Below are 82667 nucleotides of genomic sequence, written 5' to 3'. Positions count from 1 at the left end.
TGATATACCCATGTTCTGTGCCGCCAAAATCTGCGCATAATTTATCTGACAGGGATTGGTTTATTTTATCTAGACTAAATAGCTTTTAAAATAGTAGATCACTTTGAGGGAACTCAATCCGGTTTGAGTGATCTGATCAATCTTTTTATGTTTAATCTGACATAACAGTTTGTTCTATCTTTTACTGCTGAATTTAGCCATACCCGGTTTTTGTGGATTGGAGACAAACCTAGGATTTTCGGCTCCGGGTTTCCAGCTTACTTTCATTTTTGCACCAATACTGTTGTAAAACCAATTCAATTGATCAATATTGTTGACAATTATCCATTTTCCTTTGCTAACAATAGCGACAGGAAATTCTCCGGGTTCAGCAACAGCTTTGACAATTCCCCCGCGCTTCTTTATCTCTTCTTTTTCTTTGTCCATCGCAAAAGCGGGATAATTTACTTGAGGGCCATGCCTGATAACATTGTGCTCAATATCTTCAAATGGCCGTTTTTTATCAGATTTAGCGATAAATTCATTGATGCGATTAATAATTTTCTTTTCTTCTGGCGAATCAGATGGAACGGAATGCGGTTGAGTGGTGAAACTAATCATATCATGCATATCATAGTCTCCGGTGAAAGGCAGTGCAGCCCAATTATCTTTTTCTTTCAGAGGGGACAGGCTGGTTTCGAGATCGTCTAAATTGATAGGATAAATTTTTCCATTGACCTGCTCATTTGATAAACCGTGTCCATTACTCATGTAAATACCTAGAAGGTGACCAGTTTCTTTATCCCAATGGCCTACATAGCCTTCAATACCTGCTTCCTGCACCTTCCTTATCACATCTGAAGCTCCATCTTCGGGGTATGCTTTTTTAATTGAACCAGGCTTAATTGTTTTTTCGAGAATATCATGTCCTTTAGCTGCCGCTCCTTTGCTCAAGGCGTTGAGTGTTGGTTCACCTGCTGCCCGAAAACTTACAGCGAATTTACCGACTCTGGAGGCTTCTTCTATTGGTTTCATATGGTCTTTGCAAATAAAGGTTTTCTCAACTTCCTGCCTGGCTTCCCCCCCAAATTTCATCTTTGGAACTTCTGGGAGTGAAAGGTGTTCATTAGAAGAGCCTGATGGTGGCGATATTCTGGCGGTATTTTTAGATCGTTGTTTGGACGTTTTCTGAGAATTAGCATATTTTGGCATTGATAAGCCCTCTGTAACGGTTAAGTCTGTTATATTTAAAATTTATATACTTCTACGGTTATTATCCGGATGACCTGATGTTCCGAGTATGAATATCTAAATAATAAATATTTGTGTGAGTTTGCATAATATATTTAAATTATTGTGTAATGTATGGAGACAGGGCGAGAGTATGAAAGGCTTTATTTTGAACGAATCGCTCAAATAAAACACTTGCCAATGCTTGAATAAGGCCAAATTGAGCGTTTTTTATCCACATGTGGATTTCATTACATACAATTTAAGCTCAAAAAACGTTCGCGCTCTAGCCCTGACCTCTCATCTACACATGTTTTAAGCTAGAATAATCGAACGCTCTAATTTCCTCGTTAAAACCTGTCACTTGTTCAAAAATAAGTTTTGTAATTGAAGAAGGTCCCTGTTCTATTGCCTTGTTCATTAAAACACTATAGGGGCGAAGACTTGCTCTATCGGCGGAAGAATAATTTTTACATGTATAAATCACTTGTCTACCTCGTTTTTCTCGTTTATATCCAAAATTGAGAAGACCTAATATTTCTCTCGCTGTAACTACATGGTAGCCCTCTTCGTGATTCCATAAATTAGCAGGGGCTGCTGTTGACATTAGATGAAAGTCTGCATGTCTATGAATACCACCAAGTACCCAACAATCATTTATTATACCAGACCATTTGTCTATTACCAGCATATTTCCGTGGGAATTTTGGTTCCATAAATTCTCATTTATTCCTTTACCAAGTCCAAGCGGCTTAAGCCATTTTTCTTGCCAAAGATCATTAGCTCGACCAATTAACATTGGCCCATTTGATAAAAGGGCTTTACGATAAACTAGCCAGCAATACTCTGTTAAATCATTAAGATGATTCTTGTTCCTTCGATTGTTAGGGAACTCATTGGAAAGACTTTCATGAACAGTATCCTTATTTTGTTCCCATAAGAATGGATTGTTCTTTTTTTTATAACCTAGTGATTCGAGATCTCGCCTTAATGTTAAAATTTCATATTTTTTCATATTTCATACCAACCATTTATGATAAAAATATTATAGGAAGTTATTTTTTATTGTGTCCACATTCTATTTATTATCTCTGAATTAATGAAGACTGATTTAATCATTCACCAGATTTAAGTTTCATGCCTGTTGATTTCTTGATAGAGCTTCTGGGTTTTCTTGAAGGCGTTATCTAGTGCTGATTTCATCCATACTTTGTTTTCTTCACCAGAGATACTTATTAAATCCGTATAATTAGCGGTGTAGCTTTGCAGTACCTGTTTTCGTTCATCATCTTTTTCCTGCAACGCTTTATAGACGGCCAGGCTTTCATTGACGGAGTGACCACCGTCAAACACCAGGAATGCCAAGGTATTAAGATACCCCTGAGCCGCAGAAAAGGTTGGATCTTTGCTGGCGATATAGTTATTGAGGTGAACCATGATATTGGTTGAACCGGATGTTCCTGTCACCACGGAGTGGTTTTGTGCCAGAGCATTAATTTCAAATTTGGTTTCTTGCTCGGGAGTGAGGATTCGACCTGCTGCGACCTTTCTGCCATACAGAAAGTCATTATATTTATCACCTACAGGTTGATAAGGTAGCGCAGTACCATAATCATTGGTCTGTACTCCAATTAACTTCGCTTCATGGGTCGAACGGGTCTTTTTAATCTCATTCGTATAAAAACGATCTCCTTCTCTCTTCCATGAAGCCATTTCTATTCCCATATCTTGGTTGACTGCCATTTTGACCGCAAGGAAGGGGATTTTAATCACATCAAAACCGTTATCTACTTTAGTCATCATGGTATTGAAGTTGGCAAAAGTCGGTGATCTCAGGAAGGTCGTTAATTCAGGTACTTTGCTAAACCATGGACGAATATCCTTGTTAATATCTTTAGTGAAGGAGTGCATCTTGGCGGCAATACGCTGATCACGCAGTTCATTGTCGGCTGCATCAGGAAACAACGTATGCATAAACTGCTCAAATTCTTGTACCAGGAATTGGCCTATCTGCCTGGAAGTTTTCTGCGCATTTTCTGATGGTGCTTTCACCATTTCATGAGCTAATTCGGAATCAAAACGGCGACCAAAGAGGTTATCAATATATTGCCCGGTGTATTTTTTCTCATTGCTGGCATCAGCTTGTAATTGCAGTGCTAAAGAACGCAGCTCAGGATGCGCTTGTAGTTGAGTTACTGCGTTATCAAAAAACTGCTTGATAGTTTCTTGTGTTGTTTCTTGTTTTTTGAACCTTGTCACTTGCCCTGTGAACCAAAGTTCCTTGGCTCGTTCAATCAAAGACATGAGAATTTCCGCCTCTTCCAGTTCGAGTTTCAGTTCCAGTTGGGTCACAAAAGCGATAATGCTTTCACTTTCGGTTTTGGGCGCTTCTCGTTCTGCCGTCGAATTGGTCTGGGTTAATGCCTTGATTGCCAAATTGGAGAGATGGGCAATTTCATCTTGTGTCATATCTCCTTTCAGACCGATGACACGCCCGAATCCGTCGAATAATACTTGTTGTTCAAACTGTACGGTATCTTGAGGTGTTACTGTGATCCCCAAGATCCCCGCAGACTTGGCGCTTTGCATTTGACGGTGTGCAACCAGCTTATTCATTTCAAGACGCAGATCTTTTACACGTTCACTGCGTTTGGCGAATTCATTCGGGTCATACTGTTGCCAATAAGACAAGGCTTCTTCAAGCTTCAAGACATGCTTTTCATTGGGTTGTTTGACTGTTTTATTGAAGGCGCTACGCACAGTTTTCAGCTCTTGACTGGGCTGATCTAAATTTACCTTGCCAAAGCGTCGCTTGGTGGAATTGATAAACTGTTTATTCCCCTTATTCAGTAAGGATAGTTGCAGTTCTAATGTGTCGTTATCTATCTCTTCATCATCCTCAGTCGAATGCTTCGGATGGGTTAAACGTTTTTTCTCTTTGTTTTTTGAATAGTGAGTATTTTCACTATATTTGTTCATTGGCATAAATAAGATTCCAAAATGGTGCTACATCTTATACCACTCATAATTCTATGTATAACAATGGGTTGAGGAAGGCCATGTGTAGCAGAATTATGAAACGTTATTTATTATCACCTACTAATTTCTTTTGATAAGAGTTATCTTGGGAATAAGTAATTTATAAATTGAAGTATTATAACTAGCCTGTTTTTTTTATCAACTGTCAGTGCGGGATCTTATATTTATTGGTTTCTTGCGTTTTGGGAAAATAAATGATGATGACGGTAAATTGGTGTCACTATCATGGATAGGAATAGATTTTTTTCTTCAAAAATTGTTTTTTCTTCAGGAATGGTGTTCTTTTTCTCTATAGGCGATTGACTTGGATTAAGATTGGCAATCCGTTCGAGCTCTTCTGGATCATTAATTACGCGTGTGATAGCGTGGCCTGGAATTTCTGGTGAAATTAGTACTTCTTTATCGGCAAAGGCGTTTTGAGAAATGCCGCTATTTGCGGTACTAAAGAAGGTATTACTTGGTTTATTCAGATCGAAGATTTTAGTCGTGTCAGGCAGCTTATTCACGTCGATCTCTATTATTGGCGACCAATTTTTTTCTGGTCTTAGCCTTCTTTCTGATACGGGTCCAGCCTGATTCCAACTCCTTACCGTATTCGTACACCATAATTATCACCTATGAGTTTTTAGTGAAAAGTATTCATCTTTGATTTTGTTATATTAGAATTGAATACGGGGGACTTCAACCACATCATCATAACGTTTGCGTTGGTTGATATCGTCGGCCTGAGCGGTAAAACGATTATTTTCATTTACCTTGAGGGCCGGCAATCCAAGATGATGGGTAATACCTGGTAAAAAGTGATCAATACCTTTATGGGATTGCAGATGAGCATTACCATAGATGGCAACGAACTTCTCTCCCGCAGGCAATGGTTGTAAACGCTTAACTGCCACATTATTAGCCGCACCGGCACGATACATCAGGCCATGCTCTCCTTCGGTAGGGCGAGTTGTGCTGTTGTCATCTAGTGCAATGATTTTCATCTGCTTGCTTCTGGCCTGTTCAAACAAATTCGTAGACAAATGTTTGGTCTTAAGTATTGCGGCCAGCTCAGCGGGCATGGGTTCATTCTCACTTGTCAGGAATTTATCTATCAACGGTTGAGCTAAGTCTGAGCGTAAGTGCTCCAGACCAATGACCGTCACGCCATGCGCTTTTAATACATCCATCTGCTCTTCGACAAAACGTAATCCGTTCAGATCTGAGCCATGACTTTCACCGATCAGTAACCCTTGGCGATCTTTAAGTAAAAGAGACAACTGGCTATTCAGATCCACGCTGTTATTCAATTGATGATTAAATTGCGTCAGCGCATCTGAGGAAAATTGCTTATCCCAGGCAGCCACATCCGTGTTACGCGAGCTGTGATATATTGCTTCCATTTGTTCCAATCTGCTTTGTTCCAGTTGGGTCAAATAGGCAGGATTAGCAAACCGGTTAAGTAAAATTATTTCTTGCGATTTAGCAGAACTCGGTTCGGCTTGTTTGGCTGCTTCCTTAAGGAAATAGACCGCCATCTTCACGCTTTCAACTCCTCCGGCCATATCTAGCAGCTCGTTATAGCTGTAGCCAAGATGGACCTGTTTATTCTGTTCATCAAGCCGGGTATGAGTCAGTAACCCTTGACTCTGAGCAATATCCAACCACTTTTTGAAGTCATCAAATTGATCGCCTAGCTCCACGTGGAATTTAGGTTCAAAGGGCAGGTCGTTGGGAATTTTTCCCTGATAGCCTGTTTTAGCCGCAAGATAGGGATCTTCTTTCACCCAGCGTACCATCAGGTCGGTCAGCCTAGGTGTATTACCTTTGGTCTCATCACGGGCAATCTGGTAGATCTGTGATGCCATTGTAGGACGGGTTTCCGCCATTTCCAACAACGGGTTGCGTACTTCCTGCAAAGCATCGGTAAACATCAGATTGCCTAGCTGTGTTTGCATTCTTCTCAGGGCAGTATTACGTTTAGAATCAGGATGTTCCTCAAGATAGCGGGTAGTACGCTGATGCAATTTGAAACCTGCCGTGAATTGCTTATTGCCACTCAGATTATGGAGATGCTTAAGTTCATCCAGAATTCCCTGATAGGAGGGGCCAATCCGTTTGGCAAAGACAGCCGCTTCTTTACGTAAATTATCGCTGGTGATGAGGCCATGGAGTGATGGATTATTCTGATGGCTTTGAGGCAATTCTAGTGCTTGTTCCGATGATTTCTCTTTATCATTGCCTAATTGTATCGACGGTTTTATCGTACTCATATGCCATATTATCACCTGTTAATTCTCGGTAAGAGGTATGTTTGGAAATAAATACTATATGGATTGTCTATTGTCATTTTATTTTTTAAAAATAAAGTTAAGTGTATTTTAATATATACCCGCTTAACTTGAAGATGCAGGATTCATAGCCTGGAAGTTGTCATTAATACGGCACAACAGGTTCTCGGCAAGTTCTGGTAATATTTCCGTAAAAAAGCGATGTATTGCCTGCCCAGGGCGGGATTCCACTTTGTATTTAATTTAATCAAAGATAAGTTGACTACGGAATTCCTCTGACCAAATAGCTCTTCGACGTTTAGCCGCCTGACTGTCTTTTATACTGGTATTCTGTTTAATCACGCTTAATGCAATTCGGTTAAAAAGCGCCATTTGTGCAGCCCCATTAGGATCTTTGAGTGAGATAGCATCTTCTCGAAAAGTGACATCTAATACCCAATGCAGCTCGTTTTCTACCGACCAGTGCCTTCTTATTGCTTTAGCCACGATTTCCGCCTCCAACGGTAGCGAGCTGACATACCCGCGTGAATCACGATGGGGAGGCTGGCCTTTTACGCTTCGTTCACTGACGACTTCAATAACACTTTGTATTGAAGGCCATTGCCGCCCGAAGGACCTCCGGTAATACGGCACGAATTTGCATGACATGCCGAAATTCTGTCCGTCCATGACCGCTATTTTTCTGCGTAAATTCAACCAGCTCATCACTCTCATAATGCGAAGCAAAATACGATTTGACCCATTCATAGAGGGTCTTTTGATTGCCTTTGAGACCCACAATAAAATCACCGCCGCGCTGAGTCATTAACGCAAGGGTTTCTGTCTGGCAATGCAGGGCATCCATAGTGACAATCGCGCCATCAAGCGCCAGTAATTCAATCAATTGTCTGGCAACCGGACCTTCCTGACCCTTGCTTTCGGCTGCCTGATGGTATAGGGCTACACCGGATTCAACATCATAAGCACTGACCACATGCAGGGCTTCAAATAATGTCCCCTTACAGGTTCCTCTCAGGGTTTTTCCATCAATGGCGATAAGACTTTTTCCTGCCCTGACCCGACGCTGGTTGATCCAGGCATAAAAGGCTCCAACCAGTGCATCTTGCTCTATCATTTTGATAATATTAGCAATACAGTGACGACGAGGAATACCGTGAGTAAAATGCGTGTATTGTTTAAGCCACTCGCTCTGTAACTCACCAAATTCCTGAATCGATTTCCAGCCAGAAGCGCCGCATAATACAGCGGAGAAGGCTAAAAAAATCACATCCATTAATTCATGTTTTTTATTGATGTCAGAACGGGGGTCTTCTATCTTGCTGATAAAATTAAAAATACTCATTATTAGGATCGCTTTTTTATGGAAGAAAGAGAGCTTAACGTTTTAATGAGGGAAATGCCTATAAAAAGTCATATTCTGATTTTTATTTAACCAAAATAACCTTATTAAAAATATGAGATCTCACCCTGCACTGCGGCAGAGTTAGTTGGTGGCGACAAGACGACTTCAGCTTACTATTTTCACCGCCTTAGAGTTCTTATCGCTGATTATGTTTTCGGGCTTCTCGAGCTTGACGTCTTTAATGTAACTATGTTCGGATTTACTGAGTTGGGCACTAACATAGGTTTTTCATTTGGGTTCCAGGTCACTTTCAGTTTTGCTCCAACACGTTCGTAAAACTCTTGTAGTTGATGGATATCGTATACGATTGTCCATTCTACTTTTTTGTCGCTGTTTTTAATGGGGTCTTTTTCATTGGTGCCTCTTTTACTGGCGATAGCAACAGGAAATTCTCCAGGTTCAGCAACAGCTTTGACAAGCCCTCCGTTTTTCTTTATCTGCTCTTTTTCTTTGTCCATAGCAAAAGCAATATAATTTACTTGAGGACCATGCCTGATAACATTATGTTCAGTATCTTCAAATGGTCGTTGTTTATCATATTCACAGATATATTTATTAATAAGATTCTTTATTCTCTTTTCGTCTGGTGACTCGGATGGAATTGAATGTGGTTTAGTGGTGAAATTAATCATGTCATGCATATCATAGTCTCCAGTGAAAGGCAGTGCAGCCCAGCTACTTTTTGCTTTTAGAGAAGCCAGGCTTGTTTCAAGATTGTCTAAATTGATGGGATAAATATTTCTTTCTATCTTATCTCTCAAATTCTCTTCTGATAAACTGGGCCTATTTTTCTGGTAAATATCCCTAAGTGATAATCCGTGTCCACTACTCAGGTAAATACCTTCAAGGTGGCCAGTGTCTTTATTCCAGTGACCTACATAGCCTTCTATAGATGCTTTCCGTACTTTTTCTTTCACATCATCGGCTTTACCTTGGTCACGATAAGCTTTTTCGATTGAACCAGGTTTAATAGTTTTTTCAAGAATATCATGTCCTTTAGCTGCGGCACCTTTGCTTAGAGCTTTAAGCGTTGGCTCACCTGCCTGACGAAAACTGACAGCAAAATTACCGACTCTGCATGCTTTTTCAATTCCTTTTATGTGCTCTTTGCAAATAAAATCTTTCTCAACTTCCTGCTTGGCTTCCTCCCCAAATTTCGGCTTTGGAACTTTTGAAAGTGAAAGGTGTTCATTAGAAGAGCCTGATGATGGAGATTTCTTGGCGGTATTTTGAGTACTTGATCTGGACGTTGTTTGAGAATTAGCATGTTTGCACATTGATAAGCCCTCTGTAATGGCTGAATTTGTGAGATTTAGAATTTAATTAACTTAAGTTTGATAATAAATAAAATTCTAACTTTAATTTTTAATTCTTCAATGTTATTATGAAAATTATTGATGTCATATTATATTAAGTAAATGCCTGCTAATTTTAATTAAAAGTATTTCAACAAGAAAAAATATATTAATTGTATTCAATTTCCCCTTGATTGAGGAAATATTTTAATAAACACATCAGTAAAATATGTTTTCATATGAAATTATTAATTAATGGCAGAATGGTGATTCATCATTTTAGTAGAATAAATAATAATTTTATATGCCAATTAATACATCATGGTTTTCTTTGGAAAGAATAATACCTATGCCGTTTATCTCAATAACGGCATCCTGACTATTTTTCCATGCTAAAATAATATCTTTTATTTTCTGTAAATAAATTAAACTAGTGGTGCCGGAAGCTTCAAGAATGACATATTTATTTTTATTTCCTCCATTTTTCTCCATATCGGGTTTGGTTGTCAGATTTACTTTAGCAAGGGAAAGACGTATATCTTCTGTGCCGCCCAAATCTGCACATAATTTATCTGATAGGGCTTGGTTTATTTGTAAGCTATTCAGATTTGGTTTTTGATCAACAGAAGCAGAAATCTGCTTAACCGTTGTTATACTATCTTCTTTCATGCCTTTAAGTTTTATCGGTGCTGTAACTGAATACAATAAAGAAAGGCGTGGACGATTGCCGAGGGATTGCCAAAAGTTACCCAAACTATTTAGATTTTCCTGCGGTGGAATAACTCGGGTGTATGCCCCTGGAATTTTAGGTAATTGCCGGTTGTTAACTAATGCGTTTAAAACGTATGTCATGACTTTCGCAGCTTGATTACCGGGTTGGCTATCAGGGCTGGTACTGTCGCTTGTTGGCTTATTCGGATGCCAGTAGGTAATTAAATAGTTATAATTGATATTGACCCAGCCTGGTAATAATGTGCTAGTGGCAGGATTATAACTCCTAGGTTCGGCAGCGCGTAATTGTAGGTCTTCATGTATATCATAAAGAAATACACTTACTGTAGGTACCGAAGGGATTGAGTTTATTTCTGGTAGATCAAAGCGGATATCAACTTTATGATCATAAATTTTTAAATGTTGTGATAAAATATCTTTTAACGCATTATTAACTTCAACAATGGCATCGTTAGGATTAATGATATTTGTCATGTTAACTCCAATTTTATTAAGTATTTAAAAAAACAGTCGGCCTGTTTTATCTAATTCGAGTATCATTGCCCGTTCTATATGTTTATTTTCAATCTGTTCACTATTATCGTCCGCAGCTAATATTGATGATAATAAGGCAATGTTTCTGATATTAGCACCGGTTAGGTCAGCTCGTTTAGCCAGGTGTACAAAATTAATTTTATCGGATAACTTCAGTTGTTCAGGCCAGATGATTTGCCACATTTTTTTACGCAATGTTTCATCGGGATACGTAAAACGGGTAATGAAGGTAAAACGGCGGTTAAACGCACTGTCCAGATGGCTACGATTATTAGTGGCTAAAATAACCAATCCGGGATAATCCTCCAGCCGTTGTAACAAGTAAGAAACTTCAATATTGGCATGTCTATCTTGAGCATCTTTGGTTTCACTGCGTTTGCCAAATAGGGCATCGGCTTCATCGAAAAACAGCACGCCGGAATCGGCTTCGGCCAGATCGAAAATTCGGGAAATATTTTTCTCGGTTTCACCGATGTATTTATTCACAACGGTAGAAAGATCCACTTTAATCAAATCAACACCAAGATGCCCGGCAATCACTTCGGCGGCCATCGTTTTTCCGGTCCCTGATTCACCATAAAATAGGGCGCTAATGCCGGTACCATAACCTACTTTTTCCTGAAAACCTGAACTTAATATTTGATCACGATAATTAATGGCAGAAATAATTTCTCTTAGGTGTTGAGTTAGTTCTTCTGAAACCATTAAATCATTAAAATTGCGTTTGGGTGTTATGCGCTGGGCTAATTTACCGAAATTTTGTTGGGCACGAAAATTTAATGCCTTCTGCAAATCGATTTCTTTCAATTGGTCTTCCGGTTGCCGGAGTATTTGATATTGACTGGCTTCTTTAAAAATTAACGGTAATGTTTCTGCGGTAAATGAAAAACGTTGGCATAACTGGAGAAGATTAATTTCCCGATCGGCATTATCTGGTAGATTTTCTGTCAGTATCGTTTTTTTCTCTGCCAGCGTGGCTATCGGCATCTCAATTTGCACCATTGGCAGGTGTTGAATCCATGCTAATGAACCTCCCGGTTCTACCAGACAAACAACACGTAATTTTGGTTGATTTAGCAGGGCGGATAATTCGCTCTGCCATATTTTCTTTTCCTCTGCAAGTAAAGAAAAATTGCGGATTAATAAACAGGCATTATGTAGCCGGGCTTCTCGTATTGCGTCTGTTAACAGGCTAGCTATGGTGTTGGTATTCTCTTCGTCCGGTAGACGAGCTAAATCGAGAATTAAGGTATTTATGTCATGAAATGCCATAATATTATTGACTGCTAATTCTCTGGCGCTGTCCTGTTTTCCTTTGAGGATCACCAGCGGGCGTACTTCATCTATTTCATTTAATAATATTTTTTTAAATGAATGATAAAGGGTTTGCGGATACCAAGTTTGTGAGGCAGAAGAATACCAGTAAGCACAGGTTATTAGGGGAGGTAAAATAACCTGTTGGCCGGATAAGAAATGCCAGATAGCACTGTGCGTTAAAAATTGCGTTTGCAGCCAAATGGGTTCCTCATGGTTATTAAGCTGTAACAGATGATCATTGATTAATGGTGTTGGCGGTAGAAAACTATTTTGCAGTAATTGCCACTCACTTTGGCGTTGGCTAAATAATTCAACAGCTAAAGCAAAACTGGGCCATTGTTTTTTACTGTTACCATTCAGAGAAGCAAATAGTGCATGATAACGGTTGTCAAAATGCGGTAATAAGCCTAACAATAAGACATCCTGTTCAAATTCAGTGAGTTCAAAACGTTCGACTAGTAATGATAATGCATCAAGGAAAGGGCTTTCTTCTGTTTTCGGATAGCTAGCAATATCATTCGTTTTAGATAGCCAATGAGGAATGCCTTGTGGTTTTATCAAACGTTGAGTGACTTTATCTTCAGCAAGTAAAAAACTTTCCGGTAATGAATCGTATCTGTCGCTATTTTGGTAATAGTAGTGTTGCAATAGCAGATCGATACGTTCCAGATGAGGATAAATCCAGCGAAGCTCTGCCACCATATGTAGAGATTCACCGGGGTTATTTGTCAGTAGGGAGTCCATATAAACCTTTATTAAATGTTTTGCCAGTCGATCCGTAAAGGGAGATCCAACCAGGGAAGCTTGGCGATATTGAGTGGCCAAGGCCAATCGGCTAACAGCGCATCAAATGGCTGAGGTTGTACCGTGATTTTGATTTCCTGCTCATTGACCAGCAATTCACCCGGTCGTTGTAAAAACAGCTGGCGGGCGTCATTACGGCTTAACTTTTTCCAACTGGGAAGTTGACGAATAATAGCATCTAGCCACTGTTCTGTTATTAACTGCTTTTCTAGTTCGATAGAGAGTGGTTCCGTATTTTCATTGGCCGTTAGCCCACACAGAACGTAATTTAGTGCTTTTCGTTCTGTTTGTATTTCTTCGGTTCCCCAAATTAGATAATCAAGGAGATTAACCGCGCTGAACTGGGCCTGACGATGGATAAATTTTTGCTTTTCAAGTAGTCCAAGTTGATTAAATAATGTGGGTAGTATTGGCCATAGCACTAATATGCCGGCATTATTCACTGCTTGTTTAGGCAATAAAGTGGGTTCAAAACGTGGTCTGTTAATAGTTTGAAGTTGGTGGCGGTTATTTCCTCCTATAACAGGTGTGCCATCCGATGTTGATAATGCTTGCCGATCTTCGTAGATTACCTTTTTATTTGTTGGATATTGATACTTCTGGACATTTGAAATATCAACGTGAGTAATGGTTGATTCTTTACCGGATGCGTTTTTATCTATGTGGTTTGGCATAAAGCATTCCGATAGATATTGGTACTCTGCAACAGACAGGTGCTTTTTGCAAAGTTGTGAAACAGAAACTGTTTGCCAGAGTTGCTTTAGCCAACCATTTAATGAGGTATTGTGGGTTATAGCCTGGCGAAATAGCGTAATAATGGGTTCTGCATTAAGTTCACCTCTATTAAGTTTAAGCGTAATTTGCGAGATGATTTTTGCATCGGGTTTGGGTATTTCCTGTATATTATTTTGCTGTATATATCCCAGTGCATTGAATATCAGTTGTTCGGAGGAGACAAGCTCATCCTGATGTTGTGGCCTGTTTGTTCTTTTAGATAACCGGTGGTTGATGGCGATTAATAAAGTCGGTTGTTTGATAGCTAAAAGCCGTTGTAGACCATGTTCAGATAAACAACTTTTTGCTAATAATAACGCTAATTTGTCTCCTATCCTCATTAATTGATTTGTTAATTTTTTCACCTTGATATCAATGTTTTGATTATTCTCTATTGCCTCTATTGGGTTTTGTTGGGAATGTTTTTGATATAATGAGTGAATGAAATTCGCTGCATCAATTAAATTATTATCGACAAATAAAAGAGAATTATGGGTAATTTTATTTGACATGTATGAATTCAGAATAATTTCTTCCTTATGATTTATCTGATATTGGCTTAATGCCTTACTTAGAGCAGAATTGAGCCTAACAGGGAACAACGAATTAAAATCATGTAGGATTATTTCGCCAAGATTCAGGGTTAGTGTTTCTAAATATATATTTTGATTAATTTCATGTTGGTTAAAGCATGAGTTGATTAGTCTGTTTATATTGGCTTGATTAAGCAGGGAGCCATGCAGTACTTTTCTAGCTACCTGTTGATTATTAGCTGCAATAGTAATGGTAATCCGAGTTAATAGATTTGGTTCTGAAACCATATAAGTATTTCCTTATAATTAATAAAAAATGGACGATTTAAATCTGTTAGTGTAAAATAACATCAAAGTTTCATAATAAAGGCTAATAAATAATAAGGCGGAACTACATCAACACTGTGAGTATGTGGAGGGGATAATGCTGTTGCCTTATGATCATGTCCTTTTCCACCACCCACTTCTGAAGTATGTGGGTGATAATCATTTCCATGTGCACTTGGGTGCCATAGGGAAGAGTCGGCTTTATTATTTATTTGGTGATTTGTTGATCCTATAGCAGTATTACCATATGCAAATCCCTGAGTTTCAAAATAAGGAAGACTATCGATATGACTATGTTTTGGAATTTGTAATTCTGTTAATGTCGTGTCTTGCACAGTAACATCTACTAAAACTTCAGTTGATGTTGTATTTCTGGGGAAGTTTTTTTCATTTTCATTACCGTAGGCTTTATTGCTACTTTGCCCTGTCTCAGAAATGTTTTCACCACACATAATAAAACGGTTTCTTAAATCTGGAACTATAATTCCATTATAAGTATTTCCATCACAAAAAGCCCAGCCTGTGGGAGCACTACTGCCAGAGAACATCACAATCATTCCTCTGGGGAGTACTTTATTGGGATCAATACTGACACCACTCTCATCAACAGTAATACCACCATTAGCCTTAATTTTTACCGCTAATCCACCACTATCATTCAGCTCTAGGGTTGAATTTAGGCCATTGGTTTGATCGGGAGCTTGACCAACTGCCCGGCGACCTATATCAGCAATATCAATTAAGTCGGCAAAATCTGTCTGTAATGGGATACTACCTTCTTTAAATCGGTTTTTTAAATCACCCCCTGATGGGCCATTTGGTTTATCATTGAAATTTTTCATCTTGGATTTTGTATTTAATGAATTATCTTGATTTGTCATTTTTATCACCTTATATAGTATTAAATTACTCTGTTGTAAATATTCTATAAATGTCACCTTGTGATCAAAAAGGAATGATAAAGGATTTTTTTAAGAAGAGGTATTATAATTAATTGCATATTTATCAAAGTATGAACTTAGTGCTTTGATGACGGCTTAATTAAGCAAGGAGCTATGTAACGCTTTTTTTGCTGCCTGTTGGTTATTAGCTTCAATAGTAATGGTAATTCGATTTAATAGATTTGGCCATGAAGTCATGCTAATACTCTCTCTATTATTAATGGATGATTTAAATTTTCAGTTTTTTTGATAAATCTTAAAGTTTCATAATAAAGGCCAGAATATAATATGGCACAGTGACATTATTACTATGGTTGTGTTCCCCGCTGATCAGGTTTATAGAGTGAGAATGGGGATTTCCTTTACCACTAGTAAATGTATATGGGGAAAAAGTCTGTTCATAGAGACCACTCGCTCCTGCGGAGACATAAGTGGTATTATGTCGAAGATAACTTTTACCATTACAAAACTCTGTATAGTAGTAGGCTTCGCCTTGAATATGAGTATGCATTCCATTCTCGTCTTCTGTGAGTGAGTGCCCCTCCGTAGTTCCTGTTATATGCACGGTTTGATTTTCTGATGTGAATGTGAACTTTTTATTGCTTTTATCGCCCAAAAACAAATTTAAAGACTTACCATTAATATCCTGTGTTTTACCTCCCATGATAAATCGATCGATTAAATTTGGTGTATTCTGACTGCCATCACACAGTGCCCAACCTGTAGGAACGCTACTGCCAGAGAACATCACAATCATTCCTCTGGGGAGTACTTTATTGGGATCAAGACCGACACCGTGTGAATCCACAGTGATACCGTTATTTGCTCTAACCTTTACTCCATCAGAGTCTGCGGTTAAGCCACTATTAGCATTAATTTTTACCACTAATCTACCATTATCGTTCAGCTCTAGGGCTGAATTTGGGTCATTGGTTTGATCGGGAGCTTGGCCAACTGCCCGGCGACCTATATCAGCAATGTCAATTAAGTCGGCAAAATCGGTCTGTAATGGGATACTACCTTCTTTAAATCGGTTTTTTAAATCACCTTCTGATGGGCCATTTGGTTTATCATTGACATTTTTCATCTTGGATTCTACATTTAATGAATTATCTTGATTTGTCATTTTTATCACCTTATATAGTATTAAATTGTTCTGTTGTAAATATTTTATAAATATCACTTTTTCTTTTTTCTGAAATGAGTTGATTTTTGCTTTTATCACCTCTAGATTGATGCAGAGAATATTTGATTAATGTGTTTTTGTTATTATCCATAATTAATGGCAGTATTCTCTGGAAATTTTTATTTAGAATAAGTTACATGTAATAATTGATCATAAATGATTATCTCTTTATTCCATTCAGTTCCAGACTCTCCAATCACGCTAATACGCTGCTGTTCGGAAGCAATTCGCATATTACCAATACCTGTTTCAGCGGAAGGTAGACGCCCCAAGGCCAAGGTTTCTAAAATTTTATAGGCTTCATCCCCTAAAGGCGCGTCATTGTTTTGCCAACGTTTATAAGTACTGGCAAAATTTTTAAAGTGCTCCTGTGACAGCCAGTGAATAGTCATTGAAATATGAGCAGGAAATTCAGCTAAAATCTCAGTTTTAATCCAGGATTCCAGTTTGTGAGAGTCAACGCGGTTATTATTAATGAGCTGGTAGTTAATTACAATACTCACTAAAAATGAAAAACGATCAGCCAAAGAATATTCTTCTTTGGAGAAATGCCAGCGATAACGCCATGCTTCTGCTTCTGATGGAAAAACATTTGTTGAATTTTCATTTATCTTAAGTAATATCAGGCCGTTAATGTGATCATATTTAACTACTTGCGCCCTGAGTTCATAATCAGTTTGTTTAATCGGCCCGGATGGTGTCATCACATATTTCAGGGTGATTTCATCATTATCTTTAATTATGGCAGGGAAGGGGCTTTGGGGGCTGGAAGTTATCCACCGTTTACCTTCTCCACTACTTTCATTTAGTTTCTTGGCATAAACCAGTTGATAATTCATATCTTCTAGCCATACCGGGCTGTTTAGCCAGCGCAGTTTATCTTCATCAAATGCACTGTGTATTCTGCTCAGATTGCGTTTTAAATCACTGCTGTTATTAGTGCTAAGAGAGAATGTATCCCCTTTAACCTCAGTGATCATTTGGCCCCGTAATGTGAATTTGCTGTTACTTTCTTCAAAAATAATTAGGTTAATTACCTGACCTTGAAATAACTTGCCGGCAGTACCTTTCTGCTTGATTCTTAACTGATCATTTTCAACCACCAGAGAATCAGGCTTTTGCTCAGTATCGAATTCTGTGTCGGGTTTTTTCGGTAAGAGTTGACGATGTTCAATTAAATAAAAAGGGAGTTTATCCAGCTCTGGGTTTTCTTTGAAACACTCTCCACCCAGACCTAACCGGGCAGCGATGCGTTTCTGGAGTGCCGATACCTTATCGATACGAATATTATTACGCTGATATATGAGTTCGGGTTGCTGAGCTAGATACCCGCGCTGGGTAGAAAGAAAATCTTTATCCGGAGATTTTTTTAGTGTTTCGAATAGAATGGGCAGAGAATCTTTATCCAGAGATTTTTTTAATGTTCTTGGTAGGGTAGATAGAAAATTTTTATCCAGAAATTCTTTTAGTTTTGATTGTTGTGAGTCTGGTAGCAGTAGTGGGCTTGCACACTTAGCCCCAAAATAACTCAACAGATAATCCAGGATAGCGAGTTCTTTAGTGTAATTCTCGTTATTATTATTGATTTGAGCATCATCACCTAACTTTTTAACTAAACTAGGTATTATTTCCTGATGAATATTTTGACCAACAGTATTTTTTTGAAAAGGCCATTGCGTACCATGCACAGTATTCCCTCGTTGTTTAAATGCCAATAGTTTCGGCAATAGGGCAAGCTCGGCGCAGCCATTAGCTAGCATTTGCTCAAAAGGCAACATAAATTGGTGCAATTGTATCTGCTGCGGGGTATCGGTGTTAGTTTGTAATCCATAGCAAGCAGGTAACTTATTACTCACTGGGTAGTAATTTAGAACTTTATGATGTTTTCCCCAGTTCAATAATTCTGGCGGTGTATCAATCAAGGGGGCTGTGATTATTTTTTTCTCTATGTCTTGTTTGGAAGCGACAACTTTAGTTCCACCTTTAGCGGTAATAGTGAGCGCGTTTGTTTCTAAAATAAATGTTAAGGGATCGTCGCCCCATAGCCTGGGATAGTATCCCTGAGCGATTGTCCAAGACCAATTATCTTTCTCCTTTTCTAGGAGTAGTGAAGTAATGGTTGTCTTTTCCTTATTTAAATCTAATGTCAGCCGGGTAATACTTTGTACCCCTTTGATAGCCAGTAACCGATTGATCAGAGGGCTTAGGTTTAAGACTGTAGAGTTTTCATAATTTTTAGTCGGAGGTAACTTTGGTATCCAGCCGTGACGTAAATAAGGCCCATCAAAAATTTCTTCATTACTGTGACCCTGCTCTTTCATTGCCTGTGTGGTATAACGTAATGGCTTTTCAGTCACTATTTGTTCTGCTTTCATATAAACTTGGGCGAAGATGTCAGCGATATCTTTAACATCATTATCAAGCTGAATATTAATCTGCAACGGCAGATCGACGGGTTCCAGCCAAATAATTTTACTGACGTTTTCGCCTAGATTGCGATTGTCTTTCAGGAAAGATTTTAGCTTTTCCGTAGCCAGCTGATTATTATCGGCTTGAGTTTCCCGGCTGGGGAGTAAATAAAGCCAATAATTTCCTCTTAGTGCTAACTGGCTATCTGAGCCGGAGTTTTTAAAGCTGTACTCACGTTTTTCTTTATTATACCAATAGTTATAGCGTTTATCGTCAGGCTCACAAATGAGCTGTACATCGTTAAATAAAAAATAACCATTAACGGTGTCGTCACTGTGTAAGTCCAGTAATGCCCGGTGATAATCCTCTGCGGTAATTGGGCCACAGGTTAGCATTTGTTGTGGGCCAAATTCTTTGGGAAAAATACCATCGCCTGGTGTTTGTTCTCTTTTTTCCGGGGTAAGGAGATTCTTGAGTGGCAACGAGTGGCGGTAGGCTAAATCGGACGCGCCATAACAACAGGCTTCTAATAAAGTGATACCGGGATCATTTTCACTCGTATCACTCCAGCACTGCCCAGATTGTTGTTTAATAACGGCCTTTGCTTGGGCGAGTAAGGTATCAAAGGCAATATCGTCTTTAACGATAGGAAACAGGGTATCTTTATTATTCATTTGTCAACTCCTTGGTTTGAGGAAGTTTCTTTTAGGGACCAAACTAAAATCAGCACTTCATCATGGTCAGCTTCTATACTTTCATCGACAGAATCAGTGAGGTTGCATTTTTTCAAAGTTAAGTTAGTGACCCGTTCAACCAGAGGTGATTGTTGAATCGTGGCTAATAACTGGTAATAGTCAATGCGATTACCTAGCGTTACGCCGATAGTGATATTTTCTCCCCACGGCATGTAGATTCGACTCAGTTCCTGTTGTAATTGATGACGGCCATAATCGGGGTTAACGCCTGAGGTAAACACCAGTTGATAGTTGATCTGCACGTCAACGTAGGTGGGATTCTTAATTTCAATGGTTGTCCAGGGGCTGCTTAATCGATCTAACCATTCGACCATTTCAGTTAATCGGGCTTGGTTCAATTCTGGACGTAGCTTATCATCGTTATCTTTGTAGCGGTTGTCAGGGATTACAATTAATTGCCGCTTTTTCGGGGCTGGGACTTTGGTTAATTCACTGACAGAAGGGTATTTGACATCAAATAAGCTGACAAAATTCTCTTTTAGTAAGGTAACAATATCACTCCAGCTCAACACTCGGTTACGATGGGAAAGTCGGGCAGGAACCCGTGCGAGGAATGCTTGTTCTGTTTCTTTTGGGCGACCGTTCCAGGATGCCCAGGGTTGAGTCACCTCGCTGATTGAGGTTGAAGCGTTGACTAGTTGTTTAATGCTTTTTGCGGTCAATCCGTTGATAAAGTGCTGCTGCTCAATGGTTTCTGCGTTGATTAAAGTGGCGGTTGTAGCGTTATATAATAGGCCATTAATTCTTGGGTAATCCGGAGGTTCAATCTTACTAGTTACCTTTATTGGTATTTGTGCTTTTATCCAGTACCGTGCCTTCGGCATTTGAGGTGCTTGATTTGAAGCATCTGGTGGCAACAGGGTGCGCCAAGCTCCCCGGTCAAGCAGGTTACGGGTTTGGTCGTGAATCAATTTATCCAATGGATTCCAGGTATTTTTCTGATTTAGATAAAACCAAGATAAAGGTAGCTCTTTAAGGCTTTCTAATTGCCAGTATAGGGATAAAGTTTGCCCTGGTAGTACGTCAGTGAATCCCAAATAGAATGCATCATTGGTTAATGACGGTATATTTTCTTCTGTCTCGGTCCAGCCAAAAGGGGTCAGGGGATAAATGGAGTATTGCTCTGTTTTAGCTTTGACACTGAATGTAACCTGCAATGCGCTGATTTTCGGGGTATAGGCTTGATTTTTATCTTTTGGATCTTGCCAATATTGAGAATGCAGAAAGTCCTGTCCGGCCAATTCTATGCGTATTGAAGCGGGCCAATCATTGGGCTTTGGGCTGTCTACAAGAGGGTAATTCATTGCCGGTAAGGTAAATTTTAGGTTTTGTCCTTGTGGTGGATCATTGGGCTGTTTGTCTTGACATGGCGGAGCAAATAGCGGTTGAATATTATTACCCTCATTTAACTTAATTCTTTCCTGAGGTGTGGCTAAATAAGCCTGCACGTTAAATGCACTATTATCGGCAGGTTTAGGGCCATATTTTTCATACCATTTCGAAAAATTCTCTGTAGGCAAGCCAACCCATTGAGGGGTAAGAGTGAGTGTTGCACCTTCAGAACCATACCATTCAGGGGCAACCAGATTAAAACCAGAGCCAAGCACCGGTGATTGACCGAAAGGGAAGCTGGTAGTATTTGTTTGTTCAATACCGCTGTCAGAGGCATAGCGCACATTTTGGTTGCCGTTAATGCTAATTTCAATACCTGTAATCTTAGGCAGAATAGGGCCCTGAGTGGTGCTGAGCTTTAAGACCGGTACATCAAACGTCATATTATCAAGGTTGTCAGGGGGAGTGATAGGAGCATCTTTAGCTGATGAGCAAAGTTCAAGATAATTAATACCATTAACATTTTCTTTTTTTACTAATAATGAAAGCCAATGTTTTCCAGAACTGATTTGAGCAGTAATGCTGTTAGGATTACCCATCCATTCATTTGCTAGAGTTACCTTGATATTACGTTCTCCTTTCGACATAGCAAATAAAGGAGAGGTAATCAGATAACCAGACAGGATTGGGGTATCATTGGGGGTTGGGCTAAAAAGCTTAATACCGTTTTCGGGTAATTTAATATTATCTGAAAGGTTAAGAGGTGTTGCAGATTGCCAGCCATCGTTATCTTTTCGAAACCAGCGCAGGTCGGTCAATTTTCCTTGATTCGCCAGTAAATCTGTATCTGATGCGTACTGTAATGGGTTCCCAGCGCTGTCTTTCCCGGCATCAAACAGGGTTCCTTTAGGGATAAAATATTCTGTGTTGTCCGTCTTTAGGGTAATACTTAAAGCAACGCTATCCGCTTGGGAACTTCTGGGTTTCAGACCCAATAATTCCCGGTAATAAAGATCACGATGCCGTGCCGGGAAGGTATTGAATAATGTTTTGGTTGTTTCTAAGAGTTTTAAAAAGGCCAGTACAAAAGTTTGATGTGCCGGTAAGTGGCCATCTGCTTTATTAACGTTTTGGTAAATATCCGCCAATTTCTCAGGATTATTTTCCTGAATAAAGTAGAAGCTGTCCCAGAGTTGTTTTTTCTCTTGATCGAAAGGTATTTCTTTAGTGTACTCTTGTAGCCAGTTTAAAATATCTAGCGTACTGCTTTCATCAAGTTTAAAATCCGTATCCGGTACGATAGCGGCGAGTTTGTTTTTTAATTCGGTGTGTCCCATATTATACCACCTGTTATTCGAATATATTTCAGATATCTTTTCAGAGAATAGGGCCGTTATTTAACAATGAGCCTTGAAGGATTATTTATCCGGCACTGACAATATATTGGCTGGCAATAAATCGGCCTTTTCCCATACTAGGCGTCGTTATATCTGGACCGGCTGACGGATTATTCGCTGGTTGTGATGGGGTAAAGCGGGCGGTAAATTGTTGCCCGACAACAATTACGGCATCAGTGCTGAGACAAAAGTTTACTTGCTGGCTGGTATCCAATTGAGCAATGGTGACTGTTCCCATACCGGGAATGGGGTGGCTGGGGGTAATATACTGCGCTTGAAGTTGTACCTTTTTTTCATCACCCACAATAGCGATTTTTTTGCCCTGGATTTGCGCATGCCCACTGCCTTTGATGGTTGCCAGCCCTAGGATCGTGACCTGTCGGTTGCCGAATAACGGTTCGAACAGCAGGCTGTCGCCATCGACGATCAGTTGCTTGCTCATGGGCTCACCTTAACTTGACCTTCGTTGATCTCAAGGACCCCTTCAAGTTGTTGACTGATTTCGCTGCCTCTCAGGGAATAGGTCACTTGGATATGCAGGGTATTAGGTGAGTCTGTTCTCTGATTTACCTGAATATCTGTGATTTCTGCTCTGGGTTCATAGCGCAGTACTCGCTCTTCAATACGGGTCTGAATCTCCGCCATCAATTCATCACTGATATTTTCAAACATATAATCATTTAGACCACAGCCGTAGTCTTCACGCATAATTCTTTCCCCAGGTTCAGTGAGAAAGAGGATATTTATACTCTGTTGAACATTTTTTGCACCTTCTGCCATGATTATTCCATTCTGATAAGAGAACTGTGGTGGAAATGCCCAGCCCCGACCATAAATATCGGCTAATATTTTGTCTGTCATTTAAATACCTCATTATTGTGTTAAGTTAATTTTGGAACCTTGAATATTAATTTCCTGTGCATTAGTGATGAAATTCTTAGCCGAGTTAAGTGTGATATCTTTATCTTGTTGCAGGGATACCTTATTTTCTCCGCTATTGAGGGCGAGCGTTTTTTCTTTATTATCGAAGACTAATTCCTGTTGGTTATTCCCCTGTTTGATGACTAACGTTTTCACCGGGTTTTCTTCACTGGGTTCTAACGGGGATTTATTTTTCGGGTTGTGCATAGAACCTAATATCACCGGGAAACGCGGGTCACATTCAAAGAAACCGATAATTACTTCATCCCCTGGTTCTGGATAAAAGCAGAATCCGCTTTCATGGCTGGCGTAAGGTTTACCCAGTCGGGCAAAAAGTACACCTTGGGTTAGGTTTAATGCCGGTATTCTGATTGGAATACGATCCAGCGATTGGCTGTCTTGTTGGTAGTTTTCCACAATCCCGATATGCAATTCTTTTACCTGAGGCACGGCGTGTTCCACGTCTGGTAGTACGCCCAGGGTTAACCGGGTACGCCAACCTTGCCGATGAGTGATTATTTGACTGATGCCGGTGATAATCCCCTGACCATCCATGCCTTGACCAAAACCGTTCAGCTCTAGCACATCACCCGGTTGATAGTGGTCATTGCCTTCCACTTCAACAATGCCGGAGACATTATGGCTTCGCAGGTTATCCATAATACCTTGGGCAAGGTGTTTGGCTTGTTCATCATCCAACGGATGGCTGAAAACCCATTGCCATTCCTGATCGGTCAGTGTTTCGATACTGTCCATTGCCAGCTTTTCACTGCCAATCCCGCTATCTTTTGCCTGAGTTCCCTGAGAAAGCTTTTGTTGGGCAATATCCCAAGCCTGCACACTCACCGTTTTGGGACTGCGTTGGTTATCCCATTGCAGATTCGCTTCAAATAACACAATATCTTGATGACTGCCACGTTGAAGGATCGTATGCACAATTGATTGATTTAGGGTGTTAGGTGTTACCAGCGTAACAGCTTCATTGCCGGGTAGCAGCCAGGTATTGTTGGCGATCAACCGGCTTTTTAAGAATGTCCAGTCATTGCAACGAAATTGCACCATTTGCTCATGTACGGTTTTAAGTTGAGGCGCCTGTTTTATCGTCATTTGTATATCTGCCTGACTGAATAGCTTCTTGATAATTGCCTCATCGCTTTGCTCACTGAAAAGCTGAGAATGAAAGCTATGGGTTAATTTTTGTAGTGGATGTTTTGCCGTCAGGATAATTAGGCTGTCTTGACCCTTGAGTCTAAGTGCCTGCCGAACAATGATCCCCTTAAACAGTACGGTTTTTTGGACTTGCACGGTAATTTCATGATTCGGGCGGCAACTTACCAGTTCCGTCTGCGATTTGGCGTCAAAAATATGACTGGCGTCGCCAACGATACCCAAGGTGATGTTCGCTGAGGGGATGCCATTGATTTGGTAGTTTATTGTTAGATTGATGACAGTAAATTGATTGAGCGTTTTTCCACCTATTTCGATGGCTACCGTAGGTATTTTCATGCATCCCCCTTTGCTTGTAGAGTTTGCCCTGGGGTGAAATCATCAAGATTATCCAGACCGTTTTGCCAGGCGAGGGAAAGGTAATCAATACCGCCTGCGAGAGAGGCTCCGGCACCTAATGCAATTAAGGGCAGGGAGAGCATATCTGTCACGCTGACCGCAGTCACTGGTGGCGATTTTAATTGCTTCTCTGTGGCTTGAATAATAAAGCTTTCGTCTCCCACTAGAGATAAAGTGGCAGTGGCTCGTAGTGGGGTAGCGTCTCGGTCAAACAGGGTGTAATTGATGGTGAGGCCGCTGACCCGGCAAGCGAAATAGCCTTTATTTTCCCAGCGCATTTTACCCCATTTGATTTTAATGAAATGCGGGACGTTAGTGCTGGCATCAACCGCACACAGGGTTTTCAGGGCCGCAAGCTGCGTTTCTATCGGAGTATTGTTACCGGGCATAGCGGTATCAAATAACAGGACCAGTGACAATCCGGCTGGCTGGGATAACACATAGCGGCTGCTTTGGCTGGTATTATTAACGCTTTCATCTTGTTGATAGCGAGTTTGGTAATCAAGCTGGATGTCATTGGGGTTATACATTGCCTGTAAACTGCCCACCGAGACTTTGCTTTCCCGGTCTTTGTAAGCGGTGAGGGTGAGCTTGGGCAGGCTGCGCTCAATTAAGCTCATAATAGCCTCCTGTTTCACGCAATGCGGCTAATACTTCCCGTTTCACGATATCAATCAGCCTGGCATTATCCAGTGCTTCCTGGGCTAAGGTTCGTGGTGATGATTGATCACTCGCGGGATCGTTGACTTTCGCCTGAATAATCAGCTCTTTAATTTCTACAGTCATGCTTTTACTCCTAACCAGCGCATATCCTGATAACGTAGTTCCAGTGAGTTTACCAGCACGGTGTTGCTATTAGCATCAAGGTCGCTGGTGGACCAACGAACGGGGAGGGCGTTACTGACCGTCCAGCTCGCCACGGGTAACGTATTTTCGTTCAGTAGCATGATGACGATATCAGCATACATTGCTTTCTCGCCGCGTAGGACGCGATCAAACACTAAGGTGAGCGGTGTGATCGTCATGACACCACGCTCCAGCACCAGGCTGCCATGCTGGATTTTTTCGGCCAGCCAGACATTTCTGGCGTTTTCCCCGCCCTGGCTGTGTTGGGTAGTTTGCAGCTCACGGCTCAAGCCTGATATCCGTTGAAAGGCGATGTCGAGCGGGCTGGGAATATTGTTAAAAAGAAAGCTGGCGATAAAACGGTGTGACACTGACGGGGTGTATAAATTGAGCATGTTGTGCCCCTGTTTAATTTAATTGGTGGTTCCGGTACGGGTATCAAATGTCAGACTCAGCTCAATAAATTCAGCCGGAATTAACAGGGCCAGTCTGATTTTCATGATCATTTTTCCGGCCAAAATATCTGTTTCACTCATTGATTCATTAATACCCAGTAACACCTCAAATGCTTGATCTTCCTGAGTGCCTCGCAATCCACCTTTTAGCCATAATTGACGTAGCCAGTTGTGGGCCTGACCTTTAAATTTCATCCAGGTGATGGCGTTATTGGGTTCAAAGACAAAGGCTCGGCCAAGTTGGGTCATATGAGTTTCGATATAGGAAACCAGACGGCGGATTTGAATATAGCGCCAGGGAGAACCGGGTGTGTTGTCTAAGGTGCGGCATCCCCAGATTTTAATGCCTTTGCCAGGGAAACTTCGAACCAGATTCAGTGAGGTGCCGTCTCGATTAAAGAGGCTGTCGGCTTCAATATAAGAGCGTACCGGGCTGATCACTTTGGCTAAAGCGATATTGGCAGGAGCTGTCCATACGCCTTTTTGGTGATCATTGCGTTGTATAACAGCGGCGACCGCGGCGGCGGGCGAAAGTACGATATGTTTATCTTTCTCCTGATAAGTGCTTATCAGCCTTGGCCAGTATACGGCACCCCATTGTCGATCACTTGAGGAAAAATCAGCCAGACAATCAGCGGCTAATTCTGGATCGTCCGGGGCATCCAGTAATGCCATGATGCAGCGTCGGCTTTTGCAAAGTTCAAGTATTGATTGCCATGCTTCTTGCCAAAGGGTTTTTTTAGTGTGAGTGATAGCCTTTAATACTAGGTTGCCGAGTGGTTCTATGAAAAAATCAAGTACTGATAACCCAGTTTTTATTCCTTGGGTAATGAGATCATCTTGGTTAAAACGAGTAATATCAGGCGCGATAATTAGCGTGATTTCATGCTCTGCGGAAATCGCTTGTTTTATCCACTCCTGTTGTAGGGCGGTGATCAATAATTGAAAATCGGTTAGCGATTTATCATGACCCAATGACAGTACATAGGCTTGTTGTCCGCCGTTTTCAAAAAAGTGGCGCACTGAATAATAGGTTAATCCTGATTTACCAAAATGTTGGGTAAAGTCAGTCAGGCTGTTTAGTTTAACAGCAGTTTTATTACTTGGGCTTGTTTCGGTATAACCAATAAAAATGGGGACACCGATAAATTCATTGTTTGGCTTCGAGGATATCGAGTTTTCCGTTATTGTGACGCCAGGCTGTATCATTATTGTTTCCTCTTATTCAACACTGGACTGAATGGACGCGGTGTTAAACCGCGCCTCAGTACGATTACTGTGCTACGTTTTGTGAAAACTGAAGAATAATAAATTCAGCAGGACGCACGGCGGCCATACCGACTTTGACGATCATTTTGCCCTGTTTGATATCGTCTTCAGTCATGGTGGTGCCTTTACCGATTTGAACAAAGTAAGCCTGTTCGGCTTTGTTGCCTGCCAGTCCGCCTTGTTGCCAGAGGGCATAGAGATAGTTATCGATAGCCCGATGTACGGCTTTCCAGGTTGGCTGGCTATTCGGTTCAAAGACAGCAAATTGCATTGCCTTCTTGATATCTCGTTCCGCCGCATTAAATAAACGTCGAACTGGGATGTAGCGCCAATTGTCCGTTTTATCTAATGTGCGGGCTCCCCAAATTAGCGTGCCTTTGCTGGTAAAGGCACGGATGGCATTAATACCTTCTTCATTCATGGTACCTTGCTTATCATCTGTGATCGGCTCAGATGGTTTGGCATTATTCAATGCCATATTAGCGGGGGCTTTCCAGACACCACGACTGGCATCGGTTGCTGCATATGCTCCCGCGACTGCGGCGCTTGGGGGTAAGGTAATTTTAGTGGCTCTTAATTTGTCATCGACTGTTTTTTTAGCGGCAGCATATTCCTTTGGAGAAGCAGTTTTCAGCTCGGCTAGGGTTTTAGCTCCGTCATAACCATCTAGCTTAATATCAGCATCCGCAGGTTGGTTATAAGTAAAAGAGGTCTCTAAATTAGGGTAATAGACAGCGGTTTTATCTGGCTGGGTATTTGGTTGTTCTGTCCCGTCTTTACTATCAGCAATCAGGAAGTAACCTACTTTTGCCTGCAATAGCGAATTTACCGCATTGTAGACTTTCTGTTTTAATTCTATATTCTTTTCAGGGCAGACTAGTAAGGTAATCTCCTGTTGTTTTTCAATCAGATCTGGCAGAGTTTTTAATTCTGTTTCTTCAGCGCTTTGATCTGTTTCTACCAACGGCAACAGATAACATACACCGCCACCATTATTAAAATAGTGCTGTATAGCAAAGGCACTGAGAGAAGTGGGTGTGACAGTAGCTTCATAGGTATAGGTTTTTGGGGAACCCTCACCCTTACTTGTAGCTTTCACTGATACGACCGGTACCGGTGAAAGTAAAAACTGCGAAGTAAAATCCAACCAACTGGTAATTCTAATACAGCTCCCTTTTGCTGGCAGGCTGCCGTCTTTTTTGAAAAACTTACCAATAAAAACGGGAATAGCTGTTGGGCTGTTGTTAATTGATAACGATAGAGAGGCGTCTTCTTCAATATAAACGCCCGGTGTGGCATAGGTTGCAGAAGCCATGAGGTTTTCCTTAAATAGGGTAAATAGGCGGTGATCCTGAATCAGTTACCGCCCTATTAAGACTGGGCAACGTTCTGGGTAAATTGCAGAATAATGAATTCAGCGGGACGAACTGCTGCCATGCCCACTTTGACAATCATTTTCCCTTGCTTAATGTCAGTGTCAGACATGGTGATATCTTTACCAATCTGGACAAAGTAAGCTTCTTGCGGTTTATTTCCTGCGAGTGCTCCTTGTTGCCAAAGTTGATAGAGGTAGTTGTCAATGGCTGTTTGTATCCGTTTCCAAGTTGGCTGGCTATTTGGTTCAAAGACGGCAAATTGCATTGCCTTCTTAATATCCCGTTCCGCCGCATTAAATAAGCGACGTACCGGGATATAACGCCAATTGTCCGTTTTATCTAATGTGCGAGCCCCCCAAATTAGCGTGCCTTTGCCGATAAAGTGACGGATGGCATTAATACCGGCTTCATTCATGGTACCTTGCTTATCATCTGTGATCGGCTCAGATGGTTTGGCATTATTCAATGCCACATTAGCGGGGGCTTTCCAGACACCACGACTGGCATCGGTTGCTGCATATGCTCCCGCGACTGCGGCGCTTGGGGGTAAGGTAATTTTAGTGGCTCTTAATTCGTCATCGACTGTTTTTTTAGCGGCAGCATATTCCTTTGGAGAAGCAGTTTTCAGCTCGGCTAGGGTTTTAGCTCCGTTATAATCATCTAGCTTAATATCAGCATCCGCAGGTTGGTTATAAGTAAAAGAGGTCTCTAAATTAGGGTAATAGACAGCGGTTTTATCTGGCTGGGTACTTGGTTTTTTTGTCCCGTCGTCACTATCAGCAATCAGGAAGTAACCTACTTTTGCCTGCAATAGCGAATTTACCTCATTGTAGACTTTCTGTTTTAATTCTATATCCTTTTCAGGGCAGACTAGTAAGGTAATCTCCTGTTGTTTTTCAATCAGATCTGGCAGAGTTTCTAATTCTGTTTCTACCAACTGCAACAGATAACATACACCGCCACCATTATTAAAATAGTGCTGTATAGCAAAGGCACTGAGAGAAGTGGTTGTGATAGTAGCTTTATAGGTATAGGTTTTTGAGGAACCCTCACCCTTACTTGTAGCTTTCACTGATACGACCGGTACCGGTGAAAGTAAAAACTGCGAAGTAAAATCCAACCAACTGGTAATTCTAATACAGCTCCCTTTTGCTGGCAGGCTGCCGTCTTTTTTGAAAAACTTACCAATAAAAACGGGAATAGCTGTTGGGCTGTTGTTAATTGATAACGATAGAGAGGCGTCTTCTTCAATATAAACGCCGGGATAAGTTGTGGTTGTTGGCATATATTGCCTCCAATTATTGGGCGGTATTTTGCGTAAATGTTTTAAGCTGCCTGAATGGTTACCCGATCCGCGGTAAGTTTTATTTCTTGAACCGCAATATCATTGCTGGTGGCATCAAAAGAAGGGGAGGTTAATGACGTTGGGAACGCATTTGCTACGCTCCAGGTCATTAAAATTTCGGTACCGGCTTCATTGGTTAGGTTAATTGCAACATCTTTTTTCTCAACCTGATTAAGCTGAATGGAATTAAGCCAGTCAAAAAGTTTAGTATCCCCAGGGAATACGCCTTTACGTAGCGTAATATTGATTAACTGACGTTGGCCCGGCATTTTATAGTAATTACCGGTCCCATCTTTATACTCTATTACATCATACGTAATATCGAGCCCCGAAACGCTGTTGAAAGGGATTTGTTCATCACCAACGGAGACAACAAATCGATAAGTAGGAATCGGATAGTCAACAGCGATTTGATCAGTAGTTGTAGCCATAATTATTTCCTTTATTTTTCATTTAGATTGCGAATTAAAAGCAATTATTGCTTTGTTTTTATTAGTGCAGTAGCTATAGACAATAGCTACCGCACTAACCTGGTTTTTCTTGGTTACTCTTTATATAGAAACGTTACTCGGTGAGTTTGAGATCACATTGATGATCACGTTGGATTATAGTCAACTTAAATCAATTTCAAATACCAATTATTAATAATTAGAATTATCAATCAATAAAATAATAACAATGTAAATTATTTTACAATCACATGGTTATATTTTTCTATAAAAGAATGAATAAATAGTGTGTTATAAATTTTGATATATAAATGATGTCTGACTTCGGCAAAGCGATTTATTAACAGCGGGTTATGTCTATTTCTTTTCGCAGGTTTAATATGTCAGATTATTAGGTTTTAATAGTAGATGGTGGGGATTGATGTCGTTATTTATAGTTTTCCTATAATGACAAATATTTTTTGTGGTGATTCTAATAGAGATAGCCTGGATTTGTTTCCTTTACTTATTTCTATATTACTATCTATTATTACCAGGCTATGATTCATATCGTTTGGTTTTTATGGATAAAGTGACTTCTGGTTTTAATAACCTAATTAATCTGTCTAAAGGAATATGGGCTCTATAAAGTGAGCGATCGTATCTCTATCAAGTGCGTGGTTATGACTTGGCCAATTTAAGGGCGATCGAGCTAAGTTTAATGAGTTCCTTGGTATACTGGATAATTTTCCATTCTGGTTCAACATGGTGACACCCCGTGCAGAACAGAATATGATGTAATTTCTGGCTTCTGATAGCTGATTTTTTTAATACAAACTACAGCTTAATTGCTGTAGTTTGATTCAACATCGTTTTATGAGGAAAGTCAGACAGAGGGACGCGCGACGATATTACGTGTTTCCATTCTTACCTCTTCAATACGGACATTGATAATGTCGTTTAATTGGTAAGCAGCTTCACCTTTGATAATCACTGTGCCGGTCTCTTGACTACATTGCAGTTCATCACGCACAGCGTGCAGGAATGGTGCCGGTATAAAGGCGACCGCGCCATTATCTACCAGACGGACACGCAAACCTCCGCGGGTAATATCGATGATCTCTGCGGTAAATTGTTGCTCGGTTCCAGCATGAGGTTGCAGGAAGCGCGCATACAGCCAATCACCCACATCGCGTTCAGCCATACGGTTCAGGCGGCGACGTTCAGACAGTTGCAAGCAGGTTTCTTCTGCTGGTTTTTCTGCATCCGTTTTTTGAATAATTGCTTTCAGTAAGCGATGGTTAACCATATCGCTGTATTTACGGATTGGTGATGTCCAGGTGGCGTAAGCATCAAAACCAAGGCCAAAATGGGGACCAGGTTCAGATTTAATTTCTGCAAAAGTCTGGAAACGGCGAATACGGCTATCAAGGAATTGTGTTGGTTGCTTATCCAATTCACGGCGTAATTTGCAGAAGCCATCCAATGTCAGTAACTCTTCTGCATTTTCTTCAATACCGTTTTCTTTCAGTAATTCAACTACTTGATCAATCTGGAGTGGCTCAAAACCGGTATGGACATTGTAGACACCAAAGCCTAACTTATCGCGCAGTATTTTTGCCGCGCACAGGTTAGAAGTGATCATAGCTTCTTCGACAATACGGTTTGATGCACGGCGTTGTTCTACGGCGATATCCAGCACATAACCATTTTCATCAAGAACAAAGCGGTAGTCAGGGCGATCTTTGAAAATAAGGGCATGTTGATGACGCCATTGGTTACGGCGTTCGCTCATTTCTTTCAAAAGATTGATTTGAGTTGTAATGGATTCAGAAGCAGGTTTCCAGGTACCTTTTCCTTCCAGCCAGTCAGAAACTTCGTCATAAACCAGCTTCGCTTTTGATTCAACCCAAGTAGAGAAAAACGCGATATCGTCACCAAGCTGACCATCTTCAAGGATAGACACCTGACAAACCAATGCGGGGCGACGCTCATTAGGACGCAGAGAACATAAGTTTTCTGACAGGTCGCGTGGCAACATGGGGATATTGAAACCCGGCAGGTAGTTAGTGAAAGCACGTTGATGAGCAATCTTGTCCAGTTCGCTGTCAGCCGCGATATAAGCTGTTGGATCAGCAATGGCTATGCTGAGTTTCAGGCTGCCGTCATCTTGTTTGGCGACATGCAAAGCGTCATCCATATCTTCTGTGGTCGCACTGTCAATAGTGACAAAATCCAGAGAAGTTAAGTCCATCCGCTCAAGATCGCCATCATTCAGTTGGCAATCGGCAGTCATCTCTGGCGCATTACGTTCCAGATTATGGCGGGTCAGTGTTACCCACCAAGGCGCATAGTGATTGTCGCCTTCGGTGATATAGCCGGTAATTTCTGCATGAAAGCCACGGCTTCCTTTCAGGGGATGATGGCGCATTTCAGCGACGGCCCAATCACCGTTCTGAAACGGATGAGTGACTTGATTGGCCGGGCGGCAAGGGATGGCGTCTTTTAGCAGAGGGTGATCAGGAACGATCCATAGACGATTGTCATTTTCTTTTTTCTGGATACGGCCAACGAAGCGATTTAGAAATGGTTCGACCAATGTTTCTGGTTCGGCGATCTCTCTTTCTTTATCAGTATGAATAGCGGCGGTAACCCGATCGCCATGCATCACTTTTTTCATTTGTGGAGGCGGAATGAAATAGCTTTTTTGCCCATCGACTTCCAGAAATCCGAAACCTTTTTCTGTGCCTTTTACGAGGCCCTCTACGCGGAGTGTCTGGGAATGAAGTTGCTGTTTTAGCTGTGCAAGCAGCGGATTGTTTTGAAACATAATATCCGGAGAAAGTTGAAGGTTATTATCAGATAGTTTTGGAATAACATTTTTACGCGAATCAGCGGTGTCGAGCAAGCAACATCTGCAAAATAGCATAAAACAGTATGGATTTTGCAATGAAAATTATAATAGTTACTTAGGGTAAACTTTTTCTTTAAACTTAAAAGCAATATAACGTAGTCAAAGATGAAAATCGCATCTGCAAAATTAATCAACTGGCAGTCTGAATTTTTTACAATCTGGTATTCAGAAGGACTACCATTATTGTGGTAATAGAGCGCGATTTTTCGTTGGAGTGGCTTATGAACAAAGTAAATTCAAACAATTCGTCTCACCGCAACGGACCTTGGCCTTTTACAGCTCTTGTTTACAATCGTATTCGCATAAATCTTCAATAATGCAAGAACCGCAACGAGGTTTACGGGCTATACAGGTATAACGTCCATGTAAAATAAGCCAGTGATGGCAATCGACTTTAAATTCAGCCGGAACGACTTGCAGTAATTTATTTTCGACTTCATTGACATTTTTACCGGGAGCAAAATGAGTACGGTTACACACCCGAAAAATATGTGTATCTACCGCAATGGTCGGCCAGCCAAAAGCGGTGTTTAATACCACATTGGCTGTCTTGCGGCCAACGCCTGGCAGTGCTTCTAACGCAGCACGATCCTCAGGAACTTCACTACCATGTTTTTCCAGCAAGATCCGGCAGGTTTTAATGGTGTTTTCCGCTTTGGTGTTATACAGGCCGATGGTTTTTATATACTCTTTCAGCCCATCTACGCCAAGGTTAAGAATGGCCTGAGGTGTATTGGCAACCGGATAGAGTTTCGCTGTCGCTTTATTAACACTCACATCTGTCGCCTGAGCTGAAAGCAGTACTGAAATAAGCAATTCAAAGGGGGTGGTGAAAACTAATTCAGTTGTTGGTTTTGGGTTGTTATCGCGTAAACGCGTTAAAATTTCGATACGTTTTTGTTTGTTCATATTAAATGGAACTCTCTGGTTCTGGTGACATTGCGACTGCATTGCTCTTTTCTTTTATTGCTCTGGTTTTCATTTTTTCATCAATCAGGTATTTCGCTGCCAGCATTAACCCCAGGCCAATAAAAGCGCCCGGTGGCAAGATAGCCAGCAGGAAAGGGGAATCCATATGAACAATTTCTATCCGTAACACTTTAGCCCAATTGCCCAGCAGCAGATCAGCACCATCAAACAGGGTTCCATTGCCGAGAATTTCTCTCATCGCACCAAGAACAAACAGCGCAAAAGTGGCACCTAACCCCATGGCTAAACCATCAATGGCAGAAGGCATGACCGGATTTTTGGCAGCATAGGCTTCCGCACGACCAATAACAATACAGTTAGTGACAATCAGCGGAATGAAAATTCCCAGTGATTCATACAGGCCAAAAGCGTAGGCGTTAATCAGCATCTGTACGGTACTGACAACCGAAGCGATTATCATGACATAAATCGGGATGCGGATTTCATTGGGAACCCAACGACGCAGGCTGGACACAGCAATGTTGGTGCAGACTAGAACCAGTGTGGTTGCCAGCCCTAAACCAAGCGCATTGGTTGCAGTGGAAGACACCGCCAGCAGTGGACATAATCCCAGCAGTTGTACTAAAGCGGAGTTATTTTTCCACAATCCTTGGGTAAACAAGTTTTTGGTTTCACTCATGATTTTTCTCCACAGGGTTCCAGAGAAGAGAGATGTTCAGGTACGGTTTGTAAATAGAGAGCGGTCCATTTGACGGAGTTTACCACAGCGCGTGGGGTAATCGTGGCACCAGTAAATTGATCAAACTCACCACCATCTTTTTTCACCGCCCAGTGCCGGTTATTATCTGATTTTACGGTTTTCCCTGAGAATACTTTGATCCAGTCTGAAATCCGGGTTTCAATTTTATCGCCCAGGCCAGGAGTTTCATGATGTTCTGTCACCCGCACGCCTAATACTTTTCCTGAGAAATCTGCACCGACCAGTAACTGAATAGCTCCTGAATAGCCATCGGGTGCTGTACTTTCCAACGCTGCCGCCACCGGCTGACCATTTTTGCGGGCCAGATAAAGACGATGAGGTAGTTTGTTTCCCAGAGCATCGGCACTGATCAGATAACATTCGTTTTGCATATCGTTATCATACAAAGCAGGTGGAACAACCTGATCAAGCAGTGATTTATGCTGCAACGCGGCCTGTTCTGCGATGGTACTTTTAGTCAGTGAATTCACAACAGCCGTCAGTCCGGTAGTGATTGCAGCGAAAATAGCCAGCGTGATGCCGTGACGTCGCATTGTTTCTAACATAACGGCTCCTTATTTGTGCCCGTAAGCGCGGGGTTGAGTGTAATGGTCAATCAGTGGCACGGTGATATTCGCCAATAGGACGGCAAATGCTATCGCATCAGGATAACCACCATAAACACGGATGACCCAGACTAGCAAGCCAATCATTGCGCCAAAAACTAAACGGCCTTTGGGAGTTGTGGATGCACTAACCGGATCGGTTGCAATAAAAAATGCGCCCAGCATGGTTGCGCCAGAAAATAGTTGCAATAATGGCGGGGAATAACGGCTGGGATCAATCAGCCAGCTTGTGAGTGAACATAGACCTAATATGACGATAAATGCCACAGGAATTTGCCAGCTTATCACCTTTCTGTTAAGCAGAATAAGCCCGCCAACAAGATAAGCAATGTTGACCCATTGCCAGCCGATGCCTGCCAGAGATCCCTGTAATATTGGCTGACGCAGAACATCATCAATATTGTGAGTCAGTAAACCGGTTTTGAAACTATCCAGTGGTGTGGCCTGGCTTATTCCGTCGAAACCTTGCTGCAACTGTTGTAATGTTGCTCCATCGGGAGTTTGTCCGGTGAAGATTACCATCAAGCTGTCCAGTGGTGTGATGTGTGTTGCCAGCAAATCCATAGGCGGCAACCAACTGGTCATTTGCACTGGGAATGATATCAGTAACACGACATAACCAACCATTGCCGGGTTGAACGGGTTCTGACCAAGACCGCCATACAGGTGTTTGGCAATAATCACTGCAAAAGCTGTTCCCAATACAATCAGCCACCAGGGAGCCAGTGGTGGCAGACTGATTCCCAAAAGTAAGCCTGTCAGCAACGCGGAATTATCCTGCAAACGAGTCATAATCGATTGTTTACGCAGAGATAGAGCAAATGATTCCGCCAGCAGGGCAGTAATAACTGCAAGCAGAATTTGGAATAATGTACCGTAACTAAAAAAGTAAGTTTGTATCGCAATACCGGGTATCGCTGCCAGCACAACCCACAGCATCATGCGGCTGGTGCTTTGCTGATTATGTGTAAAAGGCGAACTTGCGACTTTTAGCTTTTTATTGTCAGTTTGAACGGGCCTGAATTTCATTGATAATAATCACTATTCTGTTGAAATTTTCTGTTGTTCCTGAGCGGCTTTCTTTGCCTTAACTCTGGCAATAGCGGCGGCAACGGCAGCTTTGCGTGGATCTGATTCTTCTGCTGGTGGTGCTTCTGCCTGAATGTCGGTTACTTGCTGTGTTTGAGCGGTTTTCTTGGCTTTAGCACGTGCGATAGCGGCGGCAACGGCAGCTTTGTGCGGATCCGTTTCCTTTGTTGGTGGTGTTTCTGCCTGAATTTCAGTTAATTGCTGTGTTTGAGCGGTTTTCTTGGCTTTGGCACGTGCGATAGCGGCGGCAACGGCAGCTTTACGCGGATCAGTTTCTTCTGTTGGTGGTGTTTCTGCCTGAATTTCAGTTAGTTGCTGTGTTTGAGCTTTCTTGGCTTTAACACGGGCAATGGCAGCTGCGACCGCATCCTGACGAGAATCTTGCTTTTCATCAGCGGTAGATTCTGGTTCTATTGTTTTAAGTGACGGTGTCACTTCTTGGCTTTGAGTGGCTTTCTTCGCTTTAGCTCTGGCAATTGCGGCTGCCAATGCGGCTTTGCGAGGATCTTCTGAACCTGTTGGTTCAGGTGTAACAGTATTGGTATTTTCAGTAGCTTGTTTTTCCGCCTGACGAGCACGAAGCTGCTCTTTTCTTGCCTGACGGGCGGCGATGATGGCTGAATTGTCTGGCACTTGTCCCGGCTCTATAGAAACAACTTTGCTTGCGTCAGCTTGTTTTTCCTTCACACGGGAGAGCGCGGCTTGTACAGCGCTTTTATCGGTATTATCGATTTGGACAGCGGCTTTTTTATGGCGTTCTTCACGGGCCAGTTTCTCCCGTTCCATACGAGCTTGCTTAGCTTCGAAACGAATTTTGGCTTCGGCTGAACGGAGGTTCTCCTGATCCAAAGCCCGAATTTCAGCTTTCTCCTGGCGGTAATATTGCACCAGCGGAATATTACTCGGGCAGACATAAGCACAGGCACCACATTCAATACAGTCGAACAGATTGTGATCTCTGGCTTTCTCATGCTCTTGTCCACGGCTGAACCAATAGAGTTGTTGTGGCAATAAATTGGCAGGGCAGGCTTCCACACATAACCCACAACGGATACAAGCCTCTTCCGCTGTATTTGAATCCATTTCCTGATGTGATGGCGCCAGAATGCAGTTACTGATTTTAACAACCGGTACATTCAAGTCAGGCAGAGTGAATCCCATCAGAGGGCCACCCATAATCACCATTTGTTCTGATTGTGGTTGAAAACCGGCTAATTGGAGAAGAAATTGTACCGGCGTTCCGAGTCGTGCCCAGAAGTTACCCGGTGAAGCTACTGCTTCGCCGGTAAGGGTGACGATACGTTCAATCAAAGGTTCGCCGTCAATAATGGCTCGTTTGATCGCAACCACAGTCCCGACGTTTTGCATCAGAACACCGATAGTAGAGGAACGTCCACCGGAAGGTACTTCTTTTCCGGTCAAAATTTTGGTCAGTTGTTTCGCACCTCCGGAAGGGTATTTGGTCGGAATAACCCGGACGATAATAGCGTTATCGCCGTTTAGAGCGGTTTTCAGTGCTTTTATTGCTTCTGGTTTATTATCTTCTATACCAATCAGGATCTGCTCTGGTTTAAGCAGATGTTCCAGAATACGAGTGCCTTCAATAAGTTCGTTCGCATGTTCCTGCATTAAGCGGTCATCAGCGGTAATATAAGGCTCGCATTCTGCGGCATTGATGATCAGCGTCTTGATACCATGCCGACTACTTTGCAGTTTGGCTGCGGTAGGAAAGCCCGCGCCACCTAAACCGGCGATCCCTGCCTGATGGATGAGGTTAAGGATCGTGTCTGCATCAAGTGATTGATAATCAGGTGTCTGAATGCGTTTACACCATTGATCTGCACCATCAGGGAGCAAACGAACACACAACTCTTTCAGCCCGGATGGGTGTGCTGTTATGCAGGGTTCAATGGCAATGATGGTACCGGAAGTTGATGCGTGAACCGGGACGGTACGGCCAGTGCCAAACGTCAGAGGTTGGCCTTTAAGCACTTTATCACCGGCTTCAACCAGCAATTCACCTTCGGTACCCAAATGTTGTTGCAGCGGGATGATTAACTCGTCTGGCAGTGGTGCAATGCGCAATGGTGTCTGACTGGATTGTAACTTCATTTCAGGTGGGTGAATACCACCTTCAAAATCCCAGATTTTGTTTTTGTTGAGTAAATTGAACAAATTAAGCATGGTGTTCAACCTCAATGTTTTTAACCGGGATACTGTTAATGGAAGCTGCCTGGGATGGCTGAACAGTGATATTTTTTACCGGAATGGTTTTTAAATCCCACTTCCAGTTCGCAGTAGTTGTTGCTACAGGGATCATCGTAATACAGTCTGTCGGGCAAGGAGCAACGCACAGGTCGCATCCGGTACATAAATCCTCAACAACGGTATGCATGGCGCGGGTTGCACCGACGATAGCGTCTACAGGGCAGGCCTGAATACATTTAGTGCAGCCAATGCAATTCTCTTCATCAACAAATGCGACTTTGCGGACGGGGTTTTTTACGCTTTCATCACCATCCAGTGGTTGTGGATCGACACCAAGCAGCTCTGAGATTTTCAGCATGGCTTGTTCACCACCAGGCGCGCATTTGTTAATCATCTCACCATTATTCGCCACCGCTTCGGCATAAGGGCGGCAGCCAGGATAACCACATTGTCCACACTGGCTTTGAGGCAAAATATCATCAATGTTTTCAACGATAGGATCTTCTTCCACCTGAAAACGACGGGCAGCAAAACCCAGGATTAACCCAAAAATTAACCCTAGTGCACTTAGCGCACCAATAGCAATCCATAACGATATCATCAGAACTTCACCAAACCACTAAAACCCATAAAAGCCAGGGACATTAATCCTGCGGTAATCAGGCCGATAGATGAGCCTTTGAAGGGGGCGGGGACATCGGCAACAGCCAGGCGTTCACGAATAGCGGCAAACAGTACCATTACCAGAGAAAAACCTGCGGCAGCCCCGAATCCATAAATAGCGGATTGCAGAAAATCGTGTGATTGATTGATATTCAGCAGCGCCACACCCAGCACAGCACAGTTAGTCGTAATCAACGGCAGGAAAATACCCAGTAACCGGTATAGCGTCGGGCTGGTTTTACGTACAACGAGTTCTGTGAATTGTACCACAACGGCAATGACAAGAATGAAACTCAGGGTACGCAGATAGATTAAGTCCAATGGTAGTAAAATAAAGGTATTCACCAGCCATGAACATACTGAGGCCAATGTCATCACAAATGTTGTGGCAAATCCCATCCCGATGGCGGTTTCCAGCTTTTTAGAGACGCCCATAAAAGGACATAAGCCAAGAAATTTCACCAGAACGAAATTGTTAACCAATACGGTTCCGACAAATAAAAGAAAGTAGTCAGTCATTGCTGTGCCTGAAATAGAGTCGTTTACTTTTTATAAGATTATAAAAATGCCCTCACCTTACTGTGGGGCAAGCTATTGTTATGATAACAATCAAAGAAAATTGCGGTTATCGATCTTGTGTGAAAGTCATTTTGACCCGCTGAGAATGCTTAATGTAGGGAACAAAAATAGCGGCGGCTAATAATGGCCATGCCAATGCCCGGAGAGCAATTTGATCAGGAATGGGGGAGAAGGCGAACGTTTTTAATGCAATTAATACGGTAACGATAAGCCAGATAATAAAGCATTGAGGGAATCTTTTTGACCGGCGGAAAAGCAGTTTTAATACCCATAGAGTGAAACACCACATTACCGTTGTAATGGCAACGGAAAGAAACCACATTAAAGTAAAGTGATTATTTCCGAGGCTCAATGAAGGGTTTTGACTGAGAAAAGTCATAATATATAAAGCGAGCATGACACTAGCACTGAGAAAGGTCATGATCAGATAAGCAGCTGGGGCCAGAATCCAGCCATTAATTCTGTGGTAATCATTAGTTTTATACATAAGCTATTCCCAATAAAGCTATGTGAAAAAGAAATAGTAGGCGATTCTGCCGGATTAGTGAATAGATGGGGTCAGAGATAATTTGCGCAACGGTAATCACTGATGATATTTTTTACTGATGTTGAATTGCAGCATATGAATAATAAGTTTGAGGGCCTGTTATGAGTGACCTGTTAAAGGTTGGGTTAGTGGGTTATGGTTATGCCAGTAAAACCTTCCATGCACCATTAATTGCCGGGGCTGCCGGTGTTAGATTGGTTGCCATTTCCAGTAGTAACGCTGAAAAAGTGAAAACAGACTGGCCAAATATTGCGGTCGTATCCCACCCTGAGGATCTTTTCAATGATCCTGAAATTGATTTGATAGTTATTCCTACGCCTAATGACACTCATTACCCTTTGGCGCAGCAGGCGCTGGCAGCCGGTAAACATGTTGTGGTGGATAAACCCTTTACCATTACAGTTGAGCAGGCCGAATCTTTAAAGCAACAGGCAGAACAGGCGGGATTATTACTTTCTGTATTTCATAACCGCCGTTGGGATTCCGGTTTTCTGACGATAAAATCTCTGATTAAAGAAAATCGATTAGGCAAATTGAGATATTTCGAATCTCATTTTGACCGCTATCGTCCGGTTGTACGTCAAAGATGGCGTGAGGCGGCAGGAGAAGGCAGCGGTATTTGGTATGATTTAGGTCCTCATTTACTTGATCAGGCGGTTCAATTGTTTGGTAAACCGCAATCCATTACGGCTGATTTGGGGATGATCCGTCCACAGACCGAAGCGGTGGATTATTTTCATGTATTGCTGAATTATCCGGATATCAAAGTGGTTCTTCACGCAACAACACTGGCGGCGGCTGAGTCTGCGGTTTATACGCTGCATGGTATGGAAGGCAGCTATGTGAAATATGGCCTTGATCCTCAGGAAGAACGATTGAAAGTCGGGGAAAGGCCGCCACATGCTGATTGGGGATATGATATTCGTGATGGAATTGTGACGTTGTCACGTGAAAATGAATTAGTGACTGAATATATCCCGACGTTGCCCGGTAATTATTCTGCTTATTATGCTGCGATCCGTGATGCAATTACGATAGGCAAACCCAATCCGGTAACGGCAAGTGAAGCCATTCAAATCATGAAATTAATTGAAGCGGGTACTGAGTCTGCAAAACAGCAACGTACAGTGGCAGTTTAATCGTAACTTTTATTGATTAGTCCGGCTTGCCGGGCTAACTATTGGCAAAACAAGGAAAATAACTAATGACTTGGTGGCAAAAGTTAAAAATAGATCCTTTTTTGATGATATTAGTGACGGTAGTTGTTATTGCGACATTCTTGCCTTGTGAGGGAGAAATAAAAGTCTGGTTTCAATGGCTGACGAAGGCTGCTATTGCTTTGCTGTTCTTTATGCATGGGGCTAAATTATCCCGGCAAGCCATTATTGCTGGTATGGGGCATTGGCGGCTGCATTTGGTGGTTTTTCTCAGCACCTTTGTCTTATTCCCGATTATCGGATTAGGGTTGAATCTGCTGGTCCCTGAGATCATGACCTCGACAGTTTATTGGGGATTTCTTTACCTTTGCGCTTTACCGGCCACGGTTCAATCCGCTATTGCTTTTACTTCTGTTGCGGGTGGTAATGTTGCTGCGGCTATTTGCAGTGCTTCGGCATCCAGTATTTTGGGGGTGTTTTTATCACCAATATTAGTCGGGTTGATGATCCATACACAAGGTGAAGGCAGCGCTGATACATTGGAAGCAATAAAATCCATTGTGCTTCAATTAATGGTTCCCTTTATTATCGGGCATCTGTCACGGCCATTGATTGCACGTTGGGTGGAGAGACATAAAAAACTGGTTAATATAACAGACCGGTCATCAATTCTTCTGGTGGTTTATGTGGCTTTTAGTGAGGCGGTGGTAGAAGGTATCTGGCATAAGATTGATGGCTATTCGCTATTAATGATTGGGGTTGTTTGCTGTATTTTGCTGGCAGTTGTGCTGATGATTAATACTTATATCGCTCGCTGGTTAGGTTTTAATAAAGAAGACGAAATTACTATTGTCTTTTGTGGTTCGAAAAAGAGCTTGGCTAATGGTGTGCCGATGGCGAATGTTTTGTTCCCGGCTGCGACTGTTGGTGTGATGTTGTTACCGTTGATGATTTTTCATCAGATTCAATTGATGGTCTGCGCGGTATTAGCGCAACGTTATGCGCGGAGGTCAAGACGGAAATAGATGTGTAAATATATTAATTGCAATTAATATATTTACAACAATGTAATATTGGGCTGTGGAGCTTAAAATTGTAAGTTTCTGTTTAAATTTCTCCATTAATCCAATGAATGCAATGTTACACTTTAGATACTTTTCTTAATTTGAACACATTCATAGCCTTAGGACTGCCCTTCGCATACTCCCGCCATCTTTTGCTCTGCAAAGTGCAAAGCATCTTTTAAGTTACATAAAATATCCGCTGACGAGGAGTATAATTCTCGATTAATCTCATAATACATTAACCGATAAAGATATATTTCAATGCCGCGATGACAACAGCAATGTCAACGGCTAATATCAGTTTTTTCATCCAATCTAAATCTGTTTTTATAGTATTAATATCGGTTTTAATGCTTTCGGTAGCCGCTGTCAGATCTGCTTTGGTGGCGGCACTTGTGTTTTGTAGTTCCGCAATAATTTCAACGATTTTTTCAGATTGCTCATCGTTAAAACCCGATGCTTTGAGTGCTTTAACTGCTGTAAGTGAAGCCATTTTTTCATCCTCTAAAACATAAGACAGTCAATTGATTACTTCTAAAGTAAGAATAAGACTATAAGGATACAAATGCAACACGGTAGTAAATGAGATTCACCATCACCTGATGAAAAGAATGCTGGCAGGGTATTCTGTTTAATATTTTAATATTTTAGTTTTTTAGGGTTTGGGTAAAAAACAGCTATAGAGTATTGCTGAGTTGAATCTAGACAAATCTGTGTTGATATGACGTAGGGTTCTAATATGATTTATGCTAAAAATATGACAAATAAGTTGGTTTAAGTTGTACTTAAATAATTCGATATATTTTTTAAGATTTTGAAATGAATAATGAGAAAAGATTTATCGTTTGTACATTCAGTTTGGCACCTGATTTTATTGAGTGTTAAATTACTCCAAGTAAATAATCCTAATCAGGAATGGAAACCCCATTCCTGAACTGTTTATATATTTAACGGTTTGCTGCTTTCACGCGTAATGCCTGTTTTTCTACATCACTGATAAAAGCGGTTTCCAGCCCATTCATTTGAGCCTGACGGATTTGAACGGTAGATAAACCCGCGGCAGGTGCGGCTACTGCATATTCATGGTGGATCTCAATACCTTCAACTGCGGGATCATCCGTATTGATAGAAGCAAGAATACCTTTTTCCAGGAATTGTTTCAGTGGATGGTCCAGTAAAGAATTAACGGTGCTGGTCTGAAGGTTTGAGGTTAAACAGGATTCAATACCGATACGATTTTCAACCAAATAATCCATCAGAGCCGGATCAGTAATCGCTTTTACACCATGACCAATCCGCGTCGCACCTAATTCACGAATAGCCTGCCAAATACTTTCAGCGCCAGCCGCTTCGCCGGCATGGACGGTTATTTGCCAGCCGGCATCACGGGCTTTGGTAAAATGAGACTGGAAAAGATGTCCGGGGAAACCTAACTCATCACCCGCCAGATCCAGTGCGGTAATATGCTGGTGGTGAGCCAGCAGACCAGCCAGCTCCTGAGTACAGGCTTGTTCACCAAACGTTCTGCTCAGAATACCGATAAGACGAATATCGATATCGTTATTTTGACAGGCAGAATGGATACCATCGATAACTGCTTCAACAATGCCTTCAATCGGCAATTGATGCTTCATTGCCATGTAATAAGGGGAGAAACGTAACTCGGCATAATCCAATCCGGCATTGACAGCATCTTCAACATTCTCGATAGCAACACGACGACAGGCATCCAAATCAGCCAGCACCGCCACTCCCCAATCCAATTTTTGCAAAAAGCTGACGAGATCGGGTTCATTGCCAATAATTTGCACGTGGGGGAGCAGTGATTCCAGGTTATTAGCCGGAAGTTGGATATTATGCTGGCGGGCAAGATCTAAAATGGTCGCTGGCCGGATATTTCCATCAAGATGACGGTGTAAATCTGTCAGCGGGAGCTGTATGTCAATCATATTCCAAGTCCTTTTTTATATAAAAAAGCCAGTCAAATTAGTTGACTGGCAATTTAACAAAACGTTTATGGCTGTTTTATTGCGCAGGTTTCACAGTACCTTCTATTTGTACCTTTTTACTGTTGTGAGTGTCGTTTTCTGGCATTATTTGCTCTGGCGTTGCCCCATCATCAGAAGGGTCAGCTAAATGGTATTCAGACATGAACTGATGTAAGGGCATTTTCTTACCGTTCATTTCGACATTACCGTCTGCATAGTTAAACTTAATGCTGATGGCATCTTTATCAACAGTGGTGATTTTAAACAGTTGGCCGAATTGTTCAAACTGTTCTATCTGTTTTGCCGCATCACCCTCAGCTTTCGCTTTATCCATACCATTCATCATCATTGCCTGGGTTGCGAACTCAGTCATCATGGGTTTTGGTAAGGTGACATTCAAAGACATATCCTGAATTAAAGTGCGGATAGCGTCTTCGGTTTTCATTGCAGACAGATTGCTTTTATCTTTTGGTAAGTTTTTCAAGCTGACTTTGTAACTGATGCTGCTTTCACCTTTGGCATTTTTCCAGGTCAGTGGCTCGATACCAAATTGTGGATTGTTTTTCAGCAGGATAGGAAAGTTAGAAAAAACGGCGTCAATAATGGCCGCGTTTGTAGCATCGGAAGAAAGATCACCAGACGCGAGGGATTTAGCTGTGGCATCATTGTACGCTTGGGTAAATTTACGGACAGATTCACCATCCAAACGATCCGCAGTAATAGCAAATTTCCCTGAACCGAAATCGGTATTTTTCAGTTTGAGGCTATCTAAGCTATAAGTGACTTTCCCTTTCAGGTTAGTTTCGTCTTCACCGATGTTTGAATTTATCTTAACACCGGAAAGAACCATATCTTCATTGCCGATCCCTTTCAGGCTGATTTCCTGAATGTTGATGTTTTGATCACCAACATAGATATCAAATTTGCCTTTTTTGTTGGATAGGTTTACATCAACACCTTTAACAACGAAATTTTCATTGTTTTTATTGATAGTCAGTTGGTCACTCTTTATTGCCAGTGATATCTCTTTCAGATCACGGCTGAGATCTGAAGTCAATTTAGCACCGGAAAAATTGAATTTAGCCCCATTTTGTTCAAAATCGACGGGGATGATATCCACATCGGAAATAACAGAACCGCTATAACTAACACGGGAATCAGCAGCGAACAGGGATTTTCCCTTAGTCATTTCGAATAGTGGTTTTAGTGCTTCGTTATTTTCCAGTTCGGAATGAACGGAAGCCATGCTGGGAATAAGTGTCAATTTCTTCACTTGTGCTAGCGGGAAAGGGCCGTGATCAATCACAGACTTAATTGAAATCTCTTCACCCGGCTTGATTTCTGCGTTTTTAACGCCATCTTTAACCGTCAGGACAAGCTGCACATCAGAACTGAATATCCCGCGATGGAAATCTTTACTCTGTAGTACCAGACCCGTTTCAGGGAATGCTTTTTCCAATTCAGCATTTGCGTGGGAAACTGATTGGCCGATACGTTGTTCGATTTGCTTACCTGTATACCATGAAGCCCCAGTCCAGGCTGCACCTAAGGCAACAATGACACCTACTGCCACTAACGATTTTTTCATAATGAAAATCCATCCTTTCAGTACATATTTCGCAGGTAATATGTACTCTCTTGTATAAAAATGGCCGTTAACACCACTTGGAATTTACGTCGCGTTTAACAGCCTATGAATTAAATTTTAAACCCAGATCCGCATTATTGATTAAAAACCCGGGCGGTAAAACCATTACCGTGAATAATCACAGCTTTTTCTGCCGCAGAGATAAATACTGACTCACCTGGGAAAATGTTTAATTGGTGTTCTCCAGATTGTATAACTGTTTGACCTTCAATACAAAAAACAATCGATGCTGAATCATTTTCAAGAATAATTGGCTGTTCTGATAAAGAATAAACAGAAAATGTGAAATCATTGATAGGAATAGGGAAGTTTTGCACTGTTTTTTGCTGTTTTGGCAGGGTTAATAATGTGTTTATTGGTTTTGATACAAAATCAAGGTTTGCCATTAACTCAGGAATATCCATATGTTTATTGGTCAAACCCGCTCGCAGGACATTATCTGAATTTGCCATAACTTCAAGGGCAACACCTTCCAGATAAGCGTGAGGCGTACGGGCACATAAAAACATCGCCTGGCCGGGTTCAAGTTCAATAACATTGAGTAAAAGTGGGATAAACAGGCCATTGTCGTCAGGATAAAACGCCGTCATTTTTTTAATGGTATCCCACGGTTCGCCAATACGGCTGTTTAATGCTGATTTTAATACACCCAGCGCCAACTGTTTTTGTTTACCTTTCATATGGAGTAATTGGGAAAATAAAAAAGCCAGATTCTGTTCGTCTGGTTTCTGAATGAAAAACTGAATCTTGGGATGCGCGGCGGTAACAACTGCCAATAACTGTGCAATTTCGTTTAATGGACGGAACCCATTCATGGCCCGAAAAGGCGTCAGGGCATAAACCAATTCGGGCTTATGGTTATCATCTTTGTAATTTCTTTCAGGTGAGTTCAGTGGAATACCGGCGGTGTTCTCTTTGGTAAAACCTTCTTCGGCGGATGTTTTATCAGGATGAACCTGAATAGAGAGAGGTTGAGCTGCGCACAATACTTTAAATAAGAACGGTAAACGGTGAAATCTGTCCGAAACCTTTTTCCCCAGATATTTTTCCGGATCACTGGCGATTAATTCATTTAAAGCAACTGGTTTGCCAGTTTCAGGATCTGCCACAATCGAACTGCTTTTAGGATGGGCACCCATCCATAATTCAGCCATTGGCAAATCATCTGGGTTTTCAACACCATAAATATGAGTCAGGGCGGTTTTACTCCCCCATGAATAGTGTTGGATTTGATTTATCATCTTCAACATGGTCGTTGCTCTCTTTTTAAAAAATCAATCTATTTCCTTCAGGCCACAATACAATAAACACGACTTGGTCGGCATAATCAGGAACTAATATGTGGCATGATAATGGAATGCCAATCAGTTTATCTGCAAAGGCTGGTTATGCATATTCGATTATTCTGTGTGTTAAGGAGATAGTAATAATGGCAGCCACTCGCATTGAAAAAGACTCAATGGGGCCTATCGAAGTACCTGCTGACCAATTATGGGGAGCGCAAACTCAACGTTCACTGGAGCATTTCCGCATTTCGCAGGAGAAAATGCCTGTTGCATTGATCCATGCTCTTGCGTTGACCAAACAGGCTGCGGCCAGTGTGAATATGGATTTGGCTCTTCTGCCGAAAGAACGTAGTGACGCAATTATCGCTGCCGCGAAAGAAGTGCTGGAAGGTAAACATCCGACAGAATTTCCTCTTGCTATCTGGCAGACCGGTTCCGGAACACAAAGTAACATGAACATGAACGAAGTGTTGGCGAACCGTGGTAGCGAGATCCTTGGCGGGGTACGGGGCAGTGAACGCCTTATCCATCCTAATGATGATGTGAACAAGAGCCAGAGTTCGAACGACGTTTTCCCAACAGCAATGCATGTTGCCGCCGTTATCGCGCTGCGTGAGCACCTTATCCCTGAGCTGAAAGTATTACAAAAAACATTGGCTGATAAAGCCGAAGCTTATAAGGATATTGTCAAAATTGGCCGTACTCACCTGCAAGACGCGACGCCATTGACCCTGGGTCAGGAAATTTCGGGTTGGGTGGCCATGTTGACGCATAACCTGAAGCACATCGAAGACAGTATTCCACATGTTTGTGAACTGGCATTGGGCGGAACGGCTGTTGGTACTGGTCTGAATACCCATCCTGAATACGCTGTGCGTGTTGCTAAAAAGCTGGCTGAATTGACCAGTCATCCATTTGTTACCGCACCCAATAAATTTGAAGCGCTGGCTACCTGTGATGCTCTGGTTCATTCTCACGGTGCATTGAAAGGTCTAGCTGCATCCATGATGAAAATTGCTAACGATGTTCGTTGGCTGGCTTCTGGTCCTCGCTGTGGTATCGGTGAAATTTCAATTCCTGAAAACGAACCCGGCAGTTCAATCATGCCAGGCAAAGTTAACCCGACTCAGTGTGAAGCGGTCACGATGCTTTGCGCCCAGGTCATGGGTAATGATGTGGCTATCAATATGGGTGGTGCTTCTGGCAACTTTGAACTGAACGTGTTCCGTCCGATGGTTATTGATAACTTCCTGCAGTCTGTTCGCCTGCTGGCTGATGGTATGCGCAGCTTCAATGAACATTGTGCTGTCGGTATCGAGCCTAATCGCGATCGTATTACGCAGTTGCTGAATGAATCGTTGATGCTGGTCACGGCGCTGAATACTCATATCGGTTATGACAAAGCCGCGGAAATTGCGAAGAAAGCGCATAAAGAAGGGCTGACTTTGAAACAATCTGCAATGAAACTGAGTTATCTGACAGAAACTGAGTTTGATGAGTGGGTTCGTCCTGAAGATATGGTTGGCAGCTTGAAATAATGACTGTTTAGCTATTTGAACCGGAGCCTTGTGTTCCGGTTTTTGTTTTCGTATAAGCCGGTATAGGATCACGATACAGCATTGATTCAAGCGTGACATATCCTAACCCTCGAACGGGGCGTTTCATCCACTGAGCTGCTTTATCTTTGTCGCCATCCAACCGTTTTCCAAAGTGGGTTGCTTTGTGTTTTATGTGCACTAAATTTCACGATACAAATGCAGTCTTGAAATAACCAATTCCAATGGTTTAACTTTGGGTTTATAGCGATGCACTATTGCATTGGCATCGTAATCAGGCAGTTCGCCGATCTTTGGTAGGATCCCGCCACAGTTAACATAAAACGCAATTAATGGAAGAGGGCAGGCATATTGCACTTGCTTTTGCTGCTCTGCATACCAAACCCGTGCAATAGGTTGTACTTTCACTGGCCGTTTTATTTTTAAAATCACATCCTCCGGCAATTTTTTTATATCGGTAATTTCTTTGGCAACAAATTCTGCCCATTGTTCCCGGGAATAGGGGGAAACAGCACGCCCTGAGTGATAACTTTTCTCCAAACGCGCCAAAATTTGGTTTTTTGTGACTTTATTAATAATGTTTTTATTCGCCCAACCAAAACGCACTGAATCAGGATTGAGAAGGGGAGTGATTGTTCTGTAGGCGTTTAGTGTAATTAATCCATGTAATTGATGATGAACAAACTCAAACCGCTGCTCTTTATTCACACCTGATTGTACCGTGACGATGTGTTCAAGTTCTGCTTTTAACTGATTAATCTCCTCGATCAGATTTAAAGCAGAGTGGTATTGCTGTTGATCTACAGAAAAACATAATACACCCGGCAAGCGAACAGCCGCTTTGCTGCTAATATTTTGATTATTGTGGTGTATAAATAGCCTCTGATAATGGTTTAAACCCAAATTTAATGCTTCATTACCTGAAATTCCATTAACGGTTATTTCTGTTATTGGCTCATGTTCGCTGCCTTTTTTAACATCAGGCAGAACAAACACACGGGCGGCTAATAAAGAATAGCTATGAAGGAGCTCATACAGTTGTCTCAATTTATTTTCTTGTTTTTGAAAACAACGATTCAAATCTTCAATTGATAAGTATTTATTCATATGAATAACAAAATTAGTTACAACATACCTTTGATTATAGAACAAAAAGTGCAAACTTCAAGCTCATCAGTCAAATTTCCAATCGGCTCCAACCACAACTTGCCAGTAAGTCAATTTACTTTATAAATTTAGTGCTACTCCGCCAAAACTGTATGCTATTTGGCGAAAGTAGCACTAAATAGGGAAGATTGTTACCAAGGCTTAGGCAACAATCTCATGCAACATCATAGTCCTAAAAATTCAATATGCTGAATTAACCCATAACCAGATAAAGATTTACCTGCTTCTTCATGCAATGTTAACAATAGAGGCCCTGCCTCTAAATCAACCTCAGTTGTCCGATATACAACCGGCCCGTAGTTTGAACCTGATTTATAAGGTGTTAAAACTCTTTCGGTAAAGAATTTGATATTTTTATCGAAAATAGTGCTGTTTGATTGTTCTAGCTTCATTTGGACTGCTAAATCAAAATTGAATGAATCTGCCATATAGGCATAATACATTCGTAAACGATACCGTCCTGCCGATTTAACCTGTAAGGTAATTTGAGTCGGGCCACGCTCATACGTTTGCGGTTCTGTTGCTGAAAGATAATTATAGCCACCATCTCTAGATGACCAACCACCATTCAAAAATACATCGCCGAGAAAAATATTATTGTAGTTATGATCGATAAATAAATTATCCGTATCACTTGGATCTAAACAGACACGTGAAGATTTTCGTTGTGCACCAAAAGTTAAATGGGATTGAATATTAGTATAGTCACTTGTCCAATATATTATTGAACGCTTTGCCTGTGTCTCCGGTTCTCTAAAATCATCACTGTTATAGTTATTAATAGCAGCAATTATAATATCGTTAAACATAATATCTGCTTGTTCGGCTATTGCTTTGCTGTATTTTTGAAGATCATCAGTTGAATAACCCCATTCCGATCCATTAACCAAGGTATCTCTTAATGTAAAAAAATATAATAAACAGGAAAGGGCACAAATGCTGGATAAGAGCGTAATACTGTTTTTTTTCGCTGTATTAATGCTGAGAATACACAAACGACGCATATCCGCTATCGCAATCTCATTACGAACTACAATTAATTGTCTTGCTTCATCTGTGGGATTTTTTTGATAAGATGAGATGGCATCTTGTAAACTTTCCGCATCTTTTCTTACGGCTTGATACTCTGCTTCTAACCATTCGCTAGTATATTTAATTAATGTATCTTGAATAATTCCAATGACATCGACTTCTTTAGGTTCTGTCAGTTTTTTGTACGTCAGTTTTAATAAAATACTTAATACACTGGATACAACACCTTGTGGAGACACAGAATCTGACTGATTAAAATTTTTCTTTTTAATCATATCTAACGCTTCTAAAGTCAAATGGTGTAATTTAATGTTATTGTCTTGTACATCTATATTATTTTCCAATGATATTGTCATTTTAGTTACCTTATTTGGTTATAAAATACATTCTTGTTTTTAATTATATTACACGACCGTTTGATGAAATGGAATTTCATTTTTTTAATATTCGGTTGGTAAACAAGGATTATTATTTTAATCTTTTGGGATTTAATTCGGTTATGATTTTTATATTAAACTTTATAAAGATATTAATTATAGAATATTCAATATGGTGCATAGTTAGAATGATTATAATCCCGACTGATAGTATTCCTGATATTTTAGTCAGAGCAGAGCATAAACGTAGGTAAAGAAATTTTAGTCAGAAAAAGAGAAGTCATATTCTAAGGTTTACTCCTGAATATTCTGACAAAAACATAAATTTAATTAATAATTGTGATGGTGTTAATAGTGCAATAACATTCCTTATCCTATGCTTAAAGGCATCACCGCGACTTACCAGCAAGTTAATTCACTGTGTCAATGTTGTTTTTGAGGTCGATATTATGAACAATTTAATAATCAAAGAGGACTCTGGGCATTTACGAACAAGCCCAACACAACAGTTAAAAATTAATGAAGCGTTCAGATTGATGAATGCTCGCGATCATCTTTTACCGATTAAAGTAACCAGGTTCTTTCAGCGGAAAATTGACGAGGAAATTACCGCACTTGGCCATACTGAAGGCCCGCTCCATCGGATGGTTTATCCAATGAAAGAGCGTTTATTGGTGCGCGCACCTGGTGAGGTAGCTGATTTTGTCGATGACCGCGAAAATATGCCTGACGATGCTCTTGGCAACATTATCCAGAAGTATCAGAACCGAATGTTATTTATGCCTACCTCAACATGTGCATCACATTGCCAATATTGTTTTCGCCAAGATGTTCTTTCTGAACAACACGAAACTGGAAAGAAAATTTTTGATAAGGCGATATTGGAATTGGATTCCTATCTCAGCACGCATCCTGATGTAGAGGAGGTGATTTTATCTGGAGGTGACCCGATGACACTTCCTACAGAGTTATTAAAAAGCATCTTTTCTACGATAAAATCCCATAAACAAGTGAGATCAATCCGAATCCACACAAAAACAATCAGCTATTCCCCCCAAGTTTTTAAGAGTGATGAGAAGTTAAAACTTCTAGCATCTACCGGGGTACGTCTTGTATTCCATCTGACACACCCGTATGAACTCTGTGACGTCGTTCGAAAGATGATTAAGCGTATTCAGGAAGCGGGGATACCATGCTATAATCAATTTCCTATACTTCGGCAAATAAATGATCATCCAGAAATCTTGAGAAGGCATCTTGAAACACTAGATCGCCTCGGAATTAGAAACCTCTCTGTTTTCATTCCTGATCCAATTAATTTTTCGGTGCCATTTCGCATAAATTTGGCTCGTTTGATGAACATCATTAACGAATTGAACTGGCGTAGCCCATCTTGGATAAATTCCACGCGATTTGTCATGGATACTAAAGTAGGAAAAGTGCGAAGGGAAGATATAACACACTACGACGCTGATTTGGGGACAGCAATTTTTGAACGTGACGGCAAAACGATCCGTTATCCAGATTTTCCTGCAAATCTGGATATACCGGGTGATATCGAAACGATGCTTTGGAAAGATTATGTTAGCGTTAGTTAATGGTTTTATTCTTTGCTTAGGGCTTGTTGTTTCGATTGGCCCTCAAAACATGGAAATTCTCCGGGTCGGTTTGTTGAACGACCGTGTTGGCTTACTCGCTTCGGTTTTCGTGATTTGCGATGTCATCCTGATTATCACAGGTGCGTTGGGTGTTGGAAGTATCATTGCGTTAAACCGGGGAATTACGGTGGCTTTGACGTTACTCACGGTAATGTTCTTGCTATTCCTGACGTTCCAGGCGGGGCGCCGGGCTATGAATGAGGGAGGGGCGGTTATTTCCCTAGGCGGGCAACAAAATACCCGTCCCTTCAACATGGTAAAGCGTGGGCTTGCTCTCTCGTTCCTGAACCCTTTAGCTCTGCTGGAAACTGTTGTCATCCTGGGATCAACGGCAGCGCCTTACCCTGCCAATCATCGGATTTTGTTCGTGGCTGGCGCGCTTACGGCCTCGGCCATGTGGTTCTACGGTCTGGCCTACAGTTCACGCTGGTTCTCAGCCTGTATATCGAAACCCTGGCAGCGTTGCATTATGGAATGTGTTGTCGCTGTCATCCTATTCATTACGGCTTGTTGGCTGATATTACGCACTTTCGATGGTTGAGTTGACAAAAGTTCAGATTTCTCAAACCAAACTAAATTGAATTTCTTAAGTGATCTACTATTTATTTAAATACAATACTTGTTAGAATTAATGTGATTAAGTGCTAAGTTTATAATCACTTCAACGTAACATGATAGATTGTTACTAGAAAACCACACAAACTATTGGAGTAGATAGCTTGGAATTAGATCAAGTAATTACCGCTCTTAAAAAGTCTGACAACAACTGGACTATAGAGCAAACAGGTGAGTGTCTTGTCATCACTAATGAAGATGGTGTTAAGGCGCACCTGGCAATTTGTGGAAAACAAATTACAGTAGAAGTGTTGATGTTTTCTGAAGAACATGTTTCGGATACTGCTGCCTTAAATAAATTCATTTTAGAAACGCATAAGATGATCCCTCTGACCTCTGTTGGCATTACCAAAATAGAGGGGCAATCTTACTATGCCGCTTTTGGCGCTTTGTCTTCGGAATCAAAAGTGGAGAGTGTTGTTATTGAAGTCTCTATGTTGTTCGCTAACATCAATGAACTTCTGGATGCATATTCTGAGTTTCTGAAATAACAGCAATAGGGTAAATATCAATGAGTAGTGTATGGAAGAAGCTTTTCAAAGCAATTAAAGGTACTGTGAATAATGCGGCAGAAACTGTGGCTGACGGGAACGCATTAACCATTCTTGATCAGGAAATTCGTGAAGCCAAAACAGAAATCCGCCGCGCTGATGACAGCCTGATTAGTATTATCGCTAAACGCAAAATGGCAGAGCAAAAGGTCTCAGCCATCAAAACCAGCATCACTGAATATGAAGGGCACGCTCGCTCCGCTGCTAATAAAGGTGACAATGGGCTTGCGCTGGAATGTGCTCAGAAAGTTGCGAATCTGCGTGGTGAACTGGAAACCGGGCAATCACAGCTAGATGCTTTCAAGGCGGCAGAAACTACCCACCGCCGCACGGTGCAAGAAGCTAAAGAAAAAGTGTCTCAGCTTGAGAATCAGGTTGACCTTGTTAAAGCCACTGAACAAGTACAAAAAGCACAGGCTGCAACCCATAACTCTGTTGTCGGCGCGTCTTCAAAAACATCAACTGCTCTTGATTCCCTTGAGCGCATTAAAGCACGCCAGGCCGAGAAAGCGGCTCAGTTTGAGGCTCAACAAGAGTTGCACGATAGCGCGACTTCAAGCGACTTGGACAAAAAGCTTAAAGAGGCTGGCATTACCTCAAATTCCGCGTCCGCAGAAGATGAACTTGCCCGTATTCTTGGCAAATAATCTCTCAGGTTGTTAAATCAAGATCCTGCTCCTTAAGCAGGATCTTCCTCTGTAAATTCAAAGGATATTTCTATGTTTTCCAAAATCGCCAAGGCGTTTAAGAGAGCATTTAACAGCAAGGAAATCATGCCTATTAGTCCGACGGTACCAGAAGTATTGGGTTTGCGTATTGGCGGTGCACTTGAGATAGACCCGCTGATACTAAAACTGATCGAGTCTGACCTTACCATCGAAAACGCGGCCTCAACTCAGCTTATATGCTCAGTCGGTGTTGTCGATCTTGGTGATAATGTGCGTTTGGTTCGCTATTACACCGATGATGAAGGTTATCTCCAGGTACTCCAAGAAGACGAAAATGATGATGGGGTGAAAGAGGTGAGCCTCTGGTACTTCTACGAAACCAAGCCAATCGACGTCCAAACTCAGTGGGATGCGCTGATCCAACGCGGTATCGTCACACCGAGCGGGCAATATGACCTCGACGGTACCCAGTTTTCCCGGTTGTGGGACAACACGAAGCCCGTCGCTGTAACTGAGAAAACCTACCATCAGAATGGGACCATTACTGAAACTGATCAGTTCATCATGGTTTACACTCGCCAGGTTTCAGATAACAGAACAGAAGAGTTGCTGATTGCTGGCGAAGAAAAGATTGTCGGCAATAACTTGGACAGACTGATGGTAAAAAGCACCGGTATTCAACTTAATCAAACAGATTTTAAAGTGGTGGCATAAATGATTACACTAGCAAATGAAGAGCAGGCTTTAGCTCAATTTATTAACAGCATAACCAACTTTGGCTTGTGCTTTGGTCTGGCGCTTGTTTTCTTCATTGTATTCAAATTCATCTATGTCATGGTGACGCCACAGGATGAATGGAAGTTGATCAAGGAGGAAAAGAACACGGCCGCCGCAGTATCGCTAGGCGGCGCTTTGGTGGGTTATACCATTGCAATTGCCAGTGCAGCCAGCAATTCTGTAGGTATGACTGATTTTATGATGTGGGGTGTTGTTGCACTACTGGCACAAATTGCTGGTTTCTTCATCGTTCGTATATTTATGATGCCAAAAATTGTCTCTCGCATTGAAAACAATGAGATCCCTGCCGCTGTAGTTCTGGCCGCAGTTTCAATCTCTGTTGGCCTTCTAAACGCAGCTTGTATGACTTACTAATGATCCCGAGGTTGTATGACGAACTGTATGATGAACGACAATAAAAAGCGCAGAATGCGCAGCACAGGCATCAACATTGGCAGTAAACGTAAATATTGGCGTACTTTCTCACTCACTTCTCTGGCTCTCGGTATTGGTTCGCTAGTGGGCTGTGGTCAATCGACAGATGAATTGTCAATTAAGGTCTACAAGGATCTGGCAGCTTGTCAAAACGATCCACAGAATACAATTACGGCTGAATGTGAAGCCACGTATAAGGCTGCATTGCGTGAAGCAGATCGTACTTCGCAAAAATTCAGGCAAGCAGCAATGTGCAAACTTGAGTACGGCGAGTGTGAAGAAATGCCGGGTAAGCTTGGTTACCGACCAAAGATGGCTGCCTTCATGATGGCTGATGTAAAGCCTGAGTATTTCAAGGAGTACAACATTTCTGACAAGTACCGCAATGTATTCTACCAACCCATATTCACTTCAACATCAAGCTACAGCGATCTGTACGGTGATCTGTTTTTCGCTGATGGCAAGGTAATTGGCTCTTACTCAAATATGGACAATATCCAGTTCGAGATGAGTCAGCGTTATTTGCATCCATTGGCAACTGTCCGTTTGCCACCTAAGCAAGAAATCGCTTCGGGGACAGCAAATGCCTCTTCGGGTATGAACTCGACACTAGGCACTATAGGGTCTGCTTATATAGCATCTGAACTGCTCAAGAACAGAGATAGTGTGTATAGGGAAAGAGTGTATAGAGAACGCTTAAATCGCGAGAGGGAACAGCAATCTGGAAGCTACTACGGTGGCAGTAGCAGCTATTCAACTGGCTCTAAGGACCACTTTAGCCGGTTCCCTGACCACGATAAACCAATCGTAACCACCAAATCTAAAGGGGGTTTTGGCTCAACATCCTCAGCTAAATCAAGTTGGGGCCGTAGCTGGGGCGGTTAATCAGCTGTTTGTCTAGCCTCTTTGTATCAGATTCTTGCATAAAGCCATCAATGCGAAACGTGCGATAATTTTCTTCAAGATTCAGATAAGCAGTATTGAGAAAAGGTTAAAGAATGCTACAGATCCCAACTACGCCACGCCATGATTGGAAAGCGCGGGCAAAAGAATTTGGTTTTGGTTTCCACACGATTGATGATGAACCGTACTGGACGGAAGACCGTTACTATCAGTTTACTCTCAAACAGATTGAGGAACACATCGAAGATCCGACAGGGGAAATCCACCAACTGGGCCTGCAAGCGGTAGCGCGAGTGGTTAGCAGCGATAAGCTGATGACTAAATTTCAAATTCCAGAGGCAATGTGGCCGTTGGTGCGCCAATCCTGGAAACGCCAAGATCCGAGTCTTTATAGCCGACTCGATTTTGCCTACGACGGTAAAAATCCGGCGAAATTATTAGAATTCAATTCAGATACGCCGACCTCGATCTATGAACTTGGCTTTTTTAGCTGGTTGTGGCTGGAAGACAAAGTTGACCGTGGAGAAGTACCACGCTCTGCGGACCAGTTCAACTTATTACAAGAATTACTTGTGAATCGCTTCTATGAGCTTAAATTGTTCCTGCCATTCAACACACTTCACTTTGCATGTTGTAGGGATACAGAAGAAGACCGAGGCACGGTCGAGTACATGGCTGATTGCGCCAAAGATGCCGGCATTCACACAGAATTTGTCTACGTTGAAGATATTGGCCTGAGTGAATGCGGCAAATTTACGGATAACAATAGTAAAATCATCGACTCTATATTCAAGCTATACCCGTGGGAGTTCATGTTTCGCGAAGAATATGCTCAACACCTGGCAACTGCTGGTGTTAACTGGTTTGAGCCAATGTGGAAGTGCATTACCTCGAACAAATCAATCTTACCGTTGCTTTGGGAGATGTTCCCAGGGCATCCGAACCTGCTTGAAGCTTACTTTGCCGATGACCCAAAAGCTAAACGCCTGACCCATTACGTAACAAAACCAATATTTAGCCGTGAAGGCGCAAACATCAGTATTCACAAAGATGGCAAAATAATTGAGAAAGTCGGTGGGCCTTATGGGGAAGAAGGTTACATCGTGCAACAATATGCCCCGTTGCCAAAGTTTGGTGATAACCACGTTCTTATCGGTAGCTGGCTCATCAATGACAGACCTGCGGGTTTATCAGTGAGGGAAGATGTTGACTTAATCACCAAGAATACATCGTTATGTGTGCCCCATATTATTTTAGGCTAATTGCATCCCTTTATCGCAGTTATTGATACAAATAATCCTATCACCATAAAAGGGGTGTGAAGCCCAATGGAATGCGTTGTTATTGAGAATAACTCGATACTTTAGACACCCACATAGGAGTCCTCATTCAATCCGGTACTGGCTAACCCTGAGGAATTCAGAGCCAGCCTAAAAAGGTAATCGACTGCTCTTTCACATTAAGCGTGGGCTTATTCAGGAAAGTCGAGTACATCGACATCCATCGACTGGTGAATGACGCGTGATACGAAGATGTCGTCATCCTGCAAAATGTAGTAGATAGAATGCTTCTTGAATTCGAAGCGGCGCATTCCTGCGCATACCCAATCACATTCCCTGCCAATCCAGGGCGATGTGGTTAGTAGCTCGAAAGTTCTTTTCAGTTCATCGTGATAACGTTTGGCCTGATTTTGACCAAATTGCTGTATTGTGTAACGGGCAATCTGAAATATGTCTTCATCAGCCAGCTCGGAAAACTTATACATTTAAGTCCCTTGCTGCCCTTACAAAAATGTCATCCATACTGTTTTTGCTGGCCGGGGAATTCAGACCTGCCAGCACCATTTCACGGACATTCTGAATACGCTGCTCGCGAACTTCCATCAGGCGTAAAGCATCACGGATAACCTCGGATGTGTTGCCATAACGACCAGATTGGATCATATCACCAACGAATCCATTGAAGTGTTCACCAAGGGTAACACTGGTTACTCGAGCCATAAATCCTCTTCTTATTTATTGTATTACTGAGTAATACAATGATAGCAAAGCACAAGAATGATTGCCAGCGGATTGGCAAATAGGCTATTTTTGCCCATCCCCCGATAAGGTTCAAAGTTGATGAGGAAAAAAATGGGTACTCAGTTAGCGCTAAGATTTTAATACTCTTTTGCCGTGTTCCCTGAGTTCCCCATCTGGCCCTACATACTTATAGAGAGCCTGTCTGCTAATCCCAAGCTCTTCACATAATTCAGATACGCTACAATCTCTACTCTTCATGGAAGCTTGTGCCAGGCGAACCTGAGATTTTGTGAGTTTAAAAGAACGTCCGCCTTCACGTCCTCTTGCTCTGGCCGCTGCCAGCCCTGCTTTTGTTCGTTCACTGATCAACTCCCGTTCAAATTCGGCCAGCGCGGCAAAAATCCCAAAGACCAATTTGCCACTGGCCGTCGTCGTATCAATTTCTGCACCTTGCCCGGTCAGTACCTTAAAGCCGATTTTTCGATCCGCCAGATCATGGATAGTATTCACCAGGTGTTTTAAGCTTCGGCCAAGCCTATCAAGCTTCCATACCATTAACACATCGCCAGCCCTGAGGGCTTTCAAACAGGCATCCAATCCAGGACATTTGTCTGACTTCCCTGATATTTCATCCTGATAAATGTTTTCTTTATTAACACCGGCAGCAAGTAAAGCATCCAGTTGGAGATCCTGCACCTGACTTCCATCAGATTTGGAGACACGGGCATACCCAATTCGCATGAACGACCTATTTTAATTGTTTAAGTTTTTCAATGGATTTGTTTTCTATCAGGATCTTCATTTGACTGACCGCAACGCGATTCAGCTTTTGGAACCTGTCGTTTGCAGAAAGGTCTTGCTCGATAAGTTCAGCATTGAAGCTTTCTAAATTAGATAACACGACAAGCTGTTCCAGTGTGGCATAGTCCCGTATATTGCCTTTTAGTTCCGGGTTCTCTTTACGCCAGTCGCTGGCTGTCTTGCCAAACAAAGCCAGATTCAATATATCGGCCTCATTAGCGTAAGCAAAGTTTCTTGCTTTTGGGTTAAGCTCCAGGGAGGGAATAATGTTCGTTTTTATTGACTCTGTATGAATATGATAGTTGACCTTGGCCAGAGTGCGCGAAACATTCCATTCCAGATTTTTCTGTTCATTTTCTGCTTGTTTGAGCCGTTGGAATTCTTTTAATAGATAGAGCTTAAACTCCGCGCTGATCCAGGAAGCAAACTCAAAAGCAATATCCCGATGCGCATAAGTTCCGCCATATCTGCCCGCTTTCGAGATGATCCCGATTGCATTGGTGGTTGTGATCCAGCGTTTTGGCGTGAGAGAGAAACTGTTTGCGCCCGCTTCATGTTTAAATCCATCGAATTCGATGGAATTAAAATCGGGATTATGGAGCTGTTCCCACAAACCGATAAACTCAATGGTACTGCGGTTTCTCATCCAGTTTTGCAGAATGTAATCACCACCGGTCGCCATCTTTGTACTTAGCGATGTCAGATAGCGATATATAGTCATCTTGTTTGTCGGAAAAGACAGAGACTTTTATACCCCGAACATCAATTTTTTGCGCCATAAACCTTTCTTCTCGCTTTGGGTGTGTCAGTTAAACGAAGGTTTAAATGACAGCCTTGTTTTAGCCTAAATACGGATGGAAAGATGTAATATAAACTGTATATAAATCTATGTCTATTAAAGGTGGTAAGAAAAAGATAAAGTGACATACTCAATGTGACCCTGCCATATTAAGAATTAAAAAAATGAATACCAATAAAAAGCGCTTGACGATACTGACTCAACCTGAAATTCAGGACTATTTTGGCCTGCCTCGATTTACTTTGGAGGAGCGAGAATACTATTTCACCTTATCCGATACGGAGCATCAGATAATACCGCAAGGTTGGTCTGTTAACTCCAGAGTGAACTTCATTCTTATGCTTGGGTATTTTAAATCCAGGAAAATATTCTTTACCTACACGCTGGAAGATGTCATCACGGATATCTCTTATATTCTGGCGTGCCATTTCCCTGATCATTCTGCCGCCAATACAAAAGTGACCCGGATACAACTGCAAAGACTTATTTGTCAGCATCTGAATTATCAACGCTATGGCAGTGTCATGGCAGAACAATTAGCTGAACTGGCCGCACGGGTTGTTAAAAGGTCAGCTAAGCCTGTGTTTATCTTGCGGGCATTGTTAAGTCACCTCAATAAAAATCAGATCATTACCCCTGCGTACAGTACCTTTCAGGATTTGATTGGACGATGTTTATCGGATGAGAGGAGGCGTATCTGTGAGCAATTAAAATCAGATCTTAATCCTGATATGGAAGAGGCACTCACAAATTTATTATCTGAAGAATCAGGGGGTCTGCACTGGATAACCTAACTAAAAAAGGCACTAAGGGACTTTAGTTATACCGAAATTGTCAGAGAATCCACCTGGGTAAAGCAACTCAGCCCCCTTTATGAATTTGCCTGTCAGTGGTTACCCTCACTTTGCATATCAAATGAAAGCATCCGCTATTACGCAACACTGATTGAATATTATTCAGTTTATAAGCTTCGGCGATTTGACCCTTTGATCGCTTATTTTTATCTTCTTTGCTACACCTACCATCGAACGCATGTCATCAATGACAATCTGGTCGAAGCCTTTATTTGCCACGTCCGCCAGTATGAAGAAGCCGCTAAACTGTTTGCTAAAGATATGGTGTATAAAAGGAAGTCTCAAACGAATGAAGATATCAAGGCCACAGGCAAAATATTGGGCTTTTTCTTGAACCCAGATATCACTGACAATGTCTCTTTTGGTGAGATACGAACCAAAGCATTTAAGTTGTTGAACAGGGAAAAAATGGAGATAGTAACCCTCTTTATCGGGTCATCAGGCTTTGATGAAGAGGAGTTTCATTGGCAACACTTGGATACCTTATCGGCCGCCTTTAAAAAGAATCTGCGTCAAATTATCCGGGTACTGGACTTTAGTAGTCATACCGATGAGTCAGGACTTCTTGAAGCCGCAATCTTTGTCCAGATTTGTCTTAGGGACGGAAAAATTTTGCGGCGAATACCCGCCAAAGATTTCCCTGTTAATTTTTTCACTAAATCCCTTCAAAAATACCTTTACAGCCGGGCAAAATCACCTCAACTCATTCCTGATCGATATGAATTTGCCGTATACAGGATGCTTAAAACAGCTTTTGAATCAGGGGATGTTTTTAACCAGAACACCACTAAATATCGAAGTTTTACAGACGACTTAATTCCCATGAACAGGTGGGAAGCCGACAAAGAAAGTGTCCTGAATGACCTAGATCTGCCCGTATTACAGAGACCAATATCCCAAACTTTGCAAGAGCTTAAAGATGAGCTTGAAGAAAAACTACAACATGTAAATCAAAGGATAATCAGCCGAAAAAATAAGGACGTTAAATTTAACAATTACCGTAAAGGCCGTACCGTTAACTGGACTCTGCCTTATAAAAAGGAAGAAGACGAAGATAATCATCGTTTTTATCATCTTGTGCCAACGATCAGCATCGCTAATTTATTAAGCTATGTGGAGAAAAAAACAGGATTTTTAGCGGGTTTCAATCATGTTTTAGGCAGATATACTAAAGGCAACCAGGATAAAAAGTCACTTATTGCCTGTATTATTGCCCTTGGCACCAATATGAGCCTGGGCAGGATGGGCGAGATTTCTGACATAAGTCATCAGGTGCTACAAATGACATATCAAAACTTCTTCCGACTGGAAACGTTAAAGGAGTCCAATGATATTGTCGCTAATGCGACCGCCAAATTATCTATTTTCCGACACTACGATATTGAGTCGGATGTGATCCACTCCAGCAGTGATGGGCAACGGTTTGAGAGCCAAAGAAATACAGCCAACGCAAGATATGCATCAAAATACTTCGGTCTTAAAAAAGGAATTTCAGCATTAACACTGGTCGGTAATCATGTGCCAATCAATGCAAAAGTAATAGGCACCCACGAGCACGAGAGTTATTTTGTGTTCGACCTCCTTTACAATAATACGACAGAGATAGATCCCGATCGCCACTCTGTAGATACCCACGGCACTAATCAGGTTAACTTTTGGATTTTATACGCGTTTGGCTATCAGTTTGCCCCACGTTATAGAAATTTTCCAACAAAAACAGAGGGTATCATTGGGTTTGAGCCGCCAGGGAAATACAGTGAAGAGTTCCTTATTAAGCCTATTCGTAAAGTGAATGAAGAACGGATTATCGAAGAGTGGCCAAATATTCAACATATAATGGCTTCTCTTGGTCAGAAGGAAACGACGCAATCATCCATTGTTAGGAAATTAAGCTCTTATGCCCGACAAAATAAAACAAAAAAAGCGTTGTGGGAGCTGGATAATATTATAAGAAGCATCTATATGCTCGACTATATTGATAATAAATCCCTGCGCTAATACGTTGCCAAAGCATTAAACCGTGGTGAAGCTTACCACCGATTGAAAAAAGCGATAGCGCATGTCAACGGGGGCAAAATAAATGTAAAAAGTGAAAATGAACAACATATTATCCACGAATGTACCCGACTCATAGCCAATGCAGTTATTTATTTCAACGCAGAACTCTTGTCCAGTTTGCTTGAGAGAGGTGATCCTGACGGTTTATTTGAGATGGGACAGCTGGGTAAAATATCGCCAGTAGCATGGCGACACATTAATTTCTACGGTCGATTTGAGTTTAATGACATAGCGACAACATTTAGCGTTGGTGAGTTCGTCAAGTCGGTTGACCTGACGACATTATTTACAGATTAAAGTCATAAACAGTGGAAGGGCTTGAAAAGTAACTTTGAACCCTATCGGGGGATGGGCAAAAATAGCCGTATGAGCGTTTAAAAATTATATATAAATAAAAGGGAAAATGTATGAGCGATTGGGAGGCTGTCCCTGTATTGGCTGCATTGGATCTAGATGAATTAGTTGACTTTTACACAAGTAAACTTGGGTTCCATTGCGACAGTTTTGTTCCTAATGAATATGCGATAATTAGCAGAGGGGAAGCTGAAATCCATTTTTGGGCATGTAACGATAAGTACATTGCAGAGAACACTTCTTGCTATATTTTCGTGAAAGATATCCAAAGTGTGTTTCAAGAACTACAAGCGCAGACTGAAGTCTCTCCGCTTGCGGAAACTCCATGGGGCATGTTGGAGTTCCACCTAATTGATCCAAGTGGAAATTTACTTAAGTTTGGGGGTTAGTGGCCGTCGCTTTGCACTCAATATTGGAGTAACCCCCGCTACTGTATCGCGTTTTCTTGCCGGTAAAACGGCACTTCAAAGCATTAAGCGTCATGCTGTTGCCAGAACGATTTGTCATGGTCAGAGGTGAAATCAGAGTAGGAACAGCATCATGCTGTTCCCAAATTATTATATAATATGTACTAGATATCAGACAGGATTAATTGTTGTATCAATGACTTGGTAAAACGCGTTAAGGGTGTCTGCAACTGTCCACACACCCAATATAACGTGATAACCTTGATAACCTTCTGGTAAGCTACATTTATTAATAACTTGATTTCCTGGCATTCTCTCTTGGTAATCCTCAAAACAGAAAGGTGTACTATTAAATTGCTCTCTGGTTAAAGGCTTATTGGGATCCCAGTTTGGTTTGGTAATAAAATATTCCCAGCTTGCAGTTTTGTGTTGAATGACAATTTCCCATTTGAACTCAATATTACGGGTAGTAATAGCAATTTTTTTCCAGCGATCTTCTGTCTGGACATCCAACGCACCAAAGTGACCAATACCAGCACTGGCAATGTGACCATCTTCGGGACCTGCTTGTGGGAAGCCTTTCTTAGCTTCAAGAGATTGAGGCTCATATTTAACCAGCCCACAATCCGTATTTTGTTGATTTCCCTGTGCAGAACAAAGGAATGCACGACTTCCGGGGCTATCAATATAACCATGAGCCCAGGCACTATTAAATAAAGCTGCAATTATCGTAGTGGCTAAAGTCATATTCCTCACTTTATGTTTATACATAATAGTGTCCTCCATTAGACAGGATGATTTATCTATGACAAGTAAAGCCCCGGGACTTAATCATTCATTTTAGGTGAATATAATATGATTATCCATTTCATAAATTGATTAATAATCTAATTACATTAAGCTATTGAAAGCTTGTCTAAAATGTGCCTGTTATTATTTTTTGTAATATAAAACGATATGATTTTCTTAATTTATTTGACATGATTCATGCTATAAGCAATCTGTGCGTTTTAGTAGCATTTATTAACTTCAAAACACTTACTTATAGTTATGGTGATGTATATCTAACAGTCTATTCTTATGCAGATAATCTGAATGGTAAAAACTATCGATATGGAATAATGATATAGATTAATGAAAATATTAAATCATATCGTAAAAATATATAAAAAAGATATTAATTCCGTAAAATTAAATTTTTCACTATATTAATTCTCTCTTTTTAATTTGATTTCATCAGGACCAATTGAATTATCAGTTTCTACTCAGAAAGCTAATTCATATGCTTTCTATTGGCGGAAAGTAGTCCCTGCAATTCAAAGGGATATTATTTCAATTTTAATATATAGCAGAGGTTATAGTGAGTATTTTATATAATGCTGTTGTGGGGCCCGGTGCTACACCTTATTATGGCTCTATTACTGTCAATAATTTACATTATGATACTGGAGAGCAGGTTCACATTGATAACTATCTGAGTTTTAACTTTCTTTCTCCTGCCTCAATATTGCCAACCTATATAAATCCGTCATTTTCCGAATGGCAAAATTGGGGTATTGACGTTCAAAATATCTTTATTGATGCCAATACATTTTCTGTAACGGTAACAATAACTTTCCCAAATCCATATGTATTTGTTGATCCAGATTCAATAAACATTGGTGTCAATGGAGATTTGACAACAGATCCCAATAAATATCTTGATTCCTTTGTTTTTGCCGCAGACAGTGCACCAGATATCAACGGGACGGTTAATATTACCTGTGAAGAGTCACCTGATCCTGCATTAGATAACCTTCAACCTACGGTGTTGTTTACTACTGCGGGCGGGTATTCAGTATCAGTCAATGTGGTAATGGGCACAACTCAGCTGGAAAGCATCCTGGCTGGTGACTATTCGTTGAGTGCTCCAGACCTGGAAAATGGAGATTTAACTGTTGTAGCTCCGGTGCTGGTTACTCCGGCTACGATAGAGGTTACTACAGGCGGAACGACTGAAGTATCGGTCGGCTTTGGTCAAGTTGAATACTACTGCTCCGTTGATTTTACTGTTGATGATATTCTGGGGCTTGAACATGAGATATTGAACGTCACGGTATTAGATGCGATAAATGGTGACATAATTGCTAATTTTGCTACTAAAGTGAATGAAACCACTCAATTACGCAAATTAAACAGTGGCGGAGTAGTTAATATTGTTATTGACACTGTAAATCTCAATAATCAGATATACACCTTTGATGTTCTTCCGGTGGAATTACAAAATGAACTAATTGATGTTAAATACACTGCCAATTTAGTCACAATAGACAATGTAGATATAACCGATTTCTCTGAATTAACGGTGACAATAGAAACTAGTGATGTGTTGCAAGGTGGATTATCAATCAGATTATCATCTGAAGAGATGGAATATGAACAACAAATCCAGATTATATCAGGAAATTCAACGTGGCCAGTTCCTATCAAGCCAGGTATTTACACTGTTGAAGCCAGCAATTTTATCGTCTCGAAAACCGTTTATGTTGTTTCTGTGCCTGGCTCTATCACGATAAGCTCTGGTGACCAGAATGTGTTGAATATCAGGATCGAAAAATCGGCCAACCTGGCGGTGAAAGGCTTCCCTGACTTTTTGGCCTTTGGTGGTTGCGCCGATTTGACACCGACAAACCTGGATGATTTTGTTGCTGCACGCGCCTCTATGGTATTTAAATATGCTGGCATTGACGGAGCCGGCGATCCCACCCAATTTCTTACTGATGATCCTGCGGTTAGGAAAACAATAGATCTAGCGCGCAGTATTGAACAAACTCTTAATGACGGGCAACCGGTATTACCGGTAATGATTTCCTACACATGCAACCTTTCCGGTGGTGATGTTAAGAGTGTCTTGGCGGATGCGGATGCTCACATGTACAGCTATGCCAACTTCATCTTGGCATTGAATATTGCCAACTCTTATATTGATAGCACTCATGAGACGTCTGCGGGATTTATTGTGAACCCGGATTTTATCGGTGGATGCCAACAGGATGGATTAGCGGCAGATTACGCCATGCCGGTACGTGGGCCTTTGCAAGATGCGCTTGATCATTGGAGTATCCGTATTCAGATCCCTGACTATATTACTGATACTATTCAAGGCTATGTACAAAGTGTGAATTGGTTAGTCCATGTAATAGCACCGAATATGGTATTCGGCTGGCAAATTAATTTGTGGGGTACTGGGGGATCCACATGGATATATGGAAATAACGAACCAGCACAAAAAGATGATCCGATATACATTGCTGGATTAGTAGTGGAGTACATTAATTCTCTCGGAGTATTTGCTGAAAATAATAGCTCAGATTTCCTGGCGATTGACCGTTATGAAGCGGATGATCTCACTCAGCGTTCTTATGACAACGTTTACTGTTATGGCCCATTAGAGTGGGGTGTTTATTACGATTTTTGCAGTGCGATAAGCGCACAATTGAAACAACCGGTCATGCCGTGGCAGATTCCAGCAAGTCGCACGCCGTTAACATCGAATTCAGTTAACGTTGATTTTGATAGTCAACATTGGGGAACCAGTGCGAACTATTTGCTTGGTGATGCTGAATTAGGCTCGGACATTGACGCGATTAACAGCATTATCCTGAACTTTAATTTCCCATCACAAATGGCAGCACAAGTAGGGCCAACACCTCGTGCTCTATATGAGCGCGCTGTACCGTTTGATTTGACGCAACCCGCTTACCTTGACTTTGCACTACGAGGTATTTTCGCCGTTCTGCTTGGCGGCGGTTCTACTACCGGTATTGTCTCGACAATAGGTAACCCTGACTCTTGGGTCAGAGATAAACTCAACGCTTATCGTGATGATCCTGTCACGTTTGGCGATACCTTGAAGTAAATAACGATTAACTATTTGGATGGCAATAAGTAAGAAATGGGAACAGTACCATTCTGTTCCCATATTGGATATTGGACTGAATGATATTCTACTAATGTTTAATAACATAAAGATCTTTCGACGATACAAAGCCAAGTGGACTAAGATAATATCCGCCAATATAAGGCTTTACTAATCTGGCACCAATATAGTAATAAACAGGAATTGCTGGTACATCTTTTGCCAGAATATTTTCTGCTTGTTGAAAATATTTTCGATCATTTGTTGCTTTGGCTGTATTTATCAAATCATCATAAGTTTTATTGCTATATAAGAAAGTATTATTAGAACTATTAGTCACAAAGTTATTTAAAAACGTCGCAGGATTATCATAATCAGCAATCCGTGCATACCTCACCATCTCAAAATTACCTTGATGAATGACATCTAACATTGCTTTTCGTTCTTGATTCTGCAAAACAATATCTACACCCAGATTTTTTTTCCACATTGAAGTTGCGGCAATCGCAATTCTTTTATGCTCCTCTGATGTATTATAAAGAATTTTAAATTTCAATGGGTTATCTCTATTATAACCGGCTTCATTTAATAACCGTCTGGCTTTTTCAATTCTTGCCTGCTGCGTCCACAATGCATAATCAGGCTGCTCTAAATTCATCCCTCCGGTATTTGGTGGGGTATGATTATAGGCGGGTGCTTGGCCTTGTCCTAAGACTTTATTCGCTATGATCTCTTTATCTAAAGCTAAATTTAACGCTTGTCTTACCCTGACATCATTAAAAGGTGCTTTTTGGTTATTAAAATCGTAATAATAAACCCCTAATGCGGGTGTAATATGAACCTGATCGCCTAATTTAGTTTTTAAAGATTGAAATAAAACTGAGGGGATATTCTTAGTTATATCTATTTCTCCGGCCAGATAACGATTCACATCTGCTGTTTCTGATGCTATCGGAAGATAAGTCACTTTATTAATAACAGTATGTGCATTATCCCAATATTGAGAATTCCTGACGCCAACGACTTTTTCATTAACCACCCATTCAGATAATTTAAATGGCCCACTACTAACAAATACATCTGGGTGAGTCCATTTATCACCATATTTTTCAACCGCCTTTTGGCTGACAGGCACCATAACAGGATAAGCCAGCATCTGTAAAAAATAGGATACGGGCTGTTCTAAGGTTACCTCCACTGTCAAATTATTCAATGCCTTAACACCTAATTCATCGGTTTTTTTCTTGCCGGAAACAATATCTTTAGCATTGATTATATGCATATTTCCAAGATAACTGCCATACGGAGACGCAATTTGGGGATCAACCAAACGTCGCCAACTAAAAACCACATCATGGGCAGTAATAGGTGAGCCATCAGACCACTTTATTCCTTCTCTTAAATGAAACAACCAGACTTTATTATCTTTGGTTTCCCAACGAGTCGCTAAATCAGGGTTAACTTTTCCATCATTACCTGTGCTGACTAATCCACTGAAAAAATCATGAATAATATTAAATTCAACATCATTTTCAACTTTATGGACATCAAGAGATGCAGGTTCTGAACCATTATTACGAACGATATCTTGCTTAACTGCCAACATTGTATCTTCTGGAATAATTGCCGCATGAGATAATGTTAAATTTCCAACTATAAAACCAGTGAATAAAAATATATTTTTTATTACTTTCTTCATTATTCTCTCTCCAATAATATCTCATTTTTTAAACTAATGTTGCTGATTGAATAACGCTTGGCATTGACTCTTCTAGAAATAATCTTGCCAAGATATGACGCAAAAATTTATTATAACTCTACGTGTAACATTTTTCTTTAACATAAGTTTACAAGAAAATGTGATCTAAATTATATTTACACTTGATCGCTATCATCATTTACCCCATTTCTCCTGCATAACGTGCATTATACTGGAGGGATTGGCGCACCAGCATGTTCACCAAAGGAACTCGGTTTATTGTTGACGATAAATATGAAAGGCCTAAACATCCAGGAGGATGGGTACCAGGTCAGATGATAGATGATGACACGCCTGCTTAATCAACGCCAAAAACCGCTCAAGAAAAGTGAGACATAACTTATAAAACCAAAATTATCCCACCGAAACACCTCTTTCAAACGTTGCCGGAATAATCTCATCAGAGGTAGCTTGTATACCATAAAACAACGGTTGATATCACACCGTCTCTTGGTAACACAACATAATGAGGAGCATCATGGGCCGTATGCTAGAAGGTAAAGTGGTGATTGTCACTGGTGGGGCAAGTGGCATCGGAGCGGGTATTGCTTTGGCGGCTGCCCGTCATGGCGCAGCGACCGTGATCATCGGTGACATCACAGATCAACCTCGTGAAGGAGGTACACCGGTGGCCCAGCGCCTTGGTTCGATGGGTGTGAAAGTGATATTTCATCGGTGTGATGTCACTTCACGCAGTGATATGGACTCATTGGTCGATGTTTCTACGCCGTTCGGTGGTGTTGATCTGATGGCTTGCAACGCTGGAATCGCGTTAGCTACCGATGGCCCACAAATTAGTTCGGATGATTTTCATAAGTTGCTTACTGTCAATCTTGATGGCGTTCTATTCGGTGCACAGGCGGCGGCTGAACAGATGATGAAACTGGGCAAACGTGGGAGTATCGTGGCAACGTCGAGTATGGGATCCATTAGGACAGGTCAACTCACGACGGCTTATTCCACCAGCAAAGCGGGCGTAAATATGATGGTAGCTGCGTTGGCTGATGCTTTTGGACCATCGGGTATTCGCGTCAATGCGGTATGCCCAGGGTTGATCAATACAGCGCTTCCTCTTTCTTCGCCTGAAGTCGCCAAAACGTTTGATGTGTTGCGTGAACGGATGCCACTCCGGCGGCTAGGTGAGCCGGAAGAGGTTGGGAATGCGGTGGTGTGGTTAGGCTCGGATCTTGCGTCGTTTGTGACGGGTGTGTCGCTACTTGTCGATGGTGGGCAAACAGTGGTGTTGTGATCGTTTATTGGCTCAGATTTTACACCATAGCGTAAATAACACTTGCTCAGGCTTTTGTGTCAGAAGAGCCGAAGATCTGCGCCAGTCTCACCAACTGAGTAATTTTATCATTAGACGCGCCATTTCTGAGAATATCCAGTACTGTTGTGGATCCGTCTATACCGATATCAAGATCAAATGTATTGATTTTATGGATGAAAAAATAGCATTTCCTGACATCACTTATTTTTCCTATATTAGCCAGTATTTCTGGAACGCCTTTTAAGTATCCTTTATCGCTGGTTTTTTTATTGACTGAAAACTGGAAAACAGGATATAAATTTTCAACTCCCCAGTTTAATACAATGAGTTTATGATTCTCACCATACTTATTTACTGTGGGGCGGGTCACTCCTAAAATGTCAGCAACTTTGCTGGACTTGTAGACTCCGCCGAATTCCCCAAGATAGGTAAGAAAAGCATTTCTGCTTTCAATGAACTCCTCATGTTTTTTCTTCTCCAGAGTGGTCGTTTCCACTATTTCAATATAGCTGGCACGTCCTTTGATTTCCGCCCAAAATTCGTCATCAGGCAAAGTTAATAATAGGGGAATACTATCCGGATCTTTTTTTCTAAGTACTTCAATAAAATGGTCAGCAAGGTTAGTGACGCGTGCTTTGATAAGTTCAGATTGGTTAAACCCACTTGTCGATTTTATTACCCGGTTATTGGATCCTTCGGCTATTGTCTCCATTCGCACCTCAATGGTATTTTTCGATTTTAAGAATCCAGCATACATGAAGTTGTAAAATGTGGAAGTTTTGTCACCGATTTCTTTTACATGTACCCGCATCATCGCTGGAAGGTTTAATTGTATAACTCAGGATAACACTTGCTTGTAAACAAGGGCATATTCTTTGCATCCAGAAAACAAACAGATAACCGACAATGATGCTGTAATGACTATTCTGAGTTGTTCACATATTTGTCATGTAACAGTTTTCTGTTATGGTCATGGTTTAATGGGTTTTTTGTCCTACGGCACTTCAAATCCCACTTATCATATTAAACGAAATCCATAATAAAGGATCGTCAGAAGAAATAAGAGGTATGTATGCACAGCCAAATCAATTCATTACCCCAATATATGTTAGCGATCAGCATTGTTAAGCCTGGCGGCCCGGAGAAATTGCATCTGGTTCAAACGCCATTACCACGATTAGAAAAAGGCTACTTGCTCGTTAAAGTGGCGGCGGCGGGTGTTAACCGGCCTGATATATTTCAGCGAATGGGTTCTTATCCACCGCCACCTGATGCCTCTCCATTACCTGGCTTAGAGATTGCAGGAGAAGTTGTTGCCAAAGGTGGAGGTTGTGAACGCTGGAATATTGGCGATAAAGTTTGCGCTCTTGTTGCCGGCGGTGGTTATGCTGAATATTGTCTGGTACATGATTCCATTGCTTTACCCATATATGGCTTGGATTTTGTGCAGGCGGCGGCATTGCCGGAAAACTTTTTTACGGTCTGGGCTAATGTTTTCCAGACTGGCAAGTTGAAACAGGGAGAAAGTTTGCTGATTCATGGAGGAACTTCCGGGATAGGGAGTGTCACTATTATGTTAGCAAAAGCCTTCGGTGCCAAAGTGATTACCACCGTCGGCTCGGATGAGAAGGCTAAAGTTGCACACAGCTTAGGCGCTGACTTTGTTATTAATTATCGAAAAGAAGATTTTGTTGATCGGGTATTGAAAATAACAGGTAATCACGGCGTTGATGTGGTTGTCGATTTAATCGGTGGTGATTATGTCAATAAGAATTATCAAGTTGCTGCTAAGTTCGGGCGAATTATTCAGATTGGTATGATGAAAGGAAATCCTGAAAACCTTAATCTGATGCCTTTAATGCAAAAGCGTCTGACTCATACAGGTTCTACATTACGTTCACGCAGTGTGGAAGAAAAAGCAGAGATAGCCAGGGAATTGGAAAAACATGTCTGGCCACTACTGAAATCAGGAAAAGTCAGCCCATTAATTTGTAAAGTATTTGATCTGAAAGATGCCGCTGATGCACATCGTATGATGGAAGCCGGTGATGTTATTGGCAAAGTGATGCTGGTAAATGTATCGTCTTAAAAGTACTTCTTCTTAAATCAGGGCTATTTTCAACGGGTAGCCCTGTATTTTGTCTATTAACAGTTTCATGTTAGAAAAAGTCCTTATAATTAATAAGCTTAATATCTAATAAGCTATTATTTCCCTCTGTTTTATGATTGATTTTTATCCGTTATTTGTCCTCGCGCACAAAATCAGAATTTATATTTAACATTATTATTAATATTTTAACAAATGTGGACTATATCTATTAACAAACGATTGGTTGTAGATATGTTAATGACTAGTCAATTTCACCTGATAGGTTTTTTTTAATGTCTGGATTACTAAGGTATGACCAGCTTTTTGTAAGTCAGGTGACATAAAAGTTTCTGTCTGCTCATCAGAGAATGATAGTGATTTCATTAATAAATAAAGAAAATTGAAATCTCTCTGTTGCTGGCAGTCGTTTTTGTCAGTTTAAAAAGGGTATGTGATTATGAGTAAGCAGTTTACTTCGCACTTAAACATTGATGCGTTGTTTTTAGGCCCTAAATCAGAAAATGCAGTTTTTTTTAGAGAAATGATGGAATATGCCGTCAGTGAGCATATGCACTGGCGTTCTGATTTTCATCCGGAAGATCCCGCCTTGGTAACTTCAGTAGATCGTTATGAACCTGATTACAGAGAAACCCTGTATAGAACGGAGGGGATTCTGAACCAACTCTCAGCAAAATTGAAAAACACCTCTGTTCCCTGGTTTTCTCCCCGTTATATGGGGCATATCAATGCTGATACTTTAATGGTTTCTAATCTCGCCTATGTCATGGCGATGATGTACAACCCGAACAACTGTGCTCATGAGTCATCTCCGACAACAACCGGGCTGGAAATTGAAGCAGGGTTGGATTTGTGCCGGATGTTTGGCTATGACACCCGCCGGGCCTGGGGACATATTACATCCGGTGGAACCGTTGCCAACTATGAGGGGTTATGGGTTGCGCGTAATTTAAAAACCATGCCGCTTGCCATTGCAAAACACCCGCAATCTTGTGATCTGGTCGAGAATAAATCAGAGCAACAACTGTTGAATATGTCGTCATCAGATATTCTGGATTTGACTGATGAATTAAAACGGCGTGGTATTTTCGAAGAAGTTCGTGAACTTTCTTGCCGTGGTATCGGGGTAAAGCCAGGAATGCTTGGCAAAGTTCTGGTTCCGCAGTCGAAGCATTATTCATGGATGAAAGCGATGGATGTTCTGGGGATAGGTCAAGAGCACATTGTTTCACTGCCGGTAGATGAAAACTATCGTACTGATGTTGAAAAAATGCGTGAAATCACATTCAGCCTGATAGAGCAGGGCCAACCGATTTTGGCTATGGTGAGCGTCGTTGGAACCACTGAGGTTGGTGCTATTGATCGGGTTGATGAAGTTATTGCGCTACGCAAAGAGTGTGAAGAGCGTTACGGTGTCTCATTTTATTTGCATATTGATGCTGCTTATGCAGGGTATGCCAACGCAATGTTTCTTAACGGGCAGGGGGAGTTTATGGAATATGATGAACTTATCTGCCGTTATCGTGAATTAGACATTATTCCTGAAGATATTATTTGGCCTAAGCCTGAACTTTATCAAAGTTTCAGGGCAATGTGTCAGGCTGATTCGATTACCGTAGACCCGCATAAAGTTGGATTCATTCAATATGCAGCCGGTGCGGTATGTATGAAAGATAAGCGTATTGTTGACTTGATTTCCTACCGTGCTGCTTATGTGTTTGAAGACGTTGAGGCGCAATCGGAGCAATCCGCTGATCAGCATGTGGTGCTCGGCGCTTCTATTATGGAGGGTTCAAAAGCCGGGGCTAGCGCAGCCGCAATGTGGGCTGCCCATCGATTGGTTCCACTGAATATCAGCGGTTATGGAAAAGTGATTGCTTCAGGCATTGTGGCAGCCAATTGGATGATTAAAAAACTTTTAATGGCAGAACCCCTTGTTGTTGGTAAACGTCGTTTTGAAATTCATGCCATGCCGCATCCTGATTTCCATATGGTCAATTTTACTTTTAAAGAGCAAGGCAATGACGATCTGGGGCATCACAACCGCCTTAATAAACGCATGTATGAGCTTTGCTCATATGCCTCTGGCCGTACTTACACTAATGATTTTCTGACATCATCCACTTCCCTTGTTCATAGGGAATATGGTGATACACCCTGGCATTATGTTGAACGCTGTGGTTTCAGTCGAGAAGAGTGGGAGAAAGTTCACAGTCTGTATCTATTGCGTGCCGCAGTCATGACCCATTGTTTGCGTAATACTGATGATTTTGACGAGTATTGGCAGCGGCTCCAGAAGATATTTATTAAAAAACTGACTCAAGTCGTTGATGAAGAAGAAAAAAAGAAAGACGCCTGATTTTCTATTATGAAACATTTGCTGTTTATTTAAAGGGAAAAAATATGAAAAACCGTACTCTTGGAAGTACCTTTATCATAGCCGGGACTACGATTGGTGCTGGAATGCTAGCCATGCCATTGGCAACAGCCGGTGTAGGATTTGGTATAAGTTTTATCATGCTGGTTGGATTGTGGGTTTTGATGAGCTATACCGCATTATTGATGGTTGAAGTTTATCAGTATGAGTCTCCTGATACGGGATTGGGAACGTTGGCCCAACGTTATCTTGGCAGTAGTGGTAAAATATTAGCAGGTTTCAGCATGATGTTTCTGATGTATGCGCTGACATCAGCATATATCAGTGGTGCAGGGGAATTACTGACAACCAACCTCAATAAGTGGTTTGATTTATCCTGGCCTGCTTCAATCGGTGTTGCGCTGTTTACTGTGATTGGCGGTGGAGTTGTTTGCATTGGCACCAGTTCAGTAGATATGGTTAACCGAATACTTTTCAGTGCAAAAATTATTTTCCTGATATTAATGTTGGGGCTGATGATACCGCATGTTCAGCATACCAACTTACTGACTATGCCATTAGAACAAGGATTAGTATTATCCTCAATTCCTGTGATTTTCACCTCGTTTGGTTTTCACGGCAGTATTCCCAGCATTGTGAAATATATGGGGGGAGATATACGTAGATTACGTTGGGTGTTTATTATCGGTAGCGCCATTCCGCTACTCGCTTATATTTTCTGGCAATTAGCGACGCTGGGCAGTATCAATTCCGTCACATTTGTTGGTATTTTAGCTGAAAACTCAGGGTTGAATGGCTTATTACACAGTATTCGTGAAGTTGTTGCTTCACCGAGAACGGAGCTTTCAGTACAAATGTTTGCTAATTTGGCACTTGCTACCTCGTTTCTTGGTGTTGCACTTGGTCTGTTTGACTTTCTGGGTGATCTGTTTAAACGCAAAAATAATATAACAGGACGTGTGCAGACCGGGTTATTGACTTTCGCTCCACCATTGGTTTTCGCACTGTTTTATCCAAAAGGTTTTGTGATGGCTTTGGGATATGCCGCTGTTGCTTTATCCATTTTAGCACTGGTATTACCCAGCCTGCTGGCATTTAGATCCCGCCAGCACAATGAACGCCGGTATCGGGTATTAGGCGGTAAACCAGTATTGGCATTGGTATTTGCCTGTGGTGTTGCAGTGATAGCCATTCAGATCGCGCTGGTGAGTGGGATGCTGCCGAAAGTGGGATGAACATTCTGTTTTGAAGATAAGTTCTTTTTTGACCAGGAATGTATTCTCTGACAAACTGCCATATGAATTATCTGTATGGCAAGCCTATTAGTGGGGGCAGTTATGAATCATACACGTTACGAAACTGATGTAGTCGCCTGGGCAAATGAGCAGGCGGCATTATTGCGTGCCGGTAAATTTTCTGAGATTGACATAGTCAACATTGCTGAGGAGATCGAAGACGTGGGTAAGAGTGAGCAGCGTGAGTTGGCTAGCCGCATGGGAGTATTAATTGCTCATTTACTGAAATGGAAATATCAACCAAGTTATAGAGGAACAAGTTGGGAAAGAACAATTAAAGCTCAAAGAAAAGAAATTCTTTATGGCTTAAAAGAATCACCCAGTTTAAAGATGAAATTAAGCGATTCAGATTGGATTGATGTTGTTTGGTCGAAAGCCGTTGCCTCAGCAATGAATGAAACGGGGTTGGATGTGTTTCCTGATGTATGTATTTGGAGTATTTCCCAAATCCTGTCTTCTGAGTTTTACCCTGATTAAGATTTGTGATGCTGAAAGCAAGATAAGCATTTTAAAAACAAAAAAGAAAAATTAAAAGTTATGATAACAATCAGTGTTTGATCTTACGAAAAACGAATGTTGATTATAAGGAGTTGGATCATGGCGAAAGAACTATTTACTGCCACAGCAAAATCTGTAGCTGGATTGAAAGTTGAATGTACATCAAGAGATTTCTCCTTTTATTTAGATGAACCGCGTAATTTAGGCGGTACTGACCAGGGGATGAATCCTGTTGAGGCTCTGCTCTGTTCCCTGGGAGCGTGTAAATGTATCGTAGCAAAAGCCTTTGCTAAACTGCATAAAATTAATTTAATTGATATTCACATTGATCTGGAAGGTGAACTTGATACTGATGGTTTCACTGGTAAAAATAAACAAGCGAAATTAGGTTTTTCTAAAATAGTCACAAAATTTTATATTAAAGCCGATAATAGCGAAGAAGAAATTCATGCCTTTGTCGATTTTATTAATAAAACTTGCCCGGTTCATGACACTATTGAAAATACGCCAAGTTTCGCCACTGAAATATATTGTGAATAATAGGCGTCGTGTTGAAATAATTCCACAAAGGAAAGATTGTTTAAGTTAATTTAAAAACCCTCCACTATGACGCGGAGGGTTTTAACGCTTTTTACCCTGTTGATAATAATGTGGGAATTAATTACTGTTGTTTAATGATGTAAACGGTAGTTATATTACAACTCGCATTCTCCATGCCAATTTTAATATTTAAACCTTGTGCATAAGCTTGGCTTAATAGCTTATTAATATTTTCAGAGCTTGAACCTGACCAAATATAACCTGGTTTTCCACAGTTACCGACTAAATTCCCACTGAATGTATAAAGATAATGAGCAGGATTGTCCCAATCAGCTTTAATTTCTGCAACTCTAACAACGCCACTATTCGTTTCCGCTGAGAATGCCGGGGCACTAATCATACCAATGAAAATAAATAGCATAGATATTAATTTTTTCATGTTCAATTCCTGGTTAACAATAAAGAATTTGGTGTTTTGAAGTGTAGATTATACGAATAATCTTTGCACCAATTTACTGCCAATATAAAAGATATTTGTTTTAATAAATAATATAAGAATGTTTTTTCGTTAACCTTATTGAAATTAACTTTTAAAAGCCCTCTTTTTTATAAATGTCTCGCTTCCCACTATCTTGCTGCCTGGACCATTGCTTGCCTTGAGGGAATAGAAGCAGCAGAGAGTGTATTGCATTACGTTGCACCAGAGGGAGAAAAAGAAGAATATATCGCGATTATTCCAGCCCAAGTCATTTTTCTAAACGTTTCCGACAACATTATCAAAAGCATGGCAGGCGAAATATGCCGTGGTTAACTCATCATTTACAGAACATATTACAGCAGAAATTAAGTAAAAACGCCTGTTTTGCCAATAATGTGGCCATTCTTCATGACCACATTATGGATAAGGATATCCGCATGATCTTTGTGTTATGCCAATATTATATTGTCTGCGAACAGGCTATCCATACTGACGCCAACCAAAGTGACTGAGTTCTGTCCAAATGTAAACACTAAATTATTGTCCACCATCGTAGCGTGATCCAGATAACTACTTTTTTCGTCACTGCTGCCTTCTGTGCCCAGAAATACCAGTTTGTCGGTTTTATTGTAGCCGTAAACAATATCTTGCCCAAAATCGCCGCTGAACAGGAAGGTATTGTTATTACCCTGACTTTTCAGCACATCGTTACCTTCACCGCCGACAAAGACATTGTTGTTACCGAAGCCGATCAGAGTATCGTCACCATCCAGGCCGAACAGCCAGGAGCCGGAGGTTTTGGAAGTAAGGGTATCATTCCCATCGTTACCGGTTACCGAATTGGCGTACTGCTTCACCCCTTGGTTGGAATGCAAACCGTCGGCTCTGACCTGTGAATTCACTTCTTTGGTCAGAAACAGCCAGGTACTTTCCTTGCTTCTTATCGTGGAGATATCTGTGGCGATAGTGATATCACCGTATGCATCGCGCAGATACAATGTCCCCGCCTTGTCATAGGCTATTTCCGCGTTTTTTAACGACTTCTGTAAATCAAAGGTATTGTGACCTTTACCGCCAGCAATCATGTTAAACCCGCCGTCATCGCGGAATATATCATTACCGTCGAGACCGTCCAGATAATCGTTGCCTTTGCCGCCTTTAATCAGATCGTTGCTGTTAGTTCCGATAATAAAAGTACTGCCGGTGTGTTTTTCAGCATTCCGGTTTAAATCTTGCACCCAGGTATTGCCACGCGTGACGTTGGAAAGATTGCTAACGACAATAGTGGAGTCTTTATGGGTAAAGTCATAAAACGTTGAATCCATAACCCGTTGCATGCCGCTTTGATAGAAAGGCGTTACATGCGAAACCCAGGTTGACAGGTTGGCAATAGAGAAGGGCAATAGATTCCACGCGGTTGATGCGTAGTGATCGTTAAAGTTGACAATATTATTGGTAGCTGAATCCTTTGGCGCATCGTGCACACCCACTGACGCCGCCGTAGTACTGGTACCCGTCAGAACCCGGAATACTGGGTCATTCTCATATCCCACGTTCAACACCTTGTTGCCTTTCTCATACTGAGATGGCGAGGCAAAGGTTATATAGTTCGACTGAGAGTAAAACCCACCCCATTTCGTCTCACTGGACCCCGCCATGCTATTCGCCGCTAACCCACCCAAACTGTGGCCGCTGACCAGAACATCGCTCCCAGTCAGACCATGAGCTTTGGCGTAGTTGGCTACGTGATCTAACAGTCGGCCAAAAGCGTTTGGTGTATAGTTATTCGAATATTCTGTTTTCCCTAAACCTACCAACACATTATTAATAATGTCGCCGAATGTATCGGTGATTATTGATTCCCGGGGGCCACTGGTGCCACGAAATGCAATACCAATTGATGTTAGGTTACCATCGGCATCATATTTCCCCATCACCTCAGCCTGGGCAGTGGAATGACTTGATTTCTCGCCATAAAAGGTCCCTCGAGCATCCGTTTTACCCTTATAGTCCAATTCATCAGCGCTGATAGTAAACCATCCCGCTTCGTTTAGTTTATCCCGTGCTTGTTTCTCCGCATCTGGGTTCCAAGGCAATTTAGTCGAAACACCCTGCGAGGTTGTACTACCGATAAGTGCAGTCACCAGCGTTAATGGTATTCCCAAACCATAACCATAGTTGTAATACCCTTCGGCAAATCCACTACCCAGATTATGGTAAGCATATCCGGAGATAGTTTTAGCGTCAGAAAATAACTCTTTAGAAGTCGTGTCATCAAAATCTTTGTACTGAAAAACACCCATGATGCATATCCTTGTAAGGTTAAAATAAGGTTAAAAGAGTGTTCTAAAAATATTAACGAACTAGGTAAGTATAGATCTACATGAGAATTTTAAAGAGTAACCATCTGTTAATTTATAAATTAGTGAGCCATCATGAAAATTTGATATTTTCATTGGATTGATATTGCAAAATTATTGTTTGTGTGTTAAATGGAAGCTCAAATGAGAATAAACGTTCTGACCTCTCTATCACCGTTGATGGTTAAGATGGACATATGTAATTTGAAATTGGTATTAAGGATAAATAGGGGAAAATTTTATAACAGATTAATATTGCGCGAATTTTTATACAATCTCACCGACGAGCTCGTCATGACTAAGTCGTTACTGTTAGTGCGATAAATTTTTCTTTCTCTATAATGTGCTTTTCCTCACGTAGTCTACGAGATCTAAACATGAAACATTCCCCATTGCGACGCTCGCTGTTATTAGCAGGTATTACTCTTCCTTTGATCAACTTCACTTTTCCAGCTTGGGCTGGTGCTATTTCCTCATCATTGCATCAACAGCTTGCCGAGTTGGAAAACAGCACAAAAGGCCGTCTGGGGGTGACATTGATTAATACTGCTAATGGTCAAGAGATCCAATATCGAGGGAATGAACGTTTCCCTTTCTGTAGTACTTTCAAGCTGATACTTGTAGCGACGGTTTTGCATAAAAGCATGTCCCAATCAAAATTGTTAGCAAAACATATCAATTACCATGAGTCAGACTTACTGTCTTATGCACCAATTGCCCACAAAAATCTGAATCAAGGTATGAGTATCACACAATTATGTGCCGCAACGTTGCAATACAGTGACAACACTGCGGCGAACTTGTTAATTAAAGAATTAGGGGGGGTAGAGGCCGTGAACCACTTTACTCAAAGTCTTGGTGATCCTGCGTTCCGGCTCGATCGCTGGGAACCTGATTTGAACAGCGCTATTCCCGATGATCCCAGAGATACCACCACTCCAGCGGCAATGGCGGCCAGTGTGAAGAAAATCGTGCTTGGAGAGACTCTAGCTGCACCACAACGTGAACAATTGACTGTCTGGCTCAAAGGGAATACCACAGGAAATGCCAGTATTCGTGCCGGAGCACCGGTCGGTTGGGTAGTTGGCGACAAAACGGGTAGCGGTGATTATGGCACCAATAATGATGTCGCCGTACTTTGGCCCCCGG

68 protein-coding genes and 7 pseudogenes are annotated in these 82667 nt (G+C 41.4%); 25 read left to right on the top strand and 50 right to left on the bottom strand.

Annotation, left to right across the window (positions count from 1 at the left end; all coding sequences use genetic code 11):
• Positions 1–174: 174 nt before the first annotated feature.
• From ACGF7G_RS10035 to ACGF7G_RS10005, 7 genes and pseudogenes are all read right to left on the bottom strand, one after another.
• A complete protein-coding gene (locus ACGF7G_RS10035; RefSeq protein WP_387465141.1) occupies positions 175–1191 on the bottom strand; it encodes an Insecticial toxin in 1017 nt (338 codons plus the stop codon).
• A gap of 322 nt (positions 1192–1513) precedes the next feature.
• Positions 1514–2224 (bottom strand): hypothetical protein, encoded by a 711-nt coding sequence (locus tag ACGF7G_RS10030; RefSeq protein WP_387465140.1) that lies wholly within the window; start codon positions 2222–2224, stop codon positions 1514–1516.
• Positions 2225–2337: 113 nt separating this feature from the next.
• Positions 2338–4194 carry a hypothetical protein gene (locus ACGF7G_RS10025; RefSeq protein ID WP_387465138.1) on the bottom strand — a complete coding sequence of 619 codons (1857 nt, stop codon included), beginning with the start codon at positions 4192–4194 and terminating at the stop codon, positions 2338–2340.
• Between the two features lie 218 nt (positions 4195–4412).
• Complete coding sequence (locus ACGF7G_RS10020) at positions 4413–4754, bottom strand: hypothetical protein (RefSeq protein ID WP_387465136.1); 342 nt, start codon at positions 4752–4754, stop codon at positions 4413–4415.
• Positions 4755–4907: 153 nt separating this feature from the next.
• Entirely contained in the window at positions 4908–6503 is a 1596-nt protein-coding gene (locus tag ACGF7G_RS10015; RefSeq protein WP_387465134.1) for a membrane-targeted effector domain-containing toxin, read from the bottom strand.
• Positions 6504–6626: 123 nt separating this feature from the next.
• Positions 6627–6734: pseudogene (locus ACGF7G_RS10010) on the bottom strand (IS630 family transposase); the annotation flags it as partial.
• A gap of 30 nt (positions 6735–6764) precedes the next feature.
• Positions 6765–7863: pseudogene (locus tag ACGF7G_RS10005) on the bottom strand (ISAs1 family transposase).
• Between the two features lie 132 nt (positions 7864–7995).
• Here ACGF7G_RS10005 and ACGF7G_RS10000 point away from each other — a divergent pair.
• Positions 7996–8076, top strand: a pseudogene (locus ACGF7G_RS10000) (IS1595 family transposase); the annotation flags it as partial.
• Here the strand turns inward: ACGF7G_RS10000 and ACGF7G_RS09995 are convergent.
• The 27 genes from ACGF7G_RS09995 to ACGF7G_RS09865 form a co-directional block, all read right to left on the bottom strand.
• Positions 8070–9200, bottom strand: a complete 1131-nt coding sequence (locus tag ACGF7G_RS09995) for an Insecticial toxin (protein WP_387465131.1) — start codon at positions 9198–9200, stop codon at positions 8070–8072. The pseudogene ACGF7G_RS10000 and the gene ACGF7G_RS09995 overlap by 7 nt on opposite strands.
• A 318-nt stretch (positions 9201–9518) precedes the next feature.
• The gene (locus tag ACGF7G_RS09990) at positions 9519–10424 is read right to left on the bottom strand and encodes a DUF4255 domain-containing protein (protein ID WP_387465130.1); all 906 of its coding nucleotides are present in this window, start codon (positions 10422–10424) and stop codon (positions 9519–9521) included.
• Positions 10425–10448: 24 nt separating this feature from the next.
• A complete protein-coding gene (locus tag ACGF7G_RS09985) occupies positions 10449–12545 on the bottom strand; it encodes an ATP-binding protein (RefSeq protein WP_387465128.1) in 2097 nt (698 codons plus the stop codon).
• A gap of 11 nt (positions 12546–12556) precedes the next feature.
• Positions 12557–14200, bottom strand: a complete 1644-nt coding sequence (locus ACGF7G_RS09980) for a contractile injection system tape measure protein (protein WP_387465126.1) — start codon at positions 14198–14200, stop codon at positions 12557–12559.
• A gap of 62 nt (positions 14201–14262) precedes the next feature.
• Positions 14263–15120, bottom strand: a complete 858-nt coding sequence (locus tag ACGF7G_RS09975) for a tail fiber protein (RefSeq protein ID WP_387465124.1) — start codon at positions 15118–15120, stop codon at positions 14263–14265.
• 316 nt (positions 15121–15436) lie between these two features.
• Positions 15437–16306, bottom strand: coding sequence for a tail fiber protein (locus ACGF7G_RS09970; protein ID WP_387465122.1), 870 nt, complete (start codon positions 16304–16306; stop codon positions 15437–15439).
• A 179-nt stretch (positions 16307–16485) separates the two neighbouring features.
• On the bottom strand, positions 16486–19449 hold the full coding sequence (locus tag ACGF7G_RS09965) for a hypothetical protein (RefSeq protein WP_387465120.1): 2964 nt from the start codon (positions 19447–19449) through the stop codon (positions 16486–16488).
• A complete protein-coding gene (locus ACGF7G_RS09960; protein WP_387465118.1) occupies positions 19446–22199 on the bottom strand; it encodes a hypothetical protein in 2754 nt (917 codons plus the stop codon). Before ACGF7G_RS09960 ends, ACGF7G_RS09965 begins: the two co-directional genes overlap by 4 nt.
• A gap of 85 nt (positions 22200–22284) precedes the next feature.
• Complete coding sequence (locus ACGF7G_RS09955) at positions 22285–22701, bottom strand: hypothetical protein (protein ID WP_387465116.1); 417 nt, start codon at positions 22699–22701, stop codon at positions 22285–22287.
• On the bottom strand, positions 22698–23120 hold the full coding sequence (locus tag ACGF7G_RS09950) for a GPW/gp25 family protein (RefSeq protein WP_387465114.1): 423 nt from the start codon (positions 23118–23120) through the stop codon (positions 22698–22700). Before ACGF7G_RS09950 ends, ACGF7G_RS09955 begins: the two co-directional genes overlap by 4 nt.
• Positions 23121–23132: 12 nt before the next feature.
• Positions 23133–24686 (bottom strand): phage baseplate assembly protein V, encoded by a 1554-nt coding sequence (locus ACGF7G_RS09945; protein WP_387465113.1) that lies wholly within the window; start codon positions 24684–24686, stop codon positions 23133–23135.
• Positions 24683–25366 carry a hypothetical protein gene (locus ACGF7G_RS09940; protein WP_387465112.1) on the bottom strand — a complete coding sequence of 228 codons (684 nt, stop codon included), beginning with the start codon at positions 25364–25366 and terminating at the stop codon, positions 24683–24685. Before ACGF7G_RS09940 ends, ACGF7G_RS09945 begins: the two co-directional genes overlap by 4 nt.
• Complete coding sequence (locus ACGF7G_RS09935) at positions 25353–25532, bottom strand: DUF5908 family protein (RefSeq protein WP_387465111.1); 180 nt, start codon at positions 25530–25532, stop codon at positions 25353–25355. The genes ACGF7G_RS09940 and ACGF7G_RS09935 overlap by 14 nt, the downstream gene beginning before the upstream one ends.
• Positions 25529–25987 (bottom strand): phage tail protein, encoded by a 459-nt coding sequence (locus tag ACGF7G_RS09930; protein ID WP_387465110.1) that lies wholly within the window; start codon positions 25985–25987, stop codon positions 25529–25531. The genes ACGF7G_RS09935 and ACGF7G_RS09930 overlap by 4 nt, the downstream gene beginning before the upstream one ends.
• A gap of 18 nt (positions 25988–26005) precedes the next feature.
• Entirely contained in the window at positions 26006–27256 is a 1251-nt protein-coding gene (locus tag ACGF7G_RS09925; RefSeq protein WP_387465109.1) for a phage tail sheath C-terminal domain-containing protein, read from the bottom strand.
• A gap of 64 nt (positions 27257–27320) precedes the next feature.
• Positions 27321–28631: a phage tail sheath family protein gene (locus ACGF7G_RS09920; RefSeq protein ID WP_387465107.1), complete on the bottom strand. Its 1311-nt coding sequence runs from the start codon at positions 28629–28631 to the stop codon at positions 27321–27323.
• A gap of 56 nt (positions 28632–28687) precedes the next feature.
• Entirely contained in the window at positions 28688–29977 is a 1290-nt protein-coding gene (locus ACGF7G_RS09915; RefSeq protein ID WP_387465105.1) for a phage tail sheath family protein, read from the bottom strand.
• A 41-nt stretch (positions 29978–30018) separates the two neighbouring features.
• On the bottom strand, positions 30019–30468 hold the full coding sequence (locus tag ACGF7G_RS09910) for a phage tail protein (protein WP_132354551.1): 450 nt from the start codon (positions 30466–30468) through the stop codon (positions 30019–30021).
• Between the two features lie 883 nt (positions 30469–31351).
• Positions 31352–33295, bottom strand: a complete 1944-nt coding sequence (locus ACGF7G_RS09905) for an exoribonuclease II (protein ID WP_387465102.1) — start codon at positions 33293–33295, stop codon at positions 31352–31354.
• A gap of 357 nt (positions 33296–33652) precedes the next feature.
• Positions 33653–34288: an endonuclease III gene (nth, locus tag ACGF7G_RS09900; protein ID WP_387465100.1), complete on the bottom strand. Its 636-nt coding sequence runs from the start codon at positions 34286–34288 to the stop codon at positions 33653–33655.
• Between the two features lies 1 nt (position 34289).
• A complete protein-coding gene (locus tag ACGF7G_RS09895) occupies positions 34290–34988 on the bottom strand; it encodes an electron transport complex subunit E (RefSeq protein WP_387465098.1) in 699 nt (232 codons plus the stop codon).
• Positions 34985–35614 (bottom strand): electron transport complex subunit RsxG, encoded by a 630-nt coding sequence (rsxG, locus tag ACGF7G_RS09890; protein WP_387465096.1) that lies wholly within the window; start codon positions 35612–35614, stop codon positions 34985–34987. The genes ACGF7G_RS09895 and rsxG overlap by 4 nt, the downstream gene beginning before the upstream one ends.
• 9 nt (positions 35615–35623) lie before the next feature.
• The gene (gene rsxD, locus ACGF7G_RS09885; RefSeq protein WP_387465094.1) at positions 35624–36703 is read right to left on the bottom strand and encodes an electron transport complex subunit RsxD; all 1080 of its coding nucleotides are present in this window, start codon (positions 36701–36703) and stop codon (positions 35624–35626) included.
• A 12-nt stretch (positions 36704–36715) separates the two neighbouring features.
• Complete coding sequence (rsxC, locus tag ACGF7G_RS09880; protein WP_387465092.1) at positions 36716–38947, bottom strand: electron transport complex subunit RsxC; 2232 nt, start codon at positions 38945–38947, stop codon at positions 36716–36718.
• Positions 38940–39572, bottom strand: a complete 633-nt coding sequence (rsxB, locus tag ACGF7G_RS09875; protein ID WP_387465090.1) for an electron transport complex subunit RsxB — start codon at positions 39570–39572, stop codon at positions 38940–38942. Before rsxB ends, rsxC begins: the two co-directional genes overlap by 8 nt.
• A complete protein-coding gene (gene rsxA / locus ACGF7G_RS09870) occupies positions 39572–40153 on the bottom strand; it encodes an electron transport complex subunit RsxA (RefSeq protein WP_011146612.1) in 582 nt (193 codons plus the stop codon). Before rsxA ends, rsxB begins: the two co-directional genes overlap by 1 nt.
• 106 nt (positions 40154–40259) lie before the next feature.
• On the bottom strand, positions 40260–40700 hold the full coding sequence (locus ACGF7G_RS09865) for a DUF2569 domain-containing protein (protein WP_387465088.1): 441 nt from the start codon (positions 40698–40700) through the stop codon (positions 40260–40262).
• Positions 40701–40861: 161 nt separating this feature from the next.
• Here ACGF7G_RS09865 and ACGF7G_RS09860 point away from each other — a divergent pair, with 161 nt between their 5' ends.
• Together ACGF7G_RS09860 and ACGF7G_RS09855 are read left to right on the top strand one after the other, a co-directional pair.
• Positions 40862–41899, top strand: coding sequence for an oxidoreductase (locus tag ACGF7G_RS09860; protein ID WP_387465086.1), 1038 nt, complete (start codon positions 40862–40864; stop codon positions 41897–41899).
• 65 nt (positions 41900–41964) lie between these two features.
• Positions 41965–42942, top strand: coding sequence for a bile acid:sodium symporter family protein (locus ACGF7G_RS09855; protein WP_387465084.1), 978 nt, complete (start codon positions 41965–41967; stop codon positions 42940–42942).
• 277 nt (positions 42943–43219) lie between these two features.
• Here the strand turns inward: ACGF7G_RS09855 and ACGF7G_RS09850 are convergent, their stop codons facing one another.
• The 4 genes from ACGF7G_RS09850 to manA form a co-directional block, all read right to left on the bottom strand.
• On the bottom strand, positions 43220–43474 hold the full coding sequence (locus ACGF7G_RS09850; RefSeq protein ID WP_387465082.1) for a hypothetical protein: 255 nt from the start codon (positions 43472–43474) through the stop codon (positions 43220–43222).
• A gap of 454 nt (positions 43475–43928) precedes the next feature.
• Positions 43929–44930: an adenosine deaminase gene (gene add / locus ACGF7G_RS09845; RefSeq protein WP_387465080.1), complete on the bottom strand. Its 1002-nt coding sequence runs from the start codon at positions 44928–44930 to the stop codon at positions 43929–43931.
• A gap of 76 nt (positions 44931–45006) precedes the next feature.
• Positions 45007–46557 carry a YdgA family protein gene (locus tag ACGF7G_RS09840; RefSeq protein ID WP_387465078.1) on the bottom strand — a complete coding sequence of 517 codons (1551 nt, stop codon included), beginning with the start codon at positions 46555–46557 and terminating at the stop codon, positions 45007–45009.
• A 134-nt stretch (positions 46558–46691) separates the two neighbouring features.
• Positions 46692–47867, bottom strand: coding sequence for a mannose-6-phosphate isomerase (gene manA, locus ACGF7G_RS09835; protein WP_387465076.1), 1176 nt, complete (start codon positions 47865–47867; stop codon positions 46692–46694).
• Between the two features lie 179 nt (positions 47868–48046).
• Between manA and fumC the strand changes: the two genes are divergently transcribed.
• Positions 48047–49441: a class II fumarate hydratase gene (fumC, locus tag ACGF7G_RS09830; RefSeq protein WP_387465074.1), complete on the top strand. Its 1395-nt coding sequence runs from the start codon at positions 48047–48049 to the stop codon at positions 49439–49441.
• A 76-nt stretch (positions 49442–49517) separates the two neighbouring features.
• On the opposite strand, the pseudogene ACGF7G_RS09825 reads toward fumC, so the two are convergent.
• The 3 genes and pseudogenes from ACGF7G_RS09825 to ACGF7G_RS09815 all read right to left on the bottom strand — a co-directional run.
• Positions 49518–49598, bottom strand: a pseudogene (locus ACGF7G_RS09825) (toxin-antitoxin system antitoxin component); the annotation flags it as partial.
• Positions 49599–49639: 41 nt separating this feature from the next.
• Entirely contained in the window at positions 49640–50566 is a 927-nt protein-coding gene (tus, locus tag ACGF7G_RS09820) for a DNA replication terminus site-binding protein (RefSeq protein ID WP_387465143.1), read from the bottom strand.
• A gap of 224 nt (positions 50567–50790) precedes the next feature.
• Entirely contained in the window at positions 50791–52014 is a 1224-nt protein-coding gene (locus tag ACGF7G_RS09815; RefSeq protein ID WP_387465072.1) for an insecticidal delta-endotoxin Cry8Ea1 family protein, read from the bottom strand.
• Positions 52015–52484: 470 nt separating this feature from the next.
• Between ACGF7G_RS09815 and ACGF7G_RS09810 the strand changes: the two genes are divergently transcribed.
• From ACGF7G_RS09810 to ACGF7G_RS09775, 8 genes are all read left to right on the top strand, one after another.
• Positions 52485–53633 carry a radical SAM protein gene (locus ACGF7G_RS09810; protein WP_387465070.1) on the top strand — a complete coding sequence of 383 codons (1149 nt, stop codon included), beginning with the start codon at positions 52485–52487 and terminating at the stop codon, positions 53631–53633.
• A complete protein-coding gene (locus tag ACGF7G_RS09805) occupies positions 53617–54234 on the top strand; it encodes a LysE/ArgO family amino acid transporter (RefSeq protein ID WP_387465068.1) in 618 nt (205 codons plus the stop codon). Before ACGF7G_RS09810 ends, ACGF7G_RS09805 begins: the two co-directional genes overlap by 17 nt.
• A gap of 178 nt (positions 54235–54412) precedes the next feature.
• Positions 54413–54799 (top strand): DUF2170 family protein, encoded by a 387-nt coding sequence (locus tag ACGF7G_RS09800; protein ID WP_133812992.1) that lies wholly within the window; start codon positions 54413–54415, stop codon positions 54797–54799.
• A 20-nt stretch (positions 54800–54819) separates the two neighbouring features.
• Positions 54820–55506 carry a PspA/IM30 family protein gene (locus ACGF7G_RS09795; RefSeq protein WP_387465066.1) on the top strand — a complete coding sequence of 229 codons (687 nt, stop codon included), beginning with the start codon at positions 54820–54822 and terminating at the stop codon, positions 55504–55506.
• Positions 55507–55578: 72 nt separating this feature from the next.
• The gene (locus ACGF7G_RS09790) at positions 55579–56241 is read left to right on the top strand and encodes a YjfK family protein (protein WP_387465064.1); all 663 of its coding nucleotides are present in this window, start codon (positions 55579–55581) and stop codon (positions 56239–56241) included.
• Complete coding sequence (locus ACGF7G_RS09785) at positions 56242–56679, top strand: DUF350 domain-containing protein (RefSeq protein ID WP_133812995.1); 438 nt, start codon at positions 56242–56244, stop codon at positions 56677–56679. It abuts the gene before it with no gap.
• 15 nt (positions 56680–56694) lie between these two features.
• The gene (locus tag ACGF7G_RS09780) at positions 56695–57624 is read left to right on the top strand and encodes a DUF1190 domain-containing protein (RefSeq protein WP_387465061.1); all 930 of its coding nucleotides are present in this window, start codon (positions 56695–56697) and stop codon (positions 57622–57624) included.
• Positions 57625–57737: 113 nt separating this feature from the next.
• Entirely contained in the window at positions 57738–58904 is a 1167-nt protein-coding gene (locus ACGF7G_RS09775) for a glutathionylspermidine synthase family protein (RefSeq protein ID WP_387465059.1), read from the top strand.
• Positions 58905–59113: 209 nt separating this feature from the next.
• Here ACGF7G_RS09775 and ACGF7G_RS09770 read toward each other — a convergent pair whose 3' ends face one another.
• The 4 genes and pseudogenes from ACGF7G_RS09770 to ACGF7G_RS09755 form a co-directional block, all read right to left on the bottom strand.
• A complete protein-coding gene (locus ACGF7G_RS09770) occupies positions 59114–59407 on the bottom strand; it encodes a type II toxin-antitoxin system RelE/ParE family toxin (RefSeq protein ID WP_387465057.1) in 294 nt (97 codons plus the stop codon).
• Positions 59400–59642 (bottom strand): type II toxin-antitoxin system ParD family antitoxin, encoded by a 243-nt coding sequence (locus tag ACGF7G_RS09765; RefSeq protein ID WP_133812999.1) that lies wholly within the window; start codon positions 59640–59642, stop codon positions 59400–59402. Before ACGF7G_RS09765 ends, ACGF7G_RS09770 begins: the two co-directional genes overlap by 8 nt.
• A 150-nt stretch (positions 59643–59792) precedes the next feature.
• Complete coding sequence (locus tag ACGF7G_RS09760) at positions 59793–60404, bottom strand: recombinase family protein (RefSeq protein ID WP_387465055.1); 612 nt, start codon at positions 60402–60404, stop codon at positions 59793–59795.
• Positions 60405–60411: 7 nt separating this feature from the next.
• Positions 60412–61243, bottom strand: a pseudogene (locus ACGF7G_RS09755) (KilA-N domain-containing protein).
• A gap of 184 nt (positions 61244–61427) precedes the next feature.
• Here ACGF7G_RS09755 and ACGF7G_RS09750 point away from each other — a divergent pair.
• The 4 genes and pseudogenes from ACGF7G_RS09750 to ACGF7G_RS09735 form a co-directional block, all read left to right on the top strand.
• The gene (locus ACGF7G_RS09750) at positions 61428–62057 is read left to right on the top strand and encodes a DUF4158 domain-containing protein (protein WP_387465053.1); all 630 of its coding nucleotides are present in this window, start codon (positions 61428–61430) and stop codon (positions 62055–62057) included.
• A gap of 321 nt (positions 62058–62378) precedes the next feature.
• Positions 62379–64472, top strand: a pseudogene (locus ACGF7G_RS09745) (Tn3 family transposase).
• Between the two features lie 110 nt (positions 64473–64582).
• Entirely contained in the window at positions 64583–64918 is a 336-nt protein-coding gene (locus tag ACGF7G_RS09740) for a bleomycin resistance protein (protein WP_387465052.1), read from the top strand.
• A pseudogene (locus ACGF7G_RS09735) lies at positions 64881–64994 on the top strand (addiction module antidote protein, HigA family); the annotation flags it as partial. The gene ACGF7G_RS09740 and the pseudogene ACGF7G_RS09735, both read left to right, overlap by 38 nt.
• Positions 64995–65107: 113 nt before the next feature.
• Here ACGF7G_RS09735 and ACGF7G_RS09730 read toward each other — a convergent pair.
• Entirely contained in the window at positions 65108–65707 is a 600-nt protein-coding gene (locus ACGF7G_RS09730; protein WP_387465050.1) for a lytic polysaccharide monooxygenase, read from the bottom strand.
• A gap of 589 nt (positions 65708–66296) precedes the next feature.
• Here ACGF7G_RS09730 and ACGF7G_RS09725 point away from each other — a divergent pair.
• A complete protein-coding gene (locus tag ACGF7G_RS09725) occupies positions 66297–68834 on the top strand; it encodes a hypothetical protein (protein WP_387465049.1) in 2538 nt (845 codons plus the stop codon).
• Between the two features lie 91 nt (positions 68835–68925).
• Here the strand turns inward: ACGF7G_RS09725 and ACGF7G_RS09720 are convergent, their stop codons facing one another.
• Positions 68926–70533: an ABC transporter substrate-binding protein gene (locus ACGF7G_RS09720; RefSeq protein ID WP_387465047.1), complete on the bottom strand. Its 1608-nt coding sequence runs from the start codon at positions 70531–70533 to the stop codon at positions 68926–68928.
• Between the two features lie 538 nt (positions 70534–71071).
• Here ACGF7G_RS09720 and ACGF7G_RS09715 point away from each other — a divergent pair.
• Positions 71072–71842 (top strand): glucose 1-dehydrogenase, encoded by a 771-nt coding sequence (locus ACGF7G_RS09715; protein WP_387465045.1) that lies wholly within the window; start codon positions 71072–71074, stop codon positions 71840–71842.
• Between the two features lie 46 nt (positions 71843–71888).
• Here ACGF7G_RS09715 and ACGF7G_RS09710 read toward each other — a convergent pair whose 3' ends face one another.
• Complete coding sequence (locus ACGF7G_RS09710) at positions 71889–72575, bottom strand: hypothetical protein (protein ID WP_387465044.1); 687 nt, start codon at positions 72573–72575, stop codon at positions 71889–71891.
• Positions 72576–72935: 360 nt separating this feature from the next.
• Here ACGF7G_RS09710 and ACGF7G_RS09705 point away from each other — a divergent pair, with 360 nt between their 5' ends.
• The 5 genes from ACGF7G_RS09705 (at position 72936) to ACGF7G_RS09685 (ending at position 78680) form a co-directional block, all read left to right on the top strand.
• On the top strand, positions 72936–73952 hold the full coding sequence (locus tag ACGF7G_RS09705; protein ID WP_387465042.1) for an NAD(P)H-quinone oxidoreductase: 1017 nt from the start codon (positions 72936–72938) through the stop codon (positions 73950–73952).
• 457 nt (positions 73953–74409) lie between these two features.
• Positions 74410–76329 carry a pyridoxal phosphate-dependent decarboxylase family protein gene (locus tag ACGF7G_RS09700; protein ID WP_387465040.1) on the top strand — a complete coding sequence of 640 codons (1920 nt, stop codon included), beginning with the start codon at positions 74410–74412 and terminating at the stop codon, positions 76327–76329.
• 44 nt (positions 76330–76373) lie between these two features.
• Positions 76374–77582 (top strand): tyrosine transporter TyrP, encoded by a 1209-nt coding sequence (tyrP, locus tag ACGF7G_RS09695; RefSeq protein WP_387465038.1) that lies wholly within the window; start codon positions 76374–76376, stop codon positions 77580–77582.
• A 102-nt stretch (positions 77583–77684) separates the two neighbouring features.
• The gene (locus ACGF7G_RS09690; RefSeq protein ID WP_387465036.1) at positions 77685–78119 is read left to right on the top strand and encodes a DUF29 domain-containing protein; all 435 of its coding nucleotides are present in this window, start codon (positions 77685–77687) and stop codon (positions 78117–78119) included.
• Positions 78120–78239: 120 nt separating this feature from the next.
• Positions 78240–78680 (top strand): OsmC family protein, encoded by a 441-nt coding sequence (locus ACGF7G_RS09685; RefSeq protein WP_387465034.1) that lies wholly within the window; start codon positions 78240–78242, stop codon positions 78678–78680.
• Between the two features lie 121 nt (positions 78681–78801).
• Here ACGF7G_RS09685 and ACGF7G_RS09680 read toward each other — a convergent pair whose 3' ends face one another.
• Complete coding sequence (locus tag ACGF7G_RS09680) at positions 78802–79119, bottom strand: hypothetical protein (protein ID WP_387465032.1); 318 nt, start codon at positions 79117–79119, stop codon at positions 78802–78804.
• Between the two features lie 138 nt (positions 79120–79257).
• Between ACGF7G_RS09680 and ACGF7G_RS09675 the strand changes: the two genes are divergently transcribed.
• A complete protein-coding gene (locus tag ACGF7G_RS09675) occupies positions 79258–79491 on the top strand; it encodes a hypothetical protein (protein ID WP_208862165.1) in 234 nt (77 codons plus the stop codon).
• Positions 79492–79607: 116 nt separating this feature from the next.
• Here ACGF7G_RS09675 and ACGF7G_RS09670 read toward each other — a convergent pair whose 3' ends face one another.
• Positions 79608–81461 carry a polyurethanase gene (locus tag ACGF7G_RS09670; protein ID WP_387465031.1) on the bottom strand — a complete coding sequence of 618 codons (1854 nt, stop codon included), beginning with the start codon at positions 81459–81461 and terminating at the stop codon, positions 79608–79610.
• A 434-nt stretch (positions 81462–81895) separates the two neighbouring features.
• Between ACGF7G_RS09670 and bla the strand changes: the two genes are divergently transcribed.
• Positions 81896–82667, top strand: a 772-nt coding sequence (bla, locus tag ACGF7G_RS09665) for a class A beta-lactamase (protein WP_387465029.1), incomplete at its 3' end; no start/stop codon positions are given.

Origin of the sequence: Photorhabdus sp. RM323S, from assembly GCF_042879375.1 — a bacterium.
Taxonomy (GTDB): Bacteria; Pseudomonadota; Gammaproteobacteria; order Enterobacterales; family Enterobacteriaceae; genus Photorhabdus; species Photorhabdus tasmaniensis.
This window is presented reverse-complemented; position numbering and strand designations above follow the sequence as displayed.

Excerpts from the sequence above, each read along its gene's own strand:
- ACGF7G_RS10035 (WP_387465141.1), bottom strand. The coding sequence starts at position 1,191 with ATGCCAAAATATGCTAATTCTCAGAAAACGTCCAAACAACGATCTAAA.
- ACGF7G_RS10030 (WP_387465140.1), bottom strand. The coding sequence starts at position 2,224 with ATGAAAAAATATGAAATTTTAACATTAAGGCGAGATCTCGAATCACTA.
- ACGF7G_RS10025 (WP_387465138.1), bottom strand. The coding sequence starts at position 4,194 with ATGCCAATGAACAAATATAGTGAAAATACTCACTATTCAAAAAACAAA.
- ACGF7G_RS10015 (WP_387465134.1), bottom strand. The coding sequence starts at position 6,503 with ATGAGTACGATAAAACCGTCGATACAATTAGGCAATGATAAAGAGAAA.
- ACGF7G_RS09995 (WP_387465131.1), bottom strand. The coding sequence starts at position 9,200 with ATGTGCAAACATGCTAATTCTCAAACAACGTCCAGATCAAGTACTCAA.
- ACGF7G_RS09990 (WP_387465130.1), bottom strand. The coding sequence starts at position 10,424 with ATGACAAATATCATTAATCCTAACGATGCCATTGTTGAAGTTAATAAT.
- ACGF7G_RS09985 (WP_387465128.1), bottom strand. The coding sequence starts at position 12,545 with ATGGACTCCCTACTGACAAATAACCCCGGTGAATCTCTACATATGGTG.
- ACGF7G_RS09980 (WP_387465126.1), bottom strand. The coding sequence starts at position 14,200 with ATGGTTTCAGAACCAAATCTATTAACTCGGATTACCATTACTATTGCA.
- ACGF7G_RS09975 (WP_387465124.1), bottom strand. The coding sequence starts at position 15,120 with ATGACAAATCAAGATAATTCATTAAATACAAAATCCAAGATGAAAAAT.
- ACGF7G_RS09970 (WP_387465122.1), bottom strand. The coding sequence starts at position 16,306 with ATGACAAATCAAGATAATTCATTAAATGTAGAATCCAAGATGAAAAAT.
- ACGF7G_RS09965 (WP_387465120.1), bottom strand. The coding sequence starts at position 19,449 with ATGAATAATAAAGATACCCTGTTTCCTATCGTTAAAGACGATATTGCC.
- ACGF7G_RS09960 (WP_387465118.1), bottom strand. The coding sequence starts at position 22,199 with ATGGGACACACCGAATTAAAAAACAAACTCGCCGCTATCGTACCGGAT.
- ACGF7G_RS09955 (WP_387465116.1), bottom strand. The coding sequence starts at position 22,701 with ATGAGCAAGCAACTGATCGTCGATGGCGACAGCCTGCTGTTCGAACCG.
- ACGF7G_RS09950 (WP_387465114.1), bottom strand. The coding sequence starts at position 23,120 with ATGACAGACAAAATATTAGCCGATATTTATGGTCGGGGCTGGGCATTT.
- ACGF7G_RS09945 (WP_387465113.1), bottom strand. The coding sequence starts at position 24,686 with ATGAAAATACCTACGGTAGCCATCGAAATAGGTGGAAAAACGCTCAAT.
- ACGF7G_RS09940 (WP_387465112.1), bottom strand. The coding sequence starts at position 25,366 with ATGAGCTTAATTGAGCGCAGCCTGCCCAAGCTCACCCTCACCGCTTAC.
- ACGF7G_RS09935 (WP_387465111.1), bottom strand. The coding sequence starts at position 25,532 with ATGACTGTAGAAATTAAAGAGCTGATTATTCAGGCGAAAGTCAACGAT.
- ACGF7G_RS09930 (WP_387465110.1), bottom strand. The coding sequence starts at position 25,987 with ATGCTCAATTTATACACCCCGTCAGTGTCACACCGTTTTATCGCCAGC.
- ACGF7G_RS09925 (WP_387465109.1), bottom strand. The coding sequence starts at position 27,256 with ATGATACAGCCTGGCGTCACAATAACGGAAAACTCGATATCCTCGAAG.
- ACGF7G_RS09920 (WP_387465107.1), bottom strand. The coding sequence starts at position 28,631 with ATGGCTTCTGCAACCTATGCCACACCGGGCGTTTATATTGAAGAAGAC.
- ACGF7G_RS09915 (WP_387465105.1), bottom strand. The coding sequence starts at position 29,977 with ATGCCAACAACCACAACTTATCCCGGCGTTTATATTGAAGAAGACGCC.
- ACGF7G_RS09910 (WP_132354551.1), bottom strand. The coding sequence starts at position 30,468 with ATGGCTACAACTACTGATCAAATCGCTGTTGACTATCCGATTCCTACT.
- ACGF7G_RS09905 (WP_387465102.1), bottom strand. The coding sequence starts at position 33,295 with ATGTTTCAAAACAATCCGCTGCTTGCACAGCTAAAACAGCAACTTCAT.
- nth (WP_387465100.1), bottom strand. The coding sequence starts at position 34,288 with ATGAACAAACAAAAACGTATCGAAATTTTAACGCGTTTACGCGATAAC.
- ACGF7G_RS09895 (WP_387465098.1), bottom strand. The coding sequence starts at position 34,988 with ATGAGTGAAACCAAAAACTTGTTTACCCAAGGATTGTGGAAAAATAAC.
- rsxG (WP_387465096.1), bottom strand. The coding sequence starts at position 35,614 with ATGTTAGAAACAATGCGACGTCACGGCATCACGCTGGCTATTTTCGCT.
- rsxD (WP_387465094.1), bottom strand. The coding sequence starts at position 36,703 with ATGAAATTCAGGCCCGTTCAAACTGACAATAAAAAGCTAAAAGTCGCA.
- rsxC (WP_387465092.1), bottom strand. The coding sequence starts at position 38,947 with ATGCTTAATTTGTTCAATTTACTCAACAAAAACAAAATCTGGGATTTT.
- rsxB (WP_387465090.1), bottom strand. The coding sequence starts at position 39,572 with ATGATATCGTTATGGATTGCTATTGGTGCGCTAAGTGCACTAGGGTTA.
- rsxA (WP_011146612.1), bottom strand. The coding sequence starts at position 40,153 with ATGACTGACTACTTTCTTTTATTTGTCGGAACCGTATTGGTTAACAAT.
- ACGF7G_RS09865 (WP_387465088.1), bottom strand. The coding sequence starts at position 40,700 with ATGTATAAAACTAATGATTACCACAGAATTAATGGCTGGATTCTGGCC.
- ACGF7G_RS09860 (WP_387465086.1), top strand. The coding sequence starts at position 40,862 with ATGAGTGACCTGTTAAAGGTTGGGTTAGTGGGTTATGGTTATGCCAGT.
- ACGF7G_RS09855 (WP_387465084.1), top strand. The coding sequence starts at position 41,965 with ATGACTTGGTGGCAAAAGTTAAAAATAGATCCTTTTTTGATGATATTA.
- ACGF7G_RS09850 (WP_387465082.1), bottom strand. The coding sequence starts at position 43,474 with ATGGCTTCACTTACAGCAGTTAAAGCACTCAAAGCATCGGGTTTTAAC.
- add (WP_387465080.1), bottom strand. The coding sequence starts at position 44,930 with ATGATTGACATACAGCTCCCGCTGACAGATTTACACCGTCATCTTGAT.
- ACGF7G_RS09840 (WP_387465078.1), bottom strand. The coding sequence starts at position 46,557 with ATGAAAAAATCGTTAGTGGCAGTAGGTGTCATTGTTGCCTTAGGTGCA.
- manA (WP_387465076.1), bottom strand. The coding sequence starts at position 47,867 with ATGTTGAAGATGATAAATCAAATCCAACACTATTCATGGGGGAGTAAA.
- fumC (WP_387465074.1), top strand. The coding sequence starts at position 48,047 with ATGGCAGCCACTCGCATTGAAAAAGACTCAATGGGGCCTATCGAAGTA.
- tus (WP_387465143.1), bottom strand. The coding sequence starts at position 50,566 with ATGAATAAATACTTATCAATTGAAGATTTGAATCGTTGTTTTCAAAAA.
- ACGF7G_RS09815 (WP_387465072.1), bottom strand. The coding sequence starts at position 52,014 with ATGACAATATCATTGGAAAATAATATAGATGTACAAGACAATAACATT.
- ACGF7G_RS09810 (WP_387465070.1), top strand. The coding sequence starts at position 52,485 with ATGAACAATTTAATAATCAAAGAGGACTCTGGGCATTTACGAACAAGC.
- ACGF7G_RS09805 (WP_387465068.1), top strand. The coding sequence starts at position 53,617 with ATGTTAGCGTTAGTTAATGGTTTTATTCTTTGCTTAGGGCTTGTTGTT.
- ACGF7G_RS09795 (WP_387465066.1), top strand. The coding sequence starts at position 54,820 with ATGAGTAGTGTATGGAAGAAGCTTTTCAAAGCAATTAAAGGTACTGTG.
- ACGF7G_RS09790 (WP_387465064.1), top strand. The coding sequence starts at position 55,579 with ATGTTTTCCAAAATCGCCAAGGCGTTTAAGAGAGCATTTAACAGCAAG.
- ACGF7G_RS09785 (WP_133812995.1), top strand. The coding sequence starts at position 56,242 with ATGATTACACTAGCAAATGAAGAGCAGGCTTTAGCTCAATTTATTAAC.
- ACGF7G_RS09780 (WP_387465061.1), top strand. The coding sequence starts at position 56,695 with ATGACGAACTGTATGATGAACGACAATAAAAAGCGCAGAATGCGCAGC.
- ACGF7G_RS09775 (WP_387465059.1), top strand. The coding sequence starts at position 57,738 with ATGCTACAGATCCCAACTACGCCACGCCATGATTGGAAAGCGCGGGCA.
- ACGF7G_RS09770 (WP_387465057.1), bottom strand. The coding sequence starts at position 59,407 with ATGTATAAGTTTTCCGAGCTGGCTGATGAAGACATATTTCAGATTGCC.
- ACGF7G_RS09765 (WP_133812999.1), bottom strand. The coding sequence starts at position 59,642 with ATGGCTCGAGTAACCAGTGTTACCCTTGGTGAACACTTCAATGGATTC.
- ACGF7G_RS09760 (WP_387465055.1), bottom strand. The coding sequence starts at position 60,404 with ATGCGAATTGGGTATGCCCGTGTCTCCAAATCTGATGGAAGTCAGGTG.
- ACGF7G_RS09750 (WP_387465053.1), top strand. The coding sequence starts at position 61,428 with ATGAATACCAATAAAAAGCGCTTGACGATACTGACTCAACCTGAAATT.
- ACGF7G_RS09740 (WP_387465052.1), top strand. The coding sequence starts at position 64,583 with ATGAGCGATTGGGAGGCTGTCCCTGTATTGGCTGCATTGGATCTAGAT.
- ACGF7G_RS09730 (WP_387465050.1), bottom strand. The coding sequence starts at position 65,707 with ATGTATAAACATAAAGTGAGGAATATGACTTTAGCCACTACGATAATT.
- ACGF7G_RS09720 (WP_387465047.1), bottom strand. The coding sequence starts at position 70,533 with ATGAAGAAAGTAATAAAAAATATATTTTTATTCACTGGTTTTATAGTT.
- ACGF7G_RS09715 (WP_387465045.1), top strand. The coding sequence starts at position 71,072 with ATGGGCCGTATGCTAGAAGGTAAAGTGGTGATTGTCACTGGTGGGGCA.
- ACGF7G_RS09710 (WP_387465044.1), bottom strand. The coding sequence starts at position 72,575 with ATGGAGACAATAGCCGAAGGATCCAATAACCGGGTAATAAAATCGACA.
- ACGF7G_RS09705 (WP_387465042.1), top strand. The coding sequence starts at position 72,936 with ATGCACAGCCAAATCAATTCATTACCCCAATATATGTTAGCGATCAGC.
- ACGF7G_RS09700 (WP_387465040.1), top strand. The coding sequence starts at position 74,410 with ATGAGTAAGCAGTTTACTTCGCACTTAAACATTGATGCGTTGTTTTTA.
- tyrP (WP_387465038.1), top strand. The coding sequence starts at position 76,374 with ATGAAAAACCGTACTCTTGGAAGTACCTTTATCATAGCCGGGACTACG.
- ACGF7G_RS09690 (WP_387465036.1), top strand. The coding sequence starts at position 77,685 with ATGAATCATACACGTTACGAAACTGATGTAGTCGCCTGGGCAAATGAG.
- ACGF7G_RS09685 (WP_387465034.1), top strand. The coding sequence starts at position 78,240 with ATGGCGAAAGAACTATTTACTGCCACAGCAAAATCTGTAGCTGGATTG.
- ACGF7G_RS09680 (WP_387465032.1), bottom strand. The coding sequence starts at position 79,119 with ATGAAAAAATTAATATCTATGCTATTTATTTTCATTGGTATGATTAGT.
- ACGF7G_RS09670 (WP_387465031.1), bottom strand. The coding sequence starts at position 81,461 with ATGGGTGTTTTTCAGTACAAAGATTTTGATGACACGACTTCTAAAGAG.